Here is a 112,875-nt window from a genome sequence, read left to right as displayed (position 1 = left end):
TGCTGGTCACCTTCATCGGCGTGATCCTGGCGACCATCCTCGGTTTCATCATCGGTGTGGCGCGTCTGTCGCAGAACTGGATCATCAGCAAACTGGCGACCGTGTATGTGGAAGTGTTCCGCAACATTCCGCCGCTGCTGCAAATCCTGTTCTGGTATTTCGCGGTGTTTCTGACCATGCCGGGGCCGCGTAACAGCCACAACTTCGGTGACACCTTCTACGTCAGCAGCCGCGGCCTGAACATGCCGGCGGCCCTGGTGGCCGACGGCTTCTGGGCGTTCGTGATCAGCATAGTGGTGGCCATCGTCGCCGTCGTGCTGATGAGCCGCTGGGCCACCAAGCGCTTCGAAGAAACCGGCGTGCCGTTCCACAAGTTCTGGGTCGGCCTGGGCCTGTTCCTGGCGATCCCGGCGCTGTGCACGCTGGTTTTCGGCGCTCCGGTGCATTGGGAAATGCCGGAACTCAAGGGCTTCAACTTCGTCGGCGGCTGGGTGCTGATTCCGGAACTGCTGGCCCTGACCCTGGCCCTGACCGTCTACACCGCGGCGTTCATCGCCGAGATCGTGCGTTCGGGGATCAAGTCGGTGAGCCATGGCCAGACCGAGGCGGCCCGTTCCCTCGGCCTGCGCAACGGTCCGACCCTGCGCAAGGTGATCATCCCGCAAGCCTTGCGAGTGATCATTCCGCCGCTGACCAGCCAATACCTGAACCTGGCGAAGAACTCGTCCCTGGCGGCCGGTATCGGCTACCCGGAAATGGTTTCGCTGTTCGCCGGTACCGTGCTCAACCAGACCGGCCAGGCCATCGAAGTCATTGCCATCACCATGAGCGTGTACCTGGCGATCAGCATCAGCATTTCCTTGCTGATGAACTGGTACAACAAGCGCATTGCGCTGATCGAGCGGTGAGGAAACGCGCATGAGCACTCATACTTTCAAACCCGACATGCCACCACCGAGCAGCAGCATCGGGATAGTGGCGTGGATGCGGGAACACATGTTCTCCAGTTGGATCAACACCCTGCTGACCCTGTTCGCCTTCTACCTGATCTACCTGGTGGTGCCGCCGATCCTCAGCTGGGCGATCTTCGACGCCAACTGGGTGGGCACCACCCGTGCCGACTGCACCCAGTCAGGCGCCTGCTGGGTGTTCATCCAGCAGCGCTTTGGCCAGTTCATGTACGGCTACTACCCGGTGGACCTGCGCTGGCGCGTGGACCTGACCGTGTGGCTGGCGGTGATTGGCGTGGCGCCCTTGTTCATCGCCCGGGTTCCGCACAAGGCCATCTATGGCCTGAGCTTCCTGGTGTTGTACCCGATCATTGCCTACAGCCTGCTGCACGGTGGTTATTTCGGCCTGAGCAACGTGGCGACCAGTCAATGGGGCGGCCTGATGCTGACCCTGGTGATCGCCACTGTCGGCATCGTCGGCGCCTTGCCGCTGGGCATCGTGCTGGCATTGGGACGGCGCTCGAACATGCCGGCGATTCGGGTGGTCTGCGTGACCTTCATCGAGTTCTGGCGTGGCGTGCCGTTGATCACCGTGCTGTTCATGTCCTCGGTGATGCTGCCGTTGTTCCTGCCTGAAGGCATGAACTTCGACAAGCTGCTGCGGGCGCTGATCGGGGTGATCCTGTTCCAGTCGGCCTACATCGCCGAAGTGGTGCGCGGCGGTCTGCAGGCGATTCCCAAGGGCCAGTACGAAGCGGCCGCGGCCATGGGCCTGGGCTACTGGCGCAGCATGGGCCTGGTGATCCTGCCGCAAGCCCTGAAGCTGGTGATTCCCGGCATCGTCAACACCTTCATCGCCCTGTTCAAGGACACCAGCCTGGTGATCATCATCGGCCTGTTCGACCTGCTCAACAGCGTGAAACAAGCCGCCGCCGACCCGAAATGGCTGGGTATGGCCACCGAAGGTTATGTCTTCGCGGCCCTGGTGTTCTGGATTTTCTGTTTTGGTATGTCCCGCTACTCCATGCATCTGGAGCGTAAGTTGGACACAGGCCACAAGCGTTAGGAGTATCTCCATGAGTGAAGCGATCAAAAAGCCTGTGGGCCCTGAAGGCATTATTCAGATGCAGGGCGTGAACAAGTGGTACGGCCAGTTCCACGTGCTCAAGGACATCAACCTCAACGTCAAGCAGGGCGAGCGCATCGTCCTGTGCGGGCCTTCGGGCTCGGGCAAGTCCACCACCATCCGCTGCCTGAACCGCCTGGAAGAACACCAGCAGGGCCGCATCGTGGTCGATGGCGTGGAGCTGACCAACGACCTCAAGCAGATCGAAGCGATCCGCCGTGAAGTCGGCATGGTGTTCCAGCACTTCAACCTGTTCCCACACCTGACCATTCTGCAGAACTGCACCCTGGCGCCGATGTGGGTCCGCAAGATGCCCAAGCGCAAGGCCGAGGAAATCGCCATGCATTACCTGGAGCGCGTGCGCATTCCGGAGCAGGCGAACAAGTACCCGGGCCAGCTCTCCGGCGGCCAGCAGCAGCGTGTGGCGATTGCCCGGGCGCTGTGCATGAAGCCGAAGATCATGCTGTTCGACGAACCGACGTCGGCCCTCGACCCGGAGATGGTGAAAGAGGTGCTGGACACCATGATCGGCCTGGCCGAAGACGGCATGACCATGCTCTGCGTGACCCACGAAATGGGCTTCGCCCGTACCGTGGCCAACCGGGTGATCTTCATGGACAAGGGCGAAATCGTCGAACAGGCGGCGCCGAACGACTTCTTCGACAACCCGCAGAACGAGCGGACCAAGCTGTTCCTGAGCCAGATCCTGCACTGATCCAGGCATTGGCTTGAAAATGAACCCGGCCTGGCGCCGGGTTTATTTTTGCCCGGCGTTCATGAAGTCGCGAGACGCAGGTCGGGCTCGCTTGCCGCTGGCTGTGACTCCTGCTGCGCGCTGAGGGCATGCACCTCGGCCATCAATTCGGGATGACGATCGAGCAGGCGCATCAGCATGAACAGCGGCTGGGGCGGGGCGACCTCGCCGCGTTCGTAGCGGGAGAAGGCGTTATGCCCGCCGCCGGAGAGCAGCTTCACCGCCTCCTTCTGCGAGAGGTGCAGCTTGCGGCGGATGCGCTTCATCTCGCTGGCCATGAACTGCCGGCAGTCCTCCAGCAACTGGTCGCCGGCGCTGGCGTAGCGTTCGGCGCTGGCCGCGTCGAACTCGACTTCCCCACAGGCCTGGCACTCCCAGCCATCAAGGCCGTCGACCTGCCGCAGCATGTGCTTGTAATCGATCAGCTCGCTGCGATTGTTGAACGGCTGCATGCCGGCCGGGGCACCGCAACTGACGCATTGTCTTTGCTTCATGGGTGTTTCTCCTTGAAGGAGATCACTGGGGGACCGCCGCCGGGGCGGTACGTGACTTTGATGTACAGCTCCACGGAATCGACGTGGGTGTAATACACGTCCTGCCAGATTCGCTGATCGAGATAACTGGTCATCGACTTGCAGAGCATTTTCCCTTGCAGCCCGGCAATCACCTGCTGCATGTCCCGGCAGGTCAAACCGAGGTGCCGGCCGCTGACCAGGGCGGTTCGGGTAAAGGCTGCTGCCCCTAGCCGCGCGACATCCGCCTGGATCACCGACAGGTCGTAATGAGGTGTGTGCTTTTCCATAAGACACCTGGAGTTGAGATGAAATTACCCTTAAAGGGTTTTTTTGGCAATCGGATTTCCTTTCCGTTTGCTACCTGCGTGCACCGGCTTTGTTGTTCACCCACGCGAAGCTGACTAATATGCCAAAAAAATTCATCCGATGATTGGATGAAAAGGCGACTGCATATGACAGAAATTTCTCCTTTGATTAAACGCTCCCTGGTCGATCAGGCCCTGGAACAGCTGCGCCAGCGCATCAATGACGGTGCATGGAGCATCGGCCAGCGCCTGCCGACCGAGCCGGAGCTGGCGGCGGAGCTGGGCATCAGCCGCAATACCGTGCGCGAGGCCATGCGGGTCCTGGCGTTTTCCGGCCTGGTGGAGATTCGCCAGGGCGACGGCAGTTACCTGCGCGCGCTGGTCGATCCGCTGGACACCCTCAAGGCCCTGTCCCAATGCTCCCTGGAGCAGGCGCGCGAAACCCGGCAGATCATCGAGACGGAGGCCATCGGCCTGGCGGCCCTGCGACGTACCGACCAGGACCTGCTGGAATTGCGCGAAGCCCTGGCCCGCAGCGGCGATCACTATCACGGCGATCTGGAGAGCTATATCGCCTGTGACCTGGTGTTTCACGGGCGCCTGGTGGACGCCGCGCATAACCCCACCCTCAGCGAGCTGTACCGCTATTTCTCCAGCGTGGTCGGCGCGCAATTGCGCCAGACCCTGAGTATCAATCCCCGGCGCCAGGCCGTGTTCGATCTGCACATCGACCTGCTGGATGCCGTCGAGCAGCGCGACCCGGAGCGGGCCAAGGCCATTTCCCGGCAATTGATCAATGAACCTTGAGACCGAGAGCACCATGTCCAGCCACCAGGCCAATAACCCGCCACCTATAGCTGTCCCTCGACGCGAGGCCGAGCTCGAAGAACTGCTGATCGACGCCGAGGCCGACGATGCCGAGGTCCAGCAGAGCCACCCGGCCCCACGCCGCCCGTGGCTGTTGCTGCTGGGGCTGATCCTGGTGGCGCTGAACCTGCGCCCGGCGCTGTCGAGCATGGCGCCGCTGCTCAGCGAGGTGTCGCGCAGCCTCGGGCTGTCGGCGGCCCAGGCCGGCCTGCTGACCACCTTGCCGGTGCTCTGCCTGGGGCTGTTCGCGCCCCTGGCCCCGGTGCTGGCGCGGCGCTTCGGTGCCGAGCGGGTGGTGCTCGGCATCCTGTTGACGCTGGCGTGCGGGATCATCCTGCGCAGTTCCCTGGGGGACGTCGGGCTGTTCGCCGGTAGCATCCTCGGTGGCGCCAGCATCGGGGTGATCGGGGTGTTGCTGCCGGGCATCGTCAAGCGCGACTTCGCCAAGCACGCGGGCACCATGACCGGGGTCTACACCATGGCCCTGTGCCTGGGCGCGGCGATGGCCGCCGGGGCGACCGTGCCCTTGAGCCAGCACTTCGATAACAGCTGGGCGCTGGGCCTCGGCTTCTGGGTGCTGCCGGCGCTGGCGGCGGCGCTGTTCTGGCTGCCCCAGGTCGGCAAGCGGCAGGGCGCGCACCATGTGGCCTATCGGGTGCGCGGCTTGCTGCGCGATCCGCTGGCCTGGCAAGTGACGCTGTACATGGGCCTGCAATCCTCGCTGGCCTACATCGTGTTCGGCTGGCTGCCGTCGATTCTTATCGGCCGTGGCCTGAGCCCGACCCAGGCCGGGCTGGTGCTGTCCGGCTCGGTGATCGTCCAGCTCGCCAGTTCGCTGGCCGCGCCCTGGCTCGCAACGCGAGGCAAGGACCAGCGCCTGGCGATCGTGGTGGTGATGCTGCTCACCCTCGGCGGCCTGTTCGGCTGCCTGTATGCCCCGATCGACGGCCTGTGGGGCTGGGCGATCCTGCTGGGCGTGGGGCAGGGCGGCACCTTCAGCCTGGCGCTGACCCTGATCGTTTTGCGTTCGAAGGACGCCCATGTGGCCGCCAACCTGTCGAGCATGGCCCAGGGCATCGGCTATACCCTGGCCTCCATGGGCCCGTTCGCGGTCGGCCTGGTGCATGACTGGACCGGTGGCTGGACCGCCCTGGGCTGGATTTTCGCGGTGATCGGCCTGGGAGCCATAGTCGCCGGCCTGGGCGCCGGGCGTTCGCGCTACGTGCAGGTCGAAAGCGAAAAAATCTGATCCGTCCCACTGTCGGTATTTGCGCGGCGAATGCCGATAGTGTTTCCCGGGTTTGCAGACTATCGTGCAGGCATCTTTCCCTGAGTCGGAGCCTGTTTCATGAGTGACGCCCACCGCGCCTTGATCACTGAGTTCTACAGCGCCTTCCAGCGCCTGGATGCCGAGGCCATGGCCGCCTGCTACACCGAGGATGTGCTGTTCAGTGATCCGGCGTTCGGCGAACTGCGCGGCCGCGATGCCGGTGACATGTGGCGCATGCTCACCACCCGGGCCAAGGACTTCTCCCTGACCTTCGACAAGGTCCGTGCCGACGAGCGCAGCGGCGAAGCCCACTGGGTGGCGACTTACCTGTTCAGCCAGACCGGCCATACTGTGGTCAACGATATCCAGGCGCGTTTCGTGTTCCGTGACGGCAAGATCTGCGAGCACCACGATCATTTCAATATGTGGCGCTGGGCCCGCCAGGCCCTGGGCACCAAGGGCCTGATCCTCGGCTGGACCCCGCTGCTGAAAAACGCCGTGCGCGCCCAGGCCCGCAAAGGCCTGAAAGCCTTCCAGGCCGGCCGCTGAATCCTTGCCTCTGGTAAGATCGCGGCTTGTTATCCACAAGCCGCGAACCCCGTGACCCGCCCCAGCCAATCCTCCGCCAGCGATTCCGAACCTGTACCCGTGGTGAGCAAACCCTGGTTCGTCTACCTGGTGCGCGCCGCCAACGGCGCCTTGTACTGCGGCATCAGCGACGACCCGGTCAAGCGTTTTGCCAAGCACCAGAGCGGCAAGGGCGCGCGCTTCTTCCTCTCCAGCCCGGCCGTCGCGCTGGTCTACACCGAAGCCTGCCGCGACAAGAGCGAAGCCCTGCGCCAGGAACGGCTGATCAAGAAACTCCGGAAAAGTGCCAAGGAATGCCTGGTGGCCTCGGCCGTCGTGGCTTATCAAGCTGACTGATAGGTTGCCATCAGGCAGATCGGTGGGCTGTCAGGAGTTTGCGCGCTAAGCTGGTTCTTCCTACTTATCCGGTGGAACCCCAGCATGTCAGAATTGATTCTGCATCATTACCCGACCTCTCCTTTCGCGGAAAAAGCCCGGCTGTTGCTGGGTTTCAAGGGCTTGTCCTGGCGTTCGGTGAAGATCTCGCCGGTGATGCCCAAGCCCGATCTCACCGCGCTCACTGGCGGTTACCGCAAGACCCCGGTGTTGCAGGTCGGCGCCGATATCTATTGCGACACGGCACTGATCGCCCGACGCCTGGAGCAGGAAAAGGCCTCGCCGGCACTGTTTCCCGAAGGCCGGGAAATGGTCAGCGCGACCTTCGCGGCCTGGGCCGATTCGGTGGTCTTCCAGCATGCGGTGAGCCTGGTGTTCCAGCCGGAGTCGGCGGCCGTGCGTTTCGGCCATTTGCCGCCGGAAGCGGTCAAGGCCTTCATGGCCGACCGCGCCGGGCTGTTCAGCGGCGGCAGTTCCACCCGGGTGTCGCTGGAGTTGGCCAAGCATCAATGGCCGACGCTGATGGCGCGCCTGGAGCAGCAGTTGCAGCGCGAGGAGGGCGACTTCCTGTTCGGCGATCCGTCGATTGCCGACTTCGCCATGGCCCACCCCCTGTGGTTTCTCAAGGGTACGCCGGTGACCGCACCGCTGGTGGACGCCTATCCGGCGGTGGCGGCGTGGCTGGCCCGGGTGCTGGGTTTCGGCCATGGCGCTTCGAGTGCCATGACCTCCGAAGAGGCGCTGGAAGTGGCGCGCAGGGCTATACCGGCAGCCTTGCCGGATGAAGTCTTCATCGATCCGAACGGTTTCCAGTCTGGCCAGCGGGTGCGGATTGCGGCGACCGACTATGGCGTCGATCCGGTAGAGGGGGAGCTGCTGTTCGCCGGGCGCGAGGAGTTGATCCTGCGTCGCGAAGACCCTCGCGGCGGGTTGGTGCATGTGCACTTCCCGCGTCTGGGCTTTCGCATCGAAGCGCAATGACCCTCGTAGGAGCGAAGCTTGCTCGCGATGAAGGATAACGCGGTGTCTCAGGCACTTCGCGTTGCTGCCATCGCGAGTACGCTTCGTTCCTATAGCGGGTGGGGGGATTCCAGGGCGGCGAGGATGCCGTCCGGATCGTAGGTTCGGATCAGCGTGCCATTCACATCGAGGATCGGAATCCCTCGTCCACCCAGGGCTTCATAAGCCTTGCGCGCCTCGGCATCTTTCTCGATATCGAACTCGCGAAAGGCAATGCCCTTCTGATCGAGAAAGCGCCGGGTGGCCTTGCAGTAGCCGCACCAGTCGGTGGCGTAGAGCACCACCCGGGCATTGGCCCGGACCTGCTCCGAGGCAACCTGCGAGGGGTTGAACAGGCGCTCGAGCTTGCCCCAGTTCTGGTACGCCACGACCACCAGCAGGATCAGCAGGAACTTCTTCAGCACGCCCTGCAGCATCAGTTACGGCGCTTGAGCTGATCGGTCAGTTGGGTCGGCAGGCCCTTGATGATCAGGGTCCCGGCTTCTTCGTCATACTCGATCTTCGAGCCCAGCAGGTGCGCCTCGAAGCTGATGGACAGGCCTTCGGCGCGGCCGGTGAAGCGGCGGAACTGGTTGAGGGTGCGCTTGTCCGCCGGGATCTCCGGCGACAGGCCGTAGTCCTTGTTGCGGATGTGATCGTAGAACGCCTTGGGGCGGTCCTCGTCGATCAGCTCCGAGAGCTCTTCCAGGCCCACGGGTTCGCCGAGCTTGGCCTGGCTGCTGGCGTAGTCCACCAGGGCCTTGGTCTTTTCCCGGGCGGAGTCTTCCGGCAGGTCTTCGCTTTCGACGAAATCGCTGAACGCCTTGAGCAGGGTACGGGTCTCGCCCGGGCCGTCGACGCCTTCCTGGCAGCCGATGAAGTCGCGGAAGTACTCCGAGACTTTCTTGCCGTTCTTGCCCTTGATGAAGGAGATGTACTGTTTCGACTGCTTGTTGTTCTGCCACTCGGAGACGTTGATCCGCGCGGCCAGGTGCAGCTGGCCCAGGTCCAGGTGGCGGGACGGGGTCACGTCCAGCTCGTCGGTCACCGCCACGCCTTCGCTGTGGTGCAGCAGGGCGATGGCCAGGTAGTCGGTCATGCCTTGCTGGTAGTGGGCGAACAGCACATGGCCGCCGACCGACAGGTTGGATTCTTCCATCAGCTTTTGCAGGTGCTCGACCGCGACGCGGCTGAAGGCGGTGAAGTCCTGGCCGCCCTCGAGGTATTCCTTCAGCCAGCCGCTGAAGGGAAACGCGCCGGACTCCGGGTGGAACAGTCCCCAGGCTTTGCCTTGCTTGGCGTTATAGCTTTCGTTGAGATCGGCGAGCATGTTCTCGATGGCCGCGGATTCAGCCAGTTCGGAATCGCGGGCGTGCAGGACTGCGGGTGTGCCGTCGGGTTTTTTGTCGATCAGGTGGACGATGCAATGGCGGATCGGCATGGGCTTCTCGGCTGGTTGGCGGGAGAGGGCGTGGCTCCCTGAAAAAGTGCCCAGTGTACCGCACCTGCTGGTTTTGGCGCTGTTTGAAGGGGGGGGAAGGCGGCCTGGGTCAAGCTTATGCATTTTTTTACGGATTTAGAGCAATAAAGCTGACCAAATGGCTAGGTAGAGGCGGATATTTCCCCGTCTCTGTGCTAGTTTTGCCCCGTCTTACGCGATGTCTCGGCGTTAAGCGTGCATTCAGCATTTGTCAGGTCGAACCAAACCCTGATTTCGGTATCTATAACCCCGATCTTTCGTGGTTGTGACCGGGGTGCCAGATCCACAAGATCTGGCTCGATGGCTGACACTGCACTCATGCAATCCAAATGAATTTGATAGGGAAGGAACACCACAATGGCTATTACTAAAGACCAACTGATCGCTGATATCGCTGAAGCTATCGACGCGCCGAAAACCACCGCGCGTAACGCTCTGGACCAACTGGCCCAAATCGTTGCTGATCAATTGGAAAATGGCGGCGAAATCACTCTGCCAGGTATCGGCAAACTGAAAGTGACCGAGCGTCCTGCCCGTACTGGCCGTAACCCATCGACTGGCGCTGCCATCGAAATCGCTGCCAAGAAAGTTATCAAGCTGGTTGTGGCTAAAGGCCTGACCGACTCGATCAACAAGTAAGACTGCAGTAAGACCGTGCCTCGGAACACTTCCGGGCACGGTTTTTAGGCTTTGAGAGCACAACGATTTACGCAAGGTAAATCGCCGTTTTTCCCCTCGCATCTATCCCTTCTGAACCCAACGCTCCTGGCGCCAGGCCTGTTGCTGTGCCTTGTCCTTGAAGGTCCAGGCGACGAAGCGGCTCTGTTTCTGCCCCTGTGACATCTCCACCACCTGGCTCTCCAGCGCCCCGGCCTTTTTCAGCGCGGCCTGAATCGCCGGCAGGTTCGAGGCTTTCGACACCAGGGTGCTGAACCACAACACCTGTTGCGCCACCTGGGCGCTTTCGCCGATCAGTTGGGTCACGAAGCGCGCTTCGCCACCCTCGCACCACAACTCCGCCGCCTGGCCGCCAAAGTTCAGCACCGGCAGCTTACGCTTGGGATCGGCCTTGCCCAGGGCTCGCCATTTGCGCTGGCTGCCGCGGGTGGCTTCCTCCAGGGAGGCATGGAACGGCGGATTGCACAGGGTCAGGTCGAAGCGCTCGTCGCTTTCCAGCAGCCCCAGCAGGATCTGCTTGCGGTTGGCTTGCTGGCGCAGGCCGATGGCCTTGTTCAGGCCGTTGGCCTGGACGATGGCCCTGGCGGCGGCGAGGGCGGTGGTGTCGATGTCGGAACCGAGGAACTGCCAGCGGTAATCGGAGTGGCCGATCAGCGGGTAGATGCAGTTGGCGCCGACCCCGATGTCCAGCACCCGCACTGCCGCGCCGCGGGGAATTACACCTTCGTTATGCGCGGCCAGCAGGTCGGCGAGGAAGTGCAGGTAATCGGCGCGACCGGGTACCGGGGGGCAGAGGAAGTCGGCCGGAATGTCCCAATGGGCGATGCCGTAGAAGGCTTTGAGCAACGCCCGGTTGAACACCCGCACCGCCGCTGGATTAGCGAAATCGATGCTCTCCTTGCCGTAAGGGTTGATGATCACGAAAGCCCCCAGCTCCGGGGTGCTCTTGATCAGCTGTGGAAAGTCGTAGCGGCCTTGATGGCGATTGCGCGGGTGCAGGCTGGCCTTTTCCCGTGGCGCGACGGCCTTGGCCGGGGCAGCGGGTTGAGGCTTTTTGCGCGGAGTTTTGGGAGGGCGGGGGGCGGTCATGGGCGAAATCGGTTCGGGTATGGCTCAAAGTGGCGGGCATTGTCCCATATCTGCCCGGGCCGCGTGGCCTCTGTAGGAGCGAGGCTTGCCCGCGAAGCGTTATCCCTGGCACACCGCGTTATCCTTTATCGCCAGCAAGCTGCGCTCCTACAGAGGCATAAGCTTTCGGTCGGGCACAAAAAAGGGAGCCCTTTGCAGGGCTCCCTTTTTCTTACCGCTCGAATCGCCGTTACAGGCTGGAGATCCGTGCGTGCTGCTCGGCCAGCTTGCCCAGAGCCTGTTCGGCTTCGGCCAGTTTGGCGCGTTCCTTGTCGATCACTTCGGCCGGGGCCTTGTCGACGAAGGCGGCGTTGGACAGCTTGCCGCCGACCCGCTGCACTTCGCCTTGCAGGCGCTGGATTTCCTTGTCCAGGCGCGCCAGTTCGGCGCCCTTGTCGATCAGGCCGGCCATCGGCACCAGCACTTCCATCTCGCCGACCAGGGCGGTGGCGGACAGCGGTGCTTCGTCGCCGGCTTGCAGCACGGTGATCGATTCGAGTTTGGCCAGCTTCCTCAGCAGGGTCTCGTTTTCGCTCAGGCGGCGCTGGTCTTCGACGCTGGCGTTCTTCAGGAACAACGCCAGTGGCTTGCCCGGGCCGATGTTCATTTCGGCGCGGATGTTACGGGTGCCGAGCATCAGGCCCTTGAGCCATTCGATGTCGTCTTCGGCGGCCTGGTCGATGCGTGCTTCATTGGCCACCGGCCAGGGTTGCAGCATGATGGTCTTGCCCTGGATACCGGCCAGCGGCGCCAGGCGCTGCCAGATTTCTTCGGTGATGAACGGCATGAACGGATGGGCCAGGCGCAGTGCCACTTCCAGTACGCGCACCAGGGTGCGACGGGTGCCGCGCTGGCGCTCGACCGGCGCGTTTTCGTCCCACAGTACCGGCTTGGACAACTCCAGGTACCAGTCGCAGTACTGGTTCCAGATGAACTCGTACAGCGCCTGGGCTGCCAGGTCGAAGCGGAACTGGTCCAGTTGACGGGTCACTTCGGCTTCGGTGCGTTGCAGCTGGGAAATGATCCAGCGATCGGCCAGCGACAGCTCGTAGGCTTCGCCGTTCTGACCGCAGTCTTCGCCCTTGTCCAGCACGTAGCGCGCGGCGTTCCAGATCTTGTTGCAGAAGTTGCGATAGCCTTCGACGCGGCCCATGTCGAACTTGATGTCGCGACCGGTGGAAGCCAGCGAGCAGAAGGTGAAGCGCAGGGCGTCGGTGCCGTAGCTGGCGATGCCGTCGGCGAACTCCTGGCGGGTCTGCTTCTCGATCTTCTTCGCCAGTTGCGGCTGCATCATGCCGGTGGTGCGTTTCTGCACCAGGGCTTCGAGCTCGATGCCGTCGATGATGTCCAGCGGGTCCAGGACGTTGCCCTTGGACTTGGACATCTTCTGGCCCTGGCCGTCGCGTACCAGGCCGTGTACGTACACGGTCTTGAACGGAACCTGGGGTGTGCCGTCTTCGTTCTTCACCAGGTGCATGGTGAGCATGATCATCCGGGCGACCCAGAAGAAAATGATGTCGAAACCGGTCACCAGCACGTCGGTCGGGTGGAAGGTCTTGAGGAACTCGGTCTGTTCCGGCCAGCCCAGGGTGGAGAAGGTCCACAGGCCCGAGCTGAACCAGGTGTCGAGGACGTCGTTGTCCTGTTGCAGTGCAACCTCAGGGCCGAGGTTGTGCTTGGCGCGCACTTCGGCTTCGTCGCGGCCGACATAGACCTTGCCCGACTCGTCGTACCAGGCCGGGATGCGGTGGCCCCACCACAGCTGGCGGCTGATGCACCAGTCCTGGATATCGCGCATCCAGGAGAAGTACATGTTTTCGTACTGTTTTGGCACGAAGGCGATGCGGCCGTCTTCCACGGCGGCAATGGCCGGCTCGGCCAGGGGCTTGGTGGAGACGTACCATTGGTCGGTCAGCCACGGCTCGATGATGGTGCCGGAACGGTCGCCTTTCGGCACTTTCAGGGCATGGTCGTCAACGCTGACCAACAGGCCGGCGGCGTCGAACGCGGCAACGATTTCCTTGCGCGCCTGGAAACGATTGAGACCGGCGAATTCGGCCGGGATCTTACCGTCGATGCTTTCGTTCAGCGTGCCGTCCAGGTTGAACACCTGGGCAGCCGGCAGCACTTCGGCGTTCTTGTCGAAGATGTTCAGCAGCGGCAGGTTGTGACGCTTGCCGACTTCGTAGTCGTTGAAGTCGTGGGCCGGGGTGATCTTCACGCAGCCGGTGCCGAATTCAGGGTCGCAGTAGTCGTCGGCGATGATCGGGATGCGACGGCCCACCAGCGGCAGCTCGACGAACTTGCCGATCAGCGCCTTGTAGCGTTCATCGTTCGGGTTAACGGCCACGGCGGAGTCGCCGAGCATGGTTTCCGGGCGAGTGGTGGCGACGATCAGGTAGTCCAGGCCTTCAGCGCTCTTGGCGCCGTCGGCCAGCGGGTAGCGCAGGTTCCACAGTGAGCCATTTTCGTCGTGGTTTTCCACTTCGAGGTCGGAGATCGCGGTGTGCAGCTTGGTGTCCCAGTTGACCAGACGCTTGCCGCGGTAGATCAGGCCGTCTTCGTGCAGGCGCACGAAGGCTTCTTTAACGGCTTCGGAAAGACCGTCGTCCATGGTGAAGCGCTCGCGGCTCCAGTCCACGGACGAGCCCAGGCGGCGGATCTGACGGCTGATGTTGCCGCCGGACTGATCCTTCCACTCCCAGACTTTCTCGAGGAATTTTTCCCGGCCCAGATCGTGACGATTCTGGCCCTGGGCTTCGATCTGACGCTCCACCAGCATCTGGGTGGCGATACCGGCGTGGTCGGTACCCGGCTGCCACAGGGTGTTGCGGCCCTGCATGCGGCGGAAGCGGATCAAGGCATCCATGATCGCGTTGTTGAAGCCATGGCCCATGTGCAGGCTGCCAGTGACGTTCGGTGGCGGAATCATGATGGTGTACGAGTCGCCCGCGCCTTGCGGGGCGAAGTAATTCTCTGACTCCCAGGTCTGGTACCAGGAAGTTTCAATGGCGTGCGGCTGGTAGGTCTTATCCATGCGCGGCGGGACCCTATTGGCATTTATTCAGGAAAAGCCGGGAAGTATAGCGGGGATGAACCGATGCGCGTAGAGCGAGCTGACGGCGGGAGGGCGAAAAGTGCTCGATGAACGGGGATTTTTGCTTGGCGTCAGGGCGTTCGCGGGCAAGTCAGGTTCCCACAGGCACGTGATGACCTGTAGGAGCGAGGCTTGCCCGCGAAAAAAAAGGGCATGGATCAGGCGTCGTACTGGCTCAGCAGGCGATCCATTCGCGCGTCGAGGCGGCGCTTGATCTCGGTTTCGATGTGCGGGGCGAAGTCGTCGATCACGTCTTGCATGATCAGTTGCGCGGCGGCGCGCAGTTCGCTGTCCAGGTGCAGCAGGGCATCCTGGCTCTTGGGCGCGGGGGCGGGCGCTGGTTTCGGTGCCGGTGCCGGGGCTGGAGCGGCCACTACGGGAGCAGGTTGCGGTTCGACCACTGGAGCGGGGGCCGGTTGTGGTTCTGCCGGCGTCTCTTCGAGGGTTTCGACGGCAGGCTTGCCGCCGACCATATCGAACAGCAGTGGAATCTGCACTTCGCCGTCGACGGTTTCGGTCAGCAGCGGAGGTTGCAGGTCGTCATCGCCGAGCAGTTGGCGGATGGACTCGAGGTCATCCAGCAGGTGCGCGGACTTTTGCAGCGGTTTGGGAGTGTCCATCGATGGCTCAGAGTCGCTGTAAACGGTGATCTTGCAGAGGATAGCCCTGTTCGCGGTAGAAACGGAAACTCTCGCGAGCGGCCTGGCGAATAGCCGGGTCTTCCACCACCACTTCGGCAATGCGGGCAAAACGCTGGGCAAATGCCGGGACTTTCAGGTCCAGGTTGACCAGCAGGTCATGGTGCTCGCCGGGGTCGTCGCCCAGGCCGAGAACGATCAGGCCATCCGGCTCGCTTTCGGCGGGACCATGGGGCACGAAGGTTTCGCCCTTGAAACGCCACAACCGGGCATCGAGCTCATCGCGCTGGGCCGCGTCGCTGCAATGCAGGTAGATGCGGTGCCCCATGCGCCAGGCCTTGTCGGTGAGCTTGCAGGCGAAGTCCAGGCGCGCCGAAGGATCCGCGCTGGGAAGGATATAGAAGTCGACTTTGGTCATTGCGGTTCCTGAACCCGGGAGTGNCACCCCGAGGTCATAGGTTTCAGGCTTTGGCTCGGTCCAGCAGGTACTGGGTCAGCAGGGGCACCGGGCGGCCAGTGGCGCCCTTGTCCTTGCCGCCGCTGGTCCAGGCGGTACCGGCGATATCCAGGTGCGCCCAGTTGTACTGCTTGGTGAAGCGCGACAGGAAGCAGGCAGCGGTGATGGTGCCGGCTTTCGGGCCGCCGATGTTGGCGATGTCGGCGAACGGGCTGTCCAGCTGTTCCTGGTACTCGTCGAACAGCGGCAGTTGCCAGGCACGGTCGTCAGCCTGGACGCCAGCGCTCAGCAACTGGCCGATCAGTTCGTCGTTGTTGCCCAGGAGGCCCGAAGTATGGGAACCGAGGGCGACCACGCAGGCACCGGTCAGGGTGGCGATGTCGATCACCGCCTGTGGCTTGAAGCGCTCGGCGTAGGTCAGGGCATCGCACAGCACCAGGCGGCCTTCGGCGTCGGTGTTGAGGATCTCCACGGTCTGGCCGCTCATGGTGGTGACGATGTCGCCCGGACGCGAAGCGGTGCCGCTCGGCATGTTCTCGGCGCAGGCCAGGATGCACACCAGGTTGATCGGCAGCTTGAGTTCCAGCACGGCACGCAGGGTGCCGAACACGCTGGCGGCGCCACCCATGTCGTACTTCATTTCATCCATGCCGGCGCCAGGCTTGAGGCTGATGCCGCCGGTGTCGAAGGTGATGCCCTTGCCGACCAGGGTGTACGGCTTCTCGGATTTCTTGCCGCCGTTGTATTGCATGACGATCAGGCGTGGCGGCTGGGCGCTGCCCTGGCCCACGGCATAGAACGAGCCCATGCCCAGTTCCTTGATCTTCTTCTCGTCGAAGACTTCGACTTTCAGGGCCTTGAATTCCTTGCCCAGGGCCTTGGCCTGTTCGCCTAGGAAGGTCGGGTGGCAGATGTTCGGCGGCAGGTTGCCCAGGTCGCGGGTGAACGCCATGCCGTTGGCGATGGCCTTGGCGTGGGCCACGGCGCGCTCGACTTCGGCCTGCGCGGCCTTGATGGTCAGCAGGGTGATTTTCTTCAGGGCGCGGGGTTCGGCCTTCTGGCTCTTGAACTGGTCGAAGCTGTATTCGCCGTCCACCAGGGTTTCAGCCAGCAGGCGGGTCTTGCCGTAGCTGTCGCGGCCCTTGACCACGATTTCGTCCAGCGCCAGTGCCGCATCGCTGCCGCCCAGGCCCTTGAGGGTATTGAGGATGCCGCTGACGATCTTGCGGAACGGGCGGTCGCCCAGTTCGGCGTCCTTGCCGGTGCCGACCAGCAGGACACGTTCGGCCTTCAGGTTGGGCAGGGCGTGCAACAGCAGGCTCTGGCCGACCTTGCCGTCCAGGTCGCCGCGCTTGAGTACCGCGCTGATGGCGCCGCCACTGAGCTCGTCGAGTTGTTTGGCAACGCTGCCGAGCTTGCGGCCTTCGCCGACGGCGACCACCAGGGTGGCGGTCTTCAACGTTTCCGGGCTAACGCTTTTTACAACCAGTTCCATGTCCGGGTCCCTGAATTAATGGTCAAAGAGCGCAGGGCCGATGCCGTGCGCCAGGCTTGTCATGTATGCAGCTTTTATTAAGAGAAGAGGCGTCGGCAGTGGCCAACGACAGGGCCGCCAGTTTGAACCCGCCCGGTCGAGGCTGACAACCCTCCCATGAGCGAACTTCGCCGCTTTAGAGGCCTGCGTGAGCATGCGCAGTGACAGGCGCATGCAATCACAGGATAATGCGCCATCTTTTTCGGCGGCTCGGCTTCACGGGCCGTGTTTGCTTGTTTGGCCGCCTTAGCCTGACAACCCTGGAGTGTCTGGTTTGATCGTCTTCCGTTATCTATCCCGCGAAGTGTTGGTGACCCTGAGCGCCGTGAGCGCTGTGCTGCTGGTCATCATCATGAGCGGACGTTTCGTCAAATACCTCGCGCAAGCGGCCTCGGGCGCACTGGACCCGGGTTCGCTGTTCCTGATCATGGGGGTCCGGATGCCGGGCTTCCTGCAGCTGATCCTGCCCCTGGGCCTGTTTCTCGGCATCCTGCTGGCCTATGGCCGTCTCTATCTTGAAAGCGAGATGACCGTGCTTTCGGCCACCGGCATGAGTCAGCGGCGCCTGCTGGGCATGACCATGATCCCGGCGACCCTGGTCGCGCTGGTCGTGGCCTGGCTGAGCCTGAGCCTGGCGCCCCAGGGGGCCAACCAGTTCCAGCTGATCCTCAACAAGCAGGATGCGCTGACCGAATTCGACACCCTGGTACCGGGCCGTTTCCAGGCCCTCAACGACGGTACGCGGGTGACTTACACCGAACAGCTGTCCGATGACCGGGCCAACCTCGGTGGGGTGTTCATTTCGGAAAAGCGCCTGAGCCAGGACAAGAAGGACCGGGGCATTTCGGTGCTGGTGGCAGAGAAGGGGCACCAGGACATTCGTCCGGACGGCAACCGCTACCTGATCCTGGAAAACGGTTATCGCTACGATGGTAACCCGGGCCAGGCCGATTACCGGGTCATCAAGTACGACACCTACGGCGTATTGCTGGCCAAGCCGGACGTCAGCGACGAAGTCACCGACCGCGACGCCATGCCGACCCGCGACCTGATCGGCAACCCGGACCTGCGCGCCCATGCCGAGCTGCAATGGCGTATTTCCCTGCCGCTGCTGGTGTTTGTCGTGACCCTGATGGCGGTGCCGCTGTCCCGGGTCAACCCGCGCCAGGGCCGCTTCCTCAAACTGCTGCCGGCGATTCTTCTTTATATGGCTTACCTGACCATCCTGATCGCGGCCCGCGGCTCGCTGGAAAAGGGCAAGCTGCCGCAGGCGCTGGGCCTGTGGTGGGTGCACGGACTGTTTCTATTGATTGGCCTCGGATTGCTGTACTGGGAACCCTTGCGTCTGAAACTGGCGAGCCGCCGCAGCATGAAGGAGGTGGCTCGTGGTTAAGCTCGATCGCTACATAGGTAACAGTGTCCTGCTGGCCATTCTGGCGGTACTGGGGATCATTCTCGGCCTGGCGTCGCTGTTTGCTTTCATCGACGAGATGGGCACTGTCAGCGACAGCTACACCGTGATGAATGTGTTGAGCTTCGTGGTCATGACGGCGCCTCGCCGGCTCTACGAAATGCTGCCGATGGCGGCCCTGATCGGCTGCCTGATCGGTCTGGGCAGCCTGGCCAGCAACAGCGAGCTGACCATCATGCGCGCCGCCGGTGTGTCCATCGGGCGGATCGTCTGGGCAGTGATGAAGCCAATGCTGTTCCTGATGGTGGCCGGCGTGCTGATCGGCGAGTACGTCGCTCCCGCCACGGAAAGCCAGGCACAGGCCAGTCGCGCGCTGGCCCAGGGTTCGGGCGATGCGCAAAGTTCCAAGCGCGGTCTGTGGCACCGTCAGGGTGAGGAGTTCATCCACATCAACGCGGTGCAGCCCAACGGCCTGCTGTATGGCGTGACCCGTTATCACTTCGACGACCAGCGGCACATGCTGTCCTCGAGCTTCGCCCGCCAGGCCCGCTTCGAAGAGAGCTACTGGCAGCTGAGCGACGTCACCACCACCTATTTCCGTGAAGGCCACACCGAAGTCATCAACGTCCCTCAGGAACGTTGGGACGTGGCCTTGAGCCCGCAATTGCTGAGCACTGTGGTGATGGCGCCGGAATCCCTGTCGATCAGCGGCCTGTGGGGCTACATCCACTACCTGGCCGACCAGGGCCTGAACAACGGTCGCTACTGGCTGGCGTTTTGGGTCAAGGTGCTGCAACCGCTGGTCACCGCGGCCCTGGTATTGATGGCGATCTCGTTCATTTTCGGTCCGTTGCGTTCCGTGACGCTCGGCCAGCGGGTGTTCACTGGCGTGCTGGTGGGGTTCACCTTTCGTATCGCCCAGGACCTGCTGGGCCCGTCGAGCCTGGTATTCGGTTTCTCGCCGCTGTTCGCGGTGCTGGTTCCCGCCGGGATCTGCGCCCTGGCCGGGTTCTGGCTGCTGCGCCGGGCCGGCTGACCGGCGCCAATGACGCCACTGGCAAGAGAAACGCCCCTGTCGAAAGACCGGGGCGTTTTGCGTTTATGCACCACTGACAGGCGAACGTGACGCTTGCGTCGTCTATCAGGTACAATTCCCGGCTATTTTTCGGCGGGCTATGCCTGCAGCCTTTTTGAGTGTTGATCCGTGAGTGATTTGAGTCATATCCGCAATTTCTCCATCATCGCCCACATTGACCATGGCAAGTCGACTCTGGCCGATCGCTTCATCCAGATGTGCGGCGGCCTGGCCGAGCGCGAAATGGAAGCCCAGGTTCTGGACTCCATGGACCTTGAGCGTGAACGCGGGATCACCATCAAGGCCCACAGCGTTACCCTCTATTACAAAGCTCGCGACGGCATCACCTACCAGCTGAACTTCATCGACACCCCGGGCCACGTGGACTTCACCTATGAAGTCAGCCGCTCGCTGGCAGCCTGTGAAGGCGCCTTGCTGGTGGTCGACGCTGGCCAGGGCGTGGAAGCGCAGTCGGTCGCCAACTGCTACACCGCCATCGAGCAGGGCCTGGAGGTCATGCCGGTACTGAACAAGATCGACCTGCCGCAGGCCGATCCGGACCGGGTCAAGGAAGAGATCGAGAAGATCATCGGTATCGATGCCACCGACGCCGTGACCTGCAGCGCCAAGACCGGCCTGGGTGTCGACGAGGTGCTGGAGCGCCTGGTAACCACCATTCCCGCGCCGACCGGCAACATCGAGGATCCGCTGCAAGCCTTGATCATCGACTCCTGGTTCGACAACTACCTGGGCGTCGTGTCCCTGGTTCGCGTGCGCCATGGCCGCGTGAAGAAGGGCGACAAGATCCTGGTGAAGTCCACCGGCAAGGTCCACCTGGTGGACAGCGTCGGTGTATTCAACCCGAAACACACCGCCACCGCCGACCTGAAGGCCGGTGAAGTAGGCTTCATCATCGCCGGCATCAAGGACATTCATGGTGCGCCGGTAGGTGACACCCTGACCCTGAGCTCGACCCCCGACGTCGAAGTGCTGCCCGGCTTCAAGCGCATTCAGCCGCAGGTCTACGCCGGCCTGTTCCCGGTCAGCTCCGACGACTTCGAGGACTTCCGCGAAGCCCTGCAAAAGCTCACGCTGAACGACTCTTCGCTGCAATACACCCCGGAAAGCTCCGACGCCCTGGGCTTCGGCTTCCGTTGCGGCTTCCTCGGCATGCTGCACATGGAAATCATCCAGGAGCGCCTGGAGCGCGAATACGACCTGGACCTGATCACCACGGCGCCGACGGTGATTTTCGAGCTGCAACTGAAGAATGGTGAGACGATCTACGTCGATAACCCGTCGAAGTTGCCGGATCTGTCGTCCATCGAAGACATGCGCGAGCCGATCGTGCGGGCCAATATTCTTGTGCCGCAGGAGCACCTGGGTAACGTCATTACCCTGTGCATCGAGAAACGCGGCATACAGCACGACATGCTGTTCCTCGGCAGCCAGGTCCAGGTGACCTACGACCTGCCGATGAACGAAGTGGTCCTGGACTTCTTCGACCGCCTCAAATCCACCAGTCGTGGCTATGCTTCGCTGGATTATCATTTCGATCGCTACCAATCGGCTAATCTGGTCAAGCTGGATGTGCTGATCAACGGTGAGAAAGTCGACGCCCTGGCATTGATCGTGCACCGTGACAACGCGCACTACAAAGGGCGTGCGTTGACCGAGAAGATGAAGGAACTGATTCCTCGGCAGATGTTCGACGTGGCAATCCAGGCCGCCATTGGCGGGCAGATTGTGGCGCGGACAACCGTCAAGGCGCTCAGAAAGAACGTACTGGCCAAATGCTACGGTGGTGACGTTAGCCGTAAGCGCAAGCTGTTGGAAAAGCAGAAGGCCGGTAAGAAACGCATGAAGCAAGTGGGTAACGTGGAAATTCCACAAGAAGCCTTCCTTGCCGTGCTCAGGTTGGATAGTTAGGTCCTATGTCGCTAAATTTCCCGCTGTTGCTGGTCATCGCCGTCGCCGTCTGCGGTCTGTTGGCGTTGCTCGATCTGGTCTTTCTGGCGCCGCGCCGGCGTGCCGCCATTACCAACTATCAGGGCAGCGTCAGCCAGCCGGATGGACTGGTCATCGAGAAACTGAACAAGGAGCCGATGCTGGTCGAGTACGGCAAATCCTTCTTTCCGGTGCTGTTCATCGTGCTGGTGCTGCGCTCGTTTCTGGTGGAACCGTTTCAGATTCCTTCGGGATCGATGAAGCCGACCCTGGATGTGGGCGACTTCATCCTGGTGAACAAGTTTTCTTACGGGATCCGCCTGCCGGTGATCGACAAGAAAATCATCGAGGTCGGTGATCCGCAGCGCGGCGATGTGATGGTGTTCCGCTACCCGAGCGATCCGAACGTCAACTACATCAAGCGTGTGGTTGGCCTGCCGGGCGACGAAGTGCGCTACACCAGCGACAAGCGCCTGCTGGTCAACGGCCAGTCGGTCGCCGAGCAACTGGTCGGTTCCGAGCCGGGCACCCTGGGCAGCGCGGAGCTCTACAAGGAAAAACTCGGCGCCGCCGAGCACCTGATCCGCAAGGAAATGAGCCGCTACCGGGCCACCCCGGACCGTCAGTGGACCGTGCCTGCCGGGCACTACTTCATGATGGGCGACAACCGCGACAACTCGAACGACAGCCGCTACTGGGATGACCCGAGCATTCCCAAGGACCTGCTGGGCATGGTTCCCGACAAGAATATCGTCGGCAAGGCCTTCGCAGTCTGGATGAGCTGGCCCGAACCGAAACTCAGCCACCTGCCGAACTTCTCGCGGGTTGGCCTGATCAAGTAATCACACACGGCGCTGTTGAACACAGCGCCGAATGCTTTTCTGGATCTTGCAGAACACCGGCCCGCCAGGATCGGCAGCCTCCCAGGCGTCACCAGAAGCAGCAGTCAACGATATTCAGGATGTGGATTTGAACACAGCGTTAATTGCCACAGGCACCTCGTGCCTCGTCTCCAAGGTGGTGAAATTCAACCACGAACTCAGCGTGGGTAAACCGTGAGCGTTTCTTTGAGCCGTCTCGAGCGTCAGCTCGGCTACACCTTCAAGGACCAGGAACTGATGGTCCTGGCCCTCACTCACCGCAGTTTTGCCGGGCGCAACAACGAACGCCTGGAATTCCTCGGTGACGCCATTCTCAACTTCGTCGCCGGCGAAGCGCTGTTCGAGCGTTTTCCCCAGGCCCGCGAAGGCCAGCTGTCGCGTCTGCGCGCGCGCCTGGTGAAGGGTGAAACCCTGGCCGTACTGGCCCGCGGTTTCGATCTGGGCGAATACCTGCGCCTGGGTTCCGGTGAGTTGAAAAGCGGCGGCTTCCGCCGTGAGTCGATCCTCGCCGATGCCCTGGAAGCGCTGATTGGTGCGATCTACCTGGATGCCGGCATGGAAACCGCGCGTGAGCGCGTGCTGTCCTGGCTGACGTCCGAGTTCGACAGCCTGACGCTGGTCGACACCAACAAGGACCCCAAGACCCGCCTGCAGGAGTTCCTGCAGTCGCGTGCCTGTGAACTGCCCCGCTACGAAGTGGTGGATATCCAGGGTGAACCCCATTGCCGGACGTTCTTCGTCGAATGTGAAATCACCCTACTGAACGAAAAAAGCCGAGGTCAGGGCGTGAGCCGTCGTATTGCCGAACAGGTAGCGGCCGCCGCAGCACTGATTGCCCTGGGCGTGGAGAATGGCCATGACTGATACAACCGCAACACGCTGTGGCTATGTCGCCATCGTCGGCCGTCCGAACGTGGGCAAGTCCACGCTGCTGAACCATATCCTGGGGCAGAAGCTGGCCATCACCTCGCGCAAGCCGCAGACCACCCGGCACAACATGCTCGGCATCAAGACCGAAGGCGAGATCCAGGCGATCTACGTCGATACCCCGGGCATGCACAAGAGCAACGAGAAGGCGCTGAACCGCTACATGAACAAGACCGCCTCGGCGGCCTTGAAAGACGTCGACGTGGTGATCTTCGTCGTTGACCGCACCAAGTGGACCGACGAAGACCAGCTGGTGCTGGAACGTGTCCAATACGTGCAGGGCCCGGTGATCCTGGCGATCAACAAGACCGACCGCATCGAGGACAAGGCCGAGCTGATGCCGCACCTGACCTGGTTGCAGGAACAGTTGCCGAATGCCGAGATCGTTCCGGTGTCGGCCCAGCAGGGCCATAACCTGGACGCCCTGGAAGGCCTGATCGCCAAGCACTTGCCGGAAAACGATCACTTCTTCCCGGAAGACCAGATCACCGACCGCAGCAGCCGTTTCCTCGCCGCCGAGCTGGTGCGCGAGAAGATCATGCGCCAGCTGGGTGCCGAGCTGCCGTACCAGATCACCGTGGAGATCGAAGAGTTCAAGCAACAGGGCAAGACCCTGCACATTCATGCCTTGATCCTCGTCGAACGCGACGGCCAGAAGAAAATCATCATTGGCGACAAGGGTGAGCGCATCAAGCGCATCGGCATGGAAGCGCGCAAGGACATGGAGCTGCTGTTCGACTCCAAGGTCATGCTCAACCTGTGGGTCAAGGTCAAAGGCGGTTGGTCCGACGACGAGCGCGCCCTGCGTTCGCTGGGCTACGGCGACCTGTAACTCCTGCGAGCGCTTTGCGCTCTATCGCGAGCAAGCTCGCTCCTACAGGGGAGCGGGTGTGCTGCTCGCGATAATTCCGGACCTGTCACTTTCTCAAGCCTTGAGATCCCCCGACACCTATGTCCAGTAACCCTCCCATCGGCCAGCCCGCTTACGTCCTGCACAGTCGCGCCTATCGCGAGAGCAGTGCGTTGGTGGACTTCCTCACGCCCCAGGGGCGGCTGCGCGCGGTGCTGCGTGGCGCGCGGGGCAAGGCCGGGACCCTGGCGCGACCGTTCGTGCCGCTGGAAGTGGAGTTTCGCGGGCGCGGCGAGCTGAAAAACGTCGGGCGCATGGAAAGCGCGGGAACCTCCACCTGGCTCAACGGCGAGGCGCTGTTCAGCGGCCTCTACCTCAACGAACTGCTGATCCGTCTGCTGCCCGCGGAAGATCCGCATCCGGCGATCTTCGAGCACTATGCGGCCACCTTGCTGGCGTTGGCCGAGGGCAGGGCCCTCGAGCCCTTGCTGCGTGCGTTCGAGTGGCGCCTGCTGGACGACCTGGGCTACGGCTTCGCCCTGGACGTGGATATCCACGGTGCGCCGATTGAGGCGCAAGGCATGTATCGCCTGCAGGTGGATGCCGGCCTGGAGCAGGTTCACCTGTTGCAACCTGGCCTGTTCAACGGCACCGAACTGTTGGCCATGGCGCAAGCCGACTGGAGCGCCCCCGGGGCGCTGGCGGCGGCCAAGCGCCTGATGCGCCAGGCGCTGGCGGTGCACCTGGGTGGTCGGCCATTGGTCAGTCGCGAGTTGTTTCGCAAACCCTAGCCGTCCCGTTACGCCATTACGCTCGAATCCTGGCCCGGCCTGCCATGACCTGAGAGCCGTGCGGCCGAACGCCGGCAGTTATTTTCGCGAGCGGACACTATATGCTGTGCACCGAATCTCTAACTCCTCAGGAGCGCTTCCGTGACCACCAGCAATCGCATTCTTCTTGGCGTGAACATCGACCATGTAGCCACCCTGCGTCAGGCCCGGGGCACCCGTTACCCTGACCCGGTCAAGGCGGCGCTGGACGCGGAAGAGGCGGGGGCCGACGGCATTACCGTGCACCTGCGCGAGGACCGCCGGCACATCCAGGAGCGCGACGTGCTGCTGCTCAAGGACGTGCTGCAAACCCGCATGAACTTCGAGATGGGCGTTACCGAGGAAATGATGGCGTTCGCCGAGCGCATCCGCCCGGCGCACATCTGCCTGGTTCCGGAAACCCGCCAGGAGCTGACCACCGAAGGCGGCCTGGATGTCGCCGGGCAGGAAGCGCGGATCAAGGCGGCGGTAGAGCGGCTGTCGAAGATCGGCGCCGAAGTGTCGCTGTTCATCGACGCCGATGAGCGGCAGATCGCGGCCTCCCGCCGCGTGGGTGCGCCAGCCATCGAGTTGCACACCGGGCGTTATGCCGATGCCGAAACGCCGAGCGAGGTGGCCGAGGAGCTGCGGCGCGTGGCCGATGGCGTGGCTTTCGGCCTGGGCCAGGGGCTGATCGTCAATGCCGGCCACGGCCTGCATTACCACAACGTCGAGGCGGTCGCGGCGATCAAGGGCATCAACGAGCTGAACATCGGCCATGCGCTGGTGGCCCATGCGCTGTTCGTCGGCTTCAAGGGGGCGGTGGCGGAGATGAAGGCGCTGATCCTGGCGGCGGCCAAGGCCTGACAAACCCCTGTAGCCGCTGCCGCAGGNGTTCTTGAAAACGCCACGACCGTCCCGGTCGATCGCAGCCTGCGGCAGCGGCTACAGGCGCTTTAAAGCGGCGGGGTTTCCTGGGTCGGCTTGGTCTTGTCCACACCCGGCACATGCAGATTGCCCTCGGCCACCTGGTCGCCTTCCAGCTGCGGCTGCGTGACCCAGGTCAGGATGTCGTAGTAACGACGGATGTTGGCGACGAAATGCACCGGCTCGCCGCCCCGGGCGTAGCCATAGCGGGTCTTGCTGTACCACTGCTTCTGCGAGAGACGCGGCAGCATCTTCTTCACGTCCAGCCACTTGTTCGGGTTCAGCCCTTCCTTTTGCGCCAGCTTGCGGGCGTCGTCCAGGTGGCCGCTGCCGACGTTGTAGGCGGCGAGGGCGAACCAGGTGCGGTCCGGCTCTTCGATCTTGTCGTCCAGTTGATCCTTCATGTACGCCAGGTACTTGGCACCGCCCTTGATGCTTTGCTTGGCATCCAGGCGGTTGGACACGCCCATCGCCTGGGCAGTGTTCTGGGTCAGCATCATCAGGCCGCGCACGCCAGTCTTGGAGGTGACGCTCGGTTGCCACAGGGATTCCTGGTAGCCGATGGCCGCCAGCAGGCGCCAGTCGACCTTTTCTTCCTTGGCCGAGGCCTTGAAGTGCTTCTCGTACTTGGGCAGGCGCTGCTGCAGGTGCTGGGCAAAGGTGTAGGCGCCGACATAACCGAGGACGTCCACGTGCCCGTAATAACGGTCTTTCAGGCGCTGCAGGGTGCCGTTCTTCTGCACCTTGTCGAGGAAGTCGTTGATTTCGTTGAGCAGGCTGTTGTCTTCGCCGGCGGCCACGGCCCAGCTCTGGTTGCGGGTATCGCCAAGGTCGAAGGCGACGCGGATATTGGCGAAATACACCTGGTTCATCGCCACTTCGTTGGAATCCACCAGGGTCAGGTCGATCTGCCCTTCGTCGACCATGCGCAGCAGGTCGACCACTTCGACCTCGTCGGACTCTTCATATTGAATGCCGGGGTATTTCAGCTTGAGTTCGGCCAGTTGCTCGGCGTGGGTGCTGCCCTTGAGCACCATGATCTTCTTGCCGACCAGGTCGCCCGCATCGGTGGGGCGGGACTGGCCGTTGCGGTAGATGATCTGCGGGGTGACTTCCAGATAAGTGTGGGAAAACCTGACTTGCTGCTTGCGTTTCTCGCTGCTGACCAGACCGGCAGCAGCCAGCACCGGGCCGTTAGGTTTACCCAGCTGGTCGAAAAGGTCGTCGAGGTTGTCCGCGGTTTCGATCTTGAGCGTTACCCCCAGATCGTCGGCGAAGCGTTTCACCAGCTCGTATTCGAAGCCGGTTTCACCGTTGCGATCCTGAAAGTAGGTGGCCGGGCTGTTACGGGTGACCACCCGCAGCACGCCATCCTCCTTTACTCGCTCCAGTGTGCTGGGTTTCTCAACGCAGGCACTGAGCATCAGGAAGAGTCCGGTTGCGATGAGCCATCTGGCACAGCGCGGACGTAAAGCCATTGGGGAAAACATCTGCGCAGTATACGCAAAGGACAACAACCGCCATATCTCGACAGCGAAGGGCTTGTCTGCTAGAGGTTTCGACCCCCGGCCAGAGCCCACGGGAATGGGCCTTCGCGGCTTGTTGGATGGGGTGAAATAACCCTTCTGAATGGTCCGGACAAGCCTATGTCACAGGGTGCTGCGCACGGGCCGACGTCTGGCCGCGCTCGGGCGTGCCGTTTCGGGTGCCGTCGCGGGCGGTTTAGGCTAGAATGCACGGCCTCAAAGCACACCCCCTTCCCGAGGCTGTCCCGAAGATGTTGATCCTGCGCGGCGCTCCTGCCCTTTCTGCCTTTCGCCACAGCAAACTCCTTGAGCAACTGAGCCAGAAGGTTCCAGCTGTCAGTGGCCTGTATGCTGAATTCGCTCACTTCGCCGAGGTTACCGGCGTCCTGACCGGCGACGAACAGCAGGTGCTTGCGCGCCTTCTGAAGTACGGCCCAAGCGTACCGGTGCAAGAACCTACCGGTCGTCTGTTCCTGGTGCTGCCGCGTTTCGGCACCATCTCGCCATGGTCGAGCAAGGCCAGCGATATCGCCCGCAACTGTGGCCTGAGCAAGATCCAGCGCCTGGAGCGCGGCATTGCCTTCTACGTGGCCGGTGAATTCGACGACGCGCAAGCGCAGCTTATTGCCGATGCGCTGCACGACCGCATGACCCAGATCGTGCTGGGCAACCTGGAGCAGGCTGCCGGCCTGTTCAGCCATGCCACGCCGAAGCCGCTGACCGCCATCGACATCCTCGGTGGTGGCCGCGCCGCGCTGGAGCAGGCCAACACCGAGCTGGGCCTGGCCCTGGCCGAAGACGAAATCGATTACCTGGTCAACGCCTTCCAGGGTCTCAAGCGCAACCCGCACGACATCGAACTGATGATGTTCGCCCAGGCCAACTCCGAGCACTGCCGCCACAAGATTTTCAACGCCAGTTGGGATATCGACGGCCAGAGCCAGGAAAAAAGCCTGTTCGGCATGATCAAGAACACCTATCAGATGCACAACGAAGGTGTGCTGTCGGCTTACAAGGACAACGCCTCGGTGATCGTCGGCAATGTCGCCGGCCGTTTCTTCCCGAACCCTGAAACCCGCCAGTACGGCGCGGTGCAGGAGCCGGTGCACATCCTGATGAAGGTCGAGACCCACAACCATCCGACCGCCATCGCCCCGTTCCCGGGGGCCTCCACCGGTTCCGGCGGCGAGATCCGCGATGAAGGCGCGACCGGTCGTGGCGCCAAGCCAAAGGCCGGCCTGACCGGTTTCACCGTATCCAACCTGCAGATCCCGGGCTTCGAACAGCCGTGGGAAGTGCCATACGGCAAGCCTGAGCGCATTGTGACCGCGCTGGACATCATGATCGAAGGCCCGCTGGGTGGTGCCGCGTTCAACAACGAATTCGGTCGTCCGGCCCTGACCGGCTACTTCCGTACCTTCGAACAGTCCATCAACACCCCGCACGGCGATGAGGTTCGTGGTTACCACAAGCCGATCATGTTGGCCGGTGGCATGGGCAACATCCGCGAAGAGCACGTCAAGAAAGGCGAGATCGTCGTCGGTTCCAAGCTGATCGTCCTCGGTGGCCCGGCAATGTTGATCGGCCTGGGCGGCGGCGCCGCTTCCTCCATGGCCACCGGCACCAGCTCGGCGGATCTGGACTTCGCTTCCGTTCAGCGTGAAAACCCGGAAATGGAACGCCGTTGCCAGGAAGTCATCGACCGTTGCTGGCAACTGGGCGACAAGAACCCGATCAGCTTCATCCACGACGTCGGCGCGGGCGGCCTGTCCAACGCCTTCCCGGAACTGGTCAACGACGGCGACCGCGGTGGCCGTTTCGAACTGCGCAACATTCCAAACGACGAGCCGGGCATGGCCCCGCACGAAATCTGGAGCAACGAATCCCAGGAGCGCTACGTCCTGGCGGTCGGCCCGGCCGACTTCGAGCGCTTCCAGGCGATCTGCGAGCGTGAGCGTTGCCCGTTTGCCGTTGTCGGTGAAGCCACCGCCGAACCGCAGCTGACTGTCACCGACAGCCACTTCGGCAACAACCCGGTGGACATGCCACTGGAAGTGCTGCTGGGCAAGGCGCCGCGCATGCACCGTTCGGTGGTTCGCGAAGCCGAGCTGGGCGACGATTTCGATCCGGCCAACCTGGACATCGGCGAAAGCATCGAGCGCGTCCTGCATCACCCGGCTGTAGCGAGCAAGAGCTTCCTGATCACCATCGGCGACCGCACCATCACCGGCCTGGTGGCCCGTGACCAAATGGTCGGTCCATGGCAGGTTCCGGTGGCCGACGTTGCCGTCACCGCCACCAGTTTCGACGTCTACACCGGTGAAGCCATGGCCATGGGCGAGCGTACTCCGCTGGCTCTGCTGGACGCTCCGGCGTCGGGCCGCATGGCCATCGGCGAAACCCTGACCAACATTGCCGCTTCGCGCATCAACAAGATCTCCGACATCAAGCTGTCGGCGAACTGGATGTCCGCCGCCGGCCACCCGGGCGAAGACGCACGTCTGTACGACACCGTGAAAGCGGTTGGCATGGAGCTGTGCCCTGAGCTGGGCATCACCATTCCGGTGGGCAAGGACTCCATGTCCATGGCCACCCGCTGGAACGACAACGGTGAAGAAAAAACCGTGACCTCGCCGATGTCGCTGATCGTCACCGGTTTCGCGCCTGTTGCGGACATCCGTCAGACCCTGACCCCGCAACTGCGCATGGACAAGGGCACCACCGACCTGATCCTGATCGACCTCGGTCGTGGCCAGAACCGCATGGGCGCCTCGATCCTCGCCCAGGTGCACGGCAAGCTTGGCAAGCAGGCTCCGGACGTCGATGACGCCGAAGACCTGAAGGCTTTCTTCGCGGTGATCCAGGGCCTCAACGCCGACGGTCACCTGCTGGCTTACCACGACCGTTCCGACGGTGGTCTGCTGACCAGCGTGGTGGAAATGGCCTTCGCCGGTCACTGCGGCCTGAACCTGAACCTCGACGCCCTGGCCGAAACCTCGGCCGAGATCGCCGCCATCCTGTTCAACGAAGAACTGGGCGCGGTGATCCAGGTGCGTCAGGACGCCACTCCGGACGTGCTGGCGCAGTTCAGCGCCGCCGGCCTGGGCGATTGCGTGGCAGTGATCGGCCAGCCGGTCAACAATGGCCATATCAACATCAGCTTCAACGGCGAAGAGGTTTTCGCCGGCGAGCGTCGCCTGCTGCAGCGCCAGTGGGCTGAAACCAGCTACCAGATCCAGCGCCTGCGCGACAACGCCGACTGCGCCGAGCAGGAATTCGACGTCCTGCTGGAAGAAGACAACCCGGGCCTGAGCGTCAAGCTGAGCTTCGACGTCAACCAGGACATCGCCGCGCCTTACATCAAGAAAGGCGTGCGTCCTCAGGTTGCCGTGCTGCGCGAGCAAGGCGTCAACGGCCAGGTGGAAATGGCCGCGGCGTTCGACCGTGCCGGCTTCAACGCAATCGACGTGCACATGAGCGACATCCTCGCCGGTCGTGTCGACCTCAACGACTTCAAGGGCATGGTTGCCTGCGGCGGTTTCTCCTACGGCGACGTACTCGGCGCCGGTGAGGGCTGGGCCAAGTCGGCACTGTTCAACAGCCGTGCCCGCGACGCCTTCCAGGGCTTCTTCGAGCGCAGCGACACTTTCACCCTCGGCGTGTGCAACGGTTGCCAGATGATGTCCAACCTGCACGAGCTGATCCCGGGCAGCGAGTTCTGGCCGCACTTCGTGCGCAACCGTTCCGAGCAGTTCGAGGCCCGTGTGGCCATGGTCCAGGTCCAGGAGTCGAACTCGATCTTCCTGCAGGGCATGGCCGGTTCGCGTATGCCGATCGCCATCGCCCACGGCGAAGGCCATGCGGAATTCGAAAGCGAAGAAGCCCTGCTCGAAGCCGACTTGTCCGGTTGCGTGGCCCTGCGTTTCGTCGACAACCACGGCAAAGTCACCGAAAGCTACCCGGCCAACCCGAACGGCTCGCCGCGCGGGATCACCGGCCTGACCAGCCGCGACGGTCGCGTCACCATCATGATGCCGCACCCTGAGCGGGTATTCCGTGCCGTGCAGAACTCCTGGCGTCCGGAAGAGTGGAACGAAGATGCGGCGTGGATGCGCATGTTCCGTAACGCTCGCGTGTGGGTGAACTAAGGCCCGTGTACAAGCTCAGCTTTTTCGTCCCGCCCAGCCACGTGGAAGTGGTCAAGAACGCTGTATTCGCCGCCGGTGGCGGACGGATCGGCGCTTATGACCAGTGTGCGTGGCAGGTGCTGGGCCAGGGCCAGTTCCGCCCGTTGGACGGCAGCCAGCCGTTTCTCGGGCAGACCGGCCAGGTCGAGCAGGTGCAGGAATGGAAAGTCGAGCTGGTGGTGGCCGACGAGTTGATCCGTAGCGTGGTGATGGCCCTCAAGCAGAGCCATCCCTACGAGACACCGGCTTATGAAGTCTGGCGTCTGGAAGACTTCTAAGGCACCGCCCATGAAAAAGCCCGCTGAACCGATAACGGTCAGCGGGCTTTTTTGTGCCGGTTCGCCGCCAACCCCGTAGGAGCGAAGCTTGCTCGCGATAGCGCCCGTCCAGGCGCCATCTTNCACTGTGGACCGATCGCGAGCAAGCTTCGCTCCTACAGCATGCGAGCCCGTCAGACCTTGGCGCTGACCTCGCTGCGGTTGATCAGGCTATCCAGGGCCAGGCTCAGGCTGGCGGCCTTTTCCCCGATCAGCAGGTGCCAGACGCCATCGTCGAGCTGGCTCGAACCCTGGCAGCCGAGGTTCTTCAACTGATATTCCGACAGCGCCTTGTTGTCGCCCAGTTGCACCCGCAGGCGGGTCATGGCCACGCAGTCCAGTTGCAGCACATTGTCGCTGCCGCCGAAGGCGTCCAGCCATTTCGCCGCTTCCTGGGGCGCAATGTTCACCGCTGCCGGTGCTTCGAAGGCCGCGGCGGGGCCGGGCTGCTCCAGTGGCTTGCCGGCGCTGGGCATGGCCAGGCGGATTTCATCGGCGATGCTGTCGGCTAGCGGGCCGACCACCACCTGCAGGCTGCCGCCCTTGCCGGGGCGCACCACGGCCATGGCGCCAAGGGCCTTGAGCTCGCTGTCCGACGCCTTGGTGCGGTCGGCCAGTTCCAGGCGCAGGCGAGTGGTGCAGGCGCCGACGGTAATCAAATTGTCCGCGCCGCCCAGGGCCTGGATATAGGCGCCAGCACGCTGATTGTTGCTCATGGCGGCTTTTTCGCTGCCCGGGGTGTCTTCGCGGCCCGGGGTTTTCAGGTTGAAGCGACGGATACAGAAGTCGAAGACCGTGTAGTAGATCACCGCATAGAGCAGGCCCACGGGGAATATCAGCCAGCCGTTGGTGGACTTGCCCCAGCCCAGGGCCATGTCGATGGCGCCGCCGGAGAAGGTGAAGCCCAGGTGAATATTGAGGAAGTTGGTCAGGCCCATGGCGAGGCCGGTCAGCAGGGCGTGCACCAGGTAGAGGAAGGGGGCGAGGAACATGAAGGCGAATTCCACCGGCTCGGTCACCCCGGTGAGGGCCGAGGTCAGGGCCATCGACAGCAGGATCCCGCCCATCACCTTGCGCCGCTCCGGCAAGGCGTTGCGATACATCGCCAGGCAGGCGGCGGGCAGGCCGAAGATCATCATCGGGAACATGCCGGTCATGAACTGGCCGCCCTTGGGGTCGCCGGCGAAGTAGCGCGAGATATCCCCGGTGACCAGGGCGCCGGTGGTTGGATCGGTGAAGTTGCCGAAGACGAACCAGGCCATGTTGTTGAGGATGTGGTGCAGGCCGGTGACGATCAGCAAGCGGTTGAACACACCGAACACGAAGGCGCCGAAGCTGCCGCTGTCCAGCAGCAGGGCACCGAAGCTGTTGATGCCATGCTGGATCGGCGGCCAGATCAGGCCGAACACCACCCCCAGGCCGACGGCGCTGAAGCCGGTGACGATCGGCACGAAGCGCCGCCCGCCAAAGAACGCCAGGTATTCCGGCAGCTTGATGTCCTTGAAGCGGTTGTACAGGGCGCCGGCCAGCAGGCCGCTGATGATCCCGGCGAGCATGCCCATGTTGATGCTGGCATCGAGCACCTTGAGGGTCGCCACCATCACCAGGTAACCGATGGCGCCGGCCAGGCCGGCGGTGCCGTTGTTGTCCTTGGCGAAGCCCACGGCGATGCCGATGGCGAAGATCAGCGCCAGGTTGGCGAAGATGGTCTGGCCGGCATCGTGGATGATCGCGATGTTCAGCAGGTCGGTGTCGCCCAGGCGCAGCAGCAGGCCGGCGATCGGCAGGATCGCGATCGGCAGCATCAGGGCCCGGCCCAGGCGCTGCAGGCCTTCGATGAATAATTGGTACATGGCGTGTCTCCCGGTGTTCTTGTTGTTCTTCAGCTCAGGGGCCAGTGTTGGTGGCAGGCATGGCGTACCGCCGAGGCGCTGCTCAGGTTCAGCAGGTCGTGGCTGAGGCGCCGGCATTCGGCGGCGTCCAGCTGGCGGACCCGCTCCTTGATCTCGCCCACTTGCGGCGGGCTCACCGACAGCTCGCTGACCCCCAGGCCGACCAGCACCGGCGTCGCCAGCGGATCGGAGGCCAGGGCGCCGCACACACCGACCCAGCGGCCGTGCCTGGCCGCGCCGGCGCAGGTCTGGGCGATCAGCCGCAGCAGCGCCGGGTGCAGCGCATCGACCCGCGCGGCCAGGCCGGCATGGTCACGGTCCATGGCCAGGGTGTATTGCGACAGGTCGTTGGTGCCGATGGAGAGGAAGTCGGCGTATTCGGCCAGTTGCTCGGCGAGCAGGGCGGCGGCCGGGACTTCGATCATCACCCCCAGCTCCGGGCGCTGGCCGATCCCCAGCTCGGCGCACAGGCAATCGATGCGCTCGCGGATATGCAGCAGTTCGTCGAGCTCGCTGACCATCGGCAGCAGGATGCGGCAGCGTTGCAGCGGGCTGACCTGCAGCAGGGCCCGCAGTTGCTGGTCCAGCAGTTCCGGGCGGGCCTGGGCCAGGCGAATGCCGCGCAGGCCCAGCACCGGGTTGGCTTCCACCGGCAACGGCAGGTAGTCCAGTTGCTTGTCGCCGCCTACGTCTATGGTGCGGATGATCACCGCCTTGTCGCCCATGGCATCCAGCACGGCCTGATAGGCCTGGCGCTGCTCCTGTTCATCGGGGGCGGTATGCCGGTCGACGAACAGAAACTCGGTACGCAGCAGGCCGACGCCGTCGGCGCCGTTGGCATGGGCGTTCTGGGCTTCCTGGCTGGAGGCGACATTGGCGGCGACTTCGATCGCCTGGCCGTCGAGGGTCCTGGCCGGCAGCTGGGCCTGCTGCTGTTGTTGCTCGCGACGCTGCTGACGCAGCAGATGGCTCTGCCGGACCTGTTCGATGCGCGCGCTGTCCGGCGTCAGTTCCAGGCGACCCTGATCGGCGCTCAGCACCACCTGCTGGCCTTGCGGCACATCGAGAAGCTCCGAGCCCAGGGCCACCAGGCAGGGCAGGCCCTTGCCCCGGGCCAGGATCGCCACATGGGAGGTGGCGCCGCCAGCGGCCATGCACAGGCCAGCGGCGCCTTGCTCGCTCAGTTGCAGCAGGTCGGACGGGGTCAGTTCGTGGGCCGCGACTATGGCGCCGGCCGGCAGCTGGTAATGCCAGGCCTCGCCGAGCAGGGCGCGCAGCACCCGTTGTTGCAGGTCGCGCAGGTCGTTGGCGCGTTCGGCGAGCAGGGCATTGCCCAGTTGCAGCAAAATCTCGCACTGTTCGCCGATGGCGTCGCTCCAGGCGTGGGTGGCGGCGCGTCCCTGGGCGATGCTCTGGCGGGCGGCGTCCAGCAGCGCCGGGTCTTCGAGCAGGGCCAGGTGGGCGGCGAAGATCGCTTCTTCCTGGTTGTCCTTGCGTTGCCGGGCGTGGTCCAGGGTGCCGCGAATGTCGCTGCGAACCTTTTCCAGGGCCTGGTCCAGCGCCTGCAGTTGTTCCTGGGGTGGGTGACCGCCGCTGTCTTCGGGCAGGGTCATGGCGGTCAGGTGAAACAGCGGTCCGCAGACCAGTCCCGGGGCGGCGCAGACACCTTGGATCACTCCGGCCTCGGCGGGGCGTTGGGGGGCGAGGGCCTTCACCGCTGGCGCCGCGGCATGGGCGTCTTCGGCCAGCGGCGTGGTGAGGGCGTCCAGCAGCGCCAGCAGGGCGGCCTTGCAGTCCTTGCCCTGGCAGCTGACCCGTACTTCGTCCTGCTCGCCGACTCCCAGCCCCATCAGGCTGACCAGGCTGTCGCAGGACGCCGACTTGCCGTTGAAATGCAGTTGCGCCTTGCTGCTGAAACCCTGGGCGGTCTGGCGAATCAGCGCAGCGGGCCGGGCATGCAGGCCACCGCGGTGATTGACCCGGGTCTGGCCTTCGACCGCGTCGGTCGAGGTGTCGCTGGCTTGCGCCTGGGCCCCATTGGCCGCGCGCGGCACGATGTGCAGCAGCGGTTCGCCGACTTTCACCGATTTCAGGGTGATGGGCAGGGTCTGGAAGTGTTCGCCGTTGGTCAGGATCATCAGGCTGATCAGGCTTTTGCTGTTCCGCGCGACCTGGTCGATATCGAAGCGCAGCAGGGCCTGGCCGCTGCTGACCCGGGCGCCTTCCTGCACCAGCATGGAGAAACCCTCGCCTTGCAGCTGGACGGTGTCCAGGCCCAGGTGCAGCAGCAGTTCCGCGCCATTGTCGGCGCGCAGGGTCACCGCGTGGCCGGTGCGGGCGGCATGAACCACCACGCCGGCACAAGGGGCGTGCAGGGTGTTGTTCAGCGGGTCGATGGCGATCCCGTCGCCCATGGCGCCGCTGGAAAACACCAGGTCGGGGACCCTGGCGAGGGTGAGCACCGGGCCGCTCAAGGGAGCGCCGAGCGTCAGGTCTTTATTGTTGTTGTGCATGGCGCAGTACTCATCCGTTGAAGGAAAGGCTCAGTGGGTGCGGGTCACTTTGCTCAGGTGGCGTGGCTGGTCCGGGTCCATGCCGCGGGCCTCGGCAAGGCTTGCGGCCATGCCGTAGAAACTCTGGATCGCCAGGATCGGATCGAGCGCCGGGTGTTCGGCCCGGCTCAGGGTCAGGTCGCGCTCGGCGATGTCGTCCGGCGCCGCCAGCAACACCCGGGCGCCACGCTGGCGCATGTCGGCGGCGAGGCTGATCAGGCCGGCCTGTTCCGCGCCCCGTGGGGCGAACACCAGCAGCGGGTAGTTGTCGCCGATCAGCGCCATCGGGCCGTGGCGAACTTCCGCGCTGCTGAAGGCTTCGGCCTGGATCGCCGAGGTTTCCTTGAGTTTCAGCGCCGCTTCCTGGGCAATGGCGAAACCGGCGCCACGGCCGATCACCATCAGCCGCTGGCTATCGCGCAGGGCCTCGACGGCCGGGCTCCAGTCCTGGGTCGCGGCTTCGCGCAGCCCCTGGGGCAGGGCGAGGCCGGCCTCCAGCAGCTGTGGGTCCTGTTTCCAGTGGGCGATCAGGCGGGCGCTGGCGCTGAGGGTGGCGATAAAACTCTTGGTCGCCGCCACGCTGCGTTCGGCGCCGGCGTGCAATGGCAGGCAGAACTCGCTGGCGGCCTCCAGCGGGCTGTCCTGGGCGTTGACCATGGCCACGCTCAAGGCCCCGCGCTTGCGCAGTAGCCGCATGCTGTTGACCAGGTCGGGGCTCTGCCCGGACTGGGAAAAGGCGAACGCCGCCTGGCCGCTGACCCGCAGTGGCGCCTGTTGCATGGTCACCACCGACATCGGCAAGGACGCGACCGGGAAGCCCAGTTGCTGCATGGTCAGGTAGGCGAAGTAGCTGGCGGCATGGTCGGAGCTGCCGCGGGCGACGGTCATCACCACTTGCGGCGGCTGGCGGTTCAGGCGCCCGGCCACTTCGATCAGTTGCGGGTCCAGGTGCTGCAACTGGCCTTCGACGGCCGCGGCAGAGGACAGCGCCTCTTCAAGCATTTTTGAAGTCAATGTCTTCTCCTTCGACCATGACGGCGGTCAGTGTGAGTGAGCGGTCCAGGCACACGCAGTCGGCCCAGCTGCCGACCTGCAAACGCCCGCGTTCGGCGAGGCCGAGATAATCGGCGGGAAACTGTGACAAGCGTTGCGAAGCTTCGGCCAGGGGCAGGCCGATCTTCACCAGGTTGCGCAGCGCCTGATCCATGGTCAGGGTGCTGCCGGCCAGGGTGCCGTCCGGCAGGCGCACGCCGCCCAGGCATTTGGTCACGGTGTGGCTGCCGAGCTTGTATTCGCCGTCCGGCATACCGGCGGCCGCGGTGGAGTCGGTGACGCAGTACAGGCAGGGGATCGAGCGCAGGGCCACGCGCATGGCGCCGGGGTGCACGTGCAGCAGGTCGGGGATCAGTTCCGCGTACTGGGCGTGGGCCAGGGCGGCGCCGACTATGCCTGGCTCGCGGTGATGCAGCGGGCTCATGGCGTTGTACAGGTGGGTGAAGCTGGTGGCCCCGGCGTCGAGCGCGGCCACGCCTTCCTCGTAGCTGCCCAGGGTGTGGCCGATCTGCATGCGGATGCCGCGGGCGCTGAGGGTGCGGATCAGCGCGTCATGGCCGGCGATTTCCGGGGCGATGGTAATCACCCGGATCGGCGCCAGGCGCAGGTAGGCCTCGACTTCAGCCATCAGCGCGGTATGGGCGAAATTGGGCTGGGCGCCGAGTTTGCCTGGATTGATATACGGGCCTTCCAGGTGCACGCCGAGCACCCTGGCGCTGCCGCTGGGGCGCTGCTCGCAATATTCGCCGATGGCGCCGAGGACCCGGGTGATCTCCTCGGTCGGCGCGGTCATGGTGGTGGCCAGCAGCGAGGTGGTGCCGAAGCGTACGTGGGTGCGGGTGATGGTCTCGAACGCCGGGGCGCCTTCCATGATGTCCTTGCCGCCGCCGCCATGCACATGCAGGTCGATGAAGCCCGGCAGCAGGTAGGGCAGGTCGTTGTCCGCCGGGTCGCAGGGGCTGCCTTCGATGCCGGTGACCTTGCCGTCCCGGTGGTTCAGGCGGCCGCGAATCCAGCCTTGCGGGGTGAGGATGTTGTGTTCGGACATGGGCAGCTCTCTGGGACGGGTTCTTGGCGACTCGGTGGCCTGGCTCAGCGACGCAGCTCGGCGACGAAGTCGTAGTAGTCGTTGCGGCAATAGGTGTCAGTGACTTCGATCGGGGTGTTGTCTTCGAGGTAGCCGACGCGGGTCATCAGTAGCATCGCGGTGCCGGGGGCGATGCCCACCAGGGCGGCGAACTCGGCGGAGGCGTTGATCGCCTGGATGTGCTGCAGGGCACGCACCACCGGGCGGCCGATGCCATCGAGGTAGGCGTAGAGCGAATCGCCCACGGCCTCCGGCTGGGCAATGATCGAGGCCGGCAGGGTGCTCATTTCGATCGCCATCACGGTGTCGTCGGCTTTGCGCAGGCGCTTGAGGCGCGCCACCTTGTCGTTCGGCGACAGGCCGAGGCGGATCAGTTCTTCGTGGGTCGGCGTGGTGATTTCCCGCTCCAGCCATTGGGAACCGGGCACGAAGCCTTTGAGGCGGAGCATTTCGCTGAAGCCGGACAGGCGCGACAGCGGTTGTTCCAGGCGTGGGGTAATGAAGGTGCCGGAGCCCTGGCTGCGGCGGATCAGGCCTTGTTCGAACAGTACTTCCAGGGCTTTGCGCGCGGTGACGCGGGAGATGTTGAGCATCTCGCTCAGGTTGCGTTCCGAGGGCAGGGCCTGTTCGGCTTTCCACTGGCCGGCATGGATCGCGGCTTCAAGGTTGCGCGCCAGTTGCAGGTACAGCGGGGTCGGCTGGGTGTCGTCGGGGCGCAGGGCCAGGATGTGGTTCATCTGTCGAGGTTCCGATGCGTTATTGGTTGTTGTCGCCCGGTAATGTGGCAAAAACTAATACCACTTAAATACCATGTCAACGCCAGTAATACGGCGATAGCGCACGAAAATGGGCGCTTTACGGGGACTGGTGGGGCTGGTTTGGCGAAGTGGTATTAGGGCGGTCTGGCCGTGAATGCGAAAATCGCAGGGGCGGCGGTTCTTCGAGGGGGAATTGGTATTCACCTTTCGAAGCCGGCGCGACCTGCGATTTTTTTTGTAACTGAGGTGTTTTAGCGGCGTTTCAGCGAGAAATCAGGGGCGGATTTCGATCATCGTGCCGTCCGGGACCAGGCCCCAGACTTCGCGCATGTCGATGTTGCGCATGGCGATGCAGCCGTCGGTCCAGTCCAGGGTGTGGAAGTACTGCTCCGGGTAGTCTTCGCTGTCCGGGGTGCCGTGGATCATGATCATGCCGCCGGGCTCCACGCCCTCGCGACGCGAACGCGCGGAATCGCTGATGTTCGGGTAGGAAATATGCATGGCCAGGTTGAAGCGGTCGCTGGTCTTGCGCCAGTCCAGCCAGTAGAAGCCTTCCGGCGTGCGTTTGTCGCCTTCCATGAGCTTCGGCCCCTTGGGCTGTTTGCCCAGGGAAATGCGGTAGGTCTTGAAGGGTTTGCCGTCGTTGATCAGTTGCAACTGATGGGCCGACTTGAGGACCAGGACTTTCTCGATGACCTTGCCGTCCAGGGTATCCGTCGCGGAGGCGTGGGAGACAGCGATAACCGAGCAGCAGAAAAGGGCGAGCAACCAGCGCATGAAACGATATCCCTAAGAGTACACAGGTGCCGCGTACGTTTTGTTGTTTAAGTGAGGGCCGGCTGAGCCAGGGGCGGAATGGACTCGGAACGCACAGGGTATTGCTCATTCCGCCGGTCAGCGAAGAAGCATTCTAAGGTACGCCCGACCGTGCGAAAAGCCAGCTCGGACCAGGGAATGTCGGCTTCTTCGAAAAGCCGGACTTCCAGGCTCTCTGCGCCGGCGGCGAAATCCAGGTCCGCCAGCTCGGCGCGGAAGAAGACATGCACCTGGCTGATGTGCGGGACGTCGATCAGGGTATAGATGCTCAGGTTGCGGACCCGGGCGCAGGCTTCCTCGAACGTCTCGCGAATCGCCGCTTGTTCGACGGTCTCGCCGTTCTCCATGAAACCGGCCGGCAGCGTCCAGTAACCGCGGCGTGGCTCGATCGCGCGCCGGCACAGCAGCACCTGGGTGCCCCAGGTCGGCAGGCAGCCGGCGACTATATTCGGGTTCTGGTAATGGATGGTCTGGCAGTTGTCGCAGACAAAACGCAGGCGCGAATCGCCTTCGGGAATGCGCTGGGTGACCGGGTGACCGCACTGGCTGCAGAATTTCATGCTGGGTATCCGAAAAGGCTGCGCCTATCTTGGCGTGCACGGGGCTTTGTCGGCAAGTTGTCGTTACGCGACATCACAGGGTTCGGGGGTTGGGCGGTCGGTTTGTTTGGTGCATGATGCAGGGTAGCGCACAGACCGAGAAGACTCATGCTGGACGAGCTACTGCACCGGGTAAGCAACCATACGCCGCGACCGCTGGAGACGGATCGACGTTTCCCCGAGGCCGCCGTGCTGGTGCCCATTACCCGCAGTGACGAGCCCGAGTTGGTGCTGACCCTGCGTGCCAAAGGATTGTCCACCCACGGCGGCGAAGTGGCCTTCCCCGGCGGCCGCCGCGACCCGGAAGATCCCGACCTGGTTTTTACCGCCCTGCGCGAAGCCGAAGAGGAAATCGGCCTGCCTCCCGGGCTGGTGGAAGTGATCGGTCCCCTGAGCCCGCTGATTTCCCTGCACGGGATCAAGGTCACACCCTATGTCGGGGTGATTCCCGATTACGTCGAATACCTGGCCAATGACGCCGAGATCGCCGCGGTGTTCAGCGTGCCGCTGGAGTTTTTCCGCCAGGACCCGCGCGAACATACCCACCGCATCGATTATCAGGGCCGCAGCTGGTACGTGCCGAGCTACCGCTTCGGCGAGTACAAGATCTGGGGCCTGACGGCGATCATGATCGTCGAGCTGATCAACCTGCTGTATGACGCCAAGATCAGCCTGCACCAACCGCCCAAAAGCTTTATCAATATTTGAAGCCATCGCTCGTATGGCCTGAACCCTGCTGTGTACCTGAACCTGCCTGGTCTTGAGGACAACAATATGAAATACCGCCTGGGCGACGCCCGCGTCGAAACCCACCCGCAAAGTTGGGTCGCACCCAATGCCACGCTGGTGGGCAAGGTCAAGCTGGAGGAGGGGGCCAACGTCTGGTTCAACGCGGTGCTGCGTGGCGACAACGAGCTGATCCTGATCGGCAGGAACAGCAACGTGCAGGACGGCACGGTGATGCACACCGACATGGGCTTTCCGCTGACCATCGGCACCGGCGTGACCATTGGCCACAACGCCATGCTGCATGGCTGCACCGTCGGCGACTACAGCCTGATCGGCATCAACGCGGTGATTCTCAACGGCGCGAAGATCGGCAAGAACTGCATCATCGGCGCCAACTCGCTGATCGGCGAAGGCAAGGAAATCCCCGATGGCTCGCTGGTGATGGGCTCGCCGGGCAAGGTGGTCCGCGAGTTGACCGAGCTGCAGAAGAAGATGCTCGAAGCCAGCGCCGCGCACTATGTGCATAATGCCCAGCGTTACGCCCGCGACCTGGCCGAGCAAGAACAATGACCACCCCCGAAAGACCCGTTCCCTCGCCCTGCGTGAGCATCTGCGCGCTGGACGATGACGATATCTGCACCGGCTGCCAGCGCACGGTGAGCGAGATCACCCGCTGGAGCCGCATGGACAACGCCGAGCGCCGCGAGGTGCTGGCGCTGTGTCATGAGCGCGCCAAGTCCAGCGGGCTGCTGTGGATGATCGGTAGCAAATCCGTTTGAGGCGTTATCGCGAGCCCGCTCCCTGTAGGAGCGAGCTTGCTCGCGAGGCGATGTCGGCTCCACCTTCCGTCTGGTCCATCCCACCCGCCTGAAGTACCCTGTGCGCCTTACTGACAGGTACTTTTCGCCCCATGCTCTTCCTGATCGCCTATATCGGCAGTGTCGTACTGATCAACTACGCCTTTTCCACCGCTCCGCACCTGGACATCATCTGGTCGGCCTGGGGCGGGCTGGTGTTCGTCCTGCGGGACATGGTGCAGACCCGCTTCGGCCATGGCGCGCTCGTCGCCATGCTGGTGGCGCTGGTGCTGTCCTACGTGACCTCCGACCCGGCCATCGCCCTGGCCAGCGCCACGGCGTTCGCGGTTTCCGAGTGCATCGACTGGCTGGTGTTCAGCATCACCAGGCGCCCGCTGCACGACCGCCTGTGGATAAGTTCGGCGTTGAGCATTCCCTTGGACACCTTTATCTTTTTCGGACTGATCGACGCCTTGACCCCGGGCGTGATCCTCACGGCGCTGGGGTCGAAGTTCGCCGGCGTGACCGCGGTCTGGCTGGCCATGGCCTGGCGTTTGCGCAAGGCGGCGTGCGCCAGCTGAGGCCAAAGCGCGCGGTTCATGTAAAATGCCGCGCTTTCTTCCCCATGGGCCGCCCGCCTGGTGCGCGACCCTCGATGATCCGCTCCTTTTTGAGGACCTTCAGATGACCCGTATCGGAACTCCATTGTCGCCAACCGCGACCCGCGTTTTGCTGTGTGGCTGTGGTGAGTTGGGCAAGGAAGTGGTGATCGAGCTGCAACGCCTGGGCGTTGAGGTGATTGCCGTGGATCGCTACGCCAATGCGCCGGCGATGCAGGTGGCCCATCGCAGCCATGTGATCAACATGCTCGACGGCGCCGCGCTGCGTGCGGTGATCGAGGCGGAGAAGCCGCACTTCATCGTGCCGGAGATCGAAGCCATCGCCACCGCCACCCTGGTGGAGTTGGAGTCCGAAGGGTTCACCGTGATCCCGACCGCCCGTGCCGCCCAGCTGACCATGAACCGCGAAGGCATCCGTCGCCTGGCCGCCGAAGAGTTGGACCTGCCGACCTCGCCTTACCACTTCGCCGATACCTTCGAGGACTACCGCAAGGCGGTGGACGACCTGGGTTTCCCCTGCGTGGTCAAGCCGGTGATGAGTTCCTCGGGCAAGGGCCAGAGCCTGCTGCGTAGCGTCGACGACGTGCAGAAGGCCTGGGACTATGCCCAGGAAGGCGGGCGTGCCGGCAAGGGCCGGGTGATCATCGAGGGGTTCATCGATTTCGATTATGAAATCACCTTGCTGACCGTGCGCCATGTCGGCGGCACCACCTTCTGCGCGCCGGTCGGCCACCGTCAGGAGAAGGGCGACTACCAGGAATCCTGGCAGCCCCAGGCCATGAGCCCGAAAGCCCTGGCCGAGTCCGAGCGCGTGGCCAAGGCGGTGACCGAGGCTCTGGGTGGCCGTGGCCTGTTCGGCGTCGAACTGTTCGTCAAGGGCGACCAGGTCTGGTTCAGCGAAGTGTCGCCGCGTCCCCACGACACCGGCCTGGTGACCCTGATTTCCCAGGACTTGTCGCAGTTCGCCCTGCATGCGCGGGCGATCCTCGGCCTGCCGATCCCGTTGATCCGTCAGTTCGGCCCGTCGGCTTCGGCGGTGATCCTGGTGGAAGGCCAGTCGACCCAGACCGCTTTCGCCAACCTGGGCGCGGCTCTGAGCGAGCCGGACACTGCCCTGCGCCTGTTCGGCAAGCCCGAAGTCAACGGCCAGCGCCGCATGGGCGTGGCCCTGGCGCGGGACGAGTCGATCGAGGCCGCGCGGGCCAAGGCGACCCGTGCTTCCCAGGCGGTCGTTGTAGAGCTGTAAAAGCATCGCGGGNCTTGCCCGCGATGACGTCCTGTCAGTCGATCTGATTCAGGTCGTTATTGCGCGTTTCCTTCAGGCACAGCACAGCGATCAGGCTGAGCACCGCTGCCGCCGACACATAGCCGCCGACCCAACTCAAGCCCCCCATCGCCACCAGCTTCTGGGCGAAGAAGGGGGCCGCCGAAGCGCCGACAATGCCGCCCAGGTTATAGGCCGCCGATGCGCCGGTATAACGCACGTGGGTCGGGAACAGCTCGGGCAGCAGGGCGCCCATCGGGGCGAAGGTCACGCCCATCAGGAACAGCTCGATGCACAGGAACAGCGCCACGCCCCAGGTCGAGCCCTGGGTCAGCAGCGGTTCCATGGTGAAGCCGGAAAGGATCGCCAGCAGGCCGCCGATGATCAGTACCGGCTTGCGTCCATAACGGTCGCTGGCCCAGGCCGACAGCGGCGTGGCCGCGGCCATGAACAGCACCGCGAAGCACAGCAGGCCGAGGAAGGTTTCGCGGCTGTAGCCGAGGGTTGCGACGCCGTAGCTCAGGGAGAACACCGTCGAGATGTAAAACAGCGCGTAACACACCACCATCGCCGAGGCGCCCAGCAGCACCGGCAGCCAGTACTGGCTGAACAGCTCGACCAGCGGCATCTTGACCCGTTCCTGGCGGGCGATGGCGTTGGCGAATACCGGGGTTTCATGCAGTTTCAGGCGCACATACAGGCCGACCAGCACCAGTGCGGCGCTGAGCAGGAACGGAATCCGCCAGCCCCAGGAACGGAACTGTTCGTCGCTCAGGCTCATGGCCAGGGTCAGGAACAGGCCGTTGGCCGCGAGAAAGCCGATCGATGGCCCCAACTGCGGGAACATGCCGAACCAGGCGCGTTTGCCTTTGGGCGCGTTTTCCGTGGCGAGCAGCGCGGCTCCGCCCCATTCGCCGCCCAGCCCCAGGCCCTGGCCGAAACGCAGCAGGCACAACAGGATCGGGGCCCAGGCGCCGATGCTGTCATAGCCGGGCAGCACGCCGATCAACGTGGTGCACACGCCCATCAGCAGCAGCGAGGCCACCAGGGTCGATTTGCGCCCGATCCGGTCGCCGAAGTGGCCGAACAGCGCCGAGCCCAGGGGGCGGGCGAGGAAGGCGATACCGAAGGTCAGGAAGGCCGAGAGCATCTGGGCGGTGCCGGACGTCTGCGGGAAGAATACCGGGCCGATCACCAGCGCGGCGGCGGTGGCATACACATAGAAGTCGTAGAACTCGATGGCGGTGCCGATAAAGCTGGCGGTGGCCACGCGGCTGGCGGAGTTGGTCGGCTGGGCAGGCACGGAGGCGCTGTAAGTGGTGCTGGTCGTCATGCGGTTATCCCTGACAGTCATGTGCTCCATCGGAGCGAATTATTATGGTCGAACACCCAGGGATGTGGGTTTGGCGCGGGCGTGGCTCGGGGTGGGAGCGCAGCCTGCCAGAAGCGGGCGGAGCAGGGCAGAAGCCGCTGGGTGCGGGTAGCACGCGGGTCCTGCGGGGCTTGGGTAAGCGGATCGATTATAGGAAGGGCCCTAACGATCAAACAAGCGCGACTTGCCCCTGTAGCCCTGTAGCCGCTGCCGAGCCTGCGAGGCTGCGATCGACCGTGAAGCGGGCGTTGGTCGGGGCAATGCAATCCGACTGAAGTACCGCGCCGCCTGGTTTTACGACGGCTGCGCCGCCGATCGCAGCCTCGCAGGCTCGGCAGCGGCTACAGGGTCAGGATTACAGCGTGGGAGTGGTGACCGGCTTGGTGTGCCAGATCAGCACACGGCTGACCCGGTTGTCCTCGGTTTCGAGGATTTCCAGGCGGTAGCGGCCGATCTTCAGGCAGACGGCGCTGTCGGGAATGGTCTCCAGGGCTTCGGTGACCAGGCCGTTGAGGGTTTTCGGGCCGTCGCTGGGCAGGTGCCAGCCCAGGCTCTTGTTCAGCTCGCGAATCGAGGCGGCGCCTTCGATGACAAAGCGTCCGTCGGCCTGGGGGTGGATATGCGGGTTGTCGAGGCTGTGTTCGCTTTCGAATTCGCCGACGATTTCTTCGAGGATGTCTTCCAGGGTGACGATGCCCAGCACTTCGCCGTACTCGTCCACCACCATGCCCAGGCGGCGTTGTTGCTTGTGGAAGTTCAGCAGTTGCAGCTGCAGCGGGGTGCTTTCCGGCACGAAGTAAGGTTCATGGCAGGCTGCCAGCAGTGTCTCTTTGGTCAGGCTGGCATCCGGCAGCAGATGGCGGATCTGCCGGGTGTTGAGGACCGCCTCGACCTGGTTGATATCGCTGTGGAACACCGGCAGGCGGGTGCGCTTGGACAGGCGCAGCTGCTCGATGATCTCGCCGATGGACTCGTCCAGGTTGATCCCGTCGACTTCGCTGCGCGGGACCAGGATGTCATTGACGGTGATGTTGTCCAGGGCATGGATGCCCGACACCGGGTGCGGGCGGCCGTTGGCCTGTTCCTCGGCGTCGTCCGGGTCGGCGGCCTGCTCGTCTTCGCTCTGCTTGACGGCGCCGGCCTTGCGGGTGAAGGGGCGCAGCAACAGCTGGCTGATGCTGTCGAGCAGCCAGGCCGCGGGGTAGATGATCTTCAGCGGCACGCCCAGCAGGGTATTGCCCAGGCTGAGGATGGCGTCCGGATAACGGGTGGCCAGGGTGCGCGGGAGGTAGTCGGCGAGTACCAGCAGCACGCTGGTGGCGATCAGGCAGGCCAGCCAGGGGCCGTTTTCCGCCCACTGCAGGAGCGCCAGCAAGGTGCTGATGATGACCGCCAGCACCCGGCACAGGGTGTTGCAGAGAATCAGGCTGTCGCGCGGGAAGCTCAGGCGCGCCAGCGGTTTGTCGCCGGAGCGCGAGGCGCTGCGCAGGGTCAGCAGGTGTTGCTGGGCGGCTTCGATGGCGGTGAACAGCCCCGACCACAGCACCAGCAAGGCCAGGACCACGAGCATCGGCTCTATGGGCAGGTTGTCCATTATCGCCGCTCGTCAGATATGCAGGATGTATTCACGGACCAGCTTGCTGCCGAAGTACGCCAGCATCAGCAGGCAGAAACCGGCCAGGGTCCAGCGAATCGCCTTGTGTCCGCGCCAGCCGAGGCGGTTGCGGCCCCACAGCAGCACGCTGAACACCACCCAGGCCAGGCACGCCAGCAGGGTCTTGTGCACCAGGTGCTGGGCGAACAGGTTCTCGACGAACAGCCAGCCGGAGATCAGCGACAGCGAAAGCAGGGTCCAGCCGGCCCAGAGGAAGCCGAACAGCAGGCTTTCCATGGTCTGCAGCGGCGGAAAGTTCTTGATCAGCCCGGACGGGTGCTTGTGCTTGAGCTGGTGGTCCTGCACCAGCAGCAACAGGGCCTGGAACACAGCGATGGTGAACATGCCGTAGGCGAGGATCGACAGCAGGATATGGGCGAGGATGCCCGGCTCTTCGTCGATCACCGGCACTGTGCCGGTGGGCACGAACTGCGCCAGCAGCACGGTCAGCGCACCCAGTGGAAACAGCAGGACCAGCAGGTTCTCCACCGGAATGCGCGAGCAGGCCAGCAGGGTCAGGGCAATCACCGCGGCGGCGATCAGGCTGGCGGCGCTGAAGAAATCCAGGCCCAGGCCCACGGGCGTCATCAGGTGGGTCAGCAGGCTGGCGCTGTGGGCGAGCAGGGCAAGGATGCCGAGCGAGACCAGCAGGCGCTTGTTCGTCTTGGCGGCTTGGGCCAGACGAGTGCCTTGATAGAGGGTCGCAGCGGCATAGAGACAGGCGGCGGCGAGGGTGGTTAGCAAGCTGGGTGACAAGGGGAGCATAAATCCTGTTAGGCAAGCCCGAAAGTCGTTGAGTTTGGCATAGAACCGCCAAAACACGAAAGACCGCGCAACCAGACGGCAGCTGTGCGCCGCACGCAGTCTTCGCTATAATCCGCGACCTGCCCACGGAGCACCTCTTTATATAGGGGCCCGAGCCGCCATTACCTCGGTCTACTTAGGGCCTGAAAGGATCGCGCATGTTTGAAAACCTAACCGACCGTCTCTCGCAGACGCTGCGCCATGTCACCGGCAAGGCCAAGCTGACCGAGGACAACATCAAAGACACCCTGCGCGAAGTGCGCATGGCGTTGCTCGAAGCCGACGTGGCCCTGCCGGTGGTCAAGGACTTCGTCAACTCGGTGAAGGAACGTGCCGTCGGCACCGAAGTGTCGCGCAGCCTGACCCCGGGCCAGGCGTTCGTGAAGATCGTCCAGGCCGAGCTCGAAAGCCTGATGGGCGCGGCCAACGAAGACCTGAACCTGAGCGCCGTACCGCCTGCCGTCGTGCTGATGGCCGGTCTGCAGGGCGCTGGTAAGACCACCACTGCCGGCAAGCTCGCGCGCTTCCTTAAAGAGCGCAAGAAGAAGAGCGTGATGGTGGTGTCCGCCGACGTTTACCGTCCGGCGGCGATCAAGCAGCTCGAAACCCTGGCCAACGACATTGGCGTGACCTTCTTCCCGTCCGACCTGAGCCAGAAGCCGGTCGCGATCGCCGAAGCGGCTATTAAAGAAGCCAAGCTCAAGTTCATCGACGTGGTCATCGTCGACACCGCTGGTCGTCTGCACATCGACGCCGACATGATGGACGAGATCCAGGCATTGCACGCGGCGGTCAAGCCGGTGGAAACCCTGTTTGTGGTCGACGCCATGACCGGCCAGGACGCCGCCAACACGGCCAAGGCCTTTGGCGACGCACTGCCGCTGACCGGCGTGATCCTGACCAAGGTCGACGGCGATGCCCGTGGCGGTGCCGCGCTGTCGGTGCGTGCGATCACCGGCAAGCCGATCAAGTTCATCGGTATGGGCGAGAAGAGCGAAGCGCTCGAGCCGTTCCACCCTGAGCGTATCGCTTCGCGCATCCTCGGCATGGGCGACGTGCTCAGCCTGATCGAGCAGGCCGAACAGACCCTCGACAAGGAAAAAGCCGACAAGCTGGCGAAGAAGCTGAAAAAAGGCAAAGGCTTCGATCTCGAAGACTTCCGCGATCAGTTGCAACAAATGAAGAACATGGGCGGCCTCGGCGGCCTGATGGACAAGCTGCCGAATATCGGTGGTGTGAACCTGGCGCAAATGGGCAATGCCCAGGGCGCGGCCGAGAAGCAGTTCAAGCAGATGGAAGCCATCATCAACTCCATGACCCCGGCCGAGCGCCGCGACCCTGAGCTGATCAGCGGTTCGCGCAAGCGTCGGATCGCCATGGGCTCCGGCACCCAGGTGCAGGACATCGGCCGCTTGATCAAGCAGCACAAGCAGATGCAGAAGATGATGAAGAAATTCTCCGCCAAGGGCGGAATGGCGAAAATGATGCGCGGCATGGGCGGAATGTTGCCCGGCGGCGGCATGCCGAAGATCTGAAGAATCCGCGCCGGCAGCCATGCCGGCGTTTCCCGCGGGGACGCGGGACCTCCAGCAAACCCGCGTTTGGCGGGAGCTGACTCGCCGTTGTTGCCAACGGCCCTATAGCAAATCTGGATGGCAGCCGGTAGGCGCCGGAAAAAGTCATTTGCAAAAGTCCGGATATTCCTTAGAATATGCGGCCTTTCGGGCACCCATGCCCGCTGTGCATTTAGATTTGCAGCACCGACTACAGGAACGATGTTCACATGCTAACAATCCGTCTTGCCCTTGGCGGCTCCAAAAAGCGCCCGTTTTACCACTTGACCGTGACCGACAGCCGCAACCCACGCGACGGTTCGCACAAAGAACAAGTTGGCTTCTTCAACCCGATCGCTCGTGGTCAAGAAGTCCGCCTGTCCGTGAACCAAGAGCGCGTAGCCTACTGGCTGAGCGTTGGTGCACAACCGTCTGAGCGCGTTGCTCAGCTGTTGAAGGAATCGGCTAAGGCTGCAGCCTGAACCCTATGAACGCGACGCCTGCTCCTGCTGATGATTTGATCGTTATCGGCAAAATCTACTCTGTTCACGGCGTTCGCGGCGAAGTGAAGGTTTATTCCTTTACTGATCCGATTAAAAACCTGTTGGATTACAAAACCTGGACGCTCAAGCGCGAAGGTAGCGTGAAACAGGTTGAGCTGGTCAGCGGACGCGGGAATGAAAAATTCCTGGTCGCAAAGCTCAAGGGTCTCGATGATCGTGAAGAAGCGCGTCTTCTGGCCGGTTATGAGATCTGCGTGCCGCGCAACCTGTTCCCTGAACTGACCGACGGCGAGTACTACTGGTACCAGCTGCAAGGTCTCAAGGTCATCGACACTCACGGACAACTGTTCGGGAAGATCGATCACCTGCTGGAGACCGGCTCGAACGATGTAATGGTGGTCAAGCCTTGCGCTGGCAGCCTGGATGATCGCGAACGCCTGTTGCCCTATACCGAGCAATGCGTGTTGGCCGTCGACCTGGCAGCGGGCGAGATGAAGGTGGATTGGGACGCGGACTTCTGAACGTGGCTAGCCTGCGCGTAGAAGTGATCAGTTTGTTTCCCGAGATGTTTTCCGCCATCAGCGACTACGGCATAACCAGCCGCGCGGTGAAACAGGGGCTCTTGCAGCTGACCTGTTGGAATCCGCGAGACTACACCACGGATCGACATCACACTGTGGACGATCGCCCATTTGGCGGTGGCCCGGGCATGGTGATGAAGATCAAGCCCCTGGAAGATGCTCTGGTTCAGGCCAGGCAGGCAGCCGGGGAGGGCGCGAAGGTGATTTACCTGTCGCCCCAAGGCCGCAAACTGACTCAGTCGGCGGTACGCGAGTTGGCGAATGAGGATGCATTGATCCTGATTGCCGGTCGTTATGAAGGCATTGACGAGCGTTTTATTGAAGCTCATGTCGATGAAGAGTGGTCGATTGGCGACTATGTACTCTCCGGTGGCGAGCTGCCGGCGATGGTCCTGATCGATGCGGTTACGCGACTGCTGCCCGGAGCTTTAGGGCATGCGGATTCCGCGGAGGAAGATTCCTTCACGGATGGTCTGCTGGATTGCCCGCACTACACCCGACCGGAGGTGTATGCGGATCAGCGTGTTCCCGACGTGTTGCTGAGTGGCAACCACGCACACATCCGGCGTTGGCGTTTACAGCAGTCCCTTGGTCGGACCTATGAACGACGCGCCGATCTTCTGGAAAGCCGCTCGCTTTCTGGAGAAGAGAAGAAGCTGCTCGAGGAATACATCCGCGAGCGGGACGATAGTTAACAACGTATCGATGGTAGATCCGACGATTTACCTTAGGAGCACAGCATGACCAACAAAATCATCCTTGCACTCGAAGCAGAGCAGATGACCAAAGAGATCCCAGCCTTTGCCCCGGGCGACACCATTGTCGTTCAGGTGAAAGTGAAGGAAGGCGATCGTTCCCGTCTGCAAGCGTTCGAAGGCGTTGTAATCGCCAAGCGTAACCGCGGCGTGAACAGTGCATTCACCGTTCGTAAAATCTCCAACGGTGTTGGCGTAGAGCGTACTTTCCAGACCTACAGCCCGCAAATCGACAGCATGGCTGTCAAGCGTCGCGGCGACGTACGTAAAGCCAAGCTGTACTACCTGCGCGACCTGTCGGGTAAAGCAGCTCGCATCAAGGAAAAACTGGCTTAAGTCCAGCTTCCGATGCAGAAAAAAGCAGCCTACGGGCTGCTTTTTTGTTGCCCGTCATTTATCCCCGAAGTGTGTTTCAGGCAGTAGAACCATGAGCCCCCGCGAGCAAGAAATCCAACGCCGGACCGAGCTGTCGGTCACCCGCGTGACCAAGGCGGTATTCCCGTCGACCACCAACCACCACAACACCCTGTTCGGCGGCACGGCGCTGGCCTGGATGGACGAAGTGTCGTTCATCGCCGCGACCCGTTTCTGCCGGCTGCCACTGGTCACCGTGTCCACCGACCGCATCGACTTCAATCACCCGATTGCCGCGGGCTCCATCGTCGAGCTGGTAGGGCGGGTAGTGAAGGTCGGCAATACCAGCCTCAAGGTCGAGGTTGAAGTCTTCGTCGAGAGCATGAGTTGCGATGGGCGGGAGAAGGCCATCCACGGCCTGTTCAGCTTTGTCGCCATCGATGACGACAAGCGCCCGGTGCCGGTGCTGCCGGGGTTTGTCGACTGATCGCGAGCAAGCCTCGCTCCTGCAGGATTTCACCCTTCTGTAGGAGCGAGGCTTGCCCGCGATGGGCTATCAGGCCGCCATATCCTTCTGAATCAACGCCACCAGGGCCCAGCCCGCAGCGGGCTTGAGGGCGCTGTCTGGCGTCACCACATGCACCCAGCCGCTGCTGTCGCGAGCGAACAGCAGGGTCGCCCGCTCACCATGCAGCGCCTGGTAATCCTCCCAGCCAAAACCCTCGGTCAGGTTGGTGCTGTACAGCTCCGCACCCTGTCCCAGCAGGCTGGCCAGCTTGCTGTAGGACAGCGCCTCGCTGCCTAGCAGATGCCCGCGATGTTCATGGCTGGCCCGGTGCTTGTCGGTGCGCCGGCTTTCCTGGCTGTTGGCCAGGCCGAACAGGCGCTGCTGGCCGAAGTCATGACGGAAACGCATGGAGGCCAGGGTGTTCAGTTCGCCGGAGGGCGACAGCGCCAGCAGGTGGCCAAGCCCCACCAGGTCCAGATGGGCATCGGCATGTTGCGACGCCGGATTGCCGAAGTAGGTCGGTAGGCCGTCCATGCGCGCGGCGCGGATGTTTTCCCAGCTCGAATCGGTCAGCAGCACGCGACTGCCCAGTTGTTGCAGGGCCTTGCCGATGGTCCGCGCCGGAGCGTTCGCCCCGACGATCAGGAAACCGCTCGGCGCCGGTTCCGCGACCTTCAGCAGGCGGGCCAGCGGCCGCGCGGTGGCGCTTTGCAGCACCACGGTGCCGATGATCACGGCAAAGGTCAGCGGCACCAGCAGCAGGGCGCCTTCGTGGCCGGCCTGGTCCAGGCGAATGGCGAAGATTGCCGAGACAGCCGCGGCGACTATGCCCCGAGGTGCGATCCAGGCCAGCAGGGCCCGTTCGCGCCAGCTCAGGTTGGAGCCGGCGGTGGACAGCAGCACGTTCAAGGGGCGGGCGATGAACTGGATCACCAGCAGCAGAATCAACACCAGCGGCCCCAGGGCGATCAAGGCCTTGAGGTCAAGGCGCGCCGCCAGCAGGATGAACAGCCCGGAAATCAGCAGCACGCTGAGGTTTTCCTTGAAGTGCAGGATGTGCCGGACGTCGACGTCCTTCATATTGGCCATCCACATGCCCATCAAGGTCACGGCCAGCAGGCCGGACTCATGCATCACCTGGTTGGCGCCGATGAAGATGCCCAGCACCGCCGCCAGCGTGGCCAGGTTGTGCAGGTACTCCGGCAGCCACTGGCGGCGCATGATGGTGCCCAGCACCCAGCCGCCGACGATGCCGAACAGGCTGCCGCAGAGGATCACCCCGCCGAAGGTCGTCAGGCTGTGCTGCAGGCCCTGGCCCTCGGCGCTGGCGATGATGAAGCTGTAGACCACCACCGCCAGCAGGGCGCCGATCGGGTCGATGACGATGCCTTCCCAGCGCAGGATGTTGGCGATCGACGCCTTGGGCCGAACCACCCGCAGCATGGGCACGATCACGGTGGGCCCGGTGACCAGGGTCAGGGTGCCGAACAGCAGCGCCAGCAGCCAGTCGAAGCCCAGCAGCCAGTGGGTGGCCAGGGTGATCACCGCCCAGGTCGAGAGCGCGCCGATGGTCACCAGCCGGTGCACCACCTTGCCGATCTCGCGCCATTCCGACAGGTGCAGGGTCAGGCTGCCTTCAAACAGGATCAAGGCCACCGCCAGCGACACCAGGGGCATCAGCAGCGGTCCGAACAACTCTTGTGGGTCGAGCCAGCCCAGGACCGGGCCGGCGAGAATGCCGCTCAACAGCAGGAACAGAATGGCCGGCAGTTTCAGGCGCCAGGCCAGCCATTGGCAGCCCACTGCCGCCACGCCTATGCCGCCAAAGGCCAACAGAATCTGTTGCTCGTTCATTGAAGCTCCCTGTTCCTTGAAATAGCGGGCTATGAAAGACTAGCGACCCTGTGCACAGTTCACTATTTTTTCCAGCAGGCCCCAAGGCCGCGTTTTTCGAGTACTTATGCCCGCCATCGACCATCCCCTGATAGACCGTTTCCTCGATGCGCTATGGCTGGAAAAGGGCCTTTCGGACAACACCCGCGAGGCGTATCGCAGCGACCTGGCGTTGTTCAACGGCTGGCTACAGGAAAAGGGGCTGGAGCTGGTGAGTGCCGGCCGCGAGCTGATTCTCGACCACCTCGCCTGGCGGGTGGAGCAAGCCTACAAGCCGCGTTCGACCGCGCGTTTTCTCTCCGGGGTGCGCGGCTTCTATCGTTACCTGCTGCGGGAAAAGCTGATCGCCGTGGACCCTACGCTGCAAGTCGACATGCCGCAGCTGGGGCGGCCACTGCCCAAGTCCCTGTCGGAGGCCGATGTCGAAGCCCTGCTGGCCGCTCCCGACCTCAGCGAGGCCATCGGCCAGCGCGATCGCGCCATGCTTGAAGTCCTGTATGCCTGCGGCCTGCGGGTCACCGAGCTGATCAGCCTGACCCTGGAGCAGGTCAACCTGCGCCAGGGCGTACTGCGGGTGATGGGCAAGGGCAGCAAGGAGCGCCTGGTGCCGATGGGCGAGGAGGCGATTGTCTGGGTCGAGCGCTACATGCGCGATGCCCGGGGCGAGCTGCTCGGCGGGCGGCCCAGCGATGTGCTGTTCCCCAGCTTGCGCGGCGAGCAGATGACCCGGCAGACCTTCTGGCACCGGATCAAGCATCAGGCCAAGGTCGCCGGGATCGGCAAGTCGCTGTCGCCCCATACCCTGCGGCACGCTTTCGCCACCCATCTGCTCAACCACGGCGCCGACCTGCGGGTGGTGCAGATGCTGCTCGGCCACAGCGACCTGTCGACCACCCAGATCTACACCCATGTCGCCCGGGCCCGTCTGCAGGACCTGCATGCCAAGCACCATCCCCGCGGTTGAACGATGAGCCGTAGCCGCTGGCGCAGCCTGCGTTCGGCGGCGTAGCCGTCGTCAATCCGGCGTTTGGGGTTTAACTGAAATACCGCGGTGCCTGGTTTTGCGACGGCTTCGCCGTCGAGCGCAGCCTCGCGGGCTCGACAGCGGCTACAGGAACGGGCCCGCGTCGGTCGTCAAATGACCGGCTTGGCTCAGCGGGAGCCCGCCAGGCGGGCCTTATGTGGTAGGCTTTGCCGGTTTGCAAAGTGGGCCGTTATGACCCGGTGTTCCAGTACGGGCGTTCTGACCGTCCCATTTGTCCGCCTTCAGGAGTTCCCAATGCGCGTGACCCAGATTATCGCCGCCGCAGCCATTGCGTTGGCCAGCACCTTTGTTATGGCCGATGACGCCGCCGAAAAAGCGATTCGTAAAAGCCTCCAGGGCCTGCAACTCGAAGTCCCGGTAGAAAGCATCAGCGCCAGCCCGCTGCCCGGCCTCTATGAAGTCAAGCTCAAGGGCAGCCGCGTGCTGTACGCCAGCGCCGACGGCCAGTTCGTGATGCAGGGCTACCTGTTCCAGCTCAAGGACGGCAAGCCGGTCAACCTGACCGAGAAAACCGAGCGCCTGGGCGTGGCCAAGCTGATCAACGCCATTCCGGTCGCTGAAACCGTGGTCTACCCGGCCATCGGCGAGACCAAGACCCACATCACCGTCTTCACCGACACCACTTGCCCCTACTGCCACAAGCTGCACGCCGAAGTGCCGGAGCTGAATAAGATGGGTGTGGAAGTGCGTTACGTCGCCTTCCCGCGCCAGGGCCTGGGTTCGCCGGGCGACGAGCAGTTGCAGGCGGTCTGGTGCTCGGCCGACAAGAAAGCGGCCATGGACAAGATGGTCGATGGCAAGGAAATCAAGGCCGCCAAGTGCGCCAACCCGGTTTCCAAGCAATTCGCCCTGGGCCAGTCGATCGGTGTGAACGGTACGCCGGCCATCGTTTTGGCCGACGGCCAAGTGATTCCGGGCTACCAGCCTGCGCCACAAGTCGCCAAACTGGCGCTGGGCGCGAAATAATCCTGCGTCGTCGAGCCTTTGACGATCATGGCGCGGCGGTTGTGGCCGACGCGTCATTAATAGAGAGCCGTGTGGTTTGCGGCTGTTTTCCACGGCCGACCTAGTGTCGGCCGTTTCATGGGGAGTTCAGAGTGAATCCGGTCAAAGTGGGCATCTGTGGGCTGGGTACCGTCGGTGGCGGTACCTTCAATGTACTTCAGCGTAACGCCGAGGAAATTGCTCGTCGTGCCGGGCGTGGAATTGAAGTGGCACAAATTGCCATGCGCACGCCAAAGCCTCAGTTCCAAACGACCGGTATTGCGATTACCAACGATGTGTTCGAAGTGGCCACGAACCCTGAGATCGACATCGTCATAGAGCTGATGGGCGGCTATACCGTTGCCCGCGAGCTGGTACTCAAGGCCATCGAGCATGGTAAACATGTGGTCACCGCCAACAAGGCGCTTATCGCCGTACACGGTAACGAAATTTTCGCCAAGGCCCGTGAGAAGGGCGTGATCGTGGCGTTCGAAGCCGCCGTGGCGGGTGGTATTCCAGTCATCAAGGCGATCCGCGAAGGCCTGTCGGCCAACCGCATCAACTGGGTGGCCGGAATCATCAACGGCACTGGCAACTTCATCCTCACCGAAATGCGCGAGAAGGGCCGCACCTTCGAAGACGTGCTGGTCGAGGCCCAGGCCCTGGGTTATGCCGAAGCCGACCCGACCTTCGACGTCGAAGGCATCGACGCGGCGCACAAGCTGACCATCCTGGCGTCCATCGCCTTTGGTATCCCGCTGCAGTTCGACAAGGCCTACACCGAAGGCATCACCAAGCTGACCACCGCCGACGTGAACTACGCTGAGGCCCTGGGCTATCGCATCAAGCATCTGGGCGTGGCCCGCCGCACCGATGCCGGCATCGAGCTGCGCGTGCACCCGACGCTGATTCCGGCCGATCGCCTGATCGCCAACGTCAATGGCGTGTTCAACGCGGTGATGGTCAACGGCGACGCCGTCGGCTCCACCCTCTACTACGGCGCCGGCGCCGGCATGGAGCCGACCGCTTCGTCGGTGATCGCCGACCTGGTGGACGTGGTGCGCGCCATGACCAGCGACCCGGAAAACCGCGTGCCGCACCTGGCCTTCCAGCCGGACTCGCTGTCGGCGCACCCGATCCTGCCGATCGAGGCCTGCGAAAGCGCCTACTATCTGCGGATCCAGGCCAAGGATCACCCGGGCGTACTGGCCCAGGTGGCGAGCATCCTGTCCGAGCGCGGGATCAACATCGAGTCGATCATGCAGAAAGAGGTCGAGGAACACGACGGCCTGGTGCCGATGATCCTGCTGACCCACCGGGTGGTGGAACAGCGCATCAACGATGCGATCACCGCGCTGGAAGCCCTGCAGGGCGTGGTCGGTCCGGTCGTACGGATCCGCGTCGAGCACCTGAACTAATCCGCTTCGTTGCGGGAGCCCCGGCGGCTCCCGCTTGAGAACTCTTTTTAGAGGAGCCAGTCATGCGTTACATCAGCACCCGCGGCCAGGCACCGGCCCTGAATTTCGAAGACGTCCTGCTGGCCGGCCTGGCGAGCGACGGCGGCCTGTACGTACCGGAAAACCTGCCACGTTTCACCCAGGAGGAAATCGCTTCCTGGGCCGGCCTGCCATACCACGAGCTGGCCTTCCGGGTGATGCGCCCGTTCGTCACCGGCAGCATTCCGGACGCCGACTTCAAGAAAATCCTCGAAGAAACCTACGGCGCTTTCTCCCACAACGCCATTGCCCCGCTGCGCCAGCTGAACGGCAACGAGTGGGTCCTGGAGCTGTTCCACGGCCCGACCCTGGCGTTCAAGGACTTCGCCCTGCAACTGCTGGGTCGCCTGCTGGACTACGTGCTGGAGAAGCGCGGCGAGCGCGTGGTGATCATCGGCGCCACGTCCGGCGATACCGGTTCGGCCGCCATCGAAGGCTGCAAGCGTTGCGACAACGTCGATATCTTCATCCTGCACCCGCACAACCGTGTGTCCGAAGTGCAGCGCCGGCAGATGACCACCATCTTCGGTGAGAACATCCACAACATCGCCATCGAAGGCAACTTCGACGACTGCCAGGAAATGGTCAAGGCCAGCTTCGCCGACCAGGGCTTCCTCAAGGGCACGCGCCTGGTGGCGGTGAACTCGATCAACTGGGCGCGGATCATGGCCCAGATCGTCTACTACTTCCACGCGGCCCTGCAGCTGGGCGGCCCGGCGCGTTCGGTGGCGTTCTCGGTACCGACCGGCAACTTCGGCGATATCTTCGCCGGTTACCTGGCCCGCAACATGGGCCTGCCGATCAACCAGCTGATCGTCGCCACCAACCGCAACGACATCCTGCACCGCTTCATGAGCGGCAACCAGTACGTCAAGGAAACCCTGCACGCCACCCTGTCGCCGTCGATGGACATCATGGTCTCGTCGAACTTCGAGCGCCTGCTGTTCGACCTGCACGGCCGCAACGGTGCTGCGCTGGCCGGGCTGATGGATTCCTTCAAGCAAGGCGGCGGTTTCAGCGTCGAGCAGGAGCGCTGGACCGAAGCCCGCAAGCTGTTCGATTCCCTGGCCGTGGACGACGCCCAGACCTGCGAGACCATCGCCGAAGTCTTCGCCCAGACCGGCGAAGTGCTCGACCCGCACACCGCGATCGGCGTCAAGGCCGCCCGTGAGTGCCGTCGCAGCCTGGACATCCCGATGGTGGTGCTGGGCACCGCGCATCCGGTGAAGTTCCCGGAAGCGGTGGAGCAAGCCGGGATCGGCAAGGCCCTGGAACTGCCGGCGCACCTGTCCGACCTGTTCCAGCGCGAAGAGCGTTGCACCGTCCTGGCCAACGACCTGAAGGCCGTCCAGGCCTTCGTCAGCCAGCATGGCAATCGCGGCAAACCGCTCTGATCGAGTGACCTCGATCGTCAACAAGGCCCGTCTCTGACGGGCCTTGTCTTTTTATACTCAGGCTGTTTATCGCGGCGCGTCTTCTAAGGATGGGGCTCAAGGACAGGGCGACGCCGCGTCGAGGATCACTCACAGGATGCTTATGTTGCTGCGCCCGGTTTTCCGCACATTGATGGTTTTGGCGATGCTGTCCCTGGCCCCGTGCCTGATGGCGGCGCAGAACCTGCCCTTCAAGCTGGTGCCGGCTTTCGTCGAGCTGCAACCGCTCACCCTGGCTCCGGCCGAACGGCAATGGCTGGCGGGCCGTGGCACCTTGAAGGTGGGTATTTCGATCGACGACTACCAGCCAATCGACATCACCCGCGACCGCAACCGTTACCAGGGCATCAGCGCCGACTACCTGAGCCTGGTGGGCGAACGCCTGGGCGTGTCCCTGGAAGTCCTGGGGTTCTCCGAGCGCGAACAGGCGGTCGAGGCGCTGCGCGCGGGGGCGATCGACATCCTGACCAGCGCCAACGGTTACGAGCGTGGTGCCGCGGGGCTGCACTTTTCCACTGACTACATGCCCGACCGCGCCGTCGTGGTGGTGCGCAGGGACGAGGCGGAAATGCCCGAAGACCTGGCCGGCAAGAAAGTGGTGCTGCTGGAGGGCTATGCGGACGCCAAGATCGCCCATGCCGCCTATCCCAACAGCCAGATCATTCTTTCGCCCAATCTGTACAGCGGCCTGGAAGCCCTGAAGCAGGGGGATGTCGATGCCTTTATCGGCAATGAAGTGATAGTGCGTGCCTACAAGGCGCTGCGCCCTTACCTGGGGTTGCAGGTCCGCACTGAAAGCCGGCTGCCACCGATCGGCTTTGCCTTCGCCACGCGCCAGACCGACCCGCTGCTCGGCCGCCTGATCGAACAGGCGCTGCAGAGCATCGACGACTCCACGCGACGGGAGATCCTGGCCCGCTGGACCACCGGGCTGGGCGCCAGCACCAGCGACGAGCGGATCAAGTTGAGCAAGCAGGAGCGCGCCTGGCTGCTGGAGCATCAGCATGTGGTGGTGGCTTCCCAGCAGTTTCCGCCCTACGTGTTCAAGGACAAGGACGGCCAGTGGGCCGGGTTGAACATCGACCTGCTCAGCCGGATTTCGCGCATGACCGGCCTGCAGTTCGTCCAGGAGGAAACCTTCTCTACGGCCCACACCCTGGACCTGCTGCTCAAGGGCCGGGCGCAGATGAACACCACCTTGTCGGCCAACGACGAGCGCTGCGGCTTCCTCGACTTCACCCATGCCTTTGGCGGCTCGGCCTGGGTATTCGTGGTCCGCGCCGACGACATCCAGCTCAATACCTTCAACCAATTGGCCGGCAAGGTGCTGGCGCTTCCGGCCAAGCATGCGCTGGAGAGTTACGTCCGGCAGAACTACCCGAAGGTCCACCTGCATCTGGTCGACACCTACCTGGAGGCGCGAGCCCTGGTGGCCAGCGGCGAGGCCGACGCGACCATCCAGAACGAAGTCGAGGTGCAGGGTTACCCGGCGAACGGGCTGCGCATCGGCCGCAGCGTCGAGGGCAAGTGGTCGGCCGATGAGTTGTCGGTGCGCCGGGACCAGCCCGAGCTGCTGAGTATCCTGAACAAGGCCCTGGAAGCCTTCCCGGTGGCCGAGCTCAGCGCCATCCGCCTGAAATGGCTGGGGGTGACGCCGGTGCCGGTGCCCATGTGGCAGCGGGTGCCGGTATGGCTCTACTGGGTCACCTTCACCGCGATCCTGTTCGGTCTGCTGTCCCTGGCCTGGAACACCCGGCTCAAGGGGCAGATCCGCCAGCGCCTGCAAGCCGAGCAACGGCTCAACGACCAGCTGGCGTTCAAGCGCGCCTTGCTCGACGGCATTCCCAACCCGATCTTCGTCCGCGACCTGGCAGGGCGCCTGATCACCTGCAACAAAAGCTACGAAACCCAGACCGGCATGCGCCTGGAGCAGATCAAGGGGCTGTGCCTGACCGAGCTGGATGTGTTGCCCGAGGCCACGGCCCGGCAGTTGCACGGCGAGCTCCTGGAGCAGCTGGAGACCCAGGAGTCGGTGTTCGTCGACCGCCAGATCGAGTCCAGGAACGGTCCGGTGCAGGTCTACCAATGGACGGTGCCGTTCTACAGTGCCCAGGGCGAGTTGCAGGGGCTGCTGGGGGGCTGGATCGATATCACCGAGCGCAAGCGTCTCGAGGAAGAGCTGCTGGAGGCGCGTCGCGCGGCGGATCGGGCGAACTACGCCAAGAGCGCCTTTCTCTCGACCATGAGCCACGAGATACGCACGCCGATGAACGCGATCATCGGTTTGCTGGAGCTGGAAAAGGAGCAGGCGCGCATGCGCGGCATGCCGTTTTCCGATGCCTTGCGCGTGGCCTATCAGTCGGCGCAGGAGCTGGTCGGCCTGATGGGCGACAACCTCGACCTGGCCAAGATCGAGGCCGGGCATATGCAGTTGGCGCCGCAGACGGTGGCCCTGCGAGGCTTTTTCGAAGACATACAGCAATTGTTCGAGGTCACCGCGCGCAACAAGGGGCTGCACTTGACGCTGGCCTTCGACAAGGCGGCGGACGGCTTCTACTGGCTCGACCCGTTGCGCCTGCGCCAGGTGCTGCACAACCTGCTGAGCAATGCCCTGAAGTTCACCCAGGCCGGCGAGGTGCGGGTGTCCGTGGAGCGCCAGGCCGACGAACATGGCGCCGACCGCTTGTGCATCGGCGTGGCCGACACTGGGTCGGGCATCAGCCCGGAGAAGCAGGCGAGCCTGTTCGATCCCTTCATTCAGGCCCATGTGCAGACGACGCCGGAGCAGGGCGGAACCGGCCTGGGCCTGAGCATCTGCAAGCAACTGGTGGAGCTGATGGGCGGGCGCATTCTGCTGCAAAGCCAACCCGGCACGGGGACCACCGTGACCCTCGAACTCTACCCGGAACAGGTGGTCGAGGCTTTCAGCCAGTCGCCCCAGGTGACCAGCGAACGGCCGCAGAGCCGTCGCATGTCGGTGCTGGTGGTCGACGACGTGCGGGCCAATCGCATGGTGCTCAGCCAGCAATTGATGTTCCTCGGGCACAAGGTGGTAGCGCTCGACAGTGCCGAGGCGGCGCTGGCGCGCTGGCAAGGCGAGGCGTTCGACCTGGTGATGACCGACTGCCACATGCCGGGCATGAGCGGTTATCAGCTGAGCGAAGCGATACGCGAGATCGAGGCCCGGGAAGGGCGCGACGCCTGCCCGTTGATCGGCTGCACGGCCAATGCCTTCGAGGATGAACAGCAGCGCTGCGAGCAGGCCGGCATGGATGAACTGCTGGTCAAGCCGGTGACCCTGGACCGGCTGGCGCAGATGCTCGCGCGCTTCTTGCCGCCGCCGTCCTTCGACATCCAGACCCTGCGCACCATGACCCAGGCCGACGAGCCGATCCTGCAACGCATGCTGCGCGAGCTGTGGAACAACCTGGGGCAGGAGCAGGCGGCCCTGGAATCGGCGGTGCAGGAGCAGGACTGGGCGCGTATCGGCGCGTCCACCCACCGCCTGAAAGGGGTGTGCTGCCTGATCGATGCGCTGCCGCTGGCCCAGGTCTGCATCGACCTGGAGGCCGTTGCCCGGGCCCGCTCAGCGGAGGTGCTGACGGAGCACTGGCTGCGTCTTAAGGAAGCCATCGGCTGCTTGCGCAGCGATATCGAGCCGCACCTGGGTAGCGATTAAGACTTGTCTTATGGGGCGACCTGCCCTCTGCGATTAACGTACCGGCCCGCTGCGGATTCTCGCCGCTCTCGCCGTATCGGAGGTCGTTGCATGCACTCGTTGAAAGTGCTCGTTCTTGAAGACAATTCGTTCCAGTTGATGGCCCTGCACCAGATGCTCAACGCCAATGGCGTGTTCAACGTGTTGAACGCCGAAAGCGTTGCCGCCGCCCGGCAATCCCTGGACAGCAAGGGGCCGGTGGACATCGCCATCTGCGATCTGTACCTGGAGCAGGCCGACGGGCTGGAACTGATTCGTTACCTGGCGGAGCAACAACGGGCGAAGGCGCTGATCATTCTCAGCGACGCGCAAGCGGATGTCCGCGAAGGCGCCGCGGCCATGGCCCGGCAGCAGGGCCTGAATGTGCTGGGCTGCCTGCCCAAGCCGGCCTCGGTCACCCTGGTCAATGAACTGCTGAGCCTGTACCAGCAATGTTTCGAGCCGGGCCCGCAGGCCTTGTCGCTGGCCCAGGTGCGCGAAACCCTGGGGTTGGATGTATTCCAGCCTGAAGTGCCGACTGCCGAGGAAGGGCAGGCGGCGGTACTGCGCCATGGGGTCGCGCACTTCCAGCCGGTAGTCAGCCAGGACGGCGAGGTCCAGGGCGTCGAGGCGCTGGCGCGCTGGCAGCACCCGGAGCACGGCCTGATGCTGCCCGCCGAGTTCCTGCCGGTGATCGAGTTCGCCGGGCTGGAGGAAGCCTTCACCTGGCTCATGCTGGAGCAGGCCATGCAGCTGTCGGCCGGGGTGCGCCTGGTCATGGGCCGCTCGCTGGCGATCTCGGTGAACATCCCGGTGGGCATGCTGGAATTGCCGAACTTCGCGCGCCAGCTGGAAGCCCTGCTGCGCCGCTTTGAAGTACCGGCACGCCTGCTGACCCTGGAAATCGTCGAGACCACCGAGCTGCAAACCGATACCGCCCATGTGGAGGCCCTGCTGCGCCTGCGCATGATCGGCTGCAAGCTGTCGATTGGCGACTTCGGCACCGGCGGCACCAGCCTGCAGCGTTTGCTGGAGTTGCCGTTCACCGAGCTGAAGATCCCGCCGGCCTTCGTCTGCGGGCTGGCGGCCGATGAACGCAAGTCGGCGGTGGTGGCCGGCGCCATGAGCATGGCCCGGCGCATGTCCCTGGGCCTGGTGCTGGCCGGTGTCGAGAGCGCCGCCGACTACCAGGCGGCGAAAAAGCTGGGGCAGGCGCGCCTGCAAGGCTGCTTCATCGCCGAACCCATGAGCGCGGTCGCCGTGCGCCAGTGGATCGCCCGGCGCTTGCGTGACGACCTCGACGAACAGGCTGGCTGAGCCCGCGCTCAGGCGAGTCCGTGTTCCTGCACGTAGATGTACAGCGCCGCGGCGCTGGACAGGCCGAGCTTGCGCATGGCGCTGACCTTCTGGGTGCTGACGGTCTTTTTGCTGCGGCTGAGCTTCGCGGCGATTTCCCCGACCGTCAGCCCGGCCGCCAGCAGGCGGATCACTTCGAGCTCGCGGGGCGACAGCTGTTCCCCGGACAACAAGCGGTCCGGCCCGACCTCGCCCGCCAGGCTGAGGAGCTGCCGGATGGCCTGGGCGACGAACACCTTGTCGCGGCGCACATGGCTGATCGCCGCCGGCAGCTCGTCGGCCAGGCTGGCCTTGCTCAGCAGGCCCATGACGCCCAGGTCGAGAATCGAGCGGAACAGCCCGGCATTGTTGAGCATGGTCACCACCACGATCGGCAGCTCGGGGTGATGCCGGCGCAGTTGCTCGATCAGGCGCAGGCCATCGTTCTGCTGTTCCCCCGGCATCATGAAGTCGGTGACCAGTACTTCGCAGGGACAGTCTTGCAGCAGCTCGATGAGGGCTGTCGGGGAGCTGGCTTCGCCGACGATCTCCAGGTTGTCGTCGCGCTCCAGCACGGCCCGCAGGCCGATAAGGAAAATCGGGTGATCGTCGGCCAGGACGATTCGCAGTTTTTTATTGGATGTTTGATTCAAGACTCGCTCCGGTGAGAAGGCAGCATTTCGGACAGGCCCTGCAGCCGGGCAACCGTCATCGCTGCGCCGCCGGGCTTTGCCAACCGCTCGAGGAGAGGGCCCCCATGGCCACACCCCCACCTGCCAGAAAGACCTGCACAAGGCCTGAAAATCCGCCCCGGGAGCAGGTTGCGATGCCGGTTCGGATCGACCCTCGGCGCTATTCCTGCCAACAGGCGGTATCGCGCTACAAGAAGGTCGAGGCGCTGATCAATCAGCCGGCACCCTCGCGTTCGTTTCTGGTTTGAAGTGCCGATTCTAGTCTGATACGGGCTGTTTTTTATCTGTCATGTTTTGCGGGCATGCTGGATCAACTCAGGTCGGCAACCGCCAGCGGTTGCGAACTTTCTTCTCTGGGCGATGGTCACTTGAATGCCAGAAAGCTACCGGCATTGGTGTATTCGAGCCTTAATTCCAGCTATTGAGTGGTGATCGAGATGGAAAGTATCAGCCTATTGTTGGGTGAAGCTTTGAGCCCGTATCAGGTAACTCTGACTCCGCGCGCACAGGGGGAATGCCTGGTGACCCTGAAGAATGCCTTGGGGGCCATAGTGGTCGAGCGTGAGTTCAGTCAGGCTCAGTTGACCGACAAGCGCCAGTTGACCGATGTCGTCGACGGCCTGCATCGCGACGTATTGATCGCCGAAGGTCGCCTGGAGCCCTGTGTCATCGCGGCCTTGCGCAATGTAGCCCGGGAGAAGGCGTTCGACAGCGCACGCTGATTGGAAATTTTCGGGAACCTTCGCTTCAGCCCATCAGTCAGACCCTTGGCAACAGGATCGAGCATTGTGCTCCGGTGCTTGTCGCTTGTTGCACGGGTCTGGTTGCAGACCAGGTTTAACCCCGAGCCGTCTCCCCACTGCTCGGGGTTTCTTTTTGCCCGGGTTTTTAGCGCTGCGGCGTGTCGCGGAAAAATGCCTGTGCATCGCTGCGGTATTGCTCGCGCAGCGACGGCTCCAGCCATTGGGCATAAAGCTCCAGCAAGGTGTCCGGGCGCAGTTCGAGCAGCGCCCGGTTGATGCGCTCCACCGCCTGCCGGCCCTGCGGAGTGTTCGAGCAGCCGACGTTCACTGATTGATACTTGGGCATGCCCTGGATCGGGTAGAACTCCAGGTCATCGGGGTCGATGCCTTGCTGGCGTGCCTGGAAACGAATTTCCGTCTGGTAACCGATCAGGGCTTTCAGGCGCCCGTGGCGTTGCATCTGCAGCAGGTTGCCGATGGCGCTGTTGCCGTAGTGGGCGATCAGCGTGCCGAGCGGAGCCTGTTTGAGCAGGCTGTCGATCGGTTCGCCATAACTGCGTTCGGCCACCACGCCCACGTTGTGCAGGGGGCTGACCAGCAGCGCGCCCAGGTCGACCTGGCCGTCATGGATAAACGGCAGCAGACCGGGACGGTCCTGGCGGCGTACCGCCAGGCCGTTGCTGAACATGCGAAAAGTGGTGATGGAAAACGCCAGCCATTGCGCCCGCTGCGGGGTGAACAGCAGCGCCGGGTCGCAGACGAAGGGCAGTTCCCGGAGCATCTGCATGGCCCGGGCGCGGTTGACGTGGACGAACTGATGGTCGTACTCCGGCAGGCTGGCCAGCAGCGCGGGCAGGGCCTGGTCGATCACCCCCCGGCCTTTTTGCGGGCCTTCGAAAATCGTCATCGGCGGCAGGTCGCGCAACACCCAGACCAGCCTGTCCCGGGCCTGGCTGGCCGGTGACCAGGCGCCGAGCGCCAGCAGCATCGACAACAGGCGTATGCCACGAATCATTCGCCTGCTACGGCATGGGGTCATCAGGCTGCGGATCCTTGTCGGTAAAAGGCATCGTTTTCAACACTAGATCGCGCCGCTGTCACGCAGGCCTTTGATCTGCTGCTCGTCGTAACCCAGGGCGCCCAGCACCTGGGCATTGTGCTCGCCGAGCGCTGGGCCGACCCATTCGGACGAGCCCGGGGTGTCCGAGAGTTTCGGCACTATGCCGGGCATCTTGAATGCCTTGCCGTCCGGCAGCTTGGCCTGGAGGAACATTTCCCGGGCCAGAAACTGCGGATCGCTGAACATGTCCTCGGCGCTGAAGATGCGGCTGGCGGGGACTTCCGCCTGGTTCAGCAATTCGATCACGCGCTCCAGCGGCAGCGAATTGACCCAGCGATCGATGACCCCATACAGCTCGTCGCGCCGGCTGTCGCGGCCGTCGTTGCTGGCCAGGGCCGGGTCGTTGGCCAGGTCGTCGCGGCCGATCACTAGCATGAAACGCTTGAAGATCGCATCGCCGTTGGCGCCGATCTGCACGTGCTTGCCATCGGCACTGGTATGGATGGAGGAGGGCGTGATGCCAGGCATGATGTTGCCGGTGCGTTCGCGGATGAAACCGAAGACATCGAACTCCGGGACCATGCTTTCCATCATGGCGAAGATCGCTTCGTACAACGCCACGTCCACCACCTGGCCCTGGCCGCCGTTGACCTCGCAGTGGCGCAGGGCCATCAACGCGCCGATCACGCCCCACAGGGCGGCAATCGAGTCGCCGATGGAAATGCCGGTGCGCACCGGCGGACGGTCCTCGAAACCGGTGATGTAGCGCAGCCCGCCCATGGACTCGCCGACCGCGCCGAACCCGGGCTGGTCCTTCATCGGCCCGGTCTGGCCGAAGCCGGACAGGCGCACCATCACCAGCTTGGGATTGAGCGCGTGCAGGGTGTCCCAGCCCAGGCCGAGTTTTTCCAGGACCCCGGGGCGGAAGTTCTCGATCAGGATGTCGGCTTCCGCCAACAGCTTCTTCAGCACCTCCAGGCCGTCCGGGTGCTTGAGGTTCAGGGTCAGGGACTTTTTGTTGCGTGCCTGGACGAACCACCACAGCGAAGTGCCTTCATACAGCTTGCGCCACTTGCGCAGCGGGTCGCCGCCATCCGGCGATTCGACCTTGACCACCTCGGCGCCGAATTCGGCGCAGATGCGCGAGGCGAACGGGCCGGCGATCAGGGTGCCGAGTTCGACGACTTTCAGGCCGGCAAGGGGTTTGGCGGTAAGCGGCATGGAAGATCCTTGTAGGACAAAGATTGGACAGTAGAGCGTTTTAACATAGCCCGGCGCTCCCTCGCCAAAGGATGATGGTGCGCGATTCGTGGATTGTCCCGTGCATCGGTTAGACTTGCCGCCTTTCCTCGTATCAAGAAGCCCTGTCCATGGCCCAGCCGTCTACCACCTACAAGTTTGAATTGAACCTGACTGACCTCGATCGCGGGGTCTACGAAAGCGTCAAGCAAACCATCGCCCGCCATCCGTCGGAAACCGAAGAGCGCATGACCGTGCGCCTGCTGGCCTACGCCCTTTGGTACAACGAACAGCTGTCGTTCGGCCGCGGCCTGTCGGAAGTGGATGAGCCGGCCCTGTGGGAAAAAAGCCTGGACGACCGTGTGCTGCACTGGATCGAAGTCGGCCAGCCGGACGCCGAGCGCCTGACCTGGTGCTCGCGCCGTACCGAGCGCACCAGCCTGCTGGCCTACGGCAGCCTGCGCGTGTGGCAGACCCGGGTGGTGGACGCGGTGAAGAACCTGAAGAACCTCAATATCGCCGGCGTGCCCCAGGACGTCCTGGAAGTCCTGGCCAAGGACATGCCGCGCGTTATCAAGTGGGACGTGATGATCAGCGAAGGCACGATCTTCGTCACCGACGATCGCGGCCAGCACGAAGTCCAGCTGGAATGGCTGTTGGGCGAGCGCTGAGTTCGCCACGCCGCGCGCTGTTTCGCTGTATCCCCCGTATCGAAGAGAAGCTTCTGTCACCCCATGCGTATCGAACCTCGTGAGTTGCCCGCCACCCTGCCGTTTCTTGGTGATCTGCCGCCGTTGCTGACCCGCCTGTACGCCGCCCGTGGCGTGCAGTCCGAGGCCGAGCTGGACAAGAGCCTGGCGCGGTTGATCCCGTTCCAGCAGCTCAAGGGCATCGAGGCGGCGGTGGACCTGCTGGTGACCGCACTGGAGCAGCGCGAACGCATCCTGATCGTCGGCGACTTCGATGCCGACGGCGCCACCGCCAGTACCGTGGGCATGCTCGGCCTGCGCCTGCTGGGCGCGGCCCATGTCGATTACCTGGTGCCGAACCGTTTTGAATACGGCTATGGCCTGACCCCGGAAATCGTCGCGGTGGCCCTGGAGCGCCAGCCCCAGCTGCTGATCACCGTGGACAACGGCATCTCCAGTGTCGAGGGCGTGGCGGCGGCCAAGGCGGCTGGGCTGAAAGTGCTGGTCACCGACCACCACTTGCCGGGCCATGAGCTGCCGGCGGCAGATGCCATCGTCAACCCGAACCAGCCCGGCTGCGAGTTTCCGAGCAAGGCCCTGGCCGGTGTCGGGGTGATCTTTTATGTGCTGATGGCGTTGCGGGCTCGCCTGCGCAGCCTTGGCTGGTACGAAACCCAGCCGCAGCCGAACATCGGCGAGCTGCTGGATCTGGTGGCGCTGGGCAGCGTCGCCGACGTGGTGCCGCTGGACGCCAACAACCGCATCCTGGTGCACCAGGGGCTGGAGCGGATTCGTGCCGGGCGCGCGCGGCCGGGGATCAAGGCGATCCTCGAAGTGGCCAAGCGCGAGGCGTCGCGCATCACCTCCACCGACCTGGGCTTCATCCTTGGCCCGCGGTTGAATGCCGCCGGGCGCCTGGACGATATGAGCCTGGGCATCGAATGCCTGCTCAGCCATGACATGGCCCTGGCGCGGGAAATGGCCAGCCAGCTGGACGAGTTGAACCAGGATCGCAAATCCATCGAACAGGGCATGCAGCGCGAAGCCCTGGCCCAGCTCAAGGACTTGCCGGTGGAGTCGATGCCGTTCGGCCTGTGCCTGTTCGAGCCCGACTGGCACCAGGGGGTGATCGGGATTCTCGCTTCGCGGCTGAAAGAGCGTTACCACCGGCCGACCATCGCCTTTGCCGATGCCGGCGAAGGCATGCTCAAGGGATCGGCGCGTTCGGTGCCGGGTTTTCATATCCGTGATGCCCTGGACGCGGTGGCGGCCAAGCATCCGGACCTGATCAGCAAGTTCGGCGGCCACGCCATGGCCGCCGGCTTGTCGCTGCCGGAGCAGAACTTCCCGGCCTTTGCCGAAGCCTTCGACACCGAGGTGCGCCGCCAGCTGCGCGAGGAAGACCTGACCGGGCGCCTGCTGTCGGACGGCACCCTGGCGGTGGAAGAGTTCCACCTCGAACTGGCCCGCGCCCTGCGCCATGCCGGGCCCTGGGGCCAGCACTTTCCCGAGCCGCTGTTCCATGGCGTGTTCCAGTTGGTGGAGCAGCGGGTCGTCGGCGAGCGCCATCTCAAGGTGGTGCTGCGCAGCGAATGCGGCTCGGTGAAGCTCGACGGCATCGCCTTCGGCATCGACCGCGATATCTGGCCGAACCCGACCATCCGCTGGGTGGAACTGGCCTACAAGCTGGACCTCAACGAGTTCCGCGGCCAGGAAACGGTGCAACTGATGATCGCCCATATCGAACCGCGTTAAGGCTGCTGACGCTATCGCGAGCAAGCTCGCTCCTACAGGGATCGCAGGGCTTTTGTAGGAGCGAGCTTGCTCGCGAAAAACGCCAGGCCACCGCTACCTTCCCCGGTAAAATATGTCGGAACCCTGCTGGTCGCGCCGTTGTCGACTAGTCTCTAAACACTGCTTGATTGGCCTTGTGACGTTTTGTCCTTTTTCTCCCGCGGGGGCGGGCGCTGTTCCTTTCCAGTCACTCGTCGACTTTTCAAACAGAACCCTGGAGCCTGACCACTGATCGAGAGGTGCCCCATGAGTCTGCTGCTTGAACCCTATACCCTTCGTCAACTGACCTTACTCAACCGCATCGCGGTATCGCCCATGTGCCAGTACTCCAGCGTAGATGGACTGGCCAATGACTGGCACCTGGTGCACCTCGGCAGTCGTGCCGTAGGCGGCGCCGGACTGATTTTCACCGAGGCCACGGCGGTCACCGCCGACGGACGCATCACCGCCCAGGACCTCGGCCTGTGGAACGACGAACAGATCGCACCTTTGCAACGCATCACCCGCTTCATCACCGCCCAGGGCGCGGTCGCCGGCATCCAGCTGGCCCACGCCGGGCGCAAGGCCAGCACCCATCGGCCATGGCTGGGCAAGCATGGCAGCGTCAAGCCGGCGGAGGGGGGCTGGGTGCCGGTGGGCCCATCGCCCATCGCCTTCGACCCGCAACATACGCCACCGACCCAGCTCGACGAGACGCATATCGCCGCGATCGTCCAGGCCTTCGTCGACTCGGCCAAACGCGCCCTGATCGCCGGTTTCAAGGTGGTCGAAGTGCATGCCGCCCACGGCTACCTGCTGCATCAATTCCTCTCGCCCCTGAGCAATCAGCGCCGCGACCAGTACGGTGGCTCCTTCGATAACCGCATTCGCCTGGTCCTGCAGGTGTGTGAGGCGGTGCGGGCGGTCTGGCCGCAGGAGTTGCCGCTGTTCGTCCGGGTTTCGGCCACCGACTGGGTGGAGGACGGCTGGAATCCGGACGAAACCGTCGAGCTGGCCTGCCGCCTGAAGGCCCTGGGGGTGGACCTGATCGACGTCTCGTCGGGCGGTACCGCGGTCAATGCCGAGATCCCCACCGGTCCGGGCTACCAGACCCGTTTCGCCGAACGGGTGCGCAAGGAGTCGGGGATCGCCACCGGCACCGTGGGCATGATCACCGAGCCGGCCCAGGCCGAGCACATTTTGCGCACCTGCCAGGCCGATATCATCTTCCTGGCTCGGGAGCTGCTGCGCGACCCGTACTGGCCGCTACATGCCGACGACGACCTGAGCGGACACAAGGCGATCTGGCCGGCGCAATACCAGCGCGCCACCCATCGCGACCAGCCGATCCACGAGTCGGATCTGCGTGAGTGAGCTGAGCGAGGCATAAAAAAACCGGCCTGTGAGGGCCGGTTTTTTGTGTGTGGATTCGGGGTTGTGTTGGCTGCGATGACGTCATCGCGGGNAAAGGTGATCCGTAGGAGCGAGACTTGCCCGCGATAGCGATCGATCAAACGCCAATTATCCTCGTCAAGGGTACTTGCGCTTGTCCGGTGCCGGCGGGAAGTACTGGTACAGCCAGGTTTCGCTCAGGGTGCGATCGTTGGTGCGGATAAACAGCCGCAGCTCCACCGGATCGACGCTGTCATTGGTCGGGTACCAGTCGAAGAGCACGCGATAACCCTGGATCTCGTCCAGCTTCAGCACGTGGAAATCCTTGACCTGGCCGTTCGACGCGGTGACCACCGGTTCGATGCCGGTGCCTTCCGGCAGCCGGTCCAGGCCGCCGCCATTGAAGTCCACGGCGAAGCGCCGGGCCCAGACCGGCGGATAATGCTCGCCCGGGGCCCAGCCTTCGACGAAGCCACCCATGCCCGAACGGGTGGCGTTGACCCGCGCCAGCGGCGTGCCCACCGGTGGCAGGGCGCTCCAGTACAGCTTGTAGCCGTAGTTCAGCGAGTCCCCGGCGGCCAGCGGCTTTTTCGGGGTCCAGAAGGCCACGATGTTGTCCATGGTCTCGCCGGTGGTGGGGATCTCCAGCAGGTCGATCGAGCCTTCGCCCCAGGCGGTGGTCGGCTCGACCCACAGGCTCGGACGCCGGCTGTACCAGTCCACGGTGTCCTGGTAGTTGGCGAACTCATGGTCGGTCTGCACCAGGCCGAAGCCCTTCGGGTCCTTGTCGGCGAAGGCGTTGAACTGCAGGGTCGCCGGGTTGTTCAGCGGGCGGCAGATCCACTCGCCATTGCCGCGCCACATGGCCAGGCGGTCCGAGTCGTGGATCTGCGGATGGATGGTGTCGCACATGCGCCGCTCATGGGTGCCGCAGCTGAACATGCTGGTCATCGGCGCGATGCCCAGCTGTTCGATGGCGGTACGGGCGTTGACGTGCGCATCGACATCCATCACCACGCGCTCGGCCTGGCAGTCGATGTCGAAGCGGTAGGCGCCGGTGGCGCTGGGCGAGTCGAGCAGGGCATAGACCACGAAGCGGGTGCTGTCCTTGTCCGGGGTCTCGAACCAGAACTTGGTGAAGTCGGGAAACTCTTCCCGTTTCTTGGCGTAGGTATCGATCGCCAGGCCGCGGGCCGAGAGGCCGTACTGGCCGGTCTTGTCCACCGCGCGGAAATAGCTGGCGCCGAGGAAGGACACCACATCGTGCTTGTCCAGTTCCGGGGCCTTGAACAGCTTGAAGCCGGCAAAACCCAGGTCGCCCTTGAGCTGCGCGGTGTCGACGCTGGTGTTCTGGTAGTTGAACAGCGACGGGCGGAAATGCACTTCCCGCGCCTGACGGCTCTTGGCGTCGACGCTGTACATGCGCACCGGCTGTTTGAAGCCCATGCCGACGTGGAAGAACTGCACGTCCAACTGGCCGTTCAGCTCCTTCCACAGCGAGTGGTTGCCGTCGTACTGGATCGCGTTGAAGTTCTGCGGGGTCATGGTCGCCAGGGTCGGCGGCAGCACCTGCTTGGTGTCCACGTATTGCTTGCCGGCCAATTGCTTGGCCTGGGCCTTGAGAATCTCGAAATCGAAGGCCTGCGCTTCGCCGTCGGCGGCGCCCGCCCAGGCCCGGGTGGCCAACAGACCCGTGGCCGACAGGCCGGTGTAGGCTGCCAGCGCCATGGATGCTTTCAGAAGATGCCTGCGATGCATAAGTGAACCTTGTCAGGAGATCCCGAGCCCTTCCTGGCTGCACTGGATCGGAAATGGAGGTTCGGTCATGCCTTCGGCCAAACACAACGGACTTTTAACAGCTGGCGGATAGAATAATCGGTTCGCGTAAGGCAAAAAATAGCCCAGCTATCGATACGTAAAACCACGGACGGCTTCAGGACAACCGACATGCTGAACGAGCGCCTTTTGACTGCGCAGGACATCCCCCTGTTCAAACTCATCGACCGCGCGGAACTGATCGAAGCGTTCTACCGCCTGCAGGACGGGCAATTGCTGTGTTATCCCCAGCGCGAAGTGGTGAGCGGCTGGCCGCCCGGCGAGGCCGAGCATGACGCGTTGGTCTTGCAGGCGTGTGACCAGCGCGGCGGCTGGCTGTACGGGGTGTTCGACGAACACCGGCTGGTGGCCGCGGCGGTGGTCGATTGCCTGGTTATCCACAACGCCGGCTTGCAACTGCGGCAGTTGAAGTTCCTGCATGTCAGCCAGGCTTATCGCGGGCGCGGCCTGGGCCAGCGGCTGTTCGGCCTGGCCGCCGAGCAGGCGCGGCGCATGGGCGGCGAAGGGCTGTATATCTCGGCCACGCCGTCACGCAATACCCTGGACTTCTACCGCCGCCTGGGCTGCGAGCTGTTGCCGGCCCCCGATCCAGAGCTGCATCGCCTGGAGCCCGAGGATATCCATCTGTACCTCAGGCTGGCCTGATCTTCAGCGGGTTTTGCGCCAGGCTGGCCAGGCGAGGATGGTTACGGCGCGCAACAGCCATTCGCAGGGACCATATTGATGGCTGCGCATCCACAGGGTACTGAGCCACAGTTGCAGCGCGTAGAGAGCGATCACCATCAGCAGGATCCAGGCCGAGTCCAGCTGGTTGATCAGGCCCAGGCCGTAACCGGTGAATATCAGGCTCAGGAGCAAGGATTGCAGCAGGTAGTTGCTCAGCGACATGCGTCCCATGGGGGCCAGCAACCTGCACACGCGTTCGCCCAAGGGCGAGTTGAACGCGCCAAGGAGCAGCAGCACGTAGCTTGTGCTGAGCAGGGGCGCGGTCAACTGGCCTATGCCGTATCCCAGGGCTTCCAGGCCGGCGCCGGGGGCATAGGCGGCGGTATAGCCATAGATGAGCGCGCCGCCGAGGCCGATGGGCAGCATCAGGCTCAATAACCTGTCCTTCCAGGTGTCGAAGACGTAGGGCGCCACCAGCCAGCCGCGGCGTCCGGCCACATAGCCGAACAGGAACATCGCCAAGGTACTGGGGCCCTGCAACAGCCATAATGCGAGGATGGTCTCTGGCAGGTGACTGAGGTTGAAGCTCAAGGTGCCCAAGGCGCTCGAACCGAGCAGGAAGGCCTTGTCCGCGGGTTCCCATTCCATGCTGCCGACGTAATTGCCTTCGGCCAGTTGCAGCAGGCCCAGCGTCATGAAGATCAGCGCCGAGCACACCAGCAGTCCCACCGCCAGCTTGAGCGCGCGTCGCGCGCAAAGGTTGCGCAGCCCCAGCAATACCAGGCCGAGCACCGCGTAGAGAGACAGGATCTCACCGTAGAACAGCAGGGCGCCGTGGATCAGCCCGATCGCCAGCAGCGCCAGTTGCCTACGCACCATGCGCGGCACAAAGGCGTTCTGCGAGCGTTCCGCTGAGGCCAGTTGCAGGGTGAAGCTGTAGCCGAAGAGAAAGGAGAACAGCAGGTAGAACTTGGTTTCGAACAGTGTCGAGATCAGGAAACGGATGGCGTGATCGATGGCGGCGGGGTAGGCCGGATTGCTCACCGAAGCGCCGTAGTAAGGGTCGGTGAACACCCAGATGTTCACCGCCAGGATACCCAGCAAGGCGAACCCGCGCAGGGCATCGATGTGCAGCAGGCGAGTGGCTGACGTGATTTTCTCGGGGCCGGGGCGAGCGGGGCTGTTCATCTGGGTCAGCGTCCTTGCAGCAGGTGAGCCACCAGTTGTTGCAGCACCTGGGATTGGTCTTGCGGGTTGAACTGCGGGTCGGCGGCGACCCGGGCGAACAGGCCGTCGATCAGGGCAGCCAGCCAGGTGGCGGCCTGCTCGGGGCTCAGCTGGGTGTGCAATTGCCCAGATCGGCCTGCGGCGTCCACCAGGGCGGCGAGCCCTTCACGCAACACCAGGTCGTTGGCCTTGACCAGGTGCGCCACGGCTTCGTCGCGGTGGCCCAGGGCGGAAATCTCCAGGGCCAGGCCGGCGTAATGGCGGTCGCCGGCCAGTTGGCAGACGTGCTCGAGGAAGCCCGACAGGGCCGCCATCGGGTCTTCAGCCGTGACCAGTGCAGCCATCGCGGTGGCGGTCTCTTCGCCTTCCCGGGCGATCAGCGCCAACAGCAGTTCGTGCTTGCTGCTGAAGTAATGGAACAGATTGCCGGAGCTCATGCCCGCGGTGCTGCAAATGTCAGCGGTGCGGGTGGCGACAAAACCAGCTTCGGCAAAACACTGGGCAGCGGCATCCAGCAGGGCGGTTCGCTTGGCTTCGCGTTGCAAGGGATTGGCGGGGCGCATGTCGGCTCATTAGTTAATTGACTGGTCACTCAATTAAATGGCGAGCCTGAATGTTTGGCAAGCCTTGGCTGCAAAAAAATCAGTCGACGGGATGACTGCCGCCACGCACTCCCAGGTTTATCGCTGGCCGAGCAGGAGGACCGGCGGGTGATTCATATGCCGCTGCCCGCCAGCGGCATGAACCGCGGCACGGCATACAGCACCAGCACGCAGCCCAGCCACAGGCCCAGCCAGCGATAGTGGGTAGGCATGCCGCAGGCGTGCCAGCCTTTGGCGGCGGCATACACCAGGGTGATCTGGACCAGCACCAAGGACAGGACCCCGGTGGGAATCGCCAGGGCCGAGACAAAGGGCGCGGCGACGGCGTGGGTCAGTACCAGGCCCAGTTGCAGGGTGGCGAACGGCAGCACCAGCCAGACGGCCACTTGCAGCATCAGGCTGATGATTCGCGAGGGCATGGGCACATCCTTGTTGCCGAAGAAGTTTCAGCGCCGCGGGCTGGGCAGCCAGGCGCTTTCTGGCGGCGGATGGTGCCGCAACTTGATCGGCCTGGCCAGACCTCGTTCAATAGCCGCCTTTCAAGGAGATCAGGCAAATGAATTGCGGTTTTTCGGCGTGCGCGCGATGAAGTACAAGAAGACCCTGGCGGTCGTGGGAGGCCTGCTGGGGGCCTGTGCACTGGTGTTCATCGGCGCACTCTACACAGTGCTCGAACGCAAGCCCTATTCGGCGACCAGCCCCTCTGGTCGTTACCTGTTGCAGCATGCCTCGGCCGGGGGGCTGCTGGTGCCTTTCGGCGGCCTGGGCTACTTGCAAGTCATCGACCTCGAGGACCCGGAGCGGGTCTATCGCACGCCCTTGATCGAGGACTGGTCGCTGGACCTGCGGATGTACGAGGACGACAAAAGCATCAGCATCTTTGGCCTGGAGTTCATCAAGGCCACCAAGACCTACATCATTCAGTGGCCGGATTGGCAGCATCACTGGCTCGATTGGTTCATCAGCAACACGCCCTACGAGTTCTGCGCTGAAACCGACGGTAATTGCTTTTAGCAGGGCAGGCAGGGGCGGCGCCCTGTCTGGTCACATGGTTCTTAATTTGAGTCGCGACCATCGCGGGCAAGCCTCGCTCCTACGGATTTGTANGAGCGAGGCTCGCCCGCGATGCGGATCAGTGCTTGAACATCACATGGCGCACGATGCTGTAGTCCTCCAGCCCATACAGGGACAGGTCCTTGCCGTAGCCGGAGAGCTTCTGCCCGCCATGGGGCATTTCGCTGACCAGCATGAAGTGGGTGTTGACCCAGGTGCAGCCGTATTGCAGGCGCGCCGAGAGGCGATGGGCGCGACCGACATCGGCGGTCCACACCGAGGACGCCAGGCCGTAGTCCGAGTCGTTGGCCCAGCCCAGGACCTGGGCTTCGTCGGCGAAGCGGGTGACCGAGACCACCGGCCCGAACACTTCGCGGCGGACGATTTCGTCGTCCTGCAGGGCATCGGCCAGCACCGTCGGTTCGAAGAAGAAGCCGTTGCCATCCACCGTCTTGCCACCCGTGACCAGGCGGATATGCGGCTGGGCGATGGCGCGCTCGACGAATCCGGCCACGCGGTCGCGGTGCTGGGCGCTGATCAGCGGGCCCAGCTCGGTGTCCGGGTCGCCCTGCAGGCCGTACTTGATGCTGGCGACCGCCGCGCCGAGCTTCTCGACGAAGCGTTCGTAGATGCCCTCCTGGGCATAGATGCGGCAGGCGGCGGTGCAGTCCTGGCCGGCGTTGTAGAAGCCGAAGGTGCGGATGCCTGCCACTGCGGCGTCGATGTCGGCGTCGTCGAAGATGATCACCGGCGCCTTGCCGCCCAATTCCATGTGCATGCGTTTGACGCTGTCGGCGGTGCTGGAAATGATGTTCGAGCCGGTGGCGATGGAGCCGGTGAGCGACACCATGCGCACCTTCGGATGGGTCACCAGCGGCTGGCCCACCGTGGCGCCACGGCCGAATACCAGGTTCAGCACCCCGGCGGGAAAGATCCCGGCTGCCAGTTCGGCCAGGCGCAGGGCGGTCAGCGGGGTCTGCTCCGAGGGTTTGAGCACTAGGGTGTTGCCGGCGGCCAGGGCCGGGGCGATTTTCCAGGCGACCATCATCAGCGGGTAGTTCCACGGCGCGATGGAGGCGATCACCCCCACCGGATCGCGACGGATCATCGAGGTGTGGCCCGGCAGGTATTCGCCGCCGGCCGAACCGCTGAGGCAACGGCTGGCGCCGGCAAAGAAGCGGAACACGTCGGCAATCGCCGGGATCTCGTCGTTCAAGGCCGCGCTCAGCGGCTTGCCGCAGTTGTCCGACTCCAGCCGGGCCAGCTCTTCGCCGTGGGCTTCGATAGTGTCGGCCAGCTTGAGCAACAGCAGCGAGCGCTCTTTCGGCACCGTTTGCGACCAGCTATGGAATGCCGCATCGGCGGCGCGCACCGCGGCATCGACCTGGGCTTCGCTGGCCTCGTTGATTTCCACCAGCACCTTGCCCAGTGCGGGGTTGAAGACCGGCTGGGCTGGGCCTTCGCCGGCGATCAGTTGGCCGTTGATCAAGAGTTTGGTTTGCATGGCTGTTCTCCTGAAATAACTATCGGATGGTCTGTAGCCGCTGCCCGCCACGCTCTCGCCGCCGCGGGTCAGGTAATAGGCGCCGAGGATCGGCAGCATGGTCACCAGCATCACCAGCATGGCGACAACGTTGGTCACAGGCACGTCCCGCGGCCGGCTGAGCTGGTTGAGCAGCCACAGCGGCAGGGTGCGTTCATGGCCGGCGGTGAAGGTGGTGACGATGATTTCGTCGAACGACAGGGCGAACGCCAGCATGCCGCCGGCCAGCAACGCCGAGCCGAGGTTCGGCAGGATGATGTAGCGGAAGGTCTGCCAGCCGTCGGCGCCCAGGTCCATCGAGGCCTCGATCAGGCTGTGGGAGGTACGGCGCAAACGGGCGATCACATTGTTGTAGACAATCACTACGCAGAAGGTCGCGTGGCCGACGATGATGGTGAACATCCCCGGCTCGATCCCCAATGTCTTGAAGGTCGCCAGCAGGGCGATGCCGGTGATGATCCCCGGCAGGGCGATGGGCAGGATCAGCATCAGCGAAATCCCCTGCTTGCCGAAGAAGTCCCGCCGGTACAGCGCCGCCGAGGCCAGGGTGCCGAGGACCAGGGCGATCAGGGTGGCGATGGCGGCGATCTGCAGCGACAGCTTGATGGCGTCCAGCACGTCGGGGCGGGCGAAGGCCACGCTGAACCACTTCAGGGTGAAGCCCTGGGGCGGAAAGCTGAAGGCCGCGTCTTCGGTGTTGAAGGCGTAGAGGAAGATGATCAGGATCGGGAAATGCAGGAACAGCAGCCCGCCCCAGGCGGCAAGGCGCAGTCCCGTTGAGGCTTTTTCCCCGTGCGTGGCTGAATCAGAGCGCATCGAAGGCCCCCAGGCGTTTGACGATGGACAGGTAAATGGCGATCAGCACGATCGGCACCAGGGTGAAGGCGGCGGCCATCGGCATGTTGCCGATCGCCCCTTGCTGGGCGTAGACCATGCTGCCGACGAAGTAGCCGGGCGGGCCCACCAGCTGCGGCACGATGAAGTCGCCCAGGGTCAGGGAGAAGGTGAAGATCGAGCCGGCGGCGATGCCCGGCACCGACAGCGGCAGGATCACCTGCATGAAGGTCTGGCTTGGCCTGGCGCCGAGGTCGGCGGAGGCTTGCAGCAAGGACGGCGGCAGGCGTTCCAGGGAGGCCTGGATCGGCAGGATCATGAACGGCAGCCAGATGTAGACGAACACCATGAAGCGCCCCAGGTGCGAGGTCGACAGGGTGCTGCCGCCGACCCCGGGAATCCCCAGGATGAACTGCAACAGCGGTTCCAGCCCCAGGTGCTGGACGAACCACTGGGCCACGCCGCCCTTGGCCAGCAGCAGGGTCCAGGCGTAGGCCTTGACGATGTAGCTGGCCCACATCGGCAGCATCACCGCGATATAGAAGAACGCCTTGGTCTTGCCGCTGGTGTAGCGCGCCATGTAGTAGGCGATGGGGAAGGCGACCACAGCGCTGGCGAGCGAGACGATGATGGCCATGCTCAGGGTGCGCAGGATGATGTCGAAGTTCGACGGCTGGAACAGCGCGGTGAAGTTGGCCAGGGTCAGGTCCGGGGTGACCGCCATGGTGAAGTCGTCGAAGGTGTAGAAGCCTTGCCAGAGCAGGGTCAGCAAGGAGCCCAGGTAGATCGCGCCGAACCAGGTCAGGGGTGGTACCAGCAGCAGCGCCAGGTACAGGTTCGGCCGCCGGTACAGCAGGTTGGAAAAGCGCCGCAGCGGCGAGCCGCCGGGGCTTTGGGGAGTGATCGCCAGGGTGTTCATGTCATGCCCCGCTCGCCAGGGTGTCGGTCAGCGGGATCATCGCCTCGCGGGCCCAGCGCGCGCTGATGCGTTGCCCGGTCTGGTGCTGGGCGCTGTTGTCCAGCCATTGGTCGTTGGCCTGGCTGATGCTGAGGGTCTGGCCGTTGTCCAGTTGCAGTTCGTAGCGGGTGGCGCTGCCCTGGTACTGGATATCGTGCAGCAGGCCGCTGATTTCGATCTCGTGGCTGCTCAACGGGCCTTCGGCGAAACGCACGTGTTCCGGGCGGATCGAGAAGGGCCGCTGGCTGCCGCTCAGGCGTTCGGCCAGTTCGCCGCGAATCACGTTGGAGGTGCCGACGAACTCGGCGACAAAGGTGGTGGCCGGTTTCATGTACAGGTTGCGCGGGCTGTCGACCTGCTCGATGCGGCCCTTGTTGAACACTGCCACACGGTCGGACATCGACAGGGCCTCGGTCTGGTCATGGGTGACGAAGATGAAGGTGATGCCGAGCTGGCGCTGCAGCTTCTTCAGTTCGCCCTGCATCTGTTCGCGCAGCTTCAGGTCCAGCGCCCCCAGGGGTTCGTCCAGCAGCAGGACCCGCGGCCGATTGACCAGCGCCCGGGCCAGGGCCACGCGCTGGCGCTGGCCGCCGGACAGCTGCACCGGCTTGCGCTCGCCGTAGCCTTCCAGGGCGACCATGGCCAGGGCTTCTTCGGCGCGCTTGAGGCGCTCGGCCTTGCCGACGCCTTTGACTTTCAGGCCATAGGCCACGTTGTCGCGCACGTTCATATGGGGGAACAGCGCGTAATCCTGGAACACGGTGTTGACGTCGCGCTGGTAGGGCGGCAACCCAGTGGCTTCGGCCCCGTGGATGTGGATCGAGCCGGCGCTCGGCTGTTCGAAACCGGCGATCAGGCGCAGGCAGGTGGTCTTGCCCGAGCCGGAAGGGCCGAGCATGGAAAAGAACTCGCCGTCCTGGATATCGATGGAAACCCGGTCAACGGCCTTCACCTCGCCGAACTGCCGGGAAACGTTGGTGAACTGGACTGCAAGCGTCATGGTGCGGTGCTCCGGAAAAGCGCGCTGTCGAAATAGGCGGGATCAGGTCTGGCGGCGCCGGCCTGGCGCACGAACCTGTAGCCGCTGCCGAAGGCTGCGATCGCCCCGCAGGGGCGCGGCGATCTTGAAGACGCAGAAGGTCCTGTGGACCTTGCGCAGCCTGCGGCAGCGGCTACAGGGGCTCATCTGCCGCCCATGATCGCGATGTAGTCCTGGGTCCAGCGGCTGTAGGGCACGAACTTGCCGCCTTCGGCCTGCGGGGTTTTCCAGAAGGCAATCTTGTCGAACTGGTCGAAGCCGTTGGTCTTGCAACCTTCGGCGCCCAGCAGCTCGCTTTCCTTGCAGGCCGCCGGCACGGCCGGCAGCGAACCGAACCAGGCGGCGACGTCGCCCTGGACCTTCGGCGTGAGCGACCAGTCCATCCACTTGTAGGCGCAGTTGGGGTGCTTGGCCTCGCTGTGCAGCATGGTGGTGTCGGCCCAGCCGGTGGCCCCTTCTTTTGGAATGGTCGAGGCGATCGGCTGTTTCTCGTTGATCAGGCCGTTGACCTGATACGGCCAGGAGCTGGCGGCGACCACGCCTTCGTTCTTGAAGTCGCTCATCTGTACCGTGGTGTCGTGCCAGTAGCGGTGGATCAGCGGCTGCTGGGCGCGCAGCAGCTCGAGCACCGCCTTGTACTGGGCTTCGGTCAGTTCGTAGGGATTCTGGATCCCCAGTTCCGGTTTCGCGCTCTTGAGGTAGAGCGCGGCGTCGGCGATGTAGATCGGCCCGTCATAGGCCTGCACGCGGCCCTTGTTGGGTTTGCCGTCCGGCAGGTTCTGCGCGTCGAACAGCACGCCCCAGCTGGTCGGTGCCTGCTTGAAGACCTTGGTGTTGTACATCAGCACGTTCGGGCCCCACTGGTAGGGGGTGCCGTAGGTCTGTTTGTCGACCACGTACCAGGGTGCGTCCTTGAGGCGTGGGTCGAGGTTTTTCCAGTTGGGAATCAGCGCGGTGTTGATCGGCTGCACGCGCTTGCCGACGATCAGCCGCAGGGAGGCGTCGCCAGACGCGGTGACCAGGTCGTAGCCGCCCTTGGCCATCAGGCTGACCATCTCATCGGAGGTACCCGCGGTCTTGACGTTGACCTTGCAACCGGTCTCCTTCTCGAAACCTGTGACCCAGTCGTAGTTCTTGTCGCTCTCGCCACGTTCGATGTAGCCGGGCCAGGCCACGATATCCAGCTGACCTTCGCCGGCACCGACGGCCTTGAGCGGTTCGGCGGCCTGGAGGCTGGCGCTGGCCAGCAGGGCGGTGGTGATTGCACTGAGCAGTGCGGTCTTGTGCACGAACATGGGAAAACCCTCTTCTTCAAATTATGGTCGGGGCAGTTGTGAGCCTGGTGGAGCGCGCCGTGACGGCTTGTTATTAGCTTAGGCCCTGTACGAAAAGTGGCTGGCGCCGGCTTTGCGTACAGGGCCTTGTGCGTTATTTCAGGTCATTGCCGTGGCGCGCCATGATGTGTCGCACCACGCTGTAGTCCTGCAGCGAATCGCTGGACAGGTCCTTGCCGTAGCCGGAGCGCTTCAAGCCGCCGTGGGGCATTTCACTGGCCAGCATGAAATGGCTGTTGATCCAGGTGCAGCCGTATTGCAGGCGGGCCGCCACCTGCATCGCCTTGTCCAGGTTCTGGGTCCAGACCGACGAGGCCAGGCCGTATTCCGAGTCGTTGGCCCAGTCCACCGCCTGTGCCAACTCGTCGAAGCGGGTGACGGTGACCACCGGGCCGAATACTTCACGCTGGACGATTTCATCGTTTTGCCGGCAGCCGGCCAGCAGGGTCGGCTGGTAATAGAAGCCAGCACCCGAATGCACCGCGGCGCCGGTCACCCGTTCGATGTGTGGCTGGCCCAGGGCGCGTTCGACGAAGCTGGCCACGCGGTCGCGCTGGCGGGTGCTGATCAGCGGGCCGATCTCGTTGTCGGCATCGCGCTTGCCGGCGAAGCGCAGGCTGCTGACGGCGGTGCCCAGCTCGGCCACCAGGCGGTCATGGATCCCGGCCTGGGCGTAGATCCGGCAGGCCGCGGTGCAGTCCTGCCCGGCGTTGTAATAGCCGTAGTTGCGCACGCCTTCGACCACGGCCTGCAGGTCGGCATCGTTGCAGACGATCACCGGGGCCTTGCCGCCCAGTTCCAGGTGCGTGCGTTTCAGGGTTTTCGAGGCGGCCTGGAGGATCTTCTGCCCGGTGACGATATCGCCGGTCAACGACACCATGCGCACCTTGGGATGGCTGACCAGGTGGCTGCCCACGCCTTCGCCACCGCCGCAGACAATGTTCAGTACGCCGCGCGGCAGCAGTTCGGCCAGGGTTGGCGCCAGGGCCAGGATCGACAGCGGGGTGTGCTCCGACGGCTTGAATACCAGGGTGTTGCCGGCGGCCAGGGCCGGGGCGATCTTCCAGGCGGCCATCATGATCGGGTAGTTCCATGGCGCGATGGACGCCACCACGCCGATCGGGTCGCGCCGCACCATGCTGGTGTAGCCCGGCAGGTACTCGCCGGCCAGCTGGCCGGTCTGGCAGCGCACCGCGCCGGCAAAAAAACGGAACACGTCGACGGTGGCGCCGAGATCATCCTGGCGCGCCAGGTGCAGCGGTTTGCCGCAATTCAGCGATTCCAGGCGGGCCAGGTGGTCGGCCTGCCTTTCCACGGCATCGGCAATCGCCAGGAGGATGTTCGAGCGTTGCTGGGGCGTGGTTCGCGACCAGTCGGCAAAGGCGCGGTGGGCGGCGAGGATCGCGCCTTCCACCTGTTCGGTGCTGGCTTCGGCGATCTGGGTCAGCACTTCGCCAGTGGCCGGGTTGAGGATCGGCTCGACAAGACCCTGGCCGGCGACCAATTCGCCATCGATCAACAAAGCGGTGGACAACGGAGTCTGCGCGCCAGCCATTTTCCGGGTTCTCTTTTCTTGTATGGCCATGGTGCTCCCCAGTGACGGAGGCCCGGCCCTCTCTGGACGGATTGATCAGAGACTAGTGGCGGGGCCTGTGCTCGACAAATACCAAATACTGAATGCGGCGTTCGATTAAATAGATGGCTTGCGCCCGCCGTGGGGCTGTTCGCGGGCCACGGTCAGGAACGGGTCCACCAGTGCCGGGCGCGCCGTGCCGCGGCGCCAGGCCAGGCCGACGTCGAGGGTCTGGCTGAGGTCGGCGATGGGCCGGGCTTCGATGATGTCGCCTTCCAGCGACCAGGGGCGATAGGTCATGTCCGGCTGGATCGATACCCCGAGCCCGGCCGCCACCAGGCTGCGCACCGCTTCGGTGGAGGCGGTGCGCAAGGTGACGCGCGGTTGCAGGCCGGCGCCGGACCACAGGCGCTGGGCGTTGCGGTCCATTTCATCGACGTTGAGCTGGATCAGCGGCTCGCGGGCGACATCCGCCAGGTTGATGCTGTCGTGTTCCAGCAGCGGATGCTGGGCGGGCAGCCACAGCCGGTGCGGGGAGTGGGTCAGCACTTCGGTCTGCAGGGCGTGGCGGTCCTCGAGGTTGGAGAGGATCAACACCCCGACGTCGATCTCGCCGCTGACCAGCAAGTGCTCGATGTATGGGCGTTCGTCTTCCATCACGCGGATTTCCACATTGGGATAGGCGCGCTGGAAACGCGTGAGCAAGTCCGCCAGGTAATAGCCGGCGACCAGGCTGGTCACGCCGACGATCAACTGGCCGGCCACCTGGTCGGTGCTCTGCTGCAGGCTGCGCTTGGCGTTGTCCACCGTGGCCAGGATCAGGTGCGCCTGGCGCAGGAACTGGTGGCCCTGGTGGGTCAGGGTCATGCCCTTGGCGTGGCGGTTGAACAGGCTGACGCCGATTTCCTGTTCGAGCTGCTGGATCGCCAGGGTCAGGGTCGACTGGGAAATGAACACCGCCTGGGCCGCGGACGAGATCGAGCCGGTTTCGGCCACAGCGATGAAATGACGGATCTGGCGCAAGGTCATCATGGGCAATCACCGATCAGGCGTTTTTATCGATTTTTTCGAGTGTATATCTTTTTAATCGAAGGGCTGCCCAGGCGCATGGGCGAACCCAGCGAAGCAACATCTGGAAGCACACTCGAGCCCAGGGTCGGGGCACTTCGATCTAGGCTGGTGGCCTTATTGATTCGATCAACTCAAGTTGCTGGAGGTTTGGATGAACACCCGTGGATTGCTCGATCAACTGCTCAAGTCCGGCCAGGATCTGTTGCAGAACAAGACCGGGGCGCAGCAGAACAAGGCAGCCAGCGCCGACAAGGGCGCGCTGGGCGGGTTGCTCGGCGGCGGTTCCGGTGGGCTGGGCAGCCTGTTGTCCGGCGCTGGCGGCGGGGCGTTGGCGGCCGGCGCCATGGGCCTGCTGCTGGGCAACAAGAAAGCCCGCAAGTTCGGTGGCAAGGCGCTGACCTATGGTGGCCTGGCGGCGTTGGGCGTGATCGCCTACAAGGCCTACGGCAACTGGCAGGCGCAGCAGGCCGGTGCGCCGAAAGGCGAGCCGCAGACCCTCGACCGCCTGCCCGCGCAGCAGGTCGAACAACACAGCCAGGCGATCCTCAAGGCGCTGGTGGCCGCGGCCAAGGCCGATGGCCATATCGACGAGCGCGAGCGCGCCTTGATCGAAGGTGAGTTCACCAGGCTGGACAACGATCAGGAGCTGCAGCACTGGCTGCACGCCGAACTCAACAAGCCGTTGGACCCGGCGGATGTGGCGCGGGCCGCCGGCACGCCGGAAATGGCAGCGGAAATGTACGTCGCCAGCGTGATGCTGGTGGACGAGGAAAACTTCATGGAGAAAGCGTATCTGGATGAACTGTCGCGTCAGCTCAAGCTGGAGCCGGGGTTGAAACTCGAACTGGAAAAGCAGGTTCGCCAGGCCAGTCTTTGACGCCAATCGGGCGTGCGCTGGAGAAAGTTCTGCACGCCCTTTCTGATGGCTGAAATGCCGTCTGCTTATGCCGAATCATCACTGGCGGCGCTCGAGTCATCTGACGGAAAGTAGCCCTCCAGAGCGGACCCTGCCTTTCGCTCTGAGTGAGACGTGGTGCGCAATACGCTGATAAATGATGGCACGCCCTCGGCTATACTCCCCACCATTTGAATGGCCCCGAGGACTGACTGTGAAGAACTGGACGTTGCGCCAACGCATTTTGGCGAGCTTTGCGGTGATTATCACCATCATGCTGCTGATGGTCATAGCCTCGTACTCCCGCTTGTTGAAGATCGAAGCCGGCGAAGACCGCATGCGCTCCGATGCCATTCCCGGGGTCTATTTCAGTTCCATGGTTCGCGGCGCCTGGGTCGACAGCTACCTGCACACCCAGGAAATCATCGGCTTGAAGGAAGGCCAGGGGATCAGCGCCGAGGACGTGGCGAACTTCAAGAGCTTCGAGCAACGTCTGCAGCAACACTTGGCCAGCTACAAGAACACCATCACTACTCGGGACGACCAGAGCGAATTCGAGGCGTTCGAGAAACAGCACCAGGAATTCATCAAGATTCAGGCCGCCGTCCTCGACCTGCACGTGCGCAACAAGGAAGACGAAGCGGTGCGCATGTTCAATGAGCAACTGACCCCGACCTGGGTGGCCGGCCGGATGAAACTCAACGAGATCATCGACGAGAACAAGGGGGTAGCCGACTCGGCCGCCTCGCAGATCGACGATGCGGTGGCCGCGGCCAAAGTCACCATGGGTGTTTCCCTGCTGGTGGCGGTGCTGGCGGCGGGCCTGTGCGGCCTGCTGCTGATGCGCGCGATCATGGCGCCGATGAACCGTATCGTGGAGATCCTCGAGGTCATGCGCACGGGCGATCTGACCAGTCGCCTGAGCCTGGAGCGCAAGGACGAATTCGGCGCCGTGGAAACCGGTTTCAACGACATGATGACCGAGCTCAATTCCCTGGTGTCCCAGGCGCAGCGCTCCTCGGTCCAGGTCACCACCTCGGTCACCGAGATTGCCGCCACCTCCAAGCAGCAACAGGCGACCGCCACCGAGACCGCGGCGACCACCACCGAAATCGGCGCGACCTCCCGGGAAATCGCGGCCACCTCGCGCGACCTGGTGCGCACCATGACCGAAGTCTCCACCGCCGCCGACCAGGCTTCGGTGTTGGCCGGCTCCGGCCAGCAAGGCCTGGCGCGGATGGAAGAAACCATGCATTCGGTGATGGGCGCGGCCGACCTGGTCAACGCCAAGCTGGCGATCCTCAATGAGAAGGCCGGCAACATCAACCAGGTGGTGGTGACCATCGTCAAGGTCGCCGACCAGACCAACCTGCTGTCGCTCAACGCCGCGATCGAAGCCGAGAAGGCCGGCGAGTACGGGCGCGGTTTCTCCGTGGTGGCCACCGAAGTGCGGCGCCTGGCGGACCAGACCGCGGTCGCCACCTACGACATCGAGCAAATGGTCCGGGAGATCCAGTCGGCGGTATCGGCCGGGGTCATGGGCATGGACAAGTTCTCCGAGGAAGTGCGCCGCGGCATGGCCGAGGTGCAGCAGGTCGGCGAGCAGCTGTCGCAGATCATCCATCAGGTCCAGGCCCTGGCGCCGCGGGTGTTGATGGTCAACGAAGGCATGCAGGCCCAGGCCACCGGCGCCGAGCAGATCAACCACGCCCTGGTGCAACTGGGCGATGCCAGCAGCCAGACCGTCGAGTCGCTGCGCCAGGCCAGTTTCGCCATCGATGAACTGAGCCAGGTGGCGGTGGGGCTGCGTAGCGGCGTCTCGCGTTTCAAAGTCTGATGAACGAGCTCGCAGCGAAACGCGGCGCAGGGACGGCGACCAAGGACGCGCTGTTCCTGGTGTTCCGCATCGGCACCGAACGTTACGCCTTGCAGGCCGTCGAGGTGGTCGAGGTATTGCCGCGCCTGCAGCTCAAGCCGATTCCCCGGGCGCCGTCCTGGGTCGCCGGGGTCTTTGCCCATCGCGGTGCGGTGGTGCCGGTGCTCGACCTGAGCGCCCTGACCTTTGGCGAGCCGGCGCAGGAGCGCACCAGCACCCGCCTGGTGCTGGTGCATTACCGCCCGCAGGCGGCGGAGCCTGCGCGGTTGCTGGGGCTGATCCTCGAGCAGGCCACCGATACCCTGAGGTGCAACCCGCAGGACTTCAAGGCCTACGGCCTGGATAACCGCAATGCGCCGTACCTGGGGCCGGTCTATGAAGACGCCCAGGGCCTGCTGCAATGGGTGCGTGTCGAGGATCTGCTGGATGCCGAGGTGCGTGCGCTGCTGTTTCCCTCGCCGCCGCTGGACCTGGCGCTGCTCGGGGAGTCGCCATGAGCAGCGACCAGCGATTTTTCGATTTCCTCAAGGAGCGCATCGGCCTCGACGTGGCCTCGGTGGGGCCGGCGATCATCGAGCGCGCGGTGCGCCAGCGCAGCATCGCCCAGCAGGCGCTCAGCGCCGACCACTACTGGCAGACCCTGCAAGGCTCGCGGGATGAACAGCAGGCCCTGATCGAGGCGGTGATCGTTCCGGAAACCTGGTTTTTCCGTTACCCGGAGTCCTTCGCGACCCTGGCCAAACTCGCCCTCTCGCGCCTCGCCGAACTCAAGGGCATGCGCGCGTTGCGCATCCTCAGCCTGCCGTGCTCCACCGGCGAAGAGCCGTACTCGATTGCCATGGCCCTGTTCGATGCCGGGCTCGCGCCCCATCAGTTCAAGGTCGATGGCTTCGATGTCAGCCCGCTGTCGGTCGAGCGGGCCAGACAGGCGGTGTACGGCAAGAACTCCTTTCGCGGCCAGCACGGCGATTTTCGCGAGCGCCACTTCAGCGCCGAAGAGGAGCGCTACAGCCTCAGCGAGCGGGTGCGCGAGCAGGTGCGCCTGCAGGTCGGCAACCTGCTGGACCCGACCTTGCTGGCCAATGAGCCGCCCTACGATTTTGTCTTCTGTCGCAACCTGCTGATCTATTTCGATCAGCCGACCCAGCGCCAGGTGTTCGAAGTGCTCAAGCGCCTGACTCACGTTGAAGGCGTGCTGTTCATCGGCCCGGCCGAAGGCAGCCTGCTGGGCCGCCTGGGCATGCGTTCGATCGGCATTGCCCAGTCCTTTGCCTTCAGCCGGCATAACGAACCTGAGCCCGCGCCGGCACCGGCCTTCGTCCCGAGCGCATTGCCGGTACGTCAGCCGGTGCGCAGCATCGCGCCTCCCGTGCGCAGCCGGCCGTTTGCCAGTGCGGTGCCGAGCCCGAGTCCTGCACCGACCAGGCCGGCCAACGACGCCACGACCCTGCTGGCCAGCATCGCGGCCCTGGCCAACGAAGGCAAAAGTGCCGAGGCCCGGGTGGCGTGCGAGCATTACCTGGACACCCACGAACCGGTGGCGCAGGTGTTCTATTGGCTGGGGCTGCTCAGCGATGTGGCGGGCAGCGCCCTGGAGGCCCAGGGTTTCTATCGCAAGGCCCTGTACCTGGACCCGCAGCACGCCGAGGCGCTGGTGCACCTGGCCGCTTTGCTGGCGTCCCAGGGAGATGTCGCCGGTGCCCGTCGATTGCAGGAGCGTGCGGCCCGCAGCGGCCGTGCAGCAGACAGTGAGCGTAAATCATGAGCGGCTCTGTTTCGTTGAACGTGACCCATGAAGATGCGCAGGCCATCGACGATTGCTGGAACCGCATCGGTATCCACGGCGACAAGAGTTGCCCGTTGCTGGCCGGGCATGTGCATTGCCGCAACTGCTCGGTGTATTCCGCCGCGGCCACCCGTCTGCTCGACCGCTATGCGTTGCAGCAGGAGCGCCATGAGCAAGCGGTCGAGGCCGATACGGATGTCGTCACCCGTTCGCTGCTGATGTTCCGCCTGGGCGAGGAATGGTTGGGCATTGCCACCCGCTGCCTGGTGGAAGTGGCGCCGCTGCAGCCGATCCATTCCTTGCCGCACCAGCGTTCGCGGGCCTTGCTGGGCGTGGCGAATGTGCGTGGCGCGCTGGTGGCGTGCCTGTCGTTGGTGGAACTGCTGGGGCTGGACACTACCGGCACGGCTGTCCCGGGCGCACGGGTCATTCCGCGCATGCTGATCATCGCCGCCCAGGGCGGCCCGGTGGTGGTGCCGGTGGACGAGGTGGAGGGCATCCATGCCATCGACGAGCGCACCCTGAACGCCGCCGAAGTTTCCGGCCAGCAAGCCAGTGCCAAGTACACCCGTGGCGTCCTGCAATGGAAGGGCCGCAGCCTGCGTTGGCTGGATGAAGAGCAGTTGCTGTCCGCCGTGACCCGGAGCCTGACATGACCCCCGATCAAATGCGCGACGCCTCGCTGCTCGAACTCTTCAGCCTGGAAGCCGAAGCCCAGACCCAGGTGCTCAGTGCCGGCCTGCTGGCGCTGGAACGCAACCCGATCCAGGCCGACCAGCTGGAAGCCTGCATGCGCGCCGCCCACTCGCTCAAGGGCGCGGCGCGGATCGTCGGGGTCGACGCCGGGGTCAGCGTGGCCCATGTGATGGAAGATTGCCTGGTCAGCGCCCAGGAGGGGCGGCTGTACCTGCGTCCCGAACATATCGATGCGCTGCTGCAGGGCACCGACTTCCTGATGCGCATCGCCACGCCGGGCAACCAGGTCGGTGAGCAGGACATTGCCGCCTACGTGGCGCTCATGGAGCAGTTGATCGGCTCGCCGGGCGCGGTGACGGCGGGCGTTGTCCTGCCCAGGGTCGAGCCGAGCCTGCCGCCCATGGCCGAGCTGCAACTGCAAGCTCCGCGGATCGAACCTGAGCCGCAGGTCCCGCCGTTCGAGATGCCGCAGGAGGTCTTGCAGGAGACGCTGCAAGAGGCATCCGTGGCCACTCCGCAGAAGGGCAAGAAGCTCGCCGAGGGCGGCGAACGGGTGTTGCGGGTCACGGCCGAACGCCTGAACAGCCTGCTCGATCTGTCGAGCAAGTCGCTGGTGGAAACCCAGCGCCTGAAGCCGTACCTGGCGACCCTGCAGCGCCTCAAGCGCATGCAGAGCAACGGGCTGCGCGCTTTGGAAAACCTCAATGGGCATCTCAAGGAGCAGGTGCTGGGCCTGGAGGCCCTCGAAGCGCTGGAGGATGCGCGGCGCCTGCTGGCGGAATCCCAGCAGTTACTGATCGAGAAAACCGCCGAGCTGGATGAGTTCGGCTGGCAGGCCAGCCAGCGTGCCCAGGTGCTCTACGACACTGCGCTGGCCTGTCGCATGCGGCCGTTCGCCGATGTGCTGGTGGGCCAGGTGCGGATGGTTCGCGACCTGGGGCGCAGCCTGGGCAAGCAGGTGCGCCTGGAAGTCGAGGGCGAGAAGACCCAGGTCGATCGCGACGTGCTGGAAAAACTCGAAGCGCCACTGACCCACCTGCTGCGCAATGCGGTCGATCACGGCATCGAAACGCCCGAGCAGCGGCTGCTGGCGGGCAAACCGGCCGAAGGCCTGATCCGCCTGCGTGCTTCCCACCAGGCCGGTTTGCTGGTGCTGGAACTCAGCGATGACGGCAATGGCGTCGACCTGGAGCGGGTGCGCCAGAGCATCGTCGAGCGCCAGCTGTCCCCGGCCGAGACCGCTGCCCAGCTGAGCGAAGAAGAACTGCTGACCTTCCTGTTCCTGCCAGGCTTCAGCCTGCGGGACAAGGTCACTGAGGTCTCCGGGCGCGGTGTCGGCCTGGACGCGGTGCAGCACATGGTGCGCCAGCTGCGCGGCGCGGTGCAGCTGGAGCAGGTGGCGGGGCAGGGCAGTCGTTTCCATCTCGAAGTGCCGCTGACCCTGTCGGTGGTGCGCAGCCTGGTGGTGGAGGTCGGCGAAGAGGCCTACGCCTTCCCGCTGGCGCATATCGAACGCATGTGCGACCTGGAGCCCGACGACATCGTCCAGCTGGAAGGACGCCAGCACTTCTGGCACGAAGGCCGCCATGTCGGCCTGGTCGCGGCCAGCCAGTTGCTGCAACGCCCGGCGGGGCAGAGCAATGAGTCCACGCTCAAGGTGGTGGTGATTCGCGAGCGCGACGCGGTCTATGGCGTGGCGGTCGAGCGCTTCATCGGCGAGCGGACCCTGGTGGTGCTGCCGCTGGACGACCGCCTGGGCAAGGTCCAGGACATTTCCGCCGGGGCCTTGCTCGATGACGGCTCCGTGGTGCTGATCGTCGACGTCGAGGACATGCTGCGTTCGGTGGACAAGCTGCTCAATACCGGCCGCCTGGAGCGCATCGCCCGCCACAACCGCCATCAGGCCGAGACGGCGCGCAAGCGCATCCTGGTGGTCGACGACTCGCTCACCGTGCGTGAGCTGCAACGCAAGCTTTTGCTCAACCGTGGTTATGACGTAGCGGTCGCCGTCGACGGCATGGATGGCTGGAACGCCCTGCGTTCGGAAGACTTCGACCTGCTGATCACCGACATCGATATGCCCCGAATGGATGGGATTGAATTGGTCACACTCCTGCGCCGTGACAATCGCCTGCAGTCGTTGCCGGTGATGGTGGTTTCCTACAAGGATCGCGAAGAGGACCGGCGCCGTGGACTGGATGCCGGAGCCGACTATTATCTAGCCAAAGCCAGTTTCCATGATGACGCCCTGCTGGATGCGGTGGTGGAGCTGATTGGAGGAGCGCGGGCATGAAAATCGCGATCGTCAATGACATGCCCATGGCCGTGGAGGCCCTGCGCCGGGCCCTGGCCTTCGAACCCGCGCACGAAGTGGTGTGGGTCGCGACCAATGGCGCCGAGGCGGTCGAATACTGCGCGAAGCTGACACCCGACCTGATCCTGATGGACCTGATCATGCCGGTGATGGACGGCGTGGAAGCGACCCGCCGGATCATGGCCGAAACCCCTTGCGCCATTGTGATCGTCACGGTGGACCGCCAGCAGAACGTGCATCGGGTGTTCGAGGCCATGGGCCATGGCGCGCTGGACGTGGTCGATACACCGGCCCTGGGTGCCGGCAATGCGCAGGAAGCGGCAGCGCCCTTATTGCGCAAGATCCTCAACATAGGCTGGCTGATCGGCCAGCAGCGCGGCAACCACGTGCGTTCGGCGCCGGTGCCGATGCGCACCATGGCGCAACGCCAGGGCCTGGTGGCGATCGGCTCGTCCGCCGGTGGCCCGGCGGCGCTGGAGGTGCTGCTCAAGGGGCTGCCGGCCAGTTTCCCGGCCGCCATCGTGCTGGTGCAGCACGTCGACCAGGTGTTCGCCGCGGGCATGGCCGAGTGGCTCAGCAGCGCCTCCGGGCTGCAGGTGCGCCTGGCCCGCGAAGGCGAGCCACCGCAGAGCGGTACGGTGCTGCTGGCCGGGACCAACCACCATATCCGGCTGTTGAAGAACGGTACCCTGGCCTACACCGCCGAGCCGGTAAACGAGATCTATCGGCCATCGATCGATGTGTTTTTTGAAAGCGTCGCCAGTTACTGGAATGGCGATGCGGTCGGCGTACTGCTGACCGGCATGGGCCGCGACGGCGCCCAGGGCCTGAAACTGATGCGCGACCAAGGTTATCTGACCATCGCCCAGGACCAGAATAGTAGTGCGGTGTATGGCATGCCCAAGGCGGCCGCTGCCATCGACGCTGCCGTAGAGATTCGCCCACTGGACAAGATCGCTCCACGATTGCTGGAGATATTTGCCAAATGACCGACAAACGCAGCTGTCCTGGCCAGGTAGCAACTCAGGTGACAACCCATGAATGATTTACAGCTCGACGATTTTAAAACCGATGAAAATGCTGCGATGGTGCTGCTGGTCGACGACCAGGCAATGATCGGTGAGGCTGTGCGGCGTGGGTTGGCGAACGAAGAAAACATCGACTTCCACTTTTGTGCCGACCCGCACCAGGCCATTGCCCAGGCGATCCGCATCAAGCCGACGGTGATCCTGCAGGACCTGGTGATGCCGGGCCTGGACGGGTTGACGCTGGTGCGCGAGTACCGCAACCACCCGGCGACCCAGAACATTCCGATCATCGTGCTTTCGACCAAGGAAGACCCGCTGATCAAGAGTGCGGCCTTCGCGGCCGGGGCCAACGATTACCTGGTCAAGCTGCCGGACAATATCGAACTGGTGGCGCGCATTCGCTACCACTCGCGCTCCTACATGACCCTGTTGCAGCGGGACGCGGCCTATCGCGCGCTGCGGGTCAGCCAGCAGCAACTGCTCGATACCAACCTGGTGCTGCAGCGCCTGATGAACTCCGATGGCCTGACCGGCTTGTCCAACCGCCGGCATTTCGACGAGTACCTGGAGCTGGAATGGCGCCGGGCCATGCGCGACCAGACCCAGTTGTCGCTGCTGATGATCGATGTCGACTACTTCAAGTCCTACAACGACAACTTCGGCCACCTGGAGGGCGATGAAGCCCTGCGCAAGGTGGCGACGGCGATCCGCGAAGCCAGCAGCCGACCGTCGGATTTACCGGCGCGTTATGGCGGGGAGGAGTTTGCCCTGGTGCTGCCGAACACCTCGCCTGGCGGGGCGCGGCTGGTGGCCGAGAAGCTGCGCCAGACCGTGGCCGCGCTGAAGATTCCGCATATCGCGCCGACCGAAGGGGCCAGCCTGACCATCAGCATCGGTCTGTCCACCATGACGCCGCAGCCGAGCACCAGTTGCCGGCAATTGATCTCGGCCGCCGACAAAGGCCTGTATCTGGCCAAGCACAATGGTCGCAATCAGGTAGGGATCGAGTGAAAAAAACCGCCACCGCGGGGGCCTAAAGCCGCCAGGCGGGCTGCCGCGCCAGCTTGATTACGTTATACTCGCCGGCTTTCAAAAGTTCGCCAACGAGTGCTGCCTGCCATGGAAATCAACCCGATCCTTAACACTATCAAGGACCTGTCCGAGCGCTCCGAAACTATTCGGGGGTATCTTTGACTACGATCAAAAGCATGAGCGTCTGACCGAAGTCAATCGCGAGCTTGAAGATCCGAACGTCTGGAACAAGCCTGAATACGCCCAGGAACTGGGCCGCGAGCGCTCCGCGCTGGCGCAGATTGTCGAGACCCTGGACGAGTTGTCCGGTGGCCTGGCCGATTGCCGCGATCTGCTGGACATGGCCGTCGAAGAGAACGATGAAGGCGCAGTGGGCGACGTGGTCGCCGAACTGACCCGTCTCGACGAGGCCCTGGCCAAGCTGGAATTCCGTCGCATGTTCAGCGGCGAGATGGACATGAACAACGCCTACCTGGACATCCAGGCCGGCTCCGGCGGCACCGAAGCCCAGGACTGGGCCAACATCCTGCTGCGCATGTACCTGCGCTGGGCCGCCAAGCGTGGCTTCGACGCCACCATCATGGAACTGTCCGAAGGCGAAGTCGCCGGTATCAAGGGCGCCACTGTGCACATCAAGGGCGAGTACGCCTTTGGCTGGCTGCGCACCGAGATCGGCGTGCACCGCCTGGTGCGCAAGAGCCCGTTCGACTCCGGCGCCCGCCGCCACACCTCGTTCTCGGCCGTGTTCGTGTCGCCCGAGATCGACGACAAGGTGGAAATCGAGATCAACCCGGCCGACCTGCGGATCGACACCTACCGTTCCTCCGGTGCCGGTGGCCAGCACGTAAACACCACCGACTCAGCCGTGCGTATCACCCACGTACCGACCAACACCGTGGTCAGCTGCCAGAACGAACGGTCCCAGCACGCCAACAAGGACACCGCCATGAAAATGCTGCGGGCCCGGTTGTACGAGCAGGAGATCCAGAAGCGCAACGCCGCTTCCCAGGCGCTGGAAGACAGCAAGTCCGACATCGGCTGGGGCCACCAGATCCGCTCCTACGTGCTCGATGCCTCGCGGATCAAGGATCTGCGTACCAACATCGAGCGCAGTGACTGCGACAAGGTGCTCGACGGCGACATCGACGAATACCTGGTGGCCAGCCTGAAATCGGGGCTGTAAGCCGCGACACCCATGCCGCGGGCACGGCGCGCTTCTGTAGGAGCGAGGCTGGCCCGCGATCCCTTGCCACAGGCAAGGGGCAACGAACCTGTGATGGAAATTTTAAAGACATGAGCGACCTACAACTCGACCAGGCCCTGCAACAGGAAGAAAACACCCTGATCGCCCTGCGCAAGGAAAAGCTTGCTGCCGAGCGCGCCAAGGGTCAGGCCTTCCCCAACGACTTCCGCCGCGACAACTACTGCAACGACCTGCAGAAACAGTACGCGGACAAGACCAAGGAAGAGCTGGCCGAGGCGGCGATTCCGGTCAAGGTTGCCGGTCGCATCATGCTCAACCGTGGTTCGTTCATGGTGATCCAGGACATGACCGGGCGTATCCAGGTCTACGTCAACCGCAAGACCCTGGCGGAAGAGACCCTGAACGCGGTCAAGACCTGGGACCTGGGCGACATCATTGCCGCCGAAGGCACCCTGGCCCGTTCCGGCAAGGGCGACCTGTACGTCGAGATGACCAACGTGCGTTTGCTGACCAAGTCGCTGCGCCCGCTGCCGGACAAGCATCACGGCCTGACCGACACCGAGCAGCGCTATCGCCAGCGCTACGTCGACCTGATCGTCAACGAAGACGTACGCGAAACCTTCCGCGTGCGTTCCCAGGTCATCGCCCACATCCGCAGCTTCCTGATGAAGCGTGACTTCCTGGAAGTGGAAACGCCGATGCTGCAGACCATTCCTGGCGGCGCGGCGGCCAAGCCGTTCGAGACCCACCACAACGCCCTGGACATGGAAATGTTCCTGCGTATCGCCCCGGAGCTGTACCTCAAACGTCTGGTGGTCGGTGGCTTCGAGAAAGTCTTCGAGATCAACCGCAACTTCCGTAACGAAGGCGTTTCGACCCGGCACAACCCTGAATTCACCATGTTGGAGTTCTACCAGGCCTACGCCGACTACGAAGACAACATGGACCTGACCGAAGAACTGTTCCGCGAGCTGGCGCAGCTGGTCCTGGGCAGCACCGACGTGCCGTACGGCGACAAGGTGTTCCACTTCGGCGAGCCATTCGTGCGTCTGTCGGTGTTCGACTCGATCCTCAAGTACAACCCCGAGCTGACCTTTGAGGACCTGAACGACATCGACAAGGCTCGCGCCATCGCCAAGAAGGCCGGTGCCAAGGTGCTCGGCTTCGAAGGCCTGGGCAAGCTGCAGGTGATGATTTTCGAAGAGCTGGTCGAGCACAAGCTGGAGCAGCCGCACTTCATTACCCAGTACCCGTTCGAAGTCTCGCCGCTGGCCCGTCGCAACGACGAGAACCCGAACGTGACCGACCGTTTCGAGCTGTTCATCGGTGGCCGCGAAATCGCCAACGCCTACTCCGAGTTGAACGACGCGGAAGACCAGGCCGAACGTTTCATGGCCCAGGTGGCCGACAAGGACGCCGGTGACGACGAAGCCATGCACTACGATGCCGACTTCGTTCGCGCCCTGGAGTACGGCATGCCGCCGACCGCCGGTGAAGGTATCGGCATCGACCGCCTGGTGATGCTGTTGACCAACTCCCCGTCGATCCGCGACGTGATCCTGTTCCCGCACATGCGGCCGCAAGCGTAAATATGTTGAATAAAAAGCCGCCGCTAACAGGCGGCTTTTTATTGTCTGTGTGGCACTGACGTACTGCTTTTTTCATTTTTATGTGAGAGGAATACCTGTCGTGAACCGTGCAATTGCTCAAGAAGGTGCAGCTGGCATCGCCACTGCGGTCGCTGAAAGTGTTCAGTACCAGGGCCGCAAGGCCAGCCGACAGGGCAGTGAGCAACGTCGCCAGGATATTCTCGACGCGGCCATGCGCATTGTCGTGCGCGATGGCGTGCGCGCCGTGCGCCATCGCGCGGTAGCCGCCGAAGCCGGTGTGCCGCTGTCGGCCACCACCTACTACTTCAAGGATATCGATGACCTGCTCACCGATACCTTCGCCCAATACGTCGAACGCAGCGCCGCCTTCATGGCCAAGCTCTGGGCCAACAACGAGGGCTTGCTGCGGGAGATGGTCGCCTATGGCGATGGCAGCCCGGAGTCCCGCGCGCAACTGGCCGATGACATTGCCCGCCTGACCGCCGACTACGTGCAGCGCCAACTGCACAACCGCCGCGAGCATCTGATGGCCGAGCAGGCGTTTCGCCAGGAAGCGCTGCTCAACCCGCGCCTGGCGCTGCTGGTGCGTTCCCACCAGCAGATCCTGCTGCACGGCACTTGCCAGTTTTTCCAGGTCCTGGGCTCCCGCGAGCCGCAACAGGATGCCAAAGTGTTGACGTCTATAATCGGACGGATGGAATATCAGGGCCTGCTCAACGGGGCAGAGCCTCTGGCCGACGAAGACATGCTGGGCATTCTTACCCGGTACATGCACCTGGTTCTGGCCTCGGTGTGATGCGGCCCCTGTAGCCGCTGCCGCAGGCTGCGATGGCCCGGGCCACGCTGGTCGGAGGGCCTTCCTGCGATTCCATGGGCGCTGGATCGGACGCAGGCTGCTACGCATGTTCGAGTCGACTGCTGATAGGGAGTGTTGAATGAAAGCCTGGCGCGTTGTGATCGCCTTGTCGTTCCTGCTGCTCAGTGGCTGCCTGGTGTCCTTCAAGGAACCCTTGCCGGCCGATCAGGCAGCGCCCGCGGCGTTGCTCGGCAAATGGACCAGCAAGAATGCCTGGGGCGAACCGCTCACCCTGCAACTGAGCCGCATCGGCAACAACCGCTACAAGGCCGTCACTTCCGTCAAGGCCAGGCCGCAACAGCACGACACTTATGAGTTCACCGTTTCCCGCCATGGCAGCCGCTGGTATCTCTCGGCGGCGGTGCCCCAGGCGTTCGGTGGGCACTTCACCATCGCCGGTTTCGAGTTGACCGACGAACACGAGCTGGTGCTCTACCAGCTCGATCTCGAACAGATCAATCAGGCCCGCGGGCAGAACGCCCTGCAGGGCGAGCCGTTCGACACCAAGGACGGCGAGGGCGTGCTGATCGACAGCACGCTGCCACAGGTTTTCGCCTATCTGGACGATCCCGCCAACTCCGACGTGTTCGTCGAGGCGGCGCGCTTCCAGCGGGCAGGCAAGTAAACGCGGTACAGACGTTTCAACAGGAGTTTGTGGTGGACGATTACCAGCAGACGATACGCACCTTGTCCGATCGCATTGTGCTGGCACAGACGCCGATCCGCGTACTGGATGCGGTTAAGTGGGATGACAACATCCGCAAGGGTTTCCTCAAGGCCAAGGGCAAGGAAATGCCGGCGGTGGACCGCGCCTATTACGAAGGCCGGGCGCTGTCTTTCGACTCCAGCGCGGTGAAGCTGGAGTTCCAGAACATCGAGCGTGACATCACCCGGCAACTGGGCCAGTTCAACCCGGTGGGGCAGATCATGCGGCGCATGTGCAAGGAGTACCGCATGGTGGTGCGGATGCTCGAAGCCCGTGGCACCGAGGATTTCGGGCTGATTTCCCAGGAACTCTACGGCGCGGCCTCCGATGCCTTTCATGCCGGCGACCCGACCTTGTCGGACCTGGGCCTGATGCTCTCGGATTACCTGAACAACATCGACGGCCGCGGCGATCTCAAGGACGAACCCAAGACCCTGAGCGCCAAGGAAGCCGTCAGCCTGCTGCAAAGCCGGTTGAACAAGGTGTTCGGCGAGGCCGAGGAGACCATCCGGGTCTTCGAGTCCGACGGCATCGTCGCCGACGCGGCGGCCGGCGCCGACTACATCAAGATCCGCGCCGACGCCATGTTCAACAATCGCGATGTACGGGCCCTGGAAGTCCATGAAGGCCTGGTGCATGTGGGCACCACCCTCAACGGCCTGAACCAGCCGATCTGCACCTTCCTGTCCAAGGGCCCGCCCTCGTCGACGGTGACCCAGGAAGGCCTGGCGATCCTGATGGAGATCATCACCTTCGCCTCCTACCCGAGCCGCCTGCGCAAGCTGACCAACCGCACCCGCGCCATTCACATGGTGGAAGAGGGCGCGGACTTCATGCAGGTGTTCGAGTTCTTCCGCGAGCAGGGTTTCGAAATGGCCGAAAGCTATGGCAACGCCAGCCGGGTGTTCCGCGGTTCGGTGCCAACGGGCCTGCCATTCACCAAAGACTTGTCCTATCTCAAGGGCTTCATCATGGTTTACAACTACATTCAGTTGGCCGTGCGCAAGGGCAAGCTCGAGCAGGTGCCGTTGCTGTTCTGCGGCAAGACCACCCTGGAGGACATGCGTACCCTGCGGCAGTTGGTGGACGAAGGCCTGGTGGTGCCGCCCAAGTACCTGCCGGACCAGTTCCGCGACATGAACGCGCTGTCGGCCTGGATGTGCTTCTCCAACTTCCTCAATCACCTGAGCCTGGACCGGATCGAGGCGGATTACTCCAACATCCTCTGACGCATACCTGTAGGAGCGAGGCTTGCCCGCGATCAAGGCACCGCGGTTTTTCTGCAGCACCGCNCCTCGCTCCTACAGAAGTATTCTTTTCACCCCCTGTCGCGAGGCTTCAAACGGATGCGAGTCCTCAGCATTGTCTGCCTGCTACTGACCCTGAGCGGTTGCAGCTCGCTGCTGTTCTATCCCGAGCGCGGCTTGCCGTTCACCCCGGACAAGGCCCGGCTCGACTACCGCGACGTCACCCTGACCGCCGCCGACGGCACGCGCCTGCGCGGCTGGTGGCTGCCGGCCAAGGCCGGGGTGCCGGTCAAGGGCACGGTGCTGCACCTGCACGGCAATGGCGGCAACCTGTCCGGGCACCTCGGCGGCAGCTGGTGGTTGCCGGAGCAGGGCTATCAGGTGCTGCTGGTGGACTACCGTGGCTATGGGGTGTCGCAAGGCGAACCGAGCCTGCCGGCGATCTACCAGGACGTCGACGCGGCCTTCCAGTGGCTGGACCGGGCGCCCGAAGTCCAGGGCAAGCCGCTGATCGTCCTGGGCCAGAGCCTGGGCGGCGCCCTGGCCATCCACTATCTGGTGGAGCAGCATCCGGAACGCCAGCGCCAGCTCAAGGCCATTGTCTTCGACGGGGTGCCGGCCAGTTACCGCGAAGTGGGCCGCTTCGCCCTGAGCACGTCCTGGATGACCTGGCCGTTCCAGGTCCCGCTGTCCTGGCTGGTGCCGGATGGCGACAGCGCGATCAAGGCCATCGCGCGCCTGGATGGCGTGCCCAAGCTGATCTACCACAGCATCGACGATTCCCTCGTACCGCTTTCCAACGGCATCCGTCTGTATCAAGCTGCGCCCCCGCCCAGGGTGCTGCAGCTGACCCGTGGCGGGCATGTGCAGACCTTCGCCGACCCGGTCTGGCGCCAGGTGATGTTGCGTTACCTTGAAGACCCGCAGCATTTCAACGGCCTGCGCCGCCTGGGCGAAATCCCGAATTACCCCGCACCCTTGAATCCAGTCGTAGAACCTCCAGAGAGTCCGCAATGAGCGAAGAACGTAACGCCATCCCCATGATCATCACCGGTATCTGCAGCATCCTCGGCACCGTGGCGTGCCTGTGGTACTACGGCTACCTGCATTTCGCCAAACCGGAGGATGCGTTGCTGCTCAACGATTTCACCATGCTCAAGACCGTGCCCGGCGAGGACTACAAGGTCTCCCTGGAGCCGGCGGCCGAGGTGGCGCAGTGCATCGATGGCGTGCTGGTGCTGTTCGACACCGAGCAGAAGGGGCTGACCGGCGTGCTGGTCAACAACAAGAAGCGCGCCGTGCGCTGCATGGGCCAGGAAACCCCGAAGCTGGAGCAGTGAGCCGCTGGGGTCGCAACTGCTAGTTGCGATGCATTTGCCGGATAAAAAGGCCCCGCCAATCAAGGCGGGGCTTTTTATTGCGCGCAGAAGATGGTCTGTCGCCCGGACGCTTTCTGACCGGGTGAAATGACGCCAAACCGGGAGTTTTTGCCGGGAGCAGGGGTACTCCTGACCCGATCCGGGGTCAGGAATAACGGTTTTCACGAGTGAGAAAGTCAGCAGTGGATCAGTGTTTCTGCTCTTCGGCCTGAGCCGACATATCGTGCAGATAACGCCGTGACAGGGCGAGAAAACGCGGGGTAGGACCGATGTCCTCGTAGAGCGGATCGCCTTCTTCGTCGGTGGCGACCACATGCTGGCCCTGGACATAAGGGAAGCTGGTCTCGAGTTCCTCCAGGGCGGCGCCGATCAGTTCGCCGAGCAGTTCCTCAGTCTGGCGTTTCGGGTACATCTCGGAAATCGCCGCCAGGCGTGCTGCGGCTTCGACGTCCAGGTAGATCGTGTAGCCGGTCTTGGTCAGGCGACCCTTGGCGTTTTCTTCCCAGTGTTGCGCGAGCTCACGGATTTTCATGGCAACCTCAATGAACACCTGCTTATGGCAGGGCCTGGTGAGTGACCGGCCTGTGCCGGCGCTAAGCCGTTGTGCGGCTTACTCTTGAGACTAGCTCCATCGCGCAAGGTTTAAAGGCGCTTCGTCGTGCGCCGGCCTTGCCGGAACCCGTTCGCATCAAGACCGCCCTTGCTAATAGCCATGTGCTGGCGGCACTCTTGGGGCTTACCAGGAGCCCCAAGTCCGCTGGAGAACAGGTAGATGACCGATATTGATGCGCGCTTGCGCGAAGATGTTCACCTGCTGGGTGAGCTGTTGGGCAACACCATTCGTGAACAGTATGGCGAGGCTTTCCTCGACAAGATCGAACAGATTCGCAAGGGTGCCAAGGCCGACCGGCGCGGTTCGCTGGATGCCGAGCTCAGCGCCAGTCTCAACCAGCTCAGCGAGGATGAACTGCTGCCGGTGGCGCGGGCGTTCAACCAGTTCCTCAACCTGGCGAACATTGCCGAACAGTATCAGTTGATTCACCGTCGCGAGGAGTCGCAGCCGGCGCCGTTCGAGTCGCGGGTGCTGCCGGAGCTGCTGGCGCGCCTGCGGGCCGAAGGCCATGGCGCCGAGGCACTGGCCCGGCAGTTGGGACGGCTGGAAATCGAGCTGGTGCTGACCGCCCACCCCACGGAAGTCGCCCGCCGCACGCTGATCCAGAAATACGATGCCATCGCCGCGCAACTGGCCGCCCAGGACCATCGCGACCTGACCTCGGCCGAGCGCGCGCAGATCCACACACGCCTGCAGCGCCTGATCGCCGAGGCCTGGCACACCGAAGAAATCCGCCGTACCCGGCCGACCCCGGTGGACGAAGCCAAGTGGGGCTTCGCGGTGATCGAACACTCGCTGTGGCAGGCCATCCCCAACTATCTGCGCAAGGCCGACCAGGCCCTGCATGCGGCCACCGGCATGCACTTGCCCCTGGAGGCGGCGCCGATCCGCTTTGCTTCGTGGATGGGCGGCGACCGTGACGGCAACCCCAATGTCACCGCGGCGGTGACCCGCGAGGTGCTGTTGCTGGCGCGCTGGATGGCCGCCGACCTGTACCTGCGCGATGTCGATCAACTGGCGGCCGACCTGTCCATGCAGCAGGCCAACGCAGCGCTGCGGACCCTGGCCGGCGACAGCGCCGAACCCTATCGCGCGGTGCTCAAGCAGTTGCGCGAGCGCCTGCGGGCCACCCGCAACTGGGCCCAGGCCTCGTTGAGCGCCAGCGTGCCGGCGACTGTCCAGGTGTTGCAGAACAACCGCGAGCTGCTGGACCCGCTGGAGCTCTGCTATCAGTCCCTGCATGAATGTGGCATGGGGGTGATCGCCGACGGTCCGCTGCTCGATTGCCTGCGCCGCGCGGTGACCTTCGGCCTGTTCCTGGTGCGCCTGGACGTGCGTCAGGACTCCTCGCGGCACACCGCGGCCATGACCGAAATCACCGACTACCTGGGTCTGGGGCGCTACGGCGACTGGAGCGAGGAGCAGCGCATCGATTTCCTGATGCGCGAACTGGGCAGCCGTCGTCCGCTGCTGCCCGGTTACTTCAAACCATCGGCCGATACCGCCGAAGTGCTGGCGACCTGCCGGGAAATCGCCGCGGCCCCGGCGGCTTCGCTGGGTTCCTATGTCATCTCCATGGCCGGTGCGGCTTCCGATGTGCTGGCCGTGCAACTGCTGCTCAAGGAAGCCGGCGTGCTGCGGCCGATGCGCGTGGTGCCGCTGTTCGAAACCCTGGCCGACCTGGACAACGCCGGCCCGGTGATCGAGCAGTTGCTGCTTCTGCCGGGTTATCGCTCGCGCTTGCAGGGCCCGCAGGAAGTGATGATCGGTTACTCCGATTCGGCCAAGGATGCCGGCACCACCGCTGCCGCCTGGGCGCAGTACCGGGCCCAGGAAAAGCTGGTGGATATCTGCCGTGAGCAGCAGGTCGAGCTGCTGCTGTTCCACGGTCGCGGCGGCACCGTGGGACGCGGCGGCGGCCCGGCCCACGCGGCGATCCTGTCGCAACCGCCGGGATCGGTGGCGGGGCGCTTCCGCACCACCGAGCAAGGGGAAATGATTCGTTTCAAATTCGGCCTGCCGGACATCGCCGAGCAGAACCTCAATCTCTACCTGGCGGCGGTGCTGGAAGCGACCTTGTTGCCGCCGCCCCTGCCGCAGCCGGCGTGGCGCGACCTGATGGACGAACTGGCCGACGATGGGGTGAAGGCCTATCGCGCGGTGGTGCGGGAGAACCCGCAGTTCGTCGAGTATTTCCGCCAGTCCACGCCGGAGCAGGAACTGGGGCGCCTGCCACTGGGCAGCCGGCCGGCCAAGCGCCGCGCCGGCGGCATCGAAAGCCTGCGGGCCATCCCGTGGATTTTCGGTTGGACCCAGACGCGCCTGATGCTGCCGGCCTGGCTGGGCTGGGAAACCGCCTTGAGCAAGGCCCTGGAGCGCGGGGAAGGCGAGTTGCTGGGGCAGATGCGCGAACAGTGGCCGTTTTTCCGCACGCGCATCGACATGCTGGAGATGGTGCTGGCCAAGGCCGACGCGGATATCGCCCGTTCCTACGACGAGCGATTGGTCGAACCGGCACTGCTGCCATTGGGTGCGCATTTACGCGACTTATTGTCGCAGGCGTGTTCGGTGGTCTTGGGGCTGACCGGTCAGTCGCAGTTACTGGCACATAGTCCTGACACCCTGGAGTTCATTCGCCTGCGCAATACCTACCTGGACCCGCTGCATCTATTGCAGGCCGAACTGCTGGCCCGTTCACGCCGCCAGGATGGCGCCCAGGACAGCCCGGTGGAACAGGCGCTGCTGGTGTCTGTGGCGGGGATTGCCGCCGGTTTGCGTAATACCGGCTAAGGTAATTGCCGGGGTTTTCAGTGGCTTGGCGCGGTACTTCGAGCGCTGGCCCGAAAGGGCTGGCGACCGTTGCCAGGCGACACTTTGTTATGGGGTTGCGACCAGCAATACCCTGTCGCCAGGGCATAAAGGCAGCGGGTTGCTCCGACTTTCGGCTGCTTGTGTGCGCTGTGTCGGCTGTGTATCTTGATCAGCCTTTGGCCGTTTGGGCGGCCACTATCCCATTTCCGAGATTGGCCCCACGAGGCGAATCCGAGCGTTTCTAAATAAAAAATTGAGGAGCACATCGATGCGCGTAATTCTGCTGGGAGCTCCCGGGGCCGGTAAAGGTACTCAGGCAAAGTTCATCACTGAAAAATTCGGCATTCCGCAAATCTCCACTGGCGACATGCTGCGCGCAGCGGTCAAGGCCGGCACCGAGCTGGGCCTGAAAGCCAAGAGCGTGATGGACGCCGGCGGCCTGGTTTCCGATGACCTGATCATCAACCTGGTCAAGGAACGCATCAGCCAGGCGGATTGCGCCAAGGGTTTCCTGTTCGACGGCTTCCCGCGCACCATTCCTCAGGCCGAAGCGCTGGTCAAAGCCGGCGTCGAACTGGACAACGTGGTCGAAATCGCCGTCGATGACGAAGAGATCGTCCAGCGTATCGCCGGTCGCCGTGTACACGAGGCCTCCGGCCGCGTTTACCACACTGTCTACAATCCGCCGAAAATCGCCGGTAAAGACGACATCACCGGTGAAGACCTGATCCAGCGTAAAGACGACACCGAAGAAACCGTGCGTCATCGCCTGTCGGTCTACCACTCCCAGACCAAGCCGCTGGTGGAGTTCTACCAGGGCCTGGCCTCCAACCAGGGCAAGCCGAAGTACAGCCACATCGCGGGCGTCGGTTCGGTCGAGTCGATCACCGGCAAGGTGCTCGAAGCGCTGAGCTGAGTCGGATCTGCTTCATCTTCAACGGCCCGCTTGCGGGCCGTTGCTGTTTATAATGCGTCACTTTTTTCAACTCCCTCTGCCTTATGGAAACATCGATGAGCACCTTGCTGGCCCTGGACACCGCGACTGAAGCCTGCTCGGTTGCCTTGCTGCATGACGGCAAGGTGACGAGCCACTACGAGGTGATCCCGCGCCTGCATGCGCAGAAACTGCTGCCGATGATCCAGAAGCTGCTGGCCGATGCCGGCATCAGCCTGCAGGCCGTCGATGCCATTGCCTTCGGTCGCGGGCCGGGGGCCTTTACCGGTGTGCGGATCGCCATCGGCGTGGTGCAGGGCCTGGCCTTCGCCCTGGAACGCCCGGTGCTGCCGGTGTCGAACCTGGCGGTGCTGGCGCAGCGGGCGTTGCGCGAACACGGCGCGACCCAGGTGGCCGCCGCCATCGATGCGCGGATGGATGAGGTCTACTGGGGCTGCTACCGCGAAGTGGCTGGCGAGATGCGCCTGGCAGGGGCCGAAGCGGTGCTGCCGCCAGAGGCTGCCGTGTTGCCGGCGGACGCCAGCGGCGACTGGTTCGGCGCGGGCACCGGCTGGGGCTACGCCGAACGTATCGGCGTTGAGCTCAGCGGCCAGGACGCGGGCATGCTGCCTCACGCCGAAGATCTGCTGACCTTGGCGCGATTTGCCTGGGAACGCGGCGAGGCGATCCCGGCGGATCAGGCGCAACCGGTGTACCTGCGGGACAAGGTGGCGACGCCGAAGGCGCGCTGAGCGCGCTACAGGGCTATCTGCCAGCACGGATCCGTGCGATGAGTGTGCCAATCGTCAGGTTTTCGTGGGCGTTTCCGGCCGCTTTTAAACCTTTTGCATTTTCTGTGTTCTAGTTATCACTCGGGCATTTGCGTAGTCGGCTAGGTGCCGCTAAATTGCCATCATTGATATCGAGCATGTGATTATGCGCATAGACGGCATTTCCTCTCAGTCCTACCCCATCAAGCGCAAGCCTCGCAAAGGCGGCGTGCTGCTGGACGACTCGCTGGAGGACGCAGATGCCGTCGAAGTCCAACCCGAGACTCCTGCCCAGACGCGTTCCCAGTCCGCCGGGAGCACCAGCAATCTCCCCGCCCGTCCGCAGGACATGATCTTCCACCGCGCCATGAAAAGAAGCGTGGCCAATGCCCTGGCCAGCTACCTGACCACCGCCGGTTTCGTCGATTGGGATATGGAAGTGACGGGTCTCGACCTGCATATCTGATGTTGCTGCCTTATTACCTCGGTTGCCCTTCCTGGAGCGAAAACGCCTGGCGTGAGTACCTGTACCCGGAAAGCGCGCGCCCGACGGATTTTCTCGGCCTGTATTGCCAGGTCTTCAATGCCGTGGAAGGCAACACCACCTTCTACGCGCGCCCCGCGGAGGCCACGGTGCAGCGCTGGGCGCAGACCATGCCCGAGCATTTTCGCTTCACCGCCAAGTTTCCCGGTGACATCAGCCATGGCGGCGATCTGCGCGAGCAGCTGGGCGCGGCCGAGAGCTTCCTGCAGTTGCTCAGCCCGCTGGGCGAGCGTGTTTCGCCGCTGTGGCTGCAGCTGCCCGCGAGCTTCACGCCACAACGCCTGGCCGAGCTGGCGGGCTTTATCGATGGCTTGGAGCGACCATTGGCGGTGGAAGTCCGGCATCGGGATTTCTTCGCCAAGGGCGATGCCGAGCGCATGCTCAATCGCCTGTTGCTGGATCGCGGCGTGGAACGGATCTGCCTCGACCCGCGCGCCTTGTTCAGTTGCACCTCCAGCGAGCCGTCGGTGCTCCATGCACAATCGAAGAAGCCCAAGGTGCCGCCACGCCCGGCCGCCTTCACTCAGTTTCCCCAGGTGCGCTTTATCGGCCATCCGCAGCTCGAGGCCAACGATCCGTTCCTGGTGCCCTGGATCGACAAGGTCGCCGGCTGGATCGAGGAAGGGCGAACTCCCTACGTCTTCCTGCACACCGCCGATAATCGCCTGGCCGCCGAGCTGGCGCGGCGTTTCCACGCGCGCCTGATGGCGCGTCTGCCTGGATTGCCGGCCTTGCCTGAGCTATACAGAGAGCCCGCCGCGGAGCAACTCGGCTTGCTCTGAGGCGGAATCATTTCCCTGCCCAGGAGTCCGCCAATGGATGCGCAAACCCTTCGTGCCCAAACCTTCAAGGCCCTGCATGAGCGTGATCGGGCGTTCGTGATTCCCAACCCCTGGGACGCGGGCTCCGCCAAGATGCTGGCCAGCCTCGGCTTCGAGGCCCTGGCGACCACCAGCGCCGGTTTCGCGTTCTCCCTGGGGCGCCCCGACGCTGAAGGCGCCTTGTCCCTGGAGGACACCCTGGGCAACGTTCGCGCCATAGTCGGGGCCAGCAGCCTGCCAGTGGCGGTGGACCTGGAAAACGGTTTTTCCGACAGCCCCGAAGGCTGTGCCCGGACCCTGCGCCAAGCGGCCGCCAGCGGGGCGGTGGGCGGCTCCATCGAAGACGCCACGGGGCGGGCCGATGATCCGATCTATGACTTCAACCTGGCGGTCGAGCGTATCGAGGCCTCGGTCGCCGCGGTGCGGCAATTGCCTTTTCCCTTTGTGCTCACGGCGCGGGCGGAGAACCTGCTGCATGGCCGGCAGGATCTGCCGGACACCATTCGCCGCCTGCAAGCCTACGCCGAGGCCGGCGCCGATGTGCTGTATGCACCTGGGCTGAGCTCGGCGCAGGAAATCATCGCGGTGGTCCGGGCGGTGGCGCCGAAGCCGGTCAACGTGCTGATGTCGGGCGGCCTGAAATTGACCCTGGCGCAGTTGAGCGAACTGGGGGTGAAGCGGATCAGCGTCGGTTCGGCCCTGGCGCGGGCCGCCTATGGCGCCTTCTACCAGGCGGCGCAGGAAATTCGCGACCACGGCAGCTTCGACTTCGCCGACCGGGCCATACCGTTCGGGCAGATCAACCAGTTGTTCAAGGGCTGAGCGGCCAGGTTGTCGCTGGGCGCTATTGAGGCAGTGGCGGCTTGAGGTTTAGGCGGCGATCCGCAGGTTCTGCAGGATCAGCGGACGCGCCCAGCCGGTATCGAAATCGAACTGTTTCTGTTGCTCGACGAGTTCTTCCGGCGGGAAGGGCGGAAAGGGTTTGTCCAGCAGGTCCATTTCGAATTCGGCAATCGGCAGGTGCAACGGCCGTGGTTGCGGCGCCGGGCTCGGCTCAGGCACAGGCTGGCCGGCATTGAGGACGATGGGGCGCACCCAGCCGCTTTCGAAGTCTTGCTGGCGTTGCTGGGCGACGACTTCTTCCGGCGGGAAGGGCGGGAAGGGTTTGTCCAGCAGCTCGGTCTCGAACTCGGCGATCGGCAGGAACAGCGGCTCCGGCGGGCGGATCTCGGTGTCTTGGACGTCGCAATGGCGCTGGCTGACGATTTGCGTCAGCAGGTCGCTGCCGCCATGGGGTTCGATCGGGCCGTCCACCGCCACCAGAGAGCTGTCGTCAGTGACCTGCGTGCCATCGCCGCGCTGCTCGGCCAGCGCCTGGGCAAAAAAATCCTGCCACAGATGGCTGACGCCGCTCAGTGCCTGGGAATTTTTGAGGCCGTAATCGCCGTGGGGCGATATGACGCCAATGGATAGGCTTCGAATGTCTGACATTTCTCTCGGGTCGACGCTCAGCTCTGGCAAAATGCCGGATAGTTCTTTTATCGGCAGTTTTTGCCGATCATTAATTTTTTGAGCGTGTTTTCAGATGAGTGAGCAACCAGCGGCCTGCCGCATCAAAGTCGAGGCCTTGGCCGAGGCATTCCAGCCGCAGGCGGCGCACTGGGCCGAGCGACTGGGGCTGCCATTGCAGATCGACGAGGCGGAGTTCGCCCTGCAGGTCGGCGAGCAGGGCTTGCAGCTGCAGCAGCTCGGGGCCGACGCGCCAGGGCCGGTGCGGGTGGACTTTGTCGAAGGCGGCGCGGCGCACCGGCGGCTGTACGGTGGTGGTAGCGGGCAGATGATTGCCAAGGCGGTGGGTATCGCCCAGGGCGTGCGCCCGCGAATCCTGGATGCCACGGCGGGGCTGGGCAAGGACGCGTTCGTCCTGGCCAGCCTGGGTTGCGAGATGAGCCTGATCGAGCGCCAGCCATTGATCGGCGCCTTGCTGGAAGACGGCCTGGCCCGGGCTGGCGAGGATTTCGAGGTGGCGCCGATCGTGGCGCGCATGCATCTGCTCAAGGGCAACTCGATCGAGGTGATGCGCAACTGGGAGGGCGAGCCACCCCAGGTGATCTACCTGGATCCGATGTTCCCGCATCGGGAAAAGACCGCGCTGGTGAAGAAGGAAATGCGCCTGTTCCGCCCGCTGGTCGGGGACGACCCGGATGCCCCGGCGCTGCTGGAGGCCGCCCTGGCCCTGGCCAGCCACAGGGTGGTGGTCAAGCGCCCGCGCAAGGCGCCGTGCATCGCCGGCCCCAAGCCGAGCCATGCGCTGGACGGCAAATCCAGCCGTTACGATATCTATCCGAAGAAGGCGCTCAAGGCCTGATAACGGGAAGGCCCTCCGGGCCTTCAATCGCGAGCAAGCTCGCTCCTACAGAGGCTTGCACCATCCCTGTAGGAGCGAGCTTGCTTGCGATGGCTGTCAGGCCGGCTCCGGCCGATACGCCCGCATGAACAACCCTACCACTTCCCGCACATGCTCCTCGGCGGCTGCCTCGCTCAGCGGCTCGCCGCAGCCGTAGAGCAGGCGAAAGTTCGCCGCGCCCTTGAGCAGGCAGAAGAAATGCTCGGCGGCATTACGCGGTTTGTCGATGCTCAGGGCGCCGCTCTGATCGATCCGGGCCAGCAGCCGCTCCATGCCTTGCAGCATGCGCTGCGGTCCGGCCTCGAAGAAGATCTGCGAGAGCTTCGGGTCCTGGCTGCCCAGGGCCAACATCAGGCGATGCAGGTTCAAGGATTCTTCGCTGTTGATCAGCAGGTGAAAGCCCCGGGCGATATTCAGCAACAGGCTTTCGATCGGCATGCCGGCAGGCAGCTCGAAGATCAGCGTCGGCAACTGCTCCTCGCACTTGGCCATCACCGCGGCGGAGAACAGGGTCTCCTTGTCGTTGAAATGGCTGTACACCGTCAGCTTGGAAACACCGGCTTCGGCGGCCACCGCGTCCATGCTGGTGTTGGCGTAGCCGTTGTTCAGGAACAGCGTTTTCGCGGCTTCGAGGATGGCCTGGCGTTTTGCCAGATCCTTGGGGCGGCCGGGGCCGTTTGAGGTGGAAAGATTGTCGGACATTCTTCGCTTTAATACTGGACTGGTGAGTTTGCTATTAATAACATACCCGTCAGTATAATTATTCGAAGCACCCTTAGCGAAAGGTCCCTCACCATGTTCCGCTATGCCTTATCCCTCGCGTTGCCAGTCAGCCTGGCCGTTCTGCTGTCCGCGTGCGGCCACGAAGAAACGGCGCAAACCACCGTTCGCCCGGCCATGGTGGTGCAACCAGAGCCCGCGGCGCAGGCCATGGACAGCTACCCCGGCGAGGTCCGAGCGCGTTACGAACCGGACCTGGCGTTCCGGATCGGGGGCAAGGTCAGCCGACGACTGGTCGATGAGGGGCAGCGGGTGAAGGCCGATCAGCCATTGGCCGAGCTCGATCCGCAAGACGTGCGGCTGCAACTGGAAGCCACCCGGGCCCAGGTGGCGGCGGCCGAAGCCAACCTGAACCTGGTGCGTTCCGAGCGCGACCGCTACAAGACCCTGATGGACCGGCAACTGGTCAGCCGTTCCCAGTACGACAACGCCGAGAACCTGTATCGCTCTGGCCTGGCCCGGCTCAAGCAGATCAAGGCCGAGTTCGACGTGGCCAGCAACCAGGCCGGTTACGCCGTGCTGCGCGCGCCCCAGGATGGCGTCGTGGCCCGGCGCACGGTCGAGGTCGGCCAGGTGGTTGCCGCCGGCCAGACCGTCTTCACCCTCGCCACTGACGGCGAGCGGGAAGTGCTGATCAGCCTGCCGGAGCAGGGCTTTGGCCGTTTCCACATCGGCCAACCGGTGTCGGTGGAGCTGTGGAGCCAGCCCGATCAGCGTTTCGCCGGGCAGATCCGCGAGCTGTCGCCGGCCGCCGATCCACGTTCCCGCACTTTCGCCGCCCGCATCGCCTTTACCGCCGGCAAGGTCCCGGCCGAACTGGGGCAGAGCGCCCGGGTGTTCATCCAGGCCGCGGCCAGTGTGCCCTTGTCGGTGCCGCTGTCGGCGGTGACCGCGGAAAACGGTGCTGCCTATGTCTGGCGGGTCGACGCCAACAACACCCTGAAAAAGACCCCGGTGCGTCTCGGCGCCTTCGGCGAGAAGAGCGTGCCGGTACTCGAAGGCCTCGGCGTCAGCGACTGGGTGGTGGCGGCGGGTGTGCATGTGCTCCATGAGGGGCAGCAGGTACGCCCGGTGGATCGCTCCAACCGCGTGGTCAATCTGGCGGCCAAGGAGTAATCCCCGATGGGTTTCAATCTTTCCGAATGGGCGTTGCGCAACCGCCAGATCGTGCTGTTCCTGATGCTGTTGCTGGCCATTGTCGGGGCGTTGTCCTACACCAAGCTGGGCCAGAGCGAAGACCCGCCCTTCACCTTCAAGGCCATGGTGATCCGCACCAACTGGCCGGGCGCCACGGCCCAGGAGGTTTCCCGGCAGGTCACCGAACGCATCGAAAAGAAGCTGATGGAAACCGGCGAGTACGAGCGCATCGTCTCGTTTTCCCGCCCGGGCGAGTCCCAGGTGACCTTCATGGCGCGCGACTCGATGCACTCGAACCAGATCCCCGAGCTCTGGTATCAGGTGCGCAAGAAGATCAGCGATATCCGCCATAC

The 112,875-nt window shown here is 63.8% G+C and carries 105 protein-coding genes and 1 pseudogene (2 of these 106 running past the window's edge); 68 read left to right on the top strand and 38 right to left on the bottom strand.

The window, feature by feature from the left end:
- The 3 genes in view from ACTJKT_RS03420 to ACTJKT_RS03410 are tightly spaced (at most 10 nt apart) and all read left to right on the top strand, a layout consistent with a single transcriptional unit that may run on beyond the window.
- Positions 1 to 908 carry the 3' portion of an amino acid ABC transporter permease gene (locus ACTJKT_RS03420; RefSeq protein ID WP_440786187.1) on the top strand. Its footprint begins 274 nt before the window's first position, so only the last 908 of its 1,182 coding nucleotides appear in the window; its start codon lies off the left edge, out of view; its stop codon occupies positions 906 to 908.
- 10 nt (positions 909 to 918) lie between these two features.
- Positions 919 to 2,016: an amino acid ABC transporter permease gene (locus ACTJKT_RS03415; protein ID WP_440786186.1), complete on the top strand. Its 1,098-nt coding sequence runs from the start codon at positions 919 to 921 to the stop codon at positions 2,014 to 2,016.
- Between the two features lie 10 nt (positions 2,017 to 2,026).
- The gene (locus ACTJKT_RS03410) at positions 2,027 to 2,791 is read left to right on the top strand and encodes an amino acid ABC transporter ATP-binding protein (RefSeq protein ID WP_009047107.1); all 765 of its coding nucleotides are present in this window, start codon (positions 2,027 to 2,029) and stop codon (positions 2,789 to 2,791) included.
- Positions 2,792 to 2,850: 59 nt separating this feature from the next.
- On the opposite strand, the gene ACTJKT_RS03405 is transcribed toward ACTJKT_RS03410, so the two are convergent.
- Positions 2,851 to 3,324, bottom strand: a complete 474-nt coding sequence (locus ACTJKT_RS03405; protein WP_440786185.1) for a type II toxin-antitoxin system MqsA family antitoxin — start codon at positions 3,322 to 3,324, stop codon at positions 2,851 to 2,853.
- Positions 3,321 to 3,632, bottom strand: a complete 312-nt coding sequence (locus tag ACTJKT_RS03400) for a type II toxin-antitoxin system MqsR family toxin (RefSeq protein ID WP_440786184.1) — start codon at positions 3,630 to 3,632, stop codon at positions 3,321 to 3,323. Before ACTJKT_RS03400 ends, ACTJKT_RS03405 begins: the two co-directional genes overlap by 4 nt.
- A gap of 165 nt (positions 3,633 to 3,797) precedes the next feature.
- On the opposite strand from ACTJKT_RS03400, the gene ACTJKT_RS03395 reads away from it, so the two are divergent.
- From ACTJKT_RS03395 to ACTJKT_RS03375, 5 genes are all read left to right on the top strand, one after another.
- On the top strand, positions 3,798 to 4,457 hold the full coding sequence (locus ACTJKT_RS03395) for a FadR/GntR family transcriptional regulator (RefSeq protein ID WP_440786183.1): 660 nt from the start codon (positions 3,798 to 3,800) through the stop codon (positions 4,455 to 4,457).
- On the top strand, positions 4,447 to 5,766 hold the full coding sequence (locus tag ACTJKT_RS03390; RefSeq protein ID WP_440786182.1) for a CynX/NimT family MFS transporter: 1,320 nt from the start codon (positions 4,447 to 4,449) through the stop codon (positions 5,764 to 5,766). Before ACTJKT_RS03395 ends, ACTJKT_RS03390 begins: the two co-directional genes overlap by 11 nt.
- Positions 5,767 to 5,865: 99 nt before the next feature.
- A complete protein-coding gene (locus tag ACTJKT_RS03385) occupies positions 5,866 to 6,336 on the top strand; it encodes a nuclear transport factor 2 family protein (protein WP_440786181.1) in 471 nt (156 codons plus the stop codon).
- 51 nt (positions 6,337 to 6,387) lie between these two features.
- Complete coding sequence (locus tag ACTJKT_RS03380; protein WP_440786180.1) at positions 6,388 to 6,711, top strand: GIY-YIG nuclease family protein; 324 nt, start codon at positions 6,388 to 6,390, stop codon at positions 6,709 to 6,711.
- An 84-nt stretch (positions 6,712 to 6,795) separates the two neighbouring features.
- On the top strand, positions 6,796 to 7,731 hold the full coding sequence (locus ACTJKT_RS03375) for a glutathione S-transferase family protein (protein ID WP_440786179.1): 936 nt from the start codon (positions 6,796 to 6,798) through the stop codon (positions 7,729 to 7,731).
- Between the two features lie 89 nt (positions 7,732 to 7,820).
- Here ACTJKT_RS03375 and ACTJKT_RS03370 read toward each other — a convergent pair whose 3' ends face one another.
- Together ACTJKT_RS03370 and yejK are read right to left on the bottom strand one after the other, a co-directional pair.
- Positions 7,821 to 8,186, bottom strand: coding sequence for a glutaredoxin family protein (locus tag ACTJKT_RS03370; RefSeq protein ID WP_440786178.1), 366 nt, complete (start codon positions 8,184 to 8,186; stop codon positions 7,821 to 7,823).
- On the bottom strand, positions 8,186 to 9,190 hold the full coding sequence (gene yejK / locus ACTJKT_RS03365; protein WP_440786177.1) for a nucleoid-associated protein YejK: 1,005 nt from the start codon (positions 9,188 to 9,190) through the stop codon (positions 8,186 to 8,188). The genes ACTJKT_RS03370 and yejK overlap by 1 nt, the downstream gene beginning before the upstream one ends.
- 396 nt (positions 9,191 to 9,586) lie before the next feature.
- Between yejK and ACTJKT_RS03360 the strand changes: the two genes are divergently transcribed.
- Positions 9,587 to 9,868: an HU family DNA-binding protein gene (locus tag ACTJKT_RS03360; protein ID WP_007932138.1), complete on the top strand. Its 282-nt coding sequence runs from the start codon at positions 9,587 to 9,589 to the stop codon at positions 9,866 to 9,868.
- Positions 9,869 to 9,970: 102 nt separating this feature from the next.
- Here ACTJKT_RS03360 and rlmF read toward each other — a convergent pair whose 3' ends face one another.
- From rlmF to ACTJKT_RS03335, 5 genes are all read right to left on the bottom strand, one after another.
- A complete protein-coding gene (gene rlmF, locus ACTJKT_RS03355; RefSeq protein ID WP_440786176.1) occupies positions 9,971 to 10,996 on the bottom strand; it encodes a 23S rRNA (adenine(1618)-N(6))-methyltransferase RlmF in 1,026 nt (341 codons plus the stop codon).
- 229 nt (positions 10,997 to 11,225) lie between these two features.
- Complete coding sequence (locus ACTJKT_RS03350; RefSeq protein WP_440786175.1) at positions 11,226 to 14,072, bottom strand: valine--tRNA ligase; 2,847 nt, start codon at positions 14,070 to 14,072, stop codon at positions 11,226 to 11,228.
- A gap of 218 nt (positions 14,073 to 14,290) precedes the next feature.
- Entirely contained in the window at positions 14,291 to 14,752 is a 462-nt protein-coding gene (locus ACTJKT_RS03345; protein ID WP_440786174.1) for a DNA polymerase III subunit chi, read from the bottom strand.
- 7 nt (positions 14,753 to 14,759) lie between these two features.
- Positions 14,760 to 15,188, bottom strand: coding sequence for a DNA polymerase III subunit chi (locus ACTJKT_RS03340; protein ID WP_440786173.1), 429 nt, complete (start codon positions 15,186 to 15,188; stop codon positions 14,760 to 14,762).
- A gap of 43 nt (positions 15,189 to 15,231) precedes the next feature.
- Positions 15,232 to 16,722: a leucyl aminopeptidase gene (locus ACTJKT_RS03335; protein WP_025806534.1), complete on the bottom strand. Its 1,491-nt coding sequence runs from the start codon at positions 16,720 to 16,722 to the stop codon at positions 15,232 to 15,234.
- 313 nt (positions 16,723 to 17,035) lie between these two features.
- On the opposite strand from ACTJKT_RS03335, the gene lptF reads away from it, so the two are divergent.
- The 9 genes from lptF (at position 17,036) to pdxJ (ending at position 25,528) form a co-directional block, all read left to right on the top strand.
- The gene (gene lptF, locus ACTJKT_RS03330; RefSeq protein WP_025806535.1) at positions 17,036 to 18,154 is read left to right on the top strand and encodes an LPS export ABC transporter permease LptF; all 1,119 of its coding nucleotides are present in this window, start codon (positions 17,036 to 17,038) and stop codon (positions 18,152 to 18,154) included.
- Positions 18,147 to 19,208: an LPS export ABC transporter permease LptG gene (gene lptG / locus ACTJKT_RS03325; RefSeq protein ID WP_440786172.1), complete on the top strand. Its 1,062-nt coding sequence runs from the start codon at positions 18,147 to 18,149 to the stop codon at positions 19,206 to 19,208. The genes lptF and lptG overlap by 8 nt, the downstream gene beginning before the upstream one ends.
- A 168-nt stretch (positions 19,209 to 19,376) precedes the next feature.
- A complete protein-coding gene (lepA, locus tag ACTJKT_RS03320) occupies positions 19,377 to 21,176 on the top strand; it encodes a translation elongation factor 4 (protein WP_440786171.1) in 1,800 nt (599 codons plus the stop codon).
- A gap of 5 nt (positions 21,177 to 21,181) precedes the next feature.
- Positions 21,182 to 22,036, top strand: a complete 855-nt coding sequence (lepB, locus tag ACTJKT_RS03315) for a signal peptidase I (RefSeq protein ID WP_007932153.1) — start codon at positions 21,182 to 21,184, stop codon at positions 22,034 to 22,036.
- A gap of 31 nt (positions 22,037 to 22,067) precedes the next feature.
- Positions 22,068 to 22,253, top strand: coding sequence for a hypothetical protein (locus ACTJKT_RS03310; protein WP_009047124.1), 186 nt, complete (start codon positions 22,068 to 22,070; stop codon positions 22,251 to 22,253).
- Positions 22,250 to 22,939 carry a ribonuclease III gene (rnc, locus tag ACTJKT_RS03305; protein WP_044461357.1) on the top strand — a complete coding sequence of 230 codons (690 nt, stop codon included), beginning with the start codon at positions 22,250 to 22,252 and terminating at the stop codon, positions 22,937 to 22,939. Before ACTJKT_RS03310 ends, rnc begins: the two co-directional genes overlap by 4 nt.
- On the top strand, positions 22,932 to 23,834 hold the full coding sequence (gene era / locus ACTJKT_RS03300) for a GTPase Era (RefSeq protein ID WP_097305510.1): 903 nt from the start codon (positions 22,932 to 22,934) through the stop codon (positions 23,832 to 23,834). The genes rnc and era overlap by 8 nt, the downstream gene beginning before the upstream one ends.
- A gap of 119 nt (positions 23,835 to 23,953) precedes the next feature.
- Complete coding sequence (gene recO, locus ACTJKT_RS03295) at positions 23,954 to 24,643, top strand: DNA repair protein RecO (RefSeq protein WP_440786170.1); 690 nt, start codon at positions 23,954 to 23,956, stop codon at positions 24,641 to 24,643.
- A gap of 141 nt (positions 24,644 to 24,784) precedes the next feature.
- A complete protein-coding gene (gene pdxJ / locus ACTJKT_RS03290) occupies positions 24,785 to 25,528 on the top strand; it encodes a pyridoxine 5'-phosphate synthase (RefSeq protein ID WP_007932164.1) in 744 nt (247 codons plus the stop codon).
- Between the two features lie 89 nt (positions 25,529 to 25,617).
- Here the strand turns inward: pdxJ and mltF are convergent, their stop codons facing one another.
- A complete protein-coding gene (mltF, locus tag ACTJKT_RS03285; RefSeq protein WP_440786169.1) occupies positions 25,618 to 27,078 on the bottom strand; it encodes a membrane-bound lytic murein transglycosylase MltF in 1,461 nt (486 codons plus the stop codon).
- 287 nt (positions 27,079 to 27,365) lie between these two features.
- On the opposite strand from mltF, the gene purL reads away from it, so the two are divergent.
- Both purL and ACTJKT_RS03275 read left to right on the top strand, forming a co-directional pair.
- The gene (gene purL / locus ACTJKT_RS03280; RefSeq protein WP_440786168.1) at positions 27,366 to 31,262 is read left to right on the top strand and encodes a phosphoribosylformylglycinamidine synthase; all 3,897 of its coding nucleotides are present in this window, start codon (positions 27,366 to 27,368) and stop codon (positions 31,260 to 31,262) included.
- Positions 31,263 to 31,267: 5 nt separating this feature from the next.
- Positions 31,268 to 31,579, top strand: a complete 312-nt coding sequence (locus tag ACTJKT_RS03275) for a Nif3-like dinuclear metal center hexameric protein (RefSeq protein ID WP_009047129.1) — start codon at positions 31,268 to 31,270, stop codon at positions 31,577 to 31,579.
- 173 nt (positions 31,580 to 31,752) lie between these two features.
- Here the strand turns inward: ACTJKT_RS03275 and nagE are convergent, their stop codons facing one another.
- The 7 genes from nagE to ACTJKT_RS03240 all read right to left on the bottom strand — a co-directional run bounded on the left by nagE (position 31,753) and on the right by ACTJKT_RS03240 (position 40,336).
- Positions 31,753 to 33,471 (bottom strand): N-acetylglucosamine-specific PTS transporter subunit IIBC, encoded by a 1,719-nt coding sequence (gene nagE, locus ACTJKT_RS03270; protein ID WP_440786167.1) that lies wholly within the window; start codon positions 33,469 to 33,471, stop codon positions 31,753 to 31,755.
- A 29-nt stretch (positions 33,472 to 33,500) separates the two neighbouring features.
- Entirely contained in the window at positions 33,501 to 36,023 is a 2,523-nt protein-coding gene (ptsP, locus tag ACTJKT_RS03265) for a phosphoenolpyruvate--protein phosphotransferase (RefSeq protein WP_440786166.1), read from the bottom strand.
- A gap of 30 nt (positions 36,024 to 36,053) precedes the next feature.
- On the bottom strand, positions 36,054 to 37,076 hold the full coding sequence (locus tag ACTJKT_RS03260) for an SIS domain-containing protein (protein ID WP_440786165.1): 1,023 nt from the start codon (positions 37,074 to 37,076) through the stop codon (positions 36,054 to 36,056).
- Complete coding sequence (gene nagA / locus ACTJKT_RS03255; RefSeq protein WP_440786164.1) at positions 37,057 to 38,163, bottom strand: N-acetylglucosamine-6-phosphate deacetylase; 1,107 nt, start codon at positions 38,161 to 38,163, stop codon at positions 37,057 to 37,059. The genes ACTJKT_RS03260 and nagA overlap by 20 nt, the downstream gene beginning before the upstream one ends.
- 44 nt (positions 38,164 to 38,207) lie before the next feature.
- Positions 38,208 to 38,939: a GntR family transcriptional regulator gene (locus tag ACTJKT_RS03250; RefSeq protein ID WP_097305505.1), complete on the bottom strand. Its 732-nt coding sequence runs from the start codon at positions 38,937 to 38,939 to the stop codon at positions 38,208 to 38,210.
- 294 nt (positions 38,940 to 39,233) lie between these two features.
- Positions 39,234 to 39,737 (bottom strand): L,D-transpeptidase family protein, encoded by a 504-nt coding sequence (locus ACTJKT_RS03245; protein WP_106696567.1) that lies wholly within the window; start codon positions 39,735 to 39,737, stop codon positions 39,234 to 39,236.
- 47 nt (positions 39,738 to 39,784) lie between these two features.
- Entirely contained in the window at positions 39,785 to 40,336 is a 552-nt protein-coding gene (locus ACTJKT_RS03240) for an NUDIX hydrolase (RefSeq protein WP_102679293.1), read from the bottom strand.
- 147 nt (positions 40,337 to 40,483) lie between these two features.
- On the opposite strand from ACTJKT_RS03240, the gene ACTJKT_RS03235 reads away from it, so the two are divergent.
- The 5 genes from ACTJKT_RS03235 to purT all read left to right on the top strand — a co-directional run bounded on the left by ACTJKT_RS03235 (position 40,484) and on the right by purT (position 43,767).
- The gene (locus tag ACTJKT_RS03235) at positions 40,484 to 41,083 is read left to right on the top strand and encodes a CoA pyrophosphatase (protein ID WP_009047136.1); all 600 of its coding nucleotides are present in this window, start codon (positions 40,484 to 40,486) and stop codon (positions 41,081 to 41,083) included.
- Between the two features lie 66 nt (positions 41,084 to 41,149).
- Positions 41,150 to 41,674 (top strand): gamma carbonic anhydrase family protein, encoded by a 525-nt coding sequence (locus tag ACTJKT_RS03230; protein ID WP_440786163.1) that lies wholly within the window; start codon positions 41,150 to 41,152, stop codon positions 41,672 to 41,674.
- Entirely contained in the window at positions 41,671 to 41,883 is a 213-nt protein-coding gene (locus ACTJKT_RS03225) for a DUF1289 domain-containing protein (protein ID WP_440786162.1), read from the top strand. Before ACTJKT_RS03230 ends, ACTJKT_RS03225 begins: the two co-directional genes overlap by 4 nt.
- Positions 41,884 to 42,014: 131 nt before the next feature.
- The gene (locus ACTJKT_RS03220) at positions 42,015 to 42,482 is read left to right on the top strand and encodes a VUT family protein (RefSeq protein ID WP_023969721.1); all 468 of its coding nucleotides are present in this window, start codon (positions 42,015 to 42,017) and stop codon (positions 42,480 to 42,482) included.
- 103 nt (positions 42,483 to 42,585) lie between these two features.
- A complete protein-coding gene (purT, locus tag ACTJKT_RS03215; protein ID WP_009047140.1) occupies positions 42,586 to 43,767 on the top strand; it encodes a formate-dependent phosphoribosylglycinamide formyltransferase in 1,182 nt (393 codons plus the stop codon).
- Between the two features lie 34 nt (positions 43,768 to 43,801).
- On the opposite strand, the gene ACTJKT_RS03210 is transcribed toward purT, so the two are convergent.
- The 3 genes from ACTJKT_RS03210 to ACTJKT_RS03200 all read right to left on the bottom strand — a co-directional run bounded on the left by ACTJKT_RS03210 (position 43,802) and on the right by ACTJKT_RS03200 (position 47,576).
- Positions 43,802 to 45,118, bottom strand: coding sequence for an MFS transporter (locus ACTJKT_RS03210; RefSeq protein ID WP_440786161.1), 1,317 nt, complete (start codon positions 45,116 to 45,118; stop codon positions 43,802 to 43,804).
- 394 nt (positions 45,119 to 45,512) lie between these two features.
- A complete protein-coding gene (locus ACTJKT_RS03205) occupies positions 45,513 to 46,751 on the bottom strand; it encodes a transporter associated domain-containing protein (RefSeq protein ID WP_440786160.1) in 1,239 nt (412 codons plus the stop codon).
- A 12-nt stretch (positions 46,752 to 46,763) separates the two neighbouring features.
- The gene (locus tag ACTJKT_RS03200) at positions 46,764 to 47,576 is read right to left on the bottom strand and encodes a cytochrome C assembly family protein (protein WP_007927682.1); all 813 of its coding nucleotides are present in this window, start codon (positions 47,574 to 47,576) and stop codon (positions 46,764 to 46,766) included.
- Positions 47,577 to 47,773: 197 nt separating this feature from the next.
- Between ACTJKT_RS03200 and ffh the strand changes: the two genes are divergently transcribed.
- The 6 genes from ffh (at position 47,774) to ACTJKT_RS03170 (ending at position 51,848) form a co-directional block, all read left to right on the top strand.
- Positions 47,774 to 49,150 (top strand): signal recognition particle protein, encoded by a 1,377-nt coding sequence (gene ffh / locus ACTJKT_RS03195; protein WP_007927681.1) that lies wholly within the window; start codon positions 47,774 to 47,776, stop codon positions 49,148 to 49,150.
- A 248-nt stretch (positions 49,151 to 49,398) separates the two neighbouring features.
- Complete coding sequence (rpsP, locus tag ACTJKT_RS03190) at positions 49,399 to 49,650, top strand: 30S ribosomal protein S16 (RefSeq protein WP_007927680.1); 252 nt, start codon at positions 49,399 to 49,401, stop codon at positions 49,648 to 49,650.
- Between the two features lie 5 nt (positions 49,651 to 49,655).
- Positions 49,656 to 50,192 carry a ribosome maturation factor RimM gene (gene rimM, locus ACTJKT_RS03185; RefSeq protein ID WP_007927679.1) on the top strand — a complete coding sequence of 179 codons (537 nt, stop codon included), beginning with the start codon at positions 49,656 to 49,658 and terminating at the stop codon, positions 50,190 to 50,192.
- A gap of 2 nt (positions 50,193 to 50,194) precedes the next feature.
- On the top strand, positions 50,195 to 50,947 hold the full coding sequence (trmD, locus tag ACTJKT_RS03180) for a tRNA (guanosine(37)-N1)-methyltransferase TrmD (RefSeq protein WP_007927678.1): 753 nt from the start codon (positions 50,195 to 50,197) through the stop codon (positions 50,945 to 50,947).
- 45 nt (positions 50,948 to 50,992) lie between these two features.
- Entirely contained in the window at positions 50,993 to 51,343 is a 351-nt protein-coding gene (gene rplS / locus ACTJKT_RS03175) for a 50S ribosomal protein L19 (protein WP_009047143.1), read from the top strand.
- Between the two features lie 91 nt (positions 51,344 to 51,434).
- Entirely contained in the window at positions 51,435 to 51,848 is a 414-nt protein-coding gene (locus ACTJKT_RS03170; protein WP_007927676.1) for an acyl-CoA thioesterase, read from the top strand.
- Positions 51,849 to 51,917: 69 nt separating this feature from the next.
- On the opposite strand, the gene ACTJKT_RS03165 is transcribed toward ACTJKT_RS03170, so the two are convergent.
- On the bottom strand, positions 51,918 to 53,723 hold the full coding sequence (locus ACTJKT_RS03165; protein ID WP_440786159.1) for a cation:proton antiporter: 1,806 nt from the start codon (positions 53,721 to 53,723) through the stop codon (positions 51,918 to 51,920).
- Between the two features lie 106 nt (positions 53,724 to 53,829).
- Here ACTJKT_RS03165 and xerD point away from each other — a divergent pair, with 106 nt between their 5' ends.
- From xerD to ACTJKT_RS03135, 6 genes are all read left to right on the top strand, one after another.
- Positions 53,830 to 54,726, top strand: coding sequence for a site-specific tyrosine recombinase XerD (gene xerD / locus ACTJKT_RS03160; RefSeq protein WP_053277585.1), 897 nt, complete (start codon positions 53,830 to 53,832; stop codon positions 54,724 to 54,726).
- 315 nt (positions 54,727 to 55,041) lie between these two features.
- Positions 55,042 to 55,773: a thioredoxin fold domain-containing protein gene (locus ACTJKT_RS03155; RefSeq protein ID WP_025806559.1), complete on the top strand. Its 732-nt coding sequence runs from the start codon at positions 55,042 to 55,044 to the stop codon at positions 55,771 to 55,773.
- Positions 55,774 to 55,904: 131 nt separating this feature from the next.
- Positions 55,905 to 57,209 carry a homoserine dehydrogenase gene (locus ACTJKT_RS03150; RefSeq protein ID WP_007927672.1) on the top strand — a complete coding sequence of 435 codons (1,305 nt, stop codon included), beginning with the start codon at positions 55,905 to 55,907 and terminating at the stop codon, positions 57,207 to 57,209.
- Between the two features lie 62 nt (positions 57,210 to 57,271).
- Positions 57,272 to 58,681, top strand: a complete 1,410-nt coding sequence (thrC, locus tag ACTJKT_RS03145) for a threonine synthase (RefSeq protein WP_025806560.1) — start codon at positions 57,272 to 57,274, stop codon at positions 58,679 to 58,681.
- Positions 58,682 to 58,823: 142 nt separating this feature from the next.
- On the top strand, positions 58,824 to 62,399 hold the full coding sequence (locus ACTJKT_RS03140) for an ATP-binding protein (protein ID WP_440786158.1): 3,576 nt from the start codon (positions 58,824 to 58,826) through the stop codon (positions 62,397 to 62,399).
- Between the two features lie 90 nt (positions 62,400 to 62,489).
- Positions 62,490 to 63,734 carry an EAL domain-containing response regulator gene (locus ACTJKT_RS03135; protein ID WP_440786157.1) on the top strand — a complete coding sequence of 415 codons (1,245 nt, stop codon included), beginning with the start codon at positions 62,490 to 62,492 and terminating at the stop codon, positions 63,732 to 63,734.
- 8 nt (positions 63,735 to 63,742) lie between these two features.
- On the opposite strand, the gene ACTJKT_RS03130 is transcribed toward ACTJKT_RS03135, so the two are convergent.
- Positions 63,743 to 64,405, bottom strand: coding sequence for a response regulator (locus ACTJKT_RS03130; RefSeq protein ID WP_440786156.1), 663 nt, complete (start codon positions 64,403 to 64,405; stop codon positions 63,743 to 63,745).
- Positions 64,406 to 64,509: 104 nt separating this feature from the next.
- Here ACTJKT_RS03130 and ACTJKT_RS03125 point away from each other — a divergent pair, with 104 nt between their 5' ends.
- Entirely contained in the window at positions 64,510 to 64,692 is a 183-nt protein-coding gene (locus ACTJKT_RS03125; RefSeq protein ID WP_124302525.1) for a hypothetical protein, read from the top strand.
- 189 nt (positions 64,693 to 64,881) lie between these two features.
- Positions 64,882 to 65,166 (top strand): DUF3509 domain-containing protein, encoded by a 285-nt coding sequence (locus tag ACTJKT_RS03120; RefSeq protein ID WP_007923026.1) that lies wholly within the window; start codon positions 64,882 to 64,884, stop codon positions 65,164 to 65,166.
- A 166-nt stretch (positions 65,167 to 65,332) separates the two neighbouring features.
- On the opposite strand, the gene ACTJKT_RS03115 is transcribed toward ACTJKT_RS03120, so the two are convergent.
- Positions 65,333 to 66,202 carry a TIGR02285 family protein gene (locus ACTJKT_RS03115; RefSeq protein ID WP_440786155.1) on the bottom strand — a complete coding sequence of 290 codons (870 nt, stop codon included), beginning with the start codon at positions 66,200 to 66,202 and terminating at the stop codon, positions 65,333 to 65,335.
- Positions 66,203 to 66,268: 66 nt separating this feature from the next.
- A complete protein-coding gene (locus ACTJKT_RS03110; RefSeq protein WP_440786154.1) occupies positions 66,269 to 67,468 on the bottom strand; it encodes a CaiB/BaiF CoA transferase family protein in 1,200 nt (399 codons plus the stop codon).
- Positions 67,469 to 67,617: 149 nt separating this feature from the next.
- On the opposite strand from ACTJKT_RS03110, the gene ACTJKT_RS03105 reads away from it, so the two are divergent.
- The 3 genes from ACTJKT_RS03105 (at position 67,618) to ACTJKT_RS03095 (ending at position 71,322) form a co-directional block, all read left to right on the top strand.
- Positions 67,618 to 68,157 (top strand): YaeQ family protein, encoded by a 540-nt coding sequence (locus tag ACTJKT_RS03105; RefSeq protein WP_025806566.1) that lies wholly within the window; start codon positions 67,618 to 67,620, stop codon positions 68,155 to 68,157.
- A gap of 63 nt (positions 68,158 to 68,220) precedes the next feature.
- Complete coding sequence (gene recJ / locus ACTJKT_RS03100) at positions 68,221 to 69,930, top strand: single-stranded-DNA-specific exonuclease RecJ (RefSeq protein WP_440786153.1); 1,710 nt, start codon at positions 68,221 to 68,223, stop codon at positions 69,928 to 69,930.
- 285 nt (positions 69,931 to 70,215) lie between these two features.
- Positions 70,216 to 71,322, top strand: coding sequence for an NADH:flavin oxidoreductase/NADH oxidase (locus tag ACTJKT_RS03095; RefSeq protein WP_440786152.1), 1,107 nt, complete (start codon positions 70,216 to 70,218; stop codon positions 71,320 to 71,322).
- A 156-nt stretch (positions 71,323 to 71,478) separates the two neighbouring features.
- Here ACTJKT_RS03095 and ACTJKT_RS03090 read toward each other — a convergent pair whose 3' ends face one another.
- Complete coding sequence (locus ACTJKT_RS03090) at positions 71,479 to 73,098, bottom strand: glucan biosynthesis protein D (protein ID WP_440786151.1); 1,620 nt, start codon at positions 73,096 to 73,098, stop codon at positions 71,479 to 71,481.
- Between the two features lie 189 nt (positions 73,099 to 73,287).
- Here ACTJKT_RS03090 and ACTJKT_RS03085 point away from each other — a divergent pair, with 189 nt between their 5' ends.
- Positions 73,288 to 73,821, top strand: coding sequence for a GNAT family N-acetyltransferase (locus ACTJKT_RS03085; protein ID WP_440786150.1), 534 nt, complete (start codon positions 73,288 to 73,290; stop codon positions 73,819 to 73,821).
- Between the two features lie 3 nt (positions 73,822 to 73,824).
- Here the strand turns inward: ACTJKT_RS03085 and ACTJKT_RS03080 are convergent, their stop codons facing one another.
- The 3 genes from ACTJKT_RS03080 to ACTJKT_RS03070 form a co-directional block, all read right to left on the bottom strand.
- Entirely contained in the window at positions 73,825 to 75,030 is a 1,206-nt protein-coding gene (locus ACTJKT_RS03080) for a DUF418 domain-containing protein (RefSeq protein ID WP_440786149.1), read from the bottom strand.
- 5 nt (positions 75,031 to 75,035) lie between these two features.
- Entirely contained in the window at positions 75,036 to 75,632 is a 597-nt protein-coding gene (locus ACTJKT_RS03075; RefSeq protein WP_440786148.1) for a TetR/AcrR family transcriptional regulator, read from the bottom strand.
- A 152-nt stretch (positions 75,633 to 75,784) separates the two neighbouring features.
- A complete protein-coding gene (locus ACTJKT_RS03070; protein WP_440786147.1) occupies positions 75,785 to 76,090 on the bottom strand; it encodes a hypothetical protein in 306 nt (101 codons plus the stop codon).
- Here ACTJKT_RS03070 and ACTJKT_RS03065 point away from each other — a divergent pair.
- Positions 76,074 to 76,685 (top strand): hypothetical protein, encoded by a 612-nt coding sequence (locus ACTJKT_RS03065; RefSeq protein ID WP_440786146.1) that lies wholly within the window; start codon positions 76,074 to 76,076, stop codon positions 76,683 to 76,685. The genes ACTJKT_RS03070 and ACTJKT_RS03065 overlap by 17 nt on opposite strands.
- 118 nt (positions 76,686 to 76,803) lie before the next feature.
- On the opposite strand, the gene ACTJKT_RS03060 is transcribed toward ACTJKT_RS03065, so the two are convergent.
- From ACTJKT_RS03060 to ACTJKT_RS03030, 7 genes and pseudogenes are all read right to left on the bottom strand, one after another.
- Complete coding sequence (locus ACTJKT_RS03060) at positions 76,804 to 78,228, bottom strand: gamma-aminobutyraldehyde dehydrogenase (protein ID WP_440786345.1); 1,425 nt, start codon at positions 78,226 to 78,228, stop codon at positions 76,804 to 76,806.
- Between the two features lie 36 nt (positions 78,229 to 78,264).
- A pseudogene (locus tag ACTJKT_RS03055) lies at positions 78,265 to 79,083 on the bottom strand (ABC transporter permease); the annotation flags it as partial.
- Positions 79,073 to 80,020: an ABC transporter permease gene (locus ACTJKT_RS03050; RefSeq protein WP_063428559.1), complete on the bottom strand. Its 948-nt coding sequence runs from the start codon at positions 80,018 to 80,020 to the stop codon at positions 79,073 to 79,075. The gene ACTJKT_RS03050 and the pseudogene ACTJKT_RS03055, both read right to left, overlap by 11 nt.
- Position 80,021: 1 nt before the next feature.
- Complete coding sequence (locus ACTJKT_RS03045; protein WP_440786145.1) at positions 80,022 to 81,059, bottom strand: ABC transporter ATP-binding protein; 1,038 nt, start codon at positions 81,057 to 81,059, stop codon at positions 80,022 to 80,024.
- Positions 81,060 to 81,241: 182 nt separating this feature from the next.
- Positions 81,242 to 82,393, bottom strand: coding sequence for a putative ABC transporter substrate-binding protein YdcS (gene ydcS / locus ACTJKT_RS03040; protein ID WP_440786144.1), 1,152 nt, complete (start codon positions 82,391 to 82,393; stop codon positions 81,242 to 81,244).
- Between the two features lie 133 nt (positions 82,394 to 82,526).
- Positions 82,527 to 84,017, bottom strand: coding sequence for a gamma-aminobutyraldehyde dehydrogenase (locus tag ACTJKT_RS03035; RefSeq protein WP_440786143.1), 1,491 nt, complete (start codon positions 84,015 to 84,017; stop codon positions 82,527 to 82,529).
- Positions 84,018 to 84,122: 105 nt separating this feature from the next.
- Positions 84,123 to 85,037 (bottom strand): LysR family transcriptional regulator, encoded by a 915-nt coding sequence (locus ACTJKT_RS03030; protein ID WP_053277607.1) that lies wholly within the window; start codon positions 85,035 to 85,037, stop codon positions 84,123 to 84,125.
- Between the two features lie 190 nt (positions 85,038 to 85,227).
- Here ACTJKT_RS03030 and ACTJKT_RS03025 point away from each other — a divergent pair, with 190 nt between their 5' ends.
- From ACTJKT_RS03025 to ACTJKT_RS02955, 15 genes are all read left to right on the top strand, one after another.
- A complete protein-coding gene (locus ACTJKT_RS03025; RefSeq protein WP_440786142.1) occupies positions 85,228 to 85,953 on the top strand; it encodes a tellurite resistance TerB family protein in 726 nt (241 codons plus the stop codon).
- A gap of 232 nt (positions 85,954 to 86,185) precedes the next feature.
- Positions 86,186 to 87,808 (top strand): methyl-accepting chemotaxis protein, encoded by a 1,623-nt coding sequence (locus ACTJKT_RS03020; RefSeq protein ID WP_440786141.1) that lies wholly within the window; start codon positions 86,186 to 86,188, stop codon positions 87,806 to 87,808.
- Positions 87,808 to 88,344, top strand: a complete 537-nt coding sequence (locus ACTJKT_RS03015; RefSeq protein WP_097305478.1) for a chemotaxis protein CheW — start codon at positions 87,808 to 87,810, stop codon at positions 88,342 to 88,344. Before ACTJKT_RS03020 ends, ACTJKT_RS03015 begins: the two co-directional genes overlap by 1 nt.
- On the top strand, positions 88,341 to 89,612 hold the full coding sequence (locus ACTJKT_RS03010; RefSeq protein WP_440786140.1) for a CheR family methyltransferase: 1,272 nt from the start codon (positions 88,341 to 88,343) through the stop codon (positions 89,610 to 89,612). The genes ACTJKT_RS03015 and ACTJKT_RS03010 overlap by 4 nt, the downstream gene beginning before the upstream one ends.
- A complete protein-coding gene (locus tag ACTJKT_RS03005) occupies positions 89,609 to 90,289 on the top strand; it encodes a chemotaxis protein CheW (RefSeq protein ID WP_440786139.1) in 681 nt (226 codons plus the stop codon). The genes ACTJKT_RS03010 and ACTJKT_RS03005 overlap by 4 nt, the downstream gene beginning before the upstream one ends.
- Positions 90,286 to 92,622, top strand: coding sequence for a hybrid sensor histidine kinase/response regulator (locus ACTJKT_RS03000; protein WP_440786138.1), 2,337 nt, complete (start codon positions 90,286 to 90,288; stop codon positions 92,620 to 92,622). The genes ACTJKT_RS03005 and ACTJKT_RS03000 overlap by 4 nt, the downstream gene beginning before the upstream one ends.
- On the top strand, positions 92,619 to 93,632 hold the full coding sequence (locus ACTJKT_RS02995; protein WP_440786137.1) for a chemotaxis response regulator protein-glutamate methylesterase: 1,014 nt from the start codon (positions 92,619 to 92,621) through the stop codon (positions 93,630 to 93,632). Before ACTJKT_RS03000 ends, ACTJKT_RS02995 begins: the two co-directional genes overlap by 4 nt.
- Positions 93,633 to 93,680: 48 nt before the next feature.
- Positions 93,681 to 94,682 (top strand): response regulator, encoded by a 1,002-nt coding sequence (locus ACTJKT_RS02990; RefSeq protein ID WP_007927977.1) that lies wholly within the window; start codon positions 93,681 to 93,683, stop codon positions 94,680 to 94,682.
- A gap of 108 nt (positions 94,683 to 94,790) precedes the next feature.
- A protein-coding gene (gene prfB / locus ACTJKT_RS02985) for a peptide chain release factor 2 (protein ID WP_440786136.1) occupies positions 94,791 to 95,886 on the top strand; the annotation gives its coding sequence in 2 pieces (ribosomal slippage) (positions 94,791 to 94,862 and positions 94,864 to 95,886; 1,095 coding nt in all).
- Between the two features lie 110 nt (positions 95,887 to 95,996).
- On the top strand, positions 95,997 to 97,496 hold the full coding sequence (lysS, locus tag ACTJKT_RS02980; protein WP_440786135.1) for a lysine--tRNA ligase: 1,500 nt from the start codon (positions 95,997 to 95,999) through the stop codon (positions 97,494 to 97,496).
- A 100-nt stretch (positions 97,497 to 97,596) separates the two neighbouring features.
- On the top strand, positions 97,597 to 98,313 hold the full coding sequence (locus ACTJKT_RS02975) for a TetR/AcrR family transcriptional regulator (protein ID WP_025806590.1): 717 nt from the start codon (positions 97,597 to 97,599) through the stop codon (positions 98,311 to 98,313).
- 139 nt (positions 98,314 to 98,452) lie between these two features.
- On the top strand, positions 98,453 to 98,998 hold the full coding sequence (locus tag ACTJKT_RS02970; RefSeq protein WP_440786134.1) for a hypothetical protein: 546 nt from the start codon (positions 98,453 to 98,455) through the stop codon (positions 98,996 to 98,998).
- Positions 98,999 to 99,030: 32 nt separating this feature from the next.
- Complete coding sequence (locus ACTJKT_RS02965; protein ID WP_025806592.1) at positions 99,031 to 100,308, top strand: flavohemoglobin expression-modulating QEGLA motif protein; 1,278 nt, start codon at positions 99,031 to 99,033, stop codon at positions 100,306 to 100,308.
- Positions 100,309 to 100,425: 117 nt separating this feature from the next.
- Positions 100,426 to 101,343: an alpha/beta hydrolase gene (locus ACTJKT_RS02960; protein ID WP_063428593.1), complete on the top strand. Its 918-nt coding sequence runs from the start codon at positions 100,426 to 100,428 to the stop codon at positions 101,341 to 101,343.
- Positions 101,340 to 101,666: a hypothetical protein gene (locus ACTJKT_RS02955; protein ID WP_009047180.1), complete on the top strand. Its 327-nt coding sequence runs from the start codon at positions 101,340 to 101,342 to the stop codon at positions 101,664 to 101,666. Before ACTJKT_RS02960 ends, ACTJKT_RS02955 begins: the two co-directional genes overlap by 4 nt.
- A gap of 226 nt (positions 101,667 to 101,892) precedes the next feature.
- Here the strand turns inward: ACTJKT_RS02955 and ACTJKT_RS02950 are convergent, their stop codons facing one another.
- Entirely contained in the window at positions 101,893 to 102,237 is a 345-nt protein-coding gene (locus ACTJKT_RS02950; RefSeq protein ID WP_025806596.1) for a hypothetical protein, read from the bottom strand.
- Positions 102,238 to 102,477: 240 nt separating this feature from the next.
- Between ACTJKT_RS02950 and ppc the strand changes: the two genes are divergently transcribed.
- The 6 genes from ppc to ACTJKT_RS02920 all read left to right on the top strand — a co-directional run bounded on the left by ppc (position 102,478) and on the right by ACTJKT_RS02920 (position 109,020).
- Positions 102,478 to 105,108: a phosphoenolpyruvate carboxylase gene (ppc, locus tag ACTJKT_RS02945; RefSeq protein ID WP_440786133.1), complete on the top strand. Its 2,631-nt coding sequence runs from the start codon at positions 102,478 to 102,480 to the stop codon at positions 105,106 to 105,108.
- A gap of 289 nt (positions 105,109 to 105,397) precedes the next feature.
- Entirely contained in the window at positions 105,398 to 106,045 is a 648-nt protein-coding gene (gene adk, locus ACTJKT_RS02940; RefSeq protein ID WP_440786132.1) for an adenylate kinase, read from the top strand.
- 95 nt (positions 106,046 to 106,140) lie between these two features.
- The gene (tsaB, locus tag ACTJKT_RS02935; RefSeq protein WP_440786131.1) at positions 106,141 to 106,815 is read left to right on the top strand and encodes a tRNA (adenosine(37)-N6)-threonylcarbamoyltransferase complex dimerization subunit type 1 TsaB; all 675 of its coding nucleotides are present in this window, start codon (positions 106,141 to 106,143) and stop codon (positions 106,813 to 106,815) included.
- A gap of 184 nt (positions 106,816 to 106,999) precedes the next feature.
- On the top strand, positions 107,000 to 107,299 hold the full coding sequence (locus ACTJKT_RS02930) for a hypothetical protein (RefSeq protein ID WP_440786344.1): 300 nt from the start codon (positions 107,000 to 107,002) through the stop codon (positions 107,297 to 107,299).
- Positions 107,299 to 108,159, top strand: a complete 861-nt coding sequence (locus ACTJKT_RS02925; RefSeq protein ID WP_440786130.1) for a DUF72 domain-containing protein — start codon at positions 107,299 to 107,301, stop codon at positions 108,157 to 108,159. The genes ACTJKT_RS02930 and ACTJKT_RS02925 overlap by 1 nt, the downstream gene beginning before the upstream one ends.
- 33 nt (positions 108,160 to 108,192) lie before the next feature.
- Positions 108,193 to 109,020 (top strand): isocitrate lyase/PEP mutase family protein, encoded by an 828-nt coding sequence (locus tag ACTJKT_RS02920; RefSeq protein WP_440786129.1) that lies wholly within the window; start codon positions 108,193 to 108,195, stop codon positions 109,018 to 109,020.
- 48 nt (positions 109,021 to 109,068) lie between these two features.
- Here the strand turns inward: ACTJKT_RS02920 and ACTJKT_RS02915 are convergent, their stop codons facing one another.
- On the bottom strand, positions 109,069 to 109,689 hold the full coding sequence (locus ACTJKT_RS02915) for an energy transducer TonB (RefSeq protein ID WP_440786128.1): 621 nt from the start codon (positions 109,687 to 109,689) through the stop codon (positions 109,069 to 109,071).
- A 94-nt stretch (positions 109,690 to 109,783) separates the two neighbouring features.
- Between ACTJKT_RS02915 and ACTJKT_RS02910 the strand changes: the two genes are divergently transcribed.
- Positions 109,784 to 110,566: a class I SAM-dependent methyltransferase gene (locus ACTJKT_RS02910; protein ID WP_009047192.1), complete on the top strand. Its 783-nt coding sequence runs from the start codon at positions 109,784 to 109,786 to the stop codon at positions 110,564 to 110,566.
- A 96-nt stretch (positions 110,567 to 110,662) separates the two neighbouring features.
- Here the strand turns inward: ACTJKT_RS02910 and ACTJKT_RS02905 are convergent, their stop codons facing one another.
- Positions 110,663 to 111,307 (bottom strand): TetR/AcrR family transcriptional regulator, encoded by a 645-nt coding sequence (locus tag ACTJKT_RS02905; RefSeq protein ID WP_440786127.1) that lies wholly within the window; start codon positions 111,305 to 111,307, stop codon positions 110,663 to 110,665.
- A 93-nt stretch (positions 111,308 to 111,400) separates the two neighbouring features.
- Between ACTJKT_RS02905 and ACTJKT_RS02900 the strand changes: the two genes are divergently transcribed.
- On the top strand, positions 111,401 to 112,501 hold the full coding sequence (locus ACTJKT_RS02900; RefSeq protein WP_440786126.1) for an efflux RND transporter periplasmic adaptor subunit: 1,101 nt from the start codon (positions 111,401 to 111,403) through the stop codon (positions 112,499 to 112,501).
- A gap of 6 nt (positions 112,502 to 112,507) precedes the next feature.
- A protein-coding gene (locus ACTJKT_RS02895; RefSeq protein WP_440786125.1) for an efflux RND transporter permease subunit crosses the window boundary here: on the top strand, positions 112,508 to 112,875 show its 5' portion. Its footprint extends 2,698 nt past the window's final position; 368 of the gene's 3,066 nt are visible here — the first part of the coding sequence; the start codon lies at positions 112,508 to 112,510; its stop codon lies beyond the right edge, outside the window.

This window comes from Pseudomonas sp. 22526, from assembly GCF_052044735.1.
In the GTDB taxonomy this organism is placed as follows: Bacteria; Pseudomonadota; Gammaproteobacteria; order Pseudomonadales; family Pseudomonadaceae; genus Aquipseudomonas; species Aquipseudomonas piscium.
Note: the sequence above shows the minus strand (reverse complement) of the source record. Positions and strands in the feature narration are given on the sequence as shown.

Coding starts and splice junctions, on each gene's coding strand:
- ACTJKT_RS03415 (WP_440786186.1), top strand. CDS start 919: ATGAGCACTCATACTTTCAAACCCGACATGCCACCACCGAGCAGCAGC.
- ACTJKT_RS03410 (WP_009047107.1), top strand. CDS start 2,027: ATGAGTGAAGCGATCAAAAAGCCTGTGGGCCCTGAAGGCATTATTCAG.
- ACTJKT_RS03405 (WP_440786185.1), bottom strand. CDS start 3,324: ATGAAGCAAAGACAATGCGTCAGTTGCGGTGCCCCGGCCGGCATGCAG.
- ACTJKT_RS03400 (WP_440786184.1), bottom strand. CDS start 3,632: ATGGAAAAGCACACACCTCATTACGACCTGTCGGTGATCCAGGCGGAT.
- ACTJKT_RS03395 (WP_440786183.1), top strand. CDS start 3,798: ATGACAGAAATTTCTCCTTTGATTAAACGCTCCCTGGTCGATCAGGCC.
- ACTJKT_RS03390 (WP_440786182.1), top strand. CDS start 4,447: ATGAACCTTGAGACCGAGAGCACCATGTCCAGCCACCAGGCCAATAAC.
- ACTJKT_RS03385 (WP_440786181.1), top strand. CDS start 5,866: ATGAGTGACGCCCACCGCGCCTTGATCACTGAGTTCTACAGCGCCTTC.
- ACTJKT_RS03375 (WP_440786179.1), top strand. CDS start 6,796: ATGTCAGAATTGATTCTGCATCATTACCCGACCTCTCCTTTCGCGGAA.
- ACTJKT_RS03370 (WP_440786178.1), bottom strand. CDS start 8,186: ATGCTGCAGGGCGTGCTGAAGAAGTTCCTGCTGATCCTGCTGGTGGTC.
- yejK (WP_440786177.1), bottom strand. CDS start 9,190: ATGCCGATCCGCCATTGCATCGTCCACCTGATCGACAAAAAACCCGAC.
- ACTJKT_RS03360 (WP_007932138.1), top strand. CDS start 9,587: ATGGCTATTACTAAAGACCAACTGATCGCTGATATCGCTGAAGCTATC.
- rlmF (WP_440786176.1), bottom strand. CDS start 10,996: ATGACCGCCCCCCGCCCTCCCAAAACTCCGCGCAAAAAGCCTCAACCC.
- ACTJKT_RS03350 (WP_440786175.1), bottom strand. CDS start 14,072: ATGGATAAGACCTACCAGCCGCACGCCATTGAAACTTCCTGGTACCAG.
- ACTJKT_RS03345 (WP_440786174.1), bottom strand. CDS start 14,752: ATGGACACTCCCAAACCGCTGCAAAAGTCCGCGCACCTGCTGGATGAC.
- ACTJKT_RS03340 (WP_440786173.1), bottom strand. CDS start 15,188: ATGACCAAAGTCGACTTCTATATCCTTCCCAGCGCGGATCCTTCGGCG.
- ACTJKT_RS03335 (WP_025806534.1), bottom strand. CDS start 16,722: ATGGAACTGGTTGTAAAAAGCGTTAGCCCGGAAACGTTGAAGACCGCC.
- lepB (WP_007932153.1), top strand. CDS start 21,182: ATGTCGCTAAATTTCCCGCTGTTGCTGGTCATCGCCGTCGCCGTCTGC.
- ACTJKT_RS03310 (WP_009047124.1), top strand. CDS start 22,068: ATGCTTTTCTGGATCTTGCAGAACACCGGCCCGCCAGGATCGGCAGCC.
- era (WP_097305510.1), top strand. CDS start 22,932: ATGACTGATACAACCGCAACACGCTGTGGCTATGTCGCCATCGTCGGC.
- recO (WP_440786170.1), top strand. CDS start 23,954: ATGTCCAGTAACCCTCCCATCGGCCAGCCCGCTTACGTCCTGCACAGT.
- mltF (WP_440786169.1), bottom strand. CDS start 27,078: ATGTTTTCCCCAATGGCTTTACGTCCGCGCTGTGCCAGATGGCTCATC.
- purL (WP_440786168.1), top strand. CDS start 27,366: ATGTTGATCCTGCGCGGCGCTCCTGCCCTTTCTGCCTTTCGCCACAGC.
- nagE (WP_440786167.1), bottom strand. CDS start 33,471: ATGTACCAATTATTCATCGAAGGCCTGCAGCGCCTGGGCCGGGCCCTG.
- ptsP (WP_440786166.1), bottom strand. CDS start 36,023: ATGCACAACAACAATAAAGACCTGACGCTCGGCGCTCCCTTGAGCGGC.
- nagA (WP_440786164.1), bottom strand. CDS start 38,163: ATGTCCGAACACAACATCCTCACCCCGCAAGGCTGGATTCGCGGCCGC.
- ACTJKT_RS03250 (WP_097305505.1), bottom strand. CDS start 38,939: ATGAACCACATCCTGGCCCTGCGCCCCGACGACACCCAGCCGACCCCG.
- ACTJKT_RS03245 (WP_106696567.1), bottom strand. CDS start 39,737: ATGCGCTGGTTGCTCGCCCTTTTCTGCTGCTCGGTTATCGCTGTCTCC.
- ACTJKT_RS03240 (WP_102679293.1), bottom strand. CDS start 40,336: ATGAAATTCTGCAGCCAGTGCGGTCACCCGGTCACCCAGCGCATTCCC.
- ACTJKT_RS03235 (WP_009047136.1), top strand. CDS start 40,484: ATGCTGGACGAGCTACTGCACCGGGTAAGCAACCATACGCCGCGACCG.
- ACTJKT_RS03230 (WP_440786163.1), top strand. CDS start 41,150: ATGAAATACCGCCTGGGCGACGCCCGCGTCGAAACCCACCCGCAAAGT.
- ACTJKT_RS03225 (WP_440786162.1), top strand. CDS start 41,671: ATGACCACCCCCGAAAGACCCGTTCCCTCGCCCTGCGTGAGCATCTGC.
- ACTJKT_RS03220 (WP_023969721.1), top strand. CDS start 42,015: ATGCTCTTCCTGATCGCCTATATCGGCAGTGTCGTACTGATCAACTAC.
- purT (WP_009047140.1), top strand. CDS start 42,586: ATGACCCGTATCGGAACTCCATTGTCGCCAACCGCGACCCGCGTTTTG.
- ACTJKT_RS03210 (WP_440786161.1), bottom strand. CDS start 45,118: ATGACGACCAGCACCACTTACAGCGCCTCCGTGCCTGCCCAGCCGACC.
- ACTJKT_RS03205 (WP_440786160.1), bottom strand. CDS start 46,751: ATGGACAACCTGCCCATAGAGCCGATGCTCGTGGTCCTGGCCTTGCTG.
- ACTJKT_RS03200 (WP_007927682.1), bottom strand. CDS start 47,576: ATGCTCCCCTTGTCACCCAGCTTGCTAACCACCCTCGCCGCCGCCTGT.
- ffh (WP_007927681.1), top strand. CDS start 47,774: ATGTTTGAAAACCTAACCGACCGTCTCTCGCAGACGCTGCGCCATGTC.
- rpsP (WP_007927680.1), top strand. CDS start 49,399: ATGCTAACAATCCGTCTTGCCCTTGGCGGCTCCAAAAAGCGCCCGTTT.
- rimM (WP_007927679.1), top strand. CDS start 49,656: ATGAACGCGACGCCTGCTCCTGCTGATGATTTGATCGTTATCGGCAAA.
- rplS (WP_009047143.1), top strand. CDS start 50,993: ATGACCAACAAAATCATCCTTGCACTCGAAGCAGAGCAGATGACCAAA.
- ACTJKT_RS03170 (WP_007927676.1), top strand. CDS start 51,435: ATGAGCCCCCGCGAGCAAGAAATCCAACGCCGGACCGAGCTGTCGGTC.
- ACTJKT_RS03165 (WP_440786159.1), bottom strand. CDS start 53,723: ATGAACGAGCAACAGATTCTGTTGGCCTTTGGCGGCATAGGCGTGGCG.
- xerD (WP_053277585.1), top strand. CDS start 53,830: ATGCCCGCCATCGACCATCCCCTGATAGACCGTTTCCTCGATGCGCTA.
- ACTJKT_RS03155 (WP_025806559.1), top strand. CDS start 55,042: ATGCGCGTGACCCAGATTATCGCCGCCGCAGCCATTGCGTTGGCCAGC.
- thrC (WP_025806560.1), top strand. CDS start 57,272: ATGCGTTACATCAGCACCCGCGGCCAGGCACCGGCCCTGAATTTCGAA.
- ACTJKT_RS03140 (WP_440786158.1), top strand. CDS start 58,824: ATGTTGCTGCGCCCGGTTTTCCGCACATTGATGGTTTTGGCGATGCTG.
- ACTJKT_RS03135 (WP_440786157.1), top strand. CDS start 62,490: ATGCACTCGTTGAAAGTGCTCGTTCTTGAAGACAATTCGTTCCAGTTG.
- ACTJKT_RS03125 (WP_124302525.1), top strand. CDS start 64,510: ATGGCCACACCCCCACCTGCCAGAAAGACCTGCACAAGGCCTGAAAAT.
- ACTJKT_RS03120 (WP_007923026.1), top strand. CDS start 64,882: ATGGAAAGTATCAGCCTATTGTTGGGTGAAGCTTTGAGCCCGTATCAG.
- ACTJKT_RS03115 (WP_440786155.1), bottom strand. CDS start 66,202: ATGATTCGTGGCATACGCCTGTTGTCGATGCTGCTGGCGCTCGGCGCC.
- ACTJKT_RS03110 (WP_440786154.1), bottom strand. CDS start 67,468: ATGCCGCTTACCGCCAAACCCCTTGCCGGCCTGAAAGTCGTCGAACTC.
- ACTJKT_RS03105 (WP_025806566.1), top strand. CDS start 67,618: ATGGCCCAGCCGTCTACCACCTACAAGTTTGAATTGAACCTGACTGAC.
- recJ (WP_440786153.1), top strand. CDS start 68,221: ATGCGTATCGAACCTCGTGAGTTGCCCGCCACCCTGCCGTTTCTTGGT.
- ACTJKT_RS03095 (WP_440786152.1), top strand. CDS start 70,216: ATGAGTCTGCTGCTTGAACCCTATACCCTTCGTCAACTGACCTTACTC.
- ACTJKT_RS03090 (WP_440786151.1), bottom strand. CDS start 73,098: ATGCATCGCAGGCATCTTCTGAAAGCATCCATGGCGCTGGCAGCCTAC.
- ACTJKT_RS03085 (WP_440786150.1), top strand. CDS start 73,288: ATGCTGAACGAGCGCCTTTTGACTGCGCAGGACATCCCCCTGTTCAAA.
- ACTJKT_RS03080 (WP_440786149.1), bottom strand. CDS start 75,030: ATGAACAGCCCCGCTCGCCCCGGCCCCGAGAAAATCACGTCAGCCACT.
- ACTJKT_RS03075 (WP_440786148.1), bottom strand. CDS start 75,632: ATGCGCCCCGCCAATCCCTTGCAACGCGAAGCCAAGCGAACCGCCCTG.
- ACTJKT_RS03065 (WP_440786146.1), top strand. CDS start 76,074: ATGATTCGCGAGGGCATGGGCACATCCTTGTTGCCGAAGAAGTTTCAG.
- ACTJKT_RS03070 (WP_440786147.1), bottom strand. CDS start 76,090: ATGCCCTCGCGAATCATCAGCCTGATGCTGCAAGTGGCCGTCTGGCTG.
- ACTJKT_RS03060 (WP_440786345.1), bottom strand. CDS start 78,228: ATGCAAACCAAACTCTTGATCAACGGCCAACTGATCGCCGGCGAAGGC.
- ACTJKT_RS03050 (WP_063428559.1), bottom strand. CDS start 80,020: ATGAACACCCTGGCGATCACTCCCCAAAGCCCCGGCGGCTCGCCGCTG.
- ACTJKT_RS03045 (WP_440786145.1), bottom strand. CDS start 81,059: ATGACGCTTGCAGTCCAGTTCACCAACGTTTCCCGGCAGTTCGGCGAG.
- ydcS (WP_440786144.1), bottom strand. CDS start 82,393: ATGTTCGTGCACAAGACCGCACTGCTCAGTGCAATCACCACCGCCCTG.
- ACTJKT_RS03035 (WP_440786143.1), bottom strand. CDS start 84,017: ATGGCCATACAAGAAAAGAGAACCCGGAAAATGGCTGGCGCGCAGACT.
- ACTJKT_RS03030 (WP_053277607.1), bottom strand. CDS start 85,037: ATGATGACCTTGCGCCAGATCCGTCATTTCATCGCTGTGGCCGAAACC.
- ACTJKT_RS03025 (WP_440786142.1), top strand. CDS start 85,228: ATGAACACCCGTGGATTGCTCGATCAACTGCTCAAGTCCGGCCAGGAT.
- ACTJKT_RS03015 (WP_097305478.1), top strand. CDS start 87,808: ATGAACGAGCTCGCAGCGAAACGCGGCGCAGGGACGGCGACCAAGGAC.
- ACTJKT_RS03010 (WP_440786140.1), top strand. CDS start 88,341: ATGAGCAGCGACCAGCGATTTTTCGATTTCCTCAAGGAGCGCATCGGC.
- ACTJKT_RS03005 (WP_440786139.1), top strand. CDS start 89,609: ATGAGCGGCTCTGTTTCGTTGAACGTGACCCATGAAGATGCGCAGGCC.
- ACTJKT_RS03000 (WP_440786138.1), top strand. CDS start 90,286: ATGACCCCCGATCAAATGCGCGACGCCTCGCTGCTCGAACTCTTCAGC.
- ACTJKT_RS02995 (WP_440786137.1), top strand. CDS start 92,619: ATGAAAATCGCGATCGTCAATGACATGCCCATGGCCGTGGAGGCCCTG.
- ACTJKT_RS02990 (WP_007927977.1), top strand. CDS start 93,681: ATGAATGATTTACAGCTCGACGATTTTAAAACCGATGAAAATGCTGCG.
- lysS (WP_440786135.1), top strand. CDS start 95,997: ATGAGCGACCTACAACTCGACCAGGCCCTGCAACAGGAAGAAAACACC.
- ACTJKT_RS02970 (WP_440786134.1), top strand. CDS start 98,453: ATGAAAGCCTGGCGCGTTGTGATCGCCTTGTCGTTCCTGCTGCTCAGT.
- ACTJKT_RS02960 (WP_063428593.1), top strand. CDS start 100,426: ATGCGAGTCCTCAGCATTGTCTGCCTGCTACTGACCCTGAGCGGTTGC.
- ACTJKT_RS02955 (WP_009047180.1), top strand. CDS start 101,340: ATGAGCGAAGAACGTAACGCCATCCCCATGATCATCACCGGTATCTGC.
- ACTJKT_RS02950 (WP_025806596.1), bottom strand. CDS start 102,237: ATGAAAATCCGTGAGCTCGCGCAACACTGGGAAGAAAACGCCAAGGGT.
- ppc (WP_440786133.1), top strand. CDS start 102,478: ATGACCGATATTGATGCGCGCTTGCGCGAAGATGTTCACCTGCTGGGT.
- adk (WP_440786132.1), top strand. CDS start 105,398: ATGCGCGTAATTCTGCTGGGAGCTCCCGGGGCCGGTAAAGGTACTCAG.
- tsaB (WP_440786131.1), top strand. CDS start 106,141: ATGAGCACCTTGCTGGCCCTGGACACCGCGACTGAAGCCTGCTCGGTT.
- ACTJKT_RS02930 (WP_440786344.1), top strand. CDS start 107,000: ATGCGCATAGACGGCATTTCCTCTCAGTCCTACCCCATCAAGCGCAAG.
- ACTJKT_RS02925 (WP_440786130.1), top strand. CDS start 107,299: ATGTTGCTGCCTTATTACCTCGGTTGCCCTTCCTGGAGCGAAAACGCC.
- ACTJKT_RS02920 (WP_440786129.1), top strand. CDS start 108,193: ATGGATGCGCAAACCCTTCGTGCCCAAACCTTCAAGGCCCTGCATGAG.
- ACTJKT_RS02915 (WP_440786128.1), bottom strand. CDS start 109,689: ATGTCAGACATTCGAAGCCTATCCATTGGCGTCATATCGCCCCACGGC.
- ACTJKT_RS02910 (WP_009047192.1), top strand. CDS start 109,784: ATGAGTGAGCAACCAGCGGCCTGCCGCATCAAAGTCGAGGCCTTGGCC.
- ACTJKT_RS02905 (WP_440786127.1), bottom strand. CDS start 111,307: ATGTCCGACAATCTTTCCACCTCAAACGGCCCCGGCCGCCCCAAGGAT.
- ACTJKT_RS02900 (WP_440786126.1), top strand. CDS start 111,401: ATGTTCCGCTATGCCTTATCCCTCGCGTTGCCAGTCAGCCTGGCCGTT.